At 67.6% G+C, this 113,728-nt stretch carries 101 protein-coding genes and 4 tRNA genes; 54 read left to right on the top strand and 51 right to left on the bottom strand.

The features are described from left to right. The 6 genes from AC5P5X_RS05570 to AC5P5X_RS05595 all read right to left on the bottom strand — a co-directional run. Positions 1-606, bottom strand: a 606-nt coding sequence (locus AC5P5X_RS05570) for a GTP-binding protein (RefSeq protein WP_495215921.1), incomplete at its 3' end; no start/stop codon positions are given. Positions 607-647: 41 nt separating this feature from the next. Further along, positions 648-723: transfer RNA gene (locus AC5P5X_RS05575), tRNA-Thr, on the bottom strand. A gap of 49 nt (positions 724-772) precedes the next feature. Then, positions 773-846, bottom strand: a tRNA-Gly gene (locus AC5P5X_RS05580). Positions 847-870: 24 nt separating this feature from the next. Further along, a tRNA-Tyr gene (locus AC5P5X_RS05585) sits at positions 871-956 on the bottom strand. Between the two features lie 137 nt (positions 957-1,093). Further along, positions 1,094-2,110, bottom strand: coding sequence for an isoaspartyl peptidase/L-asparaginase family protein (locus AC5P5X_RS05590; RefSeq protein ID WP_024957319.1), 1,017 nt, complete (start codon positions 2,108-2,110; stop codon positions 1,094-1,096). Between the two features lie 105 nt (positions 2,111-2,215). Next, the gene (locus AC5P5X_RS05595) at positions 2,216-3,235 is read right to left on the bottom strand and encodes a cyanophycinase (protein WP_012479232.1); all 1,020 of its coding nucleotides are present in this window, start codon (positions 3,233-3,235) and stop codon (positions 2,216-2,218) included. A 170-nt stretch (positions 3,236-3,405) separates the two neighbouring features. Between AC5P5X_RS05595 and AC5P5X_RS05600 the strand changes: the two genes are divergently transcribed. The 6 genes from AC5P5X_RS05600 (at position 3,406) to AC5P5X_RS05625 (ending at position 17,814) form a co-directional block, all read left to right on the top strand. Next, positions 3,406-6,144, top strand: a complete 2,739-nt coding sequence (locus AC5P5X_RS05600; protein ID WP_111189430.1) for a TonB-dependent receptor plug domain-containing protein — start codon at positions 3,406-3,408, stop codon at positions 6,142-6,144. A gap of 162 nt (positions 6,145-6,306) precedes the next feature. Beyond that, positions 6,307-9,078 (top strand): response regulator, encoded by a 2,772-nt coding sequence (locus AC5P5X_RS05605; protein WP_099484324.1) that lies wholly within the window; start codon positions 6,307-6,309, stop codon positions 9,076-9,078. After that, a complete protein-coding gene (locus AC5P5X_RS05610) occupies positions 9,075-10,295 on the top strand; it encodes an EAL domain-containing response regulator (RefSeq protein ID WP_049418869.1) in 1,221 nt (406 codons plus the stop codon). Before AC5P5X_RS05605 ends, AC5P5X_RS05610 begins: the two co-directional genes overlap by 4 nt. 123 nt (positions 10,296-10,418) lie before the next feature. After that, positions 10,419-13,646: a hybrid sensor histidine kinase/response regulator gene (locus AC5P5X_RS05615; RefSeq protein ID WP_111189429.1), complete on the top strand. Its 3,228-nt coding sequence runs from the start codon at positions 10,419-10,421 to the stop codon at positions 13,644-13,646. Further along, the gene (locus tag AC5P5X_RS05620) at positions 13,643-14,284 is read left to right on the top strand and encodes a response regulator (protein WP_005408195.1); all 642 of its coding nucleotides are present in this window, start codon (positions 13,643-13,645) and stop codon (positions 14,282-14,284) included. The genes AC5P5X_RS05615 and AC5P5X_RS05620 overlap by 4 nt, the downstream gene beginning before the upstream one ends. A gap of 263 nt (positions 14,285-14,547) precedes the next feature. Continuing rightward, a complete protein-coding gene (locus tag AC5P5X_RS05625) occupies positions 14,548-17,814 on the top strand; it encodes an autotransporter outer membrane beta-barrel domain-containing protein (RefSeq protein ID WP_100438893.1) in 3,267 nt (1,088 codons plus the stop codon). Positions 17,815-18,318: 504 nt separating this feature from the next. Here AC5P5X_RS05625 and ychF read toward each other — a convergent pair. The 8 genes from ychF to AC5P5X_RS05665 form a co-directional block, all read right to left on the bottom strand. Beyond that, on the bottom strand, positions 18,319-19,410 hold the full coding sequence (ychF, locus tag AC5P5X_RS05630) for a redox-regulated ATPase YchF (protein ID WP_005408193.1): 1,092 nt from the start codon (positions 19,408-19,410) through the stop codon (positions 18,319-18,321). A gap of 223 nt (positions 19,411-19,633) precedes the next feature. Further along, a complete protein-coding gene (pth, locus tag AC5P5X_RS05635; protein ID WP_005408192.1) occupies positions 19,634-20,212 on the bottom strand; it encodes an aminoacyl-tRNA hydrolase in 579 nt (192 codons plus the stop codon). 48 nt (positions 20,213-20,260) lie between these two features. Then, entirely contained in the window at positions 20,261-20,878 is a 618-nt protein-coding gene (locus AC5P5X_RS05640) for a 50S ribosomal protein L25/general stress protein Ctc (RefSeq protein WP_005408191.1), read from the bottom strand. Positions 20,879-20,987: 109 nt separating this feature from the next. Then, complete coding sequence (locus AC5P5X_RS05645) at positions 20,988-21,947, bottom strand: ribose-phosphate diphosphokinase (RefSeq protein ID WP_005415400.1); 960 nt, start codon at positions 21,945-21,947, stop codon at positions 20,988-20,990. Positions 21,948-22,087: 140 nt separating this feature from the next. Then, positions 22,088-22,164: transfer RNA gene (locus AC5P5X_RS05650), tRNA-Gln, on the bottom strand. Positions 22,165-22,175: 11 nt separating this feature from the next. After that, a complete protein-coding gene (ispE, locus tag AC5P5X_RS05655) occupies positions 22,176-23,045 on the bottom strand; it encodes a 4-(cytidine 5'-diphospho)-2-C-methyl-D-erythritol kinase (protein WP_005408190.1) in 870 nt (289 codons plus the stop codon). Continuing rightward, complete coding sequence (gene lolB, locus AC5P5X_RS05660; protein ID WP_005408189.1) at positions 23,042-23,701, bottom strand: lipoprotein insertase outer membrane protein LolB; 660 nt, start codon at positions 23,699-23,701, stop codon at positions 23,042-23,044. Before lolB ends, ispE begins: the two co-directional genes overlap by 4 nt. Then, positions 23,698-25,383, bottom strand: coding sequence for a tetratricopeptide repeat protein (locus tag AC5P5X_RS05665; protein WP_171969031.1), 1,686 nt, complete (start codon positions 25,381-25,383; stop codon positions 23,698-23,700). Before AC5P5X_RS05665 ends, lolB begins: the two co-directional genes overlap by 4 nt. Before the next feature lie 63 nt (positions 25,384-25,446). Here AC5P5X_RS05665 and hemA point away from each other — a divergent pair, with 63 nt between their 5' ends. From hemA to ppk2, 4 genes are all read left to right on the top strand, one after another. Beyond that, on the top strand, positions 25,447-26,730 hold the full coding sequence (gene hemA / locus AC5P5X_RS05670) for a glutamyl-tRNA reductase (RefSeq protein WP_099484327.1): 1,284 nt from the start codon (positions 25,447-25,449) through the stop codon (positions 26,728-26,730). After that, positions 26,708-27,790: a peptide chain release factor 1 gene (prfA, locus tag AC5P5X_RS05675; RefSeq protein WP_005412330.1), complete on the top strand. Its 1,083-nt coding sequence runs from the start codon at positions 26,708-26,710 to the stop codon at positions 27,788-27,790. Before hemA ends, prfA begins: the two co-directional genes overlap by 23 nt. 5 nt (positions 27,791-27,795) lie before the next feature. Then, positions 27,796-29,508: an O-linked N-acetylglucosamine transferase, SPINDLY family protein gene (locus tag AC5P5X_RS05680; protein WP_111189427.1), complete on the top strand. Its 1,713-nt coding sequence runs from the start codon at positions 27,796-27,798 to the stop codon at positions 29,506-29,508. 218 nt (positions 29,509-29,726) lie between these two features. Further along, positions 29,727-30,509: a polyphosphate kinase 2 gene (ppk2, locus tag AC5P5X_RS05685; protein WP_005408184.1), complete on the top strand. Its 783-nt coding sequence runs from the start codon at positions 29,727-29,729 to the stop codon at positions 30,507-30,509. A 614-nt stretch (positions 30,510-31,123) separates the two neighbouring features. On the opposite strand, the gene AC5P5X_RS05690 is transcribed toward ppk2, so the two are convergent. Together AC5P5X_RS05690 and AC5P5X_RS05695 are read right to left on the bottom strand one after the other, a co-directional pair. Next, entirely contained in the window at positions 31,124-31,693 is a 570-nt protein-coding gene (locus AC5P5X_RS05690; RefSeq protein WP_111189415.1) for a TlpA family protein disulfide reductase, read from the bottom strand. Beyond that, on the bottom strand, positions 31,690-32,964 hold the full coding sequence (locus tag AC5P5X_RS05695) for a YihY family inner membrane protein (protein ID WP_005408182.1): 1,275 nt from the start codon (positions 32,962-32,964) through the stop codon (positions 31,690-31,692). Before AC5P5X_RS05695 ends, AC5P5X_RS05690 begins: the two co-directional genes overlap by 4 nt. 77 nt (positions 32,965-33,041) lie before the next feature. Between AC5P5X_RS05695 and wrbA the strand changes: the two genes are divergently transcribed. The 3 genes from wrbA (at position 33,042) to AC5P5X_RS05710 (ending at position 34,532) form a co-directional block, all read left to right on the top strand. Continuing rightward, on the top strand, positions 33,042-33,635 hold the full coding sequence (wrbA, locus tag AC5P5X_RS05700; RefSeq protein WP_005408181.1) for an NAD(P)H:quinone oxidoreductase: 594 nt from the start codon (positions 33,042-33,044) through the stop codon (positions 33,633-33,635). Beyond that, positions 33,632-33,967: a DUF2069 domain-containing protein gene (locus tag AC5P5X_RS05705; RefSeq protein WP_005408180.1), complete on the top strand. Its 336-nt coding sequence runs from the start codon at positions 33,632-33,634 to the stop codon at positions 33,965-33,967. The genes wrbA and AC5P5X_RS05705 overlap by 4 nt, the downstream gene beginning before the upstream one ends. 79 nt (positions 33,968-34,046) lie before the next feature. Continuing rightward, complete coding sequence (locus AC5P5X_RS05710; protein WP_010481766.1) at positions 34,047-34,532, top strand: asparaginase domain-containing protein; 486 nt, start codon at positions 34,047-34,049, stop codon at positions 34,530-34,532. Positions 34,533-34,652: 120 nt separating this feature from the next. Here AC5P5X_RS05710 and AC5P5X_RS05715 read toward each other — a convergent pair whose 3' ends face one another. The 3 genes from AC5P5X_RS05715 to sufT all read right to left on the bottom strand — a co-directional run bounded on the left by AC5P5X_RS05715 (position 34,653) and on the right by sufT (position 38,551). Further along, positions 34,653-36,395 (bottom strand): S8 family peptidase, encoded by a 1,743-nt coding sequence (locus AC5P5X_RS05715; protein WP_111189414.1) that lies wholly within the window; start codon positions 36,393-36,395, stop codon positions 34,653-34,655. A 450-nt stretch (positions 36,396-36,845) separates the two neighbouring features. Continuing rightward, the gene (locus AC5P5X_RS05720; RefSeq protein ID WP_005412326.1) at positions 36,846-37,940 is read right to left on the bottom strand and encodes a branched-chain amino acid aminotransferase; all 1,095 of its coding nucleotides are present in this window, start codon (positions 37,938-37,940) and stop codon (positions 36,846-36,848) included. A 59-nt stretch (positions 37,941-37,999) separates the two neighbouring features. Continuing rightward, positions 38,000-38,551, bottom strand: a complete 552-nt coding sequence (gene sufT / locus AC5P5X_RS05725) for a putative Fe-S cluster assembly protein SufT (RefSeq protein ID WP_012479222.1) — start codon at positions 38,549-38,551, stop codon at positions 38,000-38,002. A gap of 122 nt (positions 38,552-38,673) precedes the next feature. Here sufT and AC5P5X_RS05730 point away from each other — a divergent pair, with 122 nt between their 5' ends. Continuing rightward, the gene (locus AC5P5X_RS05730; protein ID WP_049460928.1) at positions 38,674-39,093 is read left to right on the top strand and encodes a hypothetical protein; all 420 of its coding nucleotides are present in this window, start codon (positions 38,674-38,676) and stop codon (positions 39,091-39,093) included. Positions 39,094-39,383: 290 nt separating this feature from the next. Here AC5P5X_RS05730 and AC5P5X_RS05735 read toward each other — a convergent pair whose 3' ends face one another. Next, entirely contained in the window at positions 39,384-40,844 is a 1,461-nt protein-coding gene (locus AC5P5X_RS05735) for an NAD(P)(+) transhydrogenase (Re/Si-specific) subunit beta (protein ID WP_012479220.1), read from the bottom strand. Further along, the gene (locus tag AC5P5X_RS05740; RefSeq protein WP_005408173.1) at positions 40,841-41,161 is read right to left on the bottom strand and encodes an NAD(P) transhydrogenase subunit alpha part 2; all 321 of its coding nucleotides are present in this window, start codon (positions 41,159-41,161) and stop codon (positions 40,841-40,843) included. The genes AC5P5X_RS05735 and AC5P5X_RS05740 overlap by 4 nt, the downstream gene beginning before the upstream one ends. Positions 41,162-41,259: 98 nt before the next feature. On the opposite strand from AC5P5X_RS05740, the gene AC5P5X_RS05745 reads away from it, so the two are divergent. Genes AC5P5X_RS05745 through AC5P5X_RS05755 form a run of 3 tightly spaced genes read left to right on the top strand, consistent with a single transcriptional unit; the run spans position 41,260 to position 42,632 of the window. After that, positions 41,260-41,844, top strand: coding sequence for an RNA polymerase sigma factor (locus AC5P5X_RS05745; RefSeq protein ID WP_077684483.1), 585 nt, complete (start codon positions 41,260-41,262; stop codon positions 41,842-41,844). After that, positions 41,841-42,167, top strand: a complete 327-nt coding sequence (locus AC5P5X_RS05750; protein ID WP_012479218.1) for a hypothetical protein — start codon at positions 41,841-41,843, stop codon at positions 42,165-42,167. The genes AC5P5X_RS05745 and AC5P5X_RS05750 overlap by 4 nt, the downstream gene beginning before the upstream one ends. A gap of 3 nt (positions 42,168-42,170) precedes the next feature. Continuing rightward, positions 42,171-42,632, top strand: a complete 462-nt coding sequence (locus AC5P5X_RS05755; RefSeq protein ID WP_012479217.1) for a DUF3106 domain-containing protein — start codon at positions 42,171-42,173, stop codon at positions 42,630-42,632. A gap of 179 nt (positions 42,633-42,811) precedes the next feature. On the opposite strand, the gene AC5P5X_RS05760 is transcribed toward AC5P5X_RS05755, so the two are convergent. Then, positions 42,812-43,891, bottom strand: a complete 1,080-nt coding sequence (locus AC5P5X_RS05760) for an NAD(P) transhydrogenase subunit alpha (RefSeq protein ID WP_049460922.1) — start codon at positions 43,889-43,891, stop codon at positions 42,812-42,814. 51 nt (positions 43,892-43,942) lie between these two features. Beyond that, on the bottom strand, positions 43,943-46,264 hold the full coding sequence (gene pacR / locus AC5P5X_RS05765) for a PacR family protein (protein ID WP_111189413.1): 2,322 nt from the start codon (positions 46,262-46,264) through the stop codon (positions 43,943-43,945). Between the two features lie 331 nt (positions 46,265-46,595). Between pacR and AC5P5X_RS05770 the strand changes: the two genes are divergently transcribed. Genes AC5P5X_RS05770 through AC5P5X_RS05785 form a run of 4 tightly spaced genes read left to right on the top strand, consistent with a single transcriptional unit; the run spans position 46,596 to position 49,450 of the window. Continuing rightward, entirely contained in the window at positions 46,596-47,177 is a 582-nt protein-coding gene (locus tag AC5P5X_RS05770; RefSeq protein WP_111189417.1) for a nitroreductase family protein, read from the top strand. Beyond that, complete coding sequence (locus AC5P5X_RS05775) at positions 47,174-48,109, top strand: 5'-3' exonuclease (protein WP_005408166.1); 936 nt, start codon at positions 47,174-47,176, stop codon at positions 48,107-48,109. Before AC5P5X_RS05770 ends, AC5P5X_RS05775 begins: the two co-directional genes overlap by 4 nt. Continuing rightward, complete coding sequence (locus tag AC5P5X_RS05780) at positions 48,106-48,660, top strand: NUDIX hydrolase (RefSeq protein WP_062607743.1); 555 nt, start codon at positions 48,106-48,108, stop codon at positions 48,658-48,660. The genes AC5P5X_RS05775 and AC5P5X_RS05780 overlap by 4 nt, the downstream gene beginning before the upstream one ends. After that, entirely contained in the window at positions 48,653-49,450 is a 798-nt protein-coding gene (locus tag AC5P5X_RS05785; RefSeq protein ID WP_111189412.1) for an N-formylglutamate amidohydrolase, read from the top strand. Before AC5P5X_RS05780 ends, AC5P5X_RS05785 begins: the two co-directional genes overlap by 8 nt. A 136-nt stretch (positions 49,451-49,586) precedes the next feature. Here the strand turns inward: AC5P5X_RS05785 and AC5P5X_RS05790 are convergent, their stop codons facing one another. Then, complete coding sequence (locus AC5P5X_RS05790; protein WP_111189411.1) at positions 49,587-51,005, bottom strand: MFS transporter; 1,419 nt, start codon at positions 51,003-51,005, stop codon at positions 49,587-49,589. Positions 51,006-51,095: 90 nt separating this feature from the next. Here AC5P5X_RS05790 and AC5P5X_RS05795 point away from each other — a divergent pair, with 90 nt between their 5' ends. Beyond that, positions 51,096-51,995 (top strand): LysR family transcriptional regulator, encoded by a 900-nt coding sequence (locus AC5P5X_RS05795; protein ID WP_258391099.1) that lies wholly within the window; start codon positions 51,096-51,098, stop codon positions 51,993-51,995. 373 nt (positions 51,996-52,368) lie between these two features. Here the strand turns inward: AC5P5X_RS05795 and pip are convergent, their stop codons facing one another. Both pip and prmC read right to left on the bottom strand, forming a co-directional pair. After that, entirely contained in the window at positions 52,369-53,310 is a 942-nt protein-coding gene (pip, locus tag AC5P5X_RS05800; RefSeq protein WP_111189410.1) for a prolyl aminopeptidase, read from the bottom strand. 48 nt (positions 53,311-53,358) lie between these two features. Continuing rightward, entirely contained in the window at positions 53,359-54,216 is an 858-nt protein-coding gene (prmC, locus tag AC5P5X_RS05805; protein WP_065183696.1) for a peptide chain release factor N(5)-glutamine methyltransferase, read from the bottom strand. A gap of 297 nt (positions 54,217-54,513) precedes the next feature. Between prmC and ahpC the strand changes: the two genes are divergently transcribed. The 5 genes from ahpC (at position 54,514) to AC5P5X_RS05830 (ending at position 59,476) form a co-directional block, all read left to right on the top strand. Beyond that, the gene (gene ahpC / locus AC5P5X_RS05810; RefSeq protein WP_005408159.1) at positions 54,514-55,077 is read left to right on the top strand and encodes an alkyl hydroperoxide reductase subunit C; all 564 of its coding nucleotides are present in this window, start codon (positions 54,514-54,516) and stop codon (positions 55,075-55,077) included. A 223-nt stretch (positions 55,078-55,300) separates the two neighbouring features. Next, a complete protein-coding gene (gene ahpF / locus AC5P5X_RS05815) occupies positions 55,301-56,893 on the top strand; it encodes an alkyl hydroperoxide reductase subunit F (protein ID WP_005408158.1) in 1,593 nt (530 codons plus the stop codon). 85 nt (positions 56,894-56,978) lie between these two features. After that, positions 56,979-57,941 (top strand): LysR substrate-binding domain-containing protein, encoded by a 963-nt coding sequence (locus tag AC5P5X_RS05820; protein WP_005412310.1) that lies wholly within the window; start codon positions 56,979-56,981, stop codon positions 57,939-57,941. Between the two features lie 123 nt (positions 57,942-58,064). Beyond that, complete coding sequence (gene rnk, locus AC5P5X_RS05825; protein WP_005408156.1) at positions 58,065-58,469, top strand: nucleoside diphosphate kinase regulator; 405 nt, start codon at positions 58,065-58,067, stop codon at positions 58,467-58,469. A gap of 50 nt (positions 58,470-58,519) precedes the next feature. After that, positions 58,520-59,476, top strand: a complete 957-nt coding sequence (locus tag AC5P5X_RS05830) for a transaldolase (RefSeq protein ID WP_100438891.1) — start codon at positions 58,520-58,522, stop codon at positions 59,474-59,476. A 701-nt stretch (positions 59,477-60,177) separates the two neighbouring features. Here AC5P5X_RS05830 and msrA read toward each other — a convergent pair. Both msrA and AC5P5X_RS05840 read right to left on the bottom strand, forming a co-directional pair. Then, positions 60,178-60,843, bottom strand: a complete 666-nt coding sequence (gene msrA, locus AC5P5X_RS05835) for a peptide-methionine (S)-S-oxide reductase MsrA (protein WP_049395825.1) — start codon at positions 60,841-60,843, stop codon at positions 60,178-60,180. 30 nt (positions 60,844-60,873) lie between these two features. Further along, positions 60,874-61,137 carry a putative signal transducing protein gene (locus AC5P5X_RS05840; RefSeq protein WP_005408153.1) on the bottom strand — a complete coding sequence of 88 codons (264 nt, stop codon included), beginning with the start codon at positions 61,135-61,137 and terminating at the stop codon, positions 60,874-60,876. Positions 61,138-61,396: 259 nt separating this feature from the next. On the opposite strand from AC5P5X_RS05840, the gene AC5P5X_RS05845 reads away from it, so the two are divergent. The 6 genes from AC5P5X_RS05845 to AC5P5X_RS05870 all read left to right on the top strand — a co-directional run bounded on the left by AC5P5X_RS05845 (position 61,397) and on the right by AC5P5X_RS05870 (position 66,772). Then, entirely contained in the window at positions 61,397-63,145 is a 1,749-nt protein-coding gene (locus AC5P5X_RS05845) for a glutamine--tRNA ligase/YqeY domain fusion protein (RefSeq protein WP_049395815.1), read from the top strand. A gap of 43 nt (positions 63,146-63,188) precedes the next feature. Then, the gene (locus tag AC5P5X_RS05850) at positions 63,189-63,842 is read left to right on the top strand and encodes a hypothetical protein (protein WP_099527772.1); all 654 of its coding nucleotides are present in this window, start codon (positions 63,189-63,191) and stop codon (positions 63,840-63,842) included. Between the two features lie 51 nt (positions 63,843-63,893). After that, positions 63,894-64,616, top strand: coding sequence for a DUF6348 family protein (locus AC5P5X_RS05855; protein ID WP_060380610.1), 723 nt, complete (start codon positions 63,894-63,896; stop codon positions 64,614-64,616). 97 nt (positions 64,617-64,713) lie between these two features. Continuing rightward, positions 64,714-65,274, top strand: a complete 561-nt coding sequence (locus AC5P5X_RS05860) for a nucleoside deaminase (RefSeq protein ID WP_004154307.1) — start codon at positions 64,714-64,716, stop codon at positions 65,272-65,274. Continuing rightward, positions 65,258-66,325, top strand: coding sequence for a 23S rRNA (cytidine(2498)-2'-O)-methyltransferase RlmM (gene rlmM, locus AC5P5X_RS05865; protein ID WP_049461123.1), 1,068 nt, complete (start codon positions 65,258-65,260; stop codon positions 66,323-66,325). The genes AC5P5X_RS05860 and rlmM overlap by 17 nt, the downstream gene beginning before the upstream one ends. Before the next feature lie 51 nt (positions 66,326-66,376). Continuing rightward, complete coding sequence (locus tag AC5P5X_RS05870; protein WP_005408148.1) at positions 66,377-66,772, top strand: EF-hand domain-containing protein; 396 nt, start codon at positions 66,377-66,379, stop codon at positions 66,770-66,772. 143 nt (positions 66,773-66,915) lie between these two features. On the opposite strand, the gene AC5P5X_RS05875 is transcribed toward AC5P5X_RS05870, so the two are convergent. Next, a complete protein-coding gene (locus AC5P5X_RS05875; protein WP_005408147.1) occupies positions 66,916-68,097 on the bottom strand; it encodes a UbiH/UbiF family hydroxylase in 1,182 nt (393 codons plus the stop codon). Next, positions 68,094-69,302 (bottom strand): 2-octaprenyl-6-methoxyphenyl hydroxylase, encoded by a 1,209-nt coding sequence (ubiH, locus tag AC5P5X_RS05880; protein WP_005408146.1) that lies wholly within the window; start codon positions 69,300-69,302, stop codon positions 68,094-68,096. The genes AC5P5X_RS05875 and ubiH overlap by 4 nt, the downstream gene beginning before the upstream one ends. Before the next feature lie 106 nt (positions 69,303-69,408). On the opposite strand from ubiH, the gene AC5P5X_RS05885 reads away from it, so the two are divergent. The 10 genes from AC5P5X_RS05885 (at position 69,409) to AC5P5X_RS05930 (ending at position 79,316) form a co-directional block, all read left to right on the top strand. After that, complete coding sequence (locus AC5P5X_RS05885) at positions 69,409-69,993, top strand: hypothetical protein (protein WP_005408145.1); 585 nt, start codon at positions 69,409-69,411, stop codon at positions 69,991-69,993. 8 nt (positions 69,994-70,001) lie between these two features. After that, the gene (locus tag AC5P5X_RS05890) at positions 70,002-70,556 is read left to right on the top strand and encodes a cob(I)yrinic acid a,c-diamide adenosyltransferase (RefSeq protein ID WP_005408144.1); all 555 of its coding nucleotides are present in this window, start codon (positions 70,002-70,004) and stop codon (positions 70,554-70,556) included. A gap of 9 nt (positions 70,557-70,565) precedes the next feature. Beyond that, positions 70,566-71,504, top strand: a complete 939-nt coding sequence (locus AC5P5X_RS05895; protein ID WP_495215926.1) for a histone deacetylase family protein — start codon at positions 70,566-70,568, stop codon at positions 71,502-71,504. An 89-nt stretch (positions 71,505-71,593) separates the two neighbouring features. Next, a complete protein-coding gene (gene lptD, locus AC5P5X_RS05900) occupies positions 71,594-74,095 on the top strand; it encodes an LPS-assembly protein LptD (protein ID WP_088436781.1) in 2,502 nt (833 codons plus the stop codon). After that, on the top strand, positions 74,092-75,435 hold the full coding sequence (locus AC5P5X_RS05905) for a peptidylprolyl isomerase (protein ID WP_005408141.1): 1,344 nt from the start codon (positions 74,092-74,094) through the stop codon (positions 75,433-75,435). Before lptD ends, AC5P5X_RS05905 begins: the two co-directional genes overlap by 4 nt. A gap of 3 nt (positions 75,436-75,438) precedes the next feature. Then, on the top strand, positions 75,439-76,419 hold the full coding sequence (pdxA, locus tag AC5P5X_RS05910; protein WP_005408140.1) for a 4-hydroxythreonine-4-phosphate dehydrogenase PdxA: 981 nt from the start codon (positions 75,439-75,441) through the stop codon (positions 76,417-76,419). Then, positions 76,416-77,219 (top strand): 16S rRNA (adenine(1518)-N(6)/adenine(1519)-N(6))-dimethyltransferase RsmA, encoded by an 804-nt coding sequence (gene rsmA, locus AC5P5X_RS05915; protein ID WP_005408139.1) that lies wholly within the window; start codon positions 76,416-76,418, stop codon positions 77,217-77,219. Before pdxA ends, rsmA begins: the two co-directional genes overlap by 4 nt. A gap of 13 nt (positions 77,220-77,232) precedes the next feature. Continuing rightward, positions 77,233-77,616, top strand: a complete 384-nt coding sequence (gene apaG / locus AC5P5X_RS05920; RefSeq protein ID WP_005412297.1) for a Co2+/Mg2+ efflux facilitator ApaG/CorD — start codon at positions 77,233-77,235, stop codon at positions 77,614-77,616. Between the two features lie 15 nt (positions 77,617-77,631). After that, a complete protein-coding gene (locus tag AC5P5X_RS05925; protein WP_111189399.1) occupies positions 77,632-78,657 on the top strand; it encodes a symmetrical bis(5'-nucleosyl)-tetraphosphatase in 1,026 nt (341 codons plus the stop codon). Continuing rightward, positions 78,654-79,316: a DUF1287 domain-containing protein gene (locus tag AC5P5X_RS05930; RefSeq protein ID WP_062607764.1), complete on the top strand. Its 663-nt coding sequence runs from the start codon at positions 78,654-78,656 to the stop codon at positions 79,314-79,316. The genes AC5P5X_RS05925 and AC5P5X_RS05930 overlap by 4 nt, the downstream gene beginning before the upstream one ends. A gap of 125 nt (positions 79,317-79,441) precedes the next feature. On the opposite strand, the gene AC5P5X_RS05935 is transcribed toward AC5P5X_RS05930, so the two are convergent. From AC5P5X_RS05935 to AC5P5X_RS05975, 9 genes are all read right to left on the bottom strand, one after another. Continuing rightward, positions 79,442-79,933, bottom strand: coding sequence for a dihydrofolate reductase (locus AC5P5X_RS05935; RefSeq protein ID WP_024958640.1), 492 nt, complete (start codon positions 79,931-79,933; stop codon positions 79,442-79,444). 5 nt (positions 79,934-79,938) lie between these two features. After that, the gene (locus AC5P5X_RS05940; protein ID WP_012479193.1) at positions 79,939-80,733 is read right to left on the bottom strand and encodes a thymidylate synthase; all 795 of its coding nucleotides are present in this window, start codon (positions 80,731-80,733) and stop codon (positions 79,939-79,941) included. Beyond that, complete coding sequence (gene lgt, locus AC5P5X_RS05945; RefSeq protein ID WP_111188910.1) at positions 80,730-81,617, bottom strand: prolipoprotein diacylglyceryl transferase; 888 nt, start codon at positions 81,615-81,617, stop codon at positions 80,730-80,732. Before lgt ends, AC5P5X_RS05940 begins: the two co-directional genes overlap by 4 nt. Positions 81,618-81,668: 51 nt before the next feature. Next, positions 81,669-82,163 (bottom strand): TPM domain-containing protein, encoded by a 495-nt coding sequence (locus AC5P5X_RS05950; protein ID WP_005408131.1) that lies wholly within the window; start codon positions 82,161-82,163, stop codon positions 81,669-81,671. Further along, positions 82,163-83,068 carry a TPM domain-containing protein gene (locus tag AC5P5X_RS05955; RefSeq protein ID WP_062607769.1) on the bottom strand — a complete coding sequence of 302 codons (906 nt, stop codon included), beginning with the start codon at positions 83,066-83,068 and terminating at the stop codon, positions 82,163-82,165. The genes AC5P5X_RS05950 and AC5P5X_RS05955 overlap by 1 nt, the downstream gene beginning before the upstream one ends. Positions 83,069-83,071: 3 nt before the next feature. Continuing rightward, positions 83,072-83,692, bottom strand: coding sequence for a LemA family protein (locus tag AC5P5X_RS05960; RefSeq protein ID WP_495215927.1), 621 nt, complete (start codon positions 83,690-83,692; stop codon positions 83,072-83,074). Positions 83,693-84,230: 538 nt separating this feature from the next. Beyond that, positions 84,231-85,391 carry an MFS transporter gene (locus tag AC5P5X_RS05965; RefSeq protein WP_049395379.1) on the bottom strand — a complete coding sequence of 387 codons (1,161 nt, stop codon included), beginning with the start codon at positions 85,389-85,391 and terminating at the stop codon, positions 84,231-84,233. 225 nt (positions 85,392-85,616) lie between these two features. Further along, a complete protein-coding gene (locus tag AC5P5X_RS05970) occupies positions 85,617-86,366 on the bottom strand; it encodes a TerC family protein (protein ID WP_005408127.1) in 750 nt (249 codons plus the stop codon). 33 nt (positions 86,367-86,399) lie between these two features. Continuing rightward, positions 86,400-86,795: a diacylglycerol kinase gene (locus tag AC5P5X_RS05975; RefSeq protein WP_005408126.1), complete on the bottom strand. Its 396-nt coding sequence runs from the start codon at positions 86,793-86,795 to the stop codon at positions 86,400-86,402. Between the two features lie 212 nt (positions 86,796-87,007). Here AC5P5X_RS05975 and AC5P5X_RS05980 point away from each other — a divergent pair, with 212 nt between their 5' ends. Further along, on the top strand, positions 87,008-87,709 hold the full coding sequence (locus tag AC5P5X_RS05980; RefSeq protein WP_111188864.1) for an SGNH/GDSL hydrolase family protein: 702 nt from the start codon (positions 87,008-87,010) through the stop codon (positions 87,707-87,709). Positions 87,710-87,841: 132 nt separating this feature from the next. Here AC5P5X_RS05980 and AC5P5X_RS05985 read toward each other — a convergent pair whose 3' ends face one another. The 3 genes from AC5P5X_RS05985 to AC5P5X_RS05995 all read right to left on the bottom strand — a co-directional run bounded on the left by AC5P5X_RS05985 (position 87,842) and on the right by AC5P5X_RS05995 (position 90,715). Next, the gene (locus tag AC5P5X_RS05985; protein ID WP_111188843.1) at positions 87,842-89,113 is read right to left on the bottom strand and encodes a sensor histidine kinase; all 1,272 of its coding nucleotides are present in this window, start codon (positions 89,111-89,113) and stop codon (positions 87,842-87,844) included. A gap of 156 nt (positions 89,114-89,269) precedes the next feature. After that, a complete protein-coding gene (locus tag AC5P5X_RS05990; RefSeq protein ID WP_002811889.1) occupies positions 89,270-89,983 on the bottom strand; it encodes a response regulator transcription factor in 714 nt (237 codons plus the stop codon). 87 nt (positions 89,984-90,070) lie between these two features. Next, complete coding sequence (locus tag AC5P5X_RS05995; protein ID WP_111188844.1) at positions 90,071-90,715, bottom strand: arylesterase; 645 nt, start codon at positions 90,713-90,715, stop codon at positions 90,071-90,073. 75 nt (positions 90,716-90,790) lie between these two features. Here AC5P5X_RS05995 and AC5P5X_RS06000 point away from each other — a divergent pair, with 75 nt between their 5' ends. Both AC5P5X_RS06000 and AC5P5X_RS06005 read left to right on the top strand, forming a co-directional pair. Beyond that, entirely contained in the window at positions 90,791-91,438 is a 648-nt protein-coding gene (locus AC5P5X_RS06000; RefSeq protein WP_024957309.1) for an ABC transporter ATP-binding protein, read from the top strand. Next, positions 91,435-93,951, top strand: coding sequence for an ABC transporter permease (locus AC5P5X_RS06005; protein ID WP_111188845.1), 2,517 nt, complete (start codon positions 91,435-91,437; stop codon positions 93,949-93,951). The genes AC5P5X_RS06000 and AC5P5X_RS06005 overlap by 4 nt, the downstream gene beginning before the upstream one ends. Before the next feature lie 107 nt (positions 93,952-94,058). On the opposite strand, the gene AC5P5X_RS06010 is transcribed toward AC5P5X_RS06005, so the two are convergent. The 5 genes from AC5P5X_RS06010 to AC5P5X_RS06030 all read right to left on the bottom strand — a co-directional run bounded on the left by AC5P5X_RS06010 (position 94,059) and on the right by AC5P5X_RS06030 (position 99,591). Further along, positions 94,059-94,985: a DUF6607 family protein gene (locus tag AC5P5X_RS06010; RefSeq protein ID WP_111151159.1), complete on the bottom strand. Its 927-nt coding sequence runs from the start codon at positions 94,983-94,985 to the stop codon at positions 94,059-94,061. A gap of 73 nt (positions 94,986-95,058) precedes the next feature. Beyond that, on the bottom strand, positions 95,059-95,658 hold the full coding sequence (locus AC5P5X_RS06015; RefSeq protein WP_005408118.1) for a ChuX/HutX family heme-like substrate-binding protein: 600 nt from the start codon (positions 95,656-95,658) through the stop codon (positions 95,059-95,061). A 4-nt stretch (positions 95,659-95,662) separates the two neighbouring features. Next, entirely contained in the window at positions 95,663-97,906 is a 2,244-nt protein-coding gene (locus AC5P5X_RS06020; protein ID WP_425529316.1) for a TonB-dependent hemoglobin/transferrin/lactoferrin family receptor, read from the bottom strand. Positions 97,907-98,059: 153 nt separating this feature from the next. After that, positions 98,060-98,254: a hemin uptake protein HemP gene (hemP, locus tag AC5P5X_RS06025; RefSeq protein WP_005412278.1), complete on the bottom strand. Its 195-nt coding sequence runs from the start codon at positions 98,252-98,254 to the stop codon at positions 98,060-98,062. 365 nt (positions 98,255-98,619) lie between these two features. Further along, the gene (locus AC5P5X_RS06030; RefSeq protein ID WP_111188865.1) at positions 98,620-99,591 is read right to left on the bottom strand and encodes an aldo/keto reductase; all 972 of its coding nucleotides are present in this window, start codon (positions 99,589-99,591) and stop codon (positions 98,620-98,622) included. A 193-nt stretch (positions 99,592-99,784) separates the two neighbouring features. Here AC5P5X_RS06030 and AC5P5X_RS06035 point away from each other — a divergent pair, with 193 nt between their 5' ends. Together AC5P5X_RS06035 and AC5P5X_RS06040 are read left to right on the top strand one after the other, a co-directional pair. Then, on the top strand, positions 99,785-101,083 hold the full coding sequence (locus AC5P5X_RS06035) for a NupC/NupG family nucleoside CNT transporter (protein WP_005408115.1): 1,299 nt from the start codon (positions 99,785-99,787) through the stop codon (positions 101,081-101,083). Between the two features lie 25 nt (positions 101,084-101,108). Further along, positions 101,109-102,074 carry a ribokinase gene (locus AC5P5X_RS06040; RefSeq protein ID WP_005408114.1) on the top strand — a complete coding sequence of 322 codons (966 nt, stop codon included), beginning with the start codon at positions 101,109-101,111 and terminating at the stop codon, positions 102,072-102,074. A 65-nt stretch (positions 102,075-102,139) separates the two neighbouring features. Here AC5P5X_RS06040 and AC5P5X_RS06045 read toward each other — a convergent pair whose 3' ends face one another. Next, positions 102,140-103,360 carry an MFS transporter gene (locus tag AC5P5X_RS06045; RefSeq protein ID WP_059036353.1) on the bottom strand — a complete coding sequence of 407 codons (1,221 nt, stop codon included), beginning with the start codon at positions 103,358-103,360 and terminating at the stop codon, positions 102,140-102,142. Positions 103,361-103,452: 92 nt separating this feature from the next. On the opposite strand from AC5P5X_RS06045, the gene AC5P5X_RS06050 reads away from it, so the two are divergent. The 6 genes from AC5P5X_RS06050 (at position 103,453) to AC5P5X_RS06075 (ending at position 109,935) form a co-directional block, all read left to right on the top strand. Further along, entirely contained in the window at positions 103,453-104,370 is a 918-nt protein-coding gene (locus tag AC5P5X_RS06050) for a LysR family transcriptional regulator (RefSeq protein ID WP_005408112.1), read from the top strand. Positions 104,371-104,479: 109 nt separating this feature from the next. Then, complete coding sequence (locus AC5P5X_RS06055; protein WP_005408111.1) at positions 104,480-104,911, top strand: hypothetical protein; 432 nt, start codon at positions 104,480-104,482, stop codon at positions 104,909-104,911. A gap of 147 nt (positions 104,912-105,058) precedes the next feature. Then, positions 105,059-106,054, top strand: coding sequence for a tRNA dihydrouridine synthase DusB (gene dusB, locus AC5P5X_RS06060; protein ID WP_012479176.1), 996 nt, complete (start codon positions 105,059-105,061; stop codon positions 106,052-106,054). A gap of 57 nt (positions 106,055-106,111) precedes the next feature. Further along, entirely contained in the window at positions 106,112-106,939 is an 828-nt protein-coding gene (locus AC5P5X_RS06065; RefSeq protein WP_005408109.1) for a class I SAM-dependent methyltransferase, read from the top strand. A gap of 162 nt (positions 106,940-107,101) precedes the next feature. Beyond that, positions 107,102-108,928, top strand: a complete 1,827-nt coding sequence (locus tag AC5P5X_RS06070; RefSeq protein ID WP_232418950.1) for a DUF7657 domain-containing protein — start codon at positions 107,102-107,104, stop codon at positions 108,926-108,928. Beyond that, positions 108,925-109,935 (top strand): glycosyltransferase family 2 protein, encoded by a 1,011-nt coding sequence (locus AC5P5X_RS06075; protein ID WP_024957298.1) that lies wholly within the window; start codon positions 108,925-108,927, stop codon positions 109,933-109,935. Before AC5P5X_RS06070 ends, AC5P5X_RS06075 begins: the two co-directional genes overlap by 4 nt. A gap of 58 nt (positions 109,936-109,993) precedes the next feature. Here the strand turns inward: AC5P5X_RS06075 and AC5P5X_RS06080 are convergent, their stop codons facing one another. The 3 genes from AC5P5X_RS06080 to olsF all read right to left on the bottom strand — a co-directional run bounded on the left by AC5P5X_RS06080 (position 109,994) and on the right by olsF (position 113,703). After that, positions 109,994-111,052, bottom strand: coding sequence for a metal-dependent hydrolase (locus AC5P5X_RS06080; RefSeq protein WP_111188847.1), 1,059 nt, complete (start codon positions 111,050-111,052; stop codon positions 109,994-109,996). Positions 111,053-111,190: 138 nt separating this feature from the next. Then, on the bottom strand, positions 111,191-111,991 hold the full coding sequence (locus AC5P5X_RS06085) for a UDP-2,3-diacylglucosamine diphosphatase (protein ID WP_060380202.1): 801 nt from the start codon (positions 111,989-111,991) through the stop codon (positions 111,191-111,193). Further along, complete coding sequence (gene olsF / locus AC5P5X_RS06090) at positions 111,988-113,703, bottom strand: bifunctional ornithine lipid synthase OlsF (protein WP_043035374.1); 1,716 nt, start codon at positions 113,701-113,703, stop codon at positions 111,988-111,990. The genes AC5P5X_RS06085 and olsF overlap by 4 nt, the downstream gene beginning before the upstream one ends. Positions 113,704-113,728: the final 25 nt, after the last annotated feature.

Genomic DNA, 113,728 nt, shown 5'->3' on the forward strand with positions numbered 1-113,728 from the left:
AATCCAGCTGTCCAGGGCGTCGACCAGCTTCAGGATGGCCGGCACGCCGATGTCGCTCTGGTCGCCTTCCAGCGCCAGACGGGCCGAACCAGCGATGATCGGGGTGTCGTCGCCCGGGAAGTCGTACTTGCTCAGCAGCTCGCGCACTTCCATCTCGACCAGCTCGAGCAGCTCGGCGTCGTCCACCATGTCGGCCTTGTTCAGGAACACGACGATGTACGGCACGCCGACCTGACGCGACAGCAGGATGTGCTCGCGGGTCTGCGGCATCGGGCCGTCAGCGGCCGAGCACACCAGGATCGCGCCGTCCATCTGGGCGGCACCGGTGATCATGTTCTTGACGTAGTCAGCATGGCCCGGGCAATCGACGTGGGCGTAGTGACGGACCGGGGATTCGTATTCGACGTGCGCGGTCGAGATCGTGATACCACGAGCCTTTTCTTCCGGAGCGGCGTCGATCGAGGAGTAGTCCTTGAACTCGCCACCGAAGCGCTCGGCACCGATCTTGGTCAGTGCGGCGGTCAGCGTGGTCTTGCCGTGGTCGACGTGACCGATGGTGCCGACGTTGACGTGCGGCTTGGTGCGCTCGAACTTACCCTTGGCCATGGCTGCTTATCTCGAATTCGTCTGAGAGGTGATGCTTAAGATGGTGCTCACGAAAGGAATCGAACCTTCGACCTCTTCCTTACCAAGGAAGTGCTCTACCGACTGAGCTACGTGAGCCGAGTTTTGCATTATGACATGAACTCGATAATATTCAAAGTTCATTCAATGGAGCGGGAGACGGGAATCGAACCCGCACCATCAGCTTGGAAGGCTGAGGTTCTACCATTGAACTACTCCCGCGCCGGGAATGTCACAACGTGAAACTGGTGGAGGGAGGTGGATTCGAACCACCGAAGGCGTAAGCCAGCAGATTTACAGTCTGCCCCCGTTGGCCGCTTGGGTATCCCTCCTTACCACCCCATTCCGTTGCCGCCGAAGCGTTGCGGTGTGTGGTGGTGAGCCGCTTATTCTGCTGATGGGACGGGGGGCTGTCAACGCTTTTTTCCATTTTTTTCACACGCTGTCGCAAACCCATTGATACGCAAGGTTATTGCCCGGGAACCGGCAGGGTCTCGTTGGCGAAAATTGCGACATGAGGGACGCCGTCGCCGCCGATCCAGCCCCGATACATGCCCTGGGTGTTGAACGGCGTGGCCATTTTTCCGTCTGCGCCGAGCACGATCGCACCGCCGTCGCCGCCCATCTGCGGAATCGTCTCGTTGATCACGCCCTTGCCGGCCTGCTCCGGGCTCTGCCCCTGGTAGCGCATGCGCGCGCAGATCTCGTGCGCGGCCGCAGTGCGGATGTAGTACTCGCCCCACCCGGTGCCGGACACCGCGCAGCGTGCGTCGGCCCAGGTGCCGGCACCGATGATCGGCGAGTCACCGACCCGGCCGTAACGCTTGTTGGTCATGCCCCCGGTGGAGGTGCCGGCGGCCAGATGCCCCTGCGCGTCCAATGCGACCGCACCAACGGTACCGAAGTGCTTTGCAGTCTCCAGGTCAGCATGCGCCTGGCCGCTGGCCTCTTCCTTCAGCGCGCGCTGCAGCTGCTGCCAGCGCTTCTCTGTACGGAAGTAGGAGGGATCGACCAGAGGAATGCCCTGCTCGGCCGCGAAGGCTTCGGCGCCCTGCCCGACCATCATCACGTGGCGGGATTTCTGCATCACGGTCTGCGCCAGCAGGATCGGGTTGCGCACCCGCTGCACGCCCGCCACCGCGCCCGCCGCCTGGTTCGCGCCATCCATGACCGCCGCATCCAGCTCGTTGTGGCCGTCGTGGGTGAACACCGCGCCCTTGCCGGCGTTGAAGGTGGGATCGTCCTCCAGCACGGTGATCGCGGCGGTGACTGCGGCCAGCGCGGGGCGCCCCGCCGCCAGTTCCGCATGGCCCTTCAGCAGTGCCGCCCGCAGCGCGTCACGTGCGGCCTTTTCCTCGGCCGGCGACAGGTCCTTGCGCTCGACGCCGGCGCCGCCGTGGATGACCAGCAGCGGTGAAGCGGCCGGTGCGGCCTGGGCAAGCATGGGCAGGGACAGCAGCGCAGACAGCGCCAGGCGCAGTTTCATCGGATACGTCTCCAGCAGTAGCGGGGAATGGATTGCAGGGTAGTGCCGGCCGCTGGCCGGCGGGGGGCGTATCAGGGAAGGTGGGTTGCCGGCGAGCGGCCGGCACTACCGAAGCGTGAACTCAAGCTCACCGTCGCTGACGTCGGCCACGGCCTGATAGTCGGCCTCGGCCTGGACGTCATCCAGGCGCATGCGGCTGCCGCTGGCGACCACCGTTACCGGCACCGCGCGGAAGCGCAGCGGCTCGCCCTCGACCAGGCGGTCGGCATCGCGGCCAGGGTTGACCACCCAGACCTTGCCCTCGCCGTCAGCACTGTAGACCTGCGCCTGGCCATCAGGCTCCACGCACAGGGCGGTGTCCTCGTCGACGCCGATGCCGACGATGTCGGGGTCGCCACTGTCCTGTGCGGCACGCGCCACGAACACGATCAGGCGACCGAGCCGGTCGCGCTTGTCGAAGTGGGTGTCGGTGACCACGCGCTGCAGGTAGGGCATCTGCAGGAAGCCGCTGTCCATGGTCACCGCGCTGCCCATCGGGTCCGCCAGGGCGCCGGCAGAGGTGATGCTGCCGCCGTCCATCGCGCCGTAGGCATAGCCACCGAGGATGGCGAGCCCCGCACTGGTACCGGCAATCGGCTTGCCAGCGCGCACGTGGGCGTTCAGCGCGCGGTTGAGCGCAGTGCCCTTCCAGAAGCGGATGTAGCGCGACTGGTCACCACCGGCAATGAAGATGGCATCAGCTGCGGCAACCACGCGCAGCACGGCCGGATCGTCGGCGCCGCGGCGGCTGTCGAACACCAGCGTCTGCACTGCGGTGGTACCGCCGATCTCGCGGTACAGGCGGTCCTGCAGCTCATCACTGCCAGAAGCGCGCAGGATCAGCACACGGCCATTGCCAGCCTGCTTCAGCCACCAGTGGAAGGCCTCCGGCACCCATTCGCCACCGCCCATCAGCATCATGGCCGGTGCGCGCGGACCGGGCCGGGGCGCGTCGAGATCGCCGGCTTCGTAGTAGGCGAAGCCCGGGCCCTGCAGGTCCTGCGCAAGGGCGACCAACGGCACGGCCAAGACCAGCAGCGCCAGCCAGGCGAAGGGGGCACGCAGGGTCCGATGGAGGCGTCGCATCTTGATCTCCCTGAACAAAATCGACTTGCAAGCGTTTCCACTCTTTGCCAGATAGGGACCCAGTAGTCAAGGACATGAAAAAGGCGTTAAATGCGCGCGCCCGTTCCGGAAATCTGAATGGGGGACAGGGCCCCTCCTCTGCGGGCCGGCTTCATTTCCGAGAATTCCTCATGCGTAGAAAGGCGATGGCGTGGTCGATCCAGCTGGCGTTGATGGGCGTGGCTGCTTCCGCGGCGGCCCAGGCACCGGCTTCCTCCCCGGTTCAACAACTGGATGCGGTGCAGGTCACCGGTTCGCGCATTCCGCGCGCCCAGGTGGAAGGCCCCGCCCCGATCACGGTGATCGACGCCGAACAGATCCGCTCCAGCGGCTTCACCAGCGTGCCGGACGTGCTGCGTGCAATGACCCAGAACGGCGGTGAGACCCAGAGCCAGCAGTCTTCCAGCGGCGCCGACTTCTCGCCGGGCGCCCAGCAGGTGGACCTGCGCGGCCTGGGCCCGAACCACACGCTGGTGCTGGTCAATGGCCGCCGCATCGCCGACTTCCCGATGCCGTTCAAGGGCCGCAGCAACTTCACCGATGTCTCCAACATCCCGCTGGGGATGATCGAGCGCATCGAAGTGCTGACCGGCAGCGCCTCGGCCATCTACGGCTCGGACGCGATCGCCGGCGTGGTCAACTTCATCCTGAAGAAGAAGGCCGACGGCACCACGATCGACATGCGCATGGGCACCACCAGCGAAGGCGGTGGCGAGTCGTTCGACATGAGCCTGGCCAGCGGCTTCAGCCGCGGCAACTTCAACGCCGTGTACAGCGTCGAGCTGCAGTCGCAGACCCCGCTGTGGGCCTATGAGCGCGACATCCAGGATTCGACCCAGGACGGCCCCACCGAGGGCTCGCGCATCGCCCGCCGCGCTTACCTGCGTACGGACTACAACGACGACTACCTGGATCCGGGCGCGGCCACCTGCGAAGCGCTGGCCGGGCAGAACCAGGGCAGCACCTACCGCGCCTACCGCCCGCGCTACGGTTACTACTGCGGCAGCGACAGCTCGATCGGCTACGGCACCATCCTCAGCAAGCGCCGCGGCGCCAATGGCTACGCCTCGCTGAGCTACGACTTCGACAACGGCCAGCAATGGTTCGCCGATGTGCAGCTGGGCTACCACACGATGTCGCTGATGCGCGACGTCACCAAGTGGGGCCGCATGGACGCCAATGGCGATGAGTCGGGCTACTTCAACAACCAGGCCACCGGCGAGATCGAGTTCTGGCAGCGCCAGTTCTCACCCGAGGAAATGGGGGGCCTGCGCAATGCGATGGTGCGCAGCACGCAGAAGACCTTCAGCGTGACCACCGGCTTCAAGGGCAATCTGGCCGGCAACTGGGACTACGAAGCGGCGCTGAGCCATTCGCAGTACCAGTCGCGGATCAGCTGGGCGCAGATCATCGCCTCCAAGGCGAATGACCTGTTCCTGGGCCCGCAGCTGGGCGTGGACGACGACGGTTTCCCGATCTACAACGCGGCCCCGTCGCGGCTGTACCGGCCGCTGACCCGCGCCGAGTACGATTCGATTGCCGCACGCACCACCTATTCGCCGAAGTCGCGCACCGAGACGGCTGCATTCACGCTGACCAATTCCGCGCTGTTCGGCCTGCCGGGCGGTGATGCCGGGTTCGCCGCGACCGTGGAAGTGGGCCAGCAGGCCTATGCGCTGAATCCCGATCCGCTGGCCACCCAGTACTACTACTACAGCTGGAAGGATTCGGACGGCCAGGGCTCGCGCAACCGCTGGGCGACCGCCGCCGAGCTGCGCATGCCGCTGCACGAGACGGTCAACCTGAGCGTGGCCGGCCGCTACGACCAGTACCGCTATTCCGGCCACACCATCGGCAAGGCGACCTGGAGCGGCGGTCTGGAATGGCGCCCGATCGACACGCTGCTGGTACGCGGTTCGTATGGCACCGCGTTCCGCGCGCCGGACCTGCACTACGTGTTCGCCGGACCGGGCAACGACGAGACCACCGCCGAAGACCTGTACAGCTGCCGCGCCGATGGCGCCAGCGACTGTTCCGACTACGAGCGCAACCTGATCCGCAGCCGCACCGGCAACCGCCAGCTCGACCCGGAAACCAGCACCTCGTGGAGCGCAGGCTTCGTCTGGTCGCCGGCGATCGGCCTGGACCTGTCGGTGGACTGGTTCGACATCGACATGCGCAAGCAGGTGCAGGACATGGATGTGCGCACCCTCCTGGCCAACGAAGCGAACTGCCGGCTCGGCAGTGCCGACATCAGTTCGCCGACCTGCGTGGACGCGCTCGACCGCATCACCCGTACCAGCGACGGCCGCCTGTACGGCGTGCGCGTGGCGCCGATCAACGTCGCCCGCGAGTCGACCTCCGGCATCGACGTCGGCCTGCGCTACCGCCTGCAGACCGGTATCGGCGACTTCATCCTCAATGGCACCCACACCTGGGTGAAGAAGCACGATTTCCAGCGCTACCCCGGCGATCCGACCCTGGACCAGTTCGCGGTCAACAGCGGATTCGACATCCCCCGCACCAAGACCAGCCTGAGCGTGACCTGGGAGAAGGACGCGTGGTCGGCCACGGTCTACGGTTCGCGCCTGGGCAAGCTGCCGACCTCGGACAACTACGACCAGTCGTTCGACTGGGAAAGCGGTGACAGCCCCTACGTGAAGGCGACCTACCGCTACAACGCCTCGGTGCAGTATCGCTTCGACGACCATTCGCGCCTGTCGCTGTCGGTGGTCAACGTGTTCAACAAGATGCCGCCGAAGGATGCCACCTACACCGCGTATCCGTACTACGACGTGTCCTGGTTCGACAGCGTCGGCCGCACCATCAACCTGCAGTACACCCACAAGTTCGGTGGCAGCGCGCTGTAAGTGCCCGGCCAATGTCGGTACAGGAAACCCCCGCTTCGGCGGGGGTTCCTTTTTTTGCCACCTGAACGGTGCCCGCGGGCAGGCTCCGGGCCGGTCGGCCAGCCGGGGATTTTAGGAAACAGCTGATTCCGCGCCGTCCGCGCCGCTTCCTAGCATCGTTGCATGTTCCGCTTCCCCCGCCCTTCGCTGCAGAAGACCGTGCCATCGACCACCGCGTCGGTGCTGTTGCGCTGCCTGACCGTCTGTGTCTTCATCTGCCTGGCCGCCGCGGCCGGGTTCTACCTGCTCACGGCATTCACCGAGGACATCTCGACCCATCGCCGCGAGATGAATGCAGCGGCCTACAGGGCCCAGATCTATTTCGACCAGCGCGAAGCCCTGCTGCGCTACCTGGGCGATTCCGTGCTGGCCGGCAATCCGGATGCGCCTGCCACGGACAGCAAAGGCATGCGCCAGGTGGCGCTGGATGGCCCCGGCGGCCAGCCGGGCCAGCGACTGCTCTTGTCGGCACGTGCCGAGCACACGCTGCAGGCGCTGCAGACGCACCTGCTGCTGGTCGATGCGCGGGGTGCGCACTGGCTGGCCGGAGGCGCGGTCGACTTGGACGTGGCACGCCTGCCATCGCTACGTGCACTGCAGACGCGCAACGGCAGCCTCGAGGGCGCTGACCGGGTGTACTGGCTGCGCCCGGGTGACCGTGGCGTCGCACTGGCGCAGCCGGTGCAGTCCGGTCCCCATCCGGCGCAGTGGCTGGTACTGCTGCTTGATACAGATGCAGCGGCGGGCATGATCGATGGCCAGGGCATCGGCGGTTATGCGTTGCTCGACCGTTCTGGGCAGCCTGCATTGTCCAGCCAGGCGCCGCGGCTGGATCGCGCGGGCTGGACAATCCTGCGGGAACGCCAGGACGACAGCTTCGGTACGTTATGGAGCGGCGGCCTGCCGCGCGGCGTAGCGCTGGTGAAAAGTGTCGGCAATGACGGCTGGCGGTTGGTCTACCACCTGCCGCCGCAGCTGCTGCTGGGCGACCTGGCCGTGCCCCTGCTGGTCTGCGTGCTGTTGCTGCTGCTGGCCGGTGTTGCGCTGCGCCTGCTACGGCATCGCGTGGACCTGCAGCTGATCCAGCCGGCCCTGCAGCAGCACCGCCGCCTGCTGGAGAACCTGGACTTCAGTTCGACGGTGATCGACATGGCGCCGGTCGGCATCTGCGTCCTGCGCCGCAACGACCGCGCGCTGCTGCTGTCCAACCAGCTGCTGCGCGACTGGCTCGGCGAGGAAGGCGAACACAGCGACTGGCAGGCGCCATGGCGCGGACATGCCGGCGAGCGCGGGCGCGGACTGGAATTCACCGCCCGCGACGGGCGCCAGCTGCAGGTGCTGCACGCGGCCTGCCGCTACCAGGGCGATGATGTGCTGCTATGCGTCTTCCATGATATTTCCCGACACCGCCAGGCACAGGCCGCACTGTCGTCGGCACGCCAGGCGGCCGATGCGGCCAACCAGGCCAAGAGCGCGTTCCTGGCCACCATGAGCCATGAAATCCGCACTCCGCTGTACGGCGTGCTGGGCACGCTGGAGCTGCTGGGGCACACCTCGCTGGACGCCCGGCAGTCGCAATACCTGCGCACCATCGAGAGTTCCTCGTCGGTCCTGCTGCAGTTGATCAGTGATGTGCTGGATGTGTCCAAGATCGAGTCAGGGCAGCTCAGCCTGGAGCCGGCGGCGTTCTCGCCGCGCGAGCTGACCGAGAGTGTGCTGCGCAGCTTCGCCGCGTCGGCCACCTGCAAGGGCCTGCAGATCCTGGTCTGCACCGATCCGCGCCTGCCGACGCGGGTGCTCGGTGATGCCGACCGCATCCGCCAGGTGCTGGGCAACCTGCTCAGCAACGCGATCAAGTTCACCGAGCATGGCCGGGTGGTGTTGCGCGTGCGCCAGGTACAGCGCGAAGGTGAATCGAGCGTGCTGGCCTGGCAGGTGACCGATACCGGCGTGGGTATTGCTGCGGAGGAACAGGCGCGTCTGTTCGAACCGTTCCGCCAGGTCCGCGGCGCGGCCAGCGCGCAGGGTACCGGCCTGGGCCTGTCCATCAGCGACCGTCTGGTGCGCTTGATGAGCGGCGAGCTGCAGGTGGTGAGCGAGCCGGGCCTGGGCAGCAGCTTCAGCGTCCGCCTGCCATTGCCGGTGCTGGCCGCTGCCGAGGATGGGCCCACATTGCTGCCGGAACCACCGATCCTGGTGCGCGGCCGCGACCGCGAGCTGGTCGACAGTGCCTGTGGCTGGCTGTGTCGCTGGGGTGCCAACGCGCAGCCCCTGCTTGGCGACCCGACGCTGCTGGACCATGACGGCGCGATCCTGATGGATGGTGAAGCAGCCACTCCGCTGGCATGGTCGGGCCCGCGCGTGGTGGCATCGATCGAGGGCGGTGACCAGCCGATCACTGCCGCCGATGGCAGCCTGGTCGTGACCCTGCATGGCATGACCGCGATCGGCAATGCGCTGGCCAACGTGCAGCAGCAACGTGCGGCGCAGCCGGAGACCACGCGCTTGGCACCGCCCGTGCCGCTGGGGCTGCGCGTGCTGGCGGTCGAGGACAACCCGATCAACCGGGTGATCCTGGCTGAGCAGCTGCGCACCCTCGGCTGCGACGTGGAGCTGGCACAGGATGGCATTGAAGCGCTGCAACGGTGCCGCGAGCAGTGCTTCGATCTGGTGGTGACCGACATCAACATGCCGCGCATGGACGGCCACGCGCTGGCCCGCGAGCTGCGCGATGACGGCAACCTGGTACCGGTGATCGGCGCCACCGCCAATGCCACCGCCGAAGAGCGCGAGCGCTGCCTGGCCAGTGGCATGCAGGGCTACCTCAGCAAACCCATCGACATCGCCCGCCTGCGCAAGGCACTCACCGCCCTGCGCCAAGGAGATCCCGCATGACCCAGCGTGTCCTGATCCTGGAAGACCAGCCCTTCCAGCGTGGTTTCCTGGCCAATCTTTTCGGCAGCCGTGCCGGCGTCCAGGTCGATGCCTGCGAAGACGTGGATGCCGCCATCGCACTGTGTGCCTGCCAGCCCTACGACCTGGTGGTCAGTGACCTGCTGATGCCCGGGCAGGACGGCATCCAGTTCATCCAGGCGCTGGCGGCGCAGCCACGCCCACCCCGCCTTGCCGTGGTCAGCGCGGCCCCGCGGCGGATGATGACCTCGGCACGGCTGATGGCCGAATCGCTGGGGCTGGAGGTGATCGGCCTGCTGCCCAAGCCGGTGGCGGCCGCCGACGTGGATGCCCTGTTCGAGGCGCTGGCGCAGGCGCGTCAGGCCACTGGCAAGGCCCCCACGCGCGCGGCGGCTGCACCCGAACCGGATGTTTCGCAGCTGCGCCAGGCCATGGCCGATGGCAGCCTGACGGCCTGGTTCCAACCGAAAAAGTCACTGCAGTCAGGGCGGGTCGTGGCGGCCGAGGCACTGGTGCGCTGGCGCCATCCGCAGCTGGGCGCGCTGGCCGCTGGCAGCTTCCTCCCGGCGATCTGCCGATACGGGCTGGAGGGCGATCTGCTGCGGATGATGCTCAAGGCCAGCATCAGCGCACAGGCACGCTGGCGCAAACAAGGGTTCCGGGTACCGGTATCGATCAACCTGCCCCCTCACCTGCTGGAGCAGTCGGACCTGCCCGACGAACTGCTGGCACTGACCCTGGCCAACGGCGGTACGCCTGGTGAATTGTGCTTTGAGCTGATGGAAAACAGCACCACGCGGCACGTCAGCGACTTCTATGCCGGTGCCTGCCGGCTGCGCATGAAGGGCTTCGGCCTGGCCCAGGATGATTTCGGGCAGGGTCTGAGCTCGGTCCACAATCTGGTCAATACCCCCTTCACCGAGGTCAAGATCGACCGCGCGCTGGTCAGCGGCTGCGCCCGTGACCCGGCCCTGCACCTGACCTTGTCGACGGTGATCGCGCTGGCCAACCAGCTCGGGCTGACCATCGTGGCCGAGGGCGTGGAAAGCGATGCCGACCTGGCCGCGCTGCGCCAGCTCGGCTGCAGCCAGGTGCAGGGTTTCCTGATCTCGCAGGCGCTGCCCTCAGACGAGTTCACCCGCCTGCTGGACGAAGAAGCACCGCAACTGGACGAAAGATCGCGAGCCGCCCTGAGCTGACACGGATTCCACAGCGACTTCACAACATCATCAAGTCGCATTGACGATCCTGTCTGTGCAGTGGCGGCGGACTTTGCGCTGCCGCCACCGGTGCCTCTGTCCGCCCCCACCCTGAGACCCGCCATGCCGGCCGAGGCCGCCCCTGTTCGCCGACTCGCTCGCCGCTCACTGCGCGTCCACGCCCTGCTGATCGGCGTGGTGGTGCTGGCGACCCTGCAGGCCGGACTGCTGCTGTCGGCCGGCTCGCAGCTTTTGAACGAAGAGCGCAGCAAGATCGAGTACCACTTCCGCCGCCTGGACGGCACGCTTCGCGAGCAGGAGCGCTTCCTGCGCCAGTGGCGGCTGCACGATGTCGGCGCTCGAGGACAGCCGGTTGCCGATGCCAGCGTGGAACTGCAACGCGGCCCGTTGTTCGCCAACTTCGCGGCGATCGGGAGCGAGGGAGCCAGTCTTTCGCTACCGAACGAGCTGGGCGATCGTTTCCTGCGCTTCTACGGCACGTTCTGGTCGGCCTCGCACTACCCACCACCGCAATGCCTGCTGGTCGATGGCCAGGGCACGCGCGGGCTGCTGGCACCGGTGCAGATCGGCGTTACCGATGCGAGCCAGAACAGCCCGCATCACCTGCGCCCGGCGATCGCCGACATCCACCGGGTCATGGGCACGCGTCCGGCGCTGCAGCGCGGTGGCATCGTCTGGGTGAGCGTACCGTGGCGCGACCGGCAGACCCGTTTGCTGGCCATCGCGCATGCGCCGCAGGATGCACGCCTGTGGGGCGAGGACGACAAGGATTCACAGGCCGCGCTGGCCTGCCTGCTCGATCCGGGACGTGTCGATGACTACCGGCAGGTGCTGGGTGTTCCGGTGTTCCAGCGGCTGTCGCTGTTCGATACCGATGGCCAGCGCCTGCTGGGCGATGCAGCAGACGCCAGTGACGCTGGCACCTCCTGGAAGGCCGGCCTTGCAGGCCTGCAGTTCCGCATGCGCAGCGAGCGCGGCTGGCTGGCGGTGTACCACGTCAGCTGGCGGCAGGTGTTCCAGCACCCACAGGGGCCCTTGCTCGGCGCGACCGTGGTGGCGCTGCTGCTGGCATTGGGTGGCACGCTGCTGCTGCGCGCGTATCGGCGTTCGGTCATCGAACCACTGCGCAGCAACCACGCGCGCCTGCTGGAAAGCGAGGCCTTCAGCCGCACCATCCTGGACAACGCGCCGATCGGGCTGTGCCTGCTGCGCCGTACCGATGGCAATGTGCTGCTGGACAACACTCTCGCCCGCCGCTGGCTGGGCGAAGACCACCACAGCGGAGGCTGGCATGGCCCTTGGCGGCGCAGCGTGCTGGCCGCTGGAGGCACCACGCTCGGCGATGGGCTGGCCTACACCACGCCCGAAGGCCGCCACCTGCTGGTGACCGCGACGCCGGCGCGCTATCGCGGCGAGCCGGCGGTGCTGTGTCTGTTCATCGATCTCAGCAGCCAGCATGAAGCCGAACAGGTGCTGCAGCAGGCGCGCCGTGCCGCCGACCAGGCCAACCGGGCCAAGAGCCAGTTCCTGGCCACGATGAGCCATGAAATCCGCACGCCGCTGTACGGCGTGCTCGGCACCCTCGAACTGCTCGGACTCACACCACTGGATGCGCGGCAGCAGGACTATCTGGCGACGATCCAGCGTTCGTCCTCGACCCTGATGCAGCTGATCAGCGACATCCTCGACGTCAGCAAGGCAGAGGCCGGGCAACTGAGCCTGGAGCCCAGCCCGTTCGATCCGGTGCGACTGACCGAGGATGCGCTCGACTCGTATGCTGCCGCGGCCGCCAACAAGGGGCTGCGGTTCTACGCCTGCATCGATGCCGACGTGCCACCCTTGGTGTGCGGTGATGCCGCGCGGATCCGCCAGGTCCTCAACAACCTGATCAGCAACGCACTGAAGTTCACCGACAGCGGGCGCGTGGTGGTGCGCGTTTCGGCACGCTGGCAGGAGCAACGCTGCTGGCTGCAGTGGCAGGTCGCCGATACCGGTATCGGCATTGCCAGCGAACACCAGGCGCACCTGTTCGAGCCGTTCTTCCAGGCCAACCCGGGCACCGATGCGATGCGCGGCACCGGCCTAGGGCTGGCCATCTGCGCGCATCTTGTGGCGTTGATGGAAGGCCAGCTGCGTGTGGTCAGCGAGAGCGGCCTGGGCAGCAGCTTCAGCGTCGAACTGCCGCTGCCACCGGCGCCGGCGGATCCGCAGCAATCCCCTGCGCCGCAGCTGCCTGCGGGCCTGCAGGTCCAGGTACGGGGCAGCGTGCGCGAGCTGGTGCAATCGCTGTGCGAACGCCTGCAGCAGCGTGGTGAACAGGCCAGCGTGTACCGGGAAGACAGCACGGCAGACTTGCCATCGCCCACCGTGCTGCTCGACCTGGTCCTTGACGACCCGCTGCCCGGGTGGGCCGGTGGACCGCGTGTGGTCGCCTGCCGCGAAGGCGGCGTGCGCCCCCGGCACATTGATGGCTTCTGGCAGGTTGGCCTGCACCGGTTCGATGCGATCGTGCTCGCGTTGGCCGCGGCCAGTGGCCAGCCGCTAGCGGCGAGCGCCGAAGGGCGCCTGCCGGCGACGCGCCGTTTCGGCCTGCAGGTGCTGGTGGCCGAGGACAACCCGATCAACCAGGCGATCCTGCGCGACCAGCTGGAACAGCTCGGCTGCCGCGCCGTGGTCGCCAGCGATGGCAATGAAGCGCTGGGCTACTGGCAGCAGGGCGCGTTCGCGCTGGTGCTGACCGACCTGAACATGCCCGGGATGGATGGCTATGGCCTGGCGCGAGCCTTGCGGGCGCGCGGTGTCAGCGTGCCGATCCACGGTGCCACCGCCAACGCCGATCCGGCCGAACGCCAACGCTGCCAGGAATCGGGCATGCAGGGCGTGCTGGTCAAGCCGATCACGCTGGAAGCGCTGCAACGCCTGCTGATCCGGATCACCCAGGGCGATGCGGCGGTTTCCGCGCCGCCGCAAAGTCCTGTATCCACCGATACGCGCGATGATGATCCGCCGCTGCAGGTTCCCGCAAGAATGCAGGCATTGTTCGTGCAGACCATGCAGGCTGACCTGGACAGCCTGCGCCAGTCGATTGCCACCGCCGATCCCGCGCGCGTGGTGCAGGTACTGCATCGCATCCGCGGCGCACTGGTCATCGTCGGCGCACCTGCGCTGGTGGACAGCGGCCTGCGGATCGAACAGGGCCTCGCAGGCGGCGATGACCTGGTCACCCAGGAGGCTCCGCTTGCCGGCTTCCAGCGACGCCTCGAACAGCTGCTGCATCCGCTGCTCGGCGCGGCATCTCCTTCCTCATCTGACGACCCGAACCCGCCATGACCACACGGATCCTCATCGCCGACGACCACCCGATCGTGCTTGCCGGCATCCGCGACGTACTGGCCGGGGAGCTGGACCTCGAGGTCGTGGGCGAAGCGGCCGACCCGGCGACGCTGATCGAGCTGATGACCCGGACCCGGCCACAGGCGGTGATCACCGACTACAGCATGCCAGGGGGCGACCGCTTCGGGGACGGCATAAAGCTGATCTCGTTCCTGCGCCGCAGCTTCCCGGAGACGCGCCTGCTGGTGCTGACGATGGTGTCCAACCCGTCGTTGGTTGCGGCGATGTATGCCGCTGGTGCCGGCGGCGTGGTGCTCAAGAGCCATGGATTGGGCAGCCTGGTACAGGCCCTGCGCGTGGTGCTGGCCGACCGCGTCTACCGGCCCCCGGGCCTGCTGCCGGTAGCGGCGAGCGAGCCGGCCGATGCCGATGCGGTGCGTGCGCGGCTGTCGCCGCGCGAGCTGGAAGTGATCCGGCTGTTCACCGGCGGCATGAGCGTGGGCGACATTGCACGCCAGCTGCAGCGCAGCGCCAAGACGGTCAGCACGCAGAAGATCAGCGCGATGCGCAAGCTGGGCGTGGACAGTGATCAGGCGCTGATCGAGTACTGCCTGCAGGCCTCGTTGTTCGCCTGAGGTCCACTCCAGGCTGAACCCTGCAGCCCCTGTACAAGGGCCCGCACCGGCTTTAGGAAACGCCTGATTCCATAGGACAGCGCCGATTTCTAGGCTGGACGCATCCCGCCTTGGTGCGCCTGCCGGCAGTAGCTGCGCCGCCCTGGGGGACGGAAGTCCGATGGCGCCTGCAGCTGCCATCGCGTGTGGCTTCCGCAGCGACGCGGCCCTGCCGCGCCAGTTCGCGCAGCCGTGCTGCGCCCTGCCACAGGAAGTCCAACAGAATGTACGCCTCCCCCACACGGTACCGCCGTGCGCCTGGGCGCGCGCGCCTCGCGCCTGCCCCCCTCCTTCCCAGCCTGCTGGCGACCGCCCTGTGGGCGGCGCTGCCGGCCCACGCCGCCGATCTGACCGGACCGCTGAAGGTCATCAATGGCCAGACCCTGCAGCTGGATGCGGGCGATACCCTGCTGCACTCCGTGGGCGGCTTCGCCCTGGACGTGAACGGAGCCGGCAGCACGGCAACGCTCGATGACACGCGCGTCGATGTCACCGGCGGCGGCAGCGCAATCCAGGCCTCCGCAGGTGGCAGTGTTCTTGTACAGGGAGGTCACATACAGCTTGGCAATGGAAGTTCAGGCGTCGGTTATGCGCTCAACGCAACCGGCATCGGCAGTGTCATCCACGCCAGCAACCTGGTCATCAATGCCTATCGCAACAGTTCCGGCTACGGCACGGTCAACGCCACCAACGGCGGCAAGATATGGCTCGATGGCGGCAGTGTAAGCAGCGATGGTCATGCCCTGTATTCCAGCGGACGTGGAAGCGAGCTGCATGTATCGGGTACCACGATCAGCAACGGTGCCGGCCGTGCCATCTATGCCGACGGCGGCGCACTGCTTTCGTTGGAATCACTGGCGATGACGTTCGCGCAGGCAACCAACGGTTCCAGCGGCCGCCTGTCCGCAAGCGGCAGCGGAAGCGTGTTGTCGCTGCGCGACGTGGATGTCATCAATGGCTACTTCGACATTGACAACGGGGGGATCCTCCGCATCACCGGGGGCACCGCCACCGCCAACGGCAGCAGCATCCGACTGATGGGAAACCGGACCAGTCGAACGTTCGCCACAGCGGAAATCACCAATGCCCGCTTTGAAAGCACCGGCGGCTACGGCGTCAACGTCAACAGCTGGGGCAAGTTGACCGCCGAGGGCGCGCACTTCACCGTGCGCGATGGCAGTTCCGGGATCTGGCTGTCCGGTGCCGACTCGCTGGCGGACCTGAGCAACACTGTGATCAGCACCTTTGGTGACAACGGGTATGGCCACGGTGTGGACGTATGGGGTGGCACCGCGACGATCACCGGTGGCAGCATTGATACCCATGGCGATGGCGTCTACGGCCTGCGCGCTTCCGGCAGCAACCCTCCAACGCCCTACTCCCGGATCCGTGCCAGGAATCTCGACATTGCGACCTACGGTGCGGTGTCCGGTGGTGTGTTCCTGGGCGGCAGTACCGCGGACATACAGCTGGACGGCGGCTCGATCACCACCCATGGCGCAGCCTCGTTCGGCATCGTGCAGATGAACACTGCAAAGCTCACTGCGGACGCCCTGCACATCCAGGCGCTGGGAACGAACTCGGGCGCCTATCGTTCCTACATCACCGTATTTGGTCCCTACTGGGATCGGCTGGTGTTCAACGACAGCCAGATCGAGACCCTGGACGGCCCAGCGTTGTGGCTGCAGGGAAGCAACCACGAACTGACACTCAACAATACCGCCGTTGTCGCCCGTCAGGCAGGTGACCTGGTTGGCGGCCGACTGCTGAGGGTCAGCGATACCGTGTTCACTGATGGCAGCTCGGTGGCAACGTCCGAGATCCGCTTCACCGCGAACAACAGCCGCCTGAGCGGCGACGTGGTCGTCGACAGCGCGACTGCGGAGGTGCACATGGTGCTGCGCAACGGTACTCAGTTCAGCGGCGCCCTGCGCAACGACTCCGGTTACCAGGTCGCACAGCTGGCGCTGGATGGCAGCAGCCAGTGGAACGTGCGTGACAGTTCCAGCGTCGGTGCACTCGAACACGCCGGCACCATTGCCTTCGATGCACCGGCGGCGGGCGGTTTCAAGACCGTCACTGTCAGCGGCGACTACGTGGGTAACGGTGGCCACTGGATCTTCAACCGTGCACTGGGGGACGATACCTCGCTCGGCGATCAGCTGGTGATCAGCGGCAACAGCAGCGGCACCGCCAGCGTGAGCGTGCGCAATGCCGGCGGCGCCGGTGCACTGACCCAGGAGGGCATCCGCCTGATCACCGTAGGTGGCCAGTCCGATGCTCAGTTCGGCCTGCAGGGCCGCGCGGTTGCCGGTGCCTACGACTACTTCCTGTTCAAGGGCGGCGTGTCGACCCCGGATGATGGCAACTGGTACCTGCGTTCGGAATACGTCGATCCTGTCGATCCAGTGGATCCAGTGGATCCAGTGGACCCCGTCGATCCCGTCGATCCCGTCGATCCTGTCGATCCTGTCGATCCTGTCGATCCTGTCGATCCCGTCGATCCCGTCGATCCGGTAGATCCAGTTGACCCGACACGTCCGAAGGTGGAACGCCCGGAACCGGCGGCCTACCTGGCCAACCGCAGCGCCGCGCTGGGCATGTTCCGGCACAGCCTGCACGACCGCGCCGGTGATCCCGCCGCCGAAGCGGGCGTCAGCGGCGATGCCGTGGCCTGGATGCACCTTCGCAGCGCGCAGCCCGACAGCCACGACCGCAACCGCCAGGTCCAGGTCGATGGGCAGATCAGCAGCGTGCTGGTCGGCGTCGGCCGCCGTTTCGAGGTGGGTGGCAAGGGCGAACTGCAGGCAGGTGCGATGCTCGGTCACGGCCGTGCGCGCAATGACAGCCGATCGCAGGTGACCGGCTACGCCGCGCGGGGCGTGGTCACCGGCACCAGCGTGGGCGCCTATGCCACCTGGCTGCAGGATGCACGCATGCAGGGCGGCGCCTATGTGGACGGTTGGCTGCAGTACGGCCGCTTCCGCAACAGCGTGCAGGGCGAAGGCCTGCAGAAGGAGCGCTATGACGCCCGCAACTGGAGTGCGTCGGCCGAAGCCGGCTATGTGCTTCCCCTGCGGCGCACCGCGCAGCGCGGCATCTACCTGGAACCGCAGCTGCAGGTGGTTCACAGCCGCTATGACAGCGACCGCGTGGTCGAGGCCAACGGCACGGTGGTCGAGGACCGCGGCGGTAGCGAGACCAGCAGCCGCCTCGGCCTGCGCCTGTACAGCCGCGGGTTGAGCCCGGCGCAGGGCCAGGTGCACCCGTACGTGGCGGTGAACTGGTGGTCCGGCGGCAATGGCGCAGGCCTGGCGATGGACGGCGAGCGCCTGCAGCGGCAGCTGCCGCGCGACATCTACGAAGCCAAGGCCGGTGTGCAGGTGAATCTGTCCGGCGGTTGGCGAGGCTGGGGTGAATTGAGCCGGCAGAGCGGTGGCATGGGCTTCCGCGATATCAGTGCGCAGATGGGCGTGTCGTACACCTGGTGATGCGGGAAGTGCCCGGCAAGGGAGTGCCGGGCGCTTTTTCCACATGCCGCGTGGAAAGCGATGGGGGTTAGGTGTGGACAAGTGCCTGCGAACCGCATGGAGCAAGCGTTTCAGGACGTGGCTATTTTTTATCCATGCCTCTTCGCGGTTTTCCACACCCCTCGTGGAGAGTGGTTGGGATTTGATGTGGACAAGTAGGTGGGAGTGTTGCTGCGCAAGCGCTTCGAAGCGTGGTCAAAATTTGTCCACGCTGCACGATCGAGGCAGGTAGCGCCGAGCCCGCGCTCTGCTCACGTCCATCGCAGCCGTGCATCGGCTCGGCGCTGCATCAGGTTCGCCGGTTTTCCACACACGACGTGGAAAGCGATGGGAGTTTGCTGTGGACAAGTACCGGCGAACATCACACCGCAAGCGTTTCGCAGCGTGGTGTTTTTTTGTCCATCGCCGGAAACGCGAACGCCCCGCACAGGGCGGGGCGTCCGGGGTCGATCCGATGCCGCTGGATCAGACGTTGAAGCGGAAGTGCAGGATGTCGCCTTCCTGCACGCGGTATTCCTTGCCTTCCAGACGCAGGCGACCGGCTTCCTTGGCGCCGGCTTCGCCCTTGTACTTGATGAAGTCGTCATACGCGATGGTTTCGGCGCGGATGAAACCCTTCTCGAAGTCGGTGTGGATGACTGCGGCAGCCTGCGGGGCGGTGGCGCCCTTGCGTACGGTCCACGCGCGGACTTCCTTCACGCCAGCGGTGAAGTAGGTCTGCAGGCCGAGCAGGCTGTAGGCCGCGTTGATCACGCGGTTCAGGCCCGGCTCGCTCAGGCCCAGGTCGGCCAGGAAGGTATCGCGGTCTTCGTCATCGAGCTGGGACAGCTCTTCTTCGATCGCGGCCGACACCGGCACCACCTGCGCGCCTTCGGCGGCAGCATGCGCACGCACGGCTTCCAGGTGCGGGTTGTTCTCGAAGCCGTCTTCCAGCACGTTGGCGATGTACATCACCGGCTTCAGGGTCAGCAGGAACAGGTCGCGCACCAGCGCCTTCTCTTCCTCGTCCAGGCCGACCGAGCGACCGGCCTTGCCGTCCGACAGCGCAGCCTGCAGCTTGGCCAGCACCGGCTTGCGCGCCGCTGCGTCCTTGTCGCCGCCCTTGGCCGCACGCTCGGCACGGTTCAGCGCCTTCTCGACACTGTCCAGGTCAGCCAGCGCCAGCTCGGTGTCGATGGTTTCGATGTCCGAGATCGGATCGACCTTGCCAGCCACGTGCACGATGTCGCCGTGCTCGAAGCAGCGCACCACGTGGGTGATCGCGTCGACTTCGCGGATGTGCGCCAGGAACTTGTTGCCCAGGCCTTCACCGCTGGCGGCACCGGCCACCAGGCCGGCGATGTCGACGAACTCGACCGCGGTCGGGATGACCTTCTGAGGGTTGATGATGCCCGCCAGCTCGTTCAGGCGCGGGTCCGGCACCGGCACGATGCCGACGTTCGGCTCGATGGTGCAGAACGGGAAGTTCGCCGCGGCGATACCCGCCTTGGTCAGCGCATTGAACAGGGTCGACTTGCCGACGTTGGGCAGGCCGACGATGCCGCATTTGATACCCATGGGTGACAGCTCTCTGGGGTGAAAGTGATTGGGGAAACAGCGGCCTGGGCGCTGCTTTTCCAATCATTCTCCGTACCGACCAACGGTCGGTACCTACCGGATTGGTTGGTTCCGTACCGACCAACGGTCGGTACCTACCGGATTGGTTGGTTCCGTACCGACCAACGGCCGGTACCTAGCGGATTGGATGGTTCCACACCGACCAACGGTCTGTACCTACAGCTTATTTCGGGGTGTGCAGCCGCTTCATCGCTTCGCTGAAATCGCCCTGTACCGCCAGCGGCATCACGTCGATCGCATCGTCGATGGCGCGTGCGATCAGCACGTCGTCCTCCTTGGACGGGCGCCCCAGCACCCAACCCACTACGCGGTCCTTGTGGCCGGGATGGCCGATGCCCACGCGCAGGCGATGGAACTTGCCGTGGCCGAGCAGGCGGATGGTGTCGCGCAGGCCGTTCTGGCCGCCGTGGCCACCGTCGAACTTCAGCCGCGCCACGCCGGGCGCCAGGTCCAGTTCGTCGTGTGCGAGCAGGGTTTCTTCCGGTTCGATCTTCCAGAACCGCTGTGCGGCGGTGACCGACTTGCCGCTGAGGTTCATGAAGGTGGCGGGCTTGAGCAGCCACACCGTCTGCCCGGCGATCTCGACCTTGGCGGTCTCACCGAACAGCTTGCTGTCCACATTCCATCGCGCACCGGCTTTCTCCGCCAGGGCCTCAACGAAATGAAACCCGGCATTGTGCCGGGTCCGGGCGTGTTCCGATCCGGGATTGCCCAGACCGACGATCAGTCGCAGTCCTGCCATGGTTCCTTCCAGTACGGTGCCTGCCCGGAGGCAGGCACCGTAACGGTATTACTCGGCGGCAGCCGCTTCTTCGTCAGCCTCGTCGGCCTTGCCGGCCTTGGCGGTGACGATGGCGTCGTCGTGGTCCTTGCCCAGCGCCAGGGCCGGGATTTCCACGCCCTTCGGCAGCTTGATGTCGGACAGGTACACCACGTCACCGGCCTTCAGCTCGCCCAGGTCGACTTCGATCGACTCCGGCAGGTCCTTCGGCAGGCAGGTGATGGTCACTTCCTTCAGTTCGTGGGTGACCACGACGTCGGCAGCCTTGCCGGCCGGCGAGGTGTCTTCGTTGACGAAGTGCAGCGGGACCGAAGCGGTCAGGGCTTCGTTCTCGTTCACGCGCTGGAAGTCCAGGTGCATGATCAGCTGCTTGTACGGGTGGCGCTGCATGTCACGCAGCAGGACCTTCTGCACCTGGCCATCCAGGTTCAGGTCCAGGATCGAGGCATAGAACCACTCGTTCTGCTGGGCCAGCCAGATTTCGTTGTGGTCCAGGCTGATGGCGACCGGCTCGGCGTTGCCGCCGTACACGATGGCCGGGATCACACCGGCGTGACGCAGGCGGCGGCTCGCACCCTTACGCTGCAGTTCACGCTTGGTGACCTTGATTTCATGGGTCTTCGACATTTTCGACTACTCAGGTTGTTGCCGCGCCCTGCGGCGTGGCGGTTGAAGATGCTTCCGCGACCAGAAGCATCCGGGTATGCCCCCGCCGTTGCCGGCAGGGGCGAAAAACTCAGTCGACGTACAGCGAGCTGACCGACTCGCCGAAGGCGATGCGGCGCATCGTTTCGGCCAGCATTTCTGCCACGCTCAGCTGGCGGATCTTGCTGCACACCCGCGCCGCGTCCTTCAGCGGGATGGTGTCGGTCACCACCAGCTCGTCGAGCTGGGAATTGGTGATGTTGTCCACCGCCGGGCCCGACAGCACCGCGTGGGTGCAGTAGGCGGCGACCTTGAGCGCACCGCGCGCCTTCAGGGCAGCAGCAGCAGCGCACAGGGTGCCGGCGGTGTCGACGATGTCATCGACCATCACGCAGGTCTTGCCTTCGACGTCACCGATGATGTTCATCACGGTGGAGACGTTGGCGCGCGGGCGGCGCTTGTCGATGATCGCCAGGTCGGCGTCATCCAGGCGCTTGGCCACGGCACGGGCGCGGACCACGCCGCCCACGTCCGGCGACACGACGATCAGGTTCTCGGTGCCGTAGGCGCGCCAGATGTCGGCCAGCAGCAGCGGGGACGCATACACGTTGTCCACCGGAATATCGAAGAAGCCCTGGATCTGGTCGGCGTGCAGGTCGACGGTCAGCACGCGATCAGCGCCAGCGGTGCTGAACATCTTCGCCGCCAGCTTGGCGGTGATCGGCACGCGCGAGGAACGCATGCGGCGATCCTGCCGCGAGTAGCCGAAGTACGGCACCACGGCGGTCACGCTGGCCACCGATGCGCGCTTGAGCGCGTCGATCAGCACCAGCAGTTCCATCAGGTTTTCCGCGCTCGGCGCGCAGGTCGGCTGGATCACGAACACGTCCTGCTTGCGGACGTTCTCTTCGATCTCCACCTGCACTTCACCATCGGAGAAGTGCGAGACCAGCGCCTTGCCCGGGCGAACCCCCAGTTCCTTGCAGATGTTCTGCGCCAGACGTTTGTTGGCGTTGCCGGAAAAGACCAGCAGGTTCGGGGACTCTTGCATCATGATTGTCTCGGGCGGGGACGAGTGGCGGGGATCCGGAGTCGGCAAGGACCCCGATGGACCCTTGCTGCTGACAACACCGCGGTTGTTTCCACGTCCCGCGCGGGCGATGCGCTGGAAGGCGCGGACACAGCCGCTATTGGCAGGGGCGGTAGGATTCGAACCTACGAATGCCAGGATCAAAACCTGGTGCCTTGGGCCTCTTGGCGACGCCCCTGCATTGATAAATCAGTGTTGCTCGAGTGCATCCAGCAGTGGCGAACGCGCAACGCCCGCTGCCACCCTTGCCCGCAACTCCTTCGGCAACTTCGACCGTCCCTGCTCTGCGGCAGACTGCGATGCGAACTCGACGAAACAACCACTTCCCGAACCGGTCAGCCGCGCCGTGCCGATGTCGCTCAACGCGGCGAACGCTGCCTCGACGGCAGGCTCACGGCGGCGCAGCACCGGTTCGAACGCGTTCCCGACCAAGGTCCCGGAAGCGAAGTCCTCTATTTTCGCCACTGGGCTGCCGCGCGTCAAATCCGGGTCTGCGAACAGAGCCGGGGTGGGAACATGAACACCCGGTTCAACCACCACATACCAGGCCGGCTCCAGCACGATCGGCTGCAGGCGCTCACCCACCCCTTCGGCCCAAGCATTGCGCCCGCGCACGAACACCGGCACGTCAGCGCCCAGGCGCAGTCCCAGCGCAGCAAGCGCGTCCTCGTCCAGACCGGCACGCCAGAGCCGGTTCAGCACCACCAGTACGGTGGCCGCGTCGGACGAACCGCCGCCAAAGCCACCACCTGCAGGAACGTGTTTTTCGACGATGATGTCCGCGCCTTGCACGATATTGGCCGCATCTTTCAGAAGCCGCGCGGCGCGGACCGCCAGGTCATCCGCCTCGGCCACGCCAGCCAGCCCCTCGCCCTGCCGGCGCACCTGGCCGTCTTCGCGCAGGCGCAGACCGATGCGGTCGCCCCAGTCCAGCAGGCGGAACACGGTCTGCAGCTCGTGGTAGCCATCGGCACGGCGGCCGGTGATGTGCAGGAACAGGTTCAGCTTGGCCGGGGCCGGCCACCAGGACCAGCCCGTGTCATCGCGCCCGGCACTCATGGGGTGCCCTGCCCCCATTGGTCGACCAGCAGGCGCACCTTGGCGTCGCCATTGCTGGCCTCGATCCGGCGCGGCAGCGCCGGGCGCCCGGCCTCGGCCGGGTACCAGTCCAGGTACTGCACCTGCCAGCCCATCTGCTGCATGCGACGCGGCCGGCCTTCACCATCACGCTCGACCTTCTCCGGACCGGCAGCATCACCGGCCACCAGGCCACGGATCCACGCCGGCAGCTGGTTGACCGGGATGTCCCAGCCGGTCGCCTCCAGCAGCAGTTGCTGGGCGTCTTCGCCGTCACGCGGCCCGCCGGCCAATCCTTCCAGCCGACCGGCTTCGGAATGGGTATCGCCGGTCAGCTTCCAGCTCTGCCGGGTCACCGGCGCGCTCAGCTCAACCACATAGCGGCGTCCTTCCTGCTTCCAGTCGATGCGTCCGCTGCCGCCATCCTTGCCCTTGCTGACCGCGACCCGGCCCTGGAAAGCCCAGTCCGGCTGTGCCTGCAGCGCGGCCACGCGCGCCGCCTCGGCCTGCGCCGCTTCGGCCGAAACAACCTCGACCACCGCCGGCGCCGGGATCTTCTGCGTGCCTACGCTGGTACAGGCGGTCAGCGCCAGGGCCGCGGTTGCCAACAGCAGCGGCCGGATCAGGGAAACACTCATGGATTGAATTTCTCACGGGCGCGCAGCAGCGCGCGGTTTTCAGGGTCGAGCTTGGCCGCTTCGTCGAAGAAATGGCGGGCCTCGTCATGCTTGCCCAGCACCCACAACACTTCGCCGACATGGGCGGCGATCTCGGGGTCCTTGGCCAGGGTCCAGGCACGGCGCAGCTGCACCAGTGCTTCTTCCTTGCGGCCCAGGCGATACAGCACCCAGCCATAGCTGTCGACGATGGCAGCGTTGTCCGGTTCGGCCACGCGGGCGCGGTCGATCAGCTCCAGCGCTTCCTGCAGGCGACCGGTGCGATCGGCCAGGGTGTAACCCAGCGCGTTCAATGCCGGCACGTTCTCCGGGTCGGTCACCAGGATCTTGCGCAGGTCGGCCTCGGCGCGCGGGATGTCGTCGCGGCGTTCCCAGGTGAGCGCACGGGCGTACAGCAGGCCGTTGTCATCCGGGTAGGCGGCCAGGCCGCGGGCCAGTGCATCCAGCTCCCCGGCACTGTCGTCAGCACGCTGGCGCAGTTCGGCTTCCAGCAGGTAGGCATCGCGGCGCACATCGTCGTCGACCACCGCATCGGACTGGATCGCGTGCACTTCATCCAAAGCCTGCGGCAGGCGCCCGGCCAGAGCCTGGGCGTTGGCCGCGCGCAGGCGCGCCTCGCTCAGTTCATCGCCACCGGGCACGCTGTGGTACCACTGCACCGCCTCGGGATAACGCTTCAGGTATTCGGCGATCTTGCCCAGCAGCAGGCGCTGCGCCGGGTCCGGCTTGGCCGCCTGCCGCGACAGTTCGTTGTAGAGGTTGGACAGCGCGGCCTTGTCGCCCTGCTTGGCCAACAGCGAGGCGCGCATGCCCCAGGTCTGCACGTCCTGCGGGCCGAACGCCAGCACGCGCTCGGCGGCGGCTGGCTGGCCGAGGCTGTCATAGGCAATGGCCACTGCATTGCGCAGTTCCGGGTCCTGGCGGGTCTTCGGCTCCACATCGTGCAGCAGCGACAGCGCCTTGCCGGTCTCCCCGGCCTGCTGCAGCTGGCTGGCGCGCAGCAGCGCCACACGCGGTTCTTCGGGGAAGCGCTTGACCACTTCGTCGATCATGCGCCGCGCCAGCTCGGGCTTGTCCATGCGCAGGGCAAGGCGTCCGAACTCCTGCCACGCCTCGATCTTCGGCGGAATGGCGTTGGCGTCGACCAGCTCGCCCAGCACCTGCGCCGGCACTGCCGGGTCGCGGCCGCCGCCGATCAGGGCGGCCAGGGCGAACTTCCAGCCACGTTCATCCGGGTCGGCCAGCAAGGCCTGCAGATCGCCACGCGCTGCCTTCACATCGCCCTGGCGCATGGCCAGCGCGGCAGCGGCACTGCGCATGGTCAACGAGCTGGGCGCGCGCTGCTGCCAAAGGGCCAGGCCCTTGGCGGCGCTGGCGTCATCGTTGGCGAGCATGGAAATGCGGGTCGCGCGCTCGGCCAGGCCGGCGTCGCCGTCGGTCTGCTGGGCGGCCTGCAGGTACCAGCGGGCCGCCTCGGCCAGCTTGCCAGCCTGCAGCGCGAACTCACCGGCCATCACCGGTTCCAGCGCCAGTTCCTCAGTGGCCGGGGCCCGTACGGGGGCCTTGGCCGGCACCGCCGCCAGGGCCTGGCTGCAGGCCAGGGACAGCAGCAGAACACTGGGGATGCGAATCAATGCGGGCATCGTCGGCATCGGGGCCTTAAAATGTCGTCCAATGGCCAGCAGCTTATCGCAAGCAACTGAACAATGACCCTGTGGGTGCTCGGACTGAATCACCAGACCGCACCGGTGGAGCTGCGCGAGCGCGCGGCCTTCGCCGGTGAGGCGTTGCCGCGCGCGCTCGGTTCGCTGCGCGATACTCCGCAGATCGCCGAGGCGGTGCTGCTGTCCACCTGCAACCGCACCGAGCTGTATGCCGTGGCCGATTCGGCACAGGCACTGGACCAGTGGCTGCAGGCCCAGGCCGGCGACCTGCAGGGCTACCTGTACCAGCATGCCGATGCAGAAGCCGTACGCCACCTGTTCCGGGTCGCCACCGGCCTGGACTCGATGGTGCTGGGCGAACCGCAGATCCTCGGCCAGGTGAAGGACGCATGGTCGACCGCGCGTGACCACGGCCTGCTCGGCCAGCGCCTGGACCGCCTGTTCCAGCAGACCTTCTCGGTGGCCAAGCGTGCGCGCACCGATACCCAGGTCGGCGCCAACCCGGTATCGGTGGCGTCGGCGGCGGTGCGCCTGGCGCAGAACGCGTTCGCGCGGCTGGACGATTCCACCGTGCTGCTGGTCGGTGCCGGCGAGACCATCGAACTGGCTGCACGGCACCTGAGCGAAGGCAGGGTACGTCGGCTGCTGATCGCCAACCGCACCCTCGCCCACGCGCAGGAACTTGCCAGCCGCCATGGTGGCGTAGCCCTGCCGCTGACCGAACTGGACCGCCACCTGGGCGAGGCCGACGTGGTGTTCTCGGCCACCGCTGCGCGCGAACCGGTGATCCACCGCGAGATGGTGGCCAAGGCCCTGCGCGCGCGCCGGCACAAGCCGATGCTGCTGTTCGACCTGGCCGTGCCGCGTGACATCGAGGCGGAGGTCGGCACGCTCAACGACGCCTTCCTCTACACCGTCGACGACCTGGAGCGCGCGGTGGAAGACAACCGCCGCGGACGCCGCGAGGCGGCCGCCGAGGCCGAGGCGATCATCGACCTTCAGGTATCGCGTTTTATCGAGACCCAGCAGGCCAGCGCCCACCAGGCGCCGCTACGACAGCTGCGTGCGTTCGGCGAGGCCACCCGCACTGAACTGCTGGAACGCGCGCGCCAGCAGCTGGCCAACGGCAAGCCGGCCGACGAAGTGCTGGAACTGCTGGCGCACGGCCTGACCAATCGATTGCTGCATCCTCCTACCGCTGCCCTGCGCGCTGCCGCACTGAGCGGCGATGCCGACCTGACCCGCGCCGCCGAGCGCCTGTTCCCGGCTACGCCGGGTTACCGCCACCCACCCGTGAGACCCGATGACGCCGACCCTGCGCCGTAAGCTGGAAGCGCTGGCCGAGCGCCGCGAAGAACTGGAACGCCTGCTCGCCGAACCCGACGTGGTCGCCGACAACACCCGTTTCCGCGACCTTTCGCGCGAATTCGCCCAACTTGAACCGATCGCCATCGCCCTGGCCGATGAATCCCGTGCCAAGGCTGATCTGGCCGCCGCGGAAGGCATGCGCGCCGACCCCGACCTGCGCGAGCTGGCCGACGAGGAAATCGCCGCCGCGCAGGCGCGCCTGCTGGAACTGGAGCAGGAGCTGGCGCTGCTGCTGGTACCGCGCGACCCGCGCGACGAAGGCAACCTGTTCCTGGAAGTGCGCGCCGGCACCGGTGGCGATGAGGCGGCGATCTTCGCCGGCGACCTGTTCCGCATGTACGCCCGCTATGCCGAGCGCCAGGGCTGGAAGGTCGAGATCGAATCGGACAATCCCGGCGAGCACGGTGGCTACAAGGAGGTGGTGGCACGGGTGGTCGGCCGTGGTGCGTTCTCGCGCCTGAAGTTCGAATCGGGCACGCACCGTGTGCAGCGCGTGCCGGCCACCGAATCGCAGGGCCGCATCCATACCTCGGCGGCCACCGTGGCGATCATCCCGGAGGCCGACGAAGTCGATGACATCGTCATCAACCCGGCCGACCTGAAGGTGGATACGTTCCGCTCCTCCGGCGCCGGTGGCCAGCACGTCAACAAGACCGAGTCGGCGATCCGCATCACCCACGTACCGACCGGCGTGGTGGTGGAATGCCAGACCGAACGCAGCCAGCACGCCAACCGCGACAAGGCGATGAAGCGCCTGAAAGCGCAGCTGCTCGACGCCGAGCGCCAACGCCAGGACGCAGCCCAGGCCGAGTCGAGGCGCCTGCAGGTCGGCAGTGGTGATCGCAGCCAGCGCATCCGCACCTACAACTTCCCGCAGGGGCGCATCACCGACCACCGCGTGGAGGGCCTGACCCTGTACGACCTGCCCAACATCCTGGCCGGCGACCTCGATCCGCTGCTGCAGCGGCTCAGCCACGAACACCAGGTCGACGCCCTGGCCCAGCTGTCGGCAGGCTGAGCACGATGTCGGCCTGGCAGCAGCGACAGCAACTGCAGCAAGCGATCGCCCGCCAGCCCGACGACTTCGTCGCCTGGGTGATGCTGGCCGACGTGGAACTGGAAGCCGGCGACATCGCTGCCGGCGAACAGGCCGCGCGACGTGCGCTGCAGCTGCGCCCGAATCACCCCGAAGCGCTGGCACGGCTGGGCCGCGTGGCGTGGATGGCAGGTGCACATGGCGATGCGGCCAAGCTGCTCGGCCAGGCCTCGGCCTTGGCCCCACAGCACCCGGGCATTGCGCTGTGGCTGGGCCATGCACTGGAAGATGCCGATGATGCCGAAGGCGCGTCGGCGGCCTATCGACGCGCGCATGGGCTGATGCCGGCCGAGCCGTACATCGCCGCCCAGCGCCTGGCCTGGCAGCGTCGCCTGTGCGATTGGGAGGACCTGGACACGCTGGCGGCACAGGTGCGCGCCGCCGTTGCCAGCGGCCATGGCGTGGTCGAGCCGTTCGCCTTCCTCAGCGAGGACGCCAGCGCTGCCGAACAGTTGGCCTGCGCGCACACCCGTGCGCTGGCCGTGGCTGCCTCGGTGCGGCCCTTGCCGCCGGCAACGGTGCGCCCGCACGGCCCGCTGCGCGTCGGCTTCCTCTCCAATGGGTTCGGCGCGCATCCGACCGGATTGCTGACCGTGGCGCTGTTCGAGCAGCTGCGTCGCGACCCCGCACTGCAACTGCATCTGTTCGCGCTGAACCGCGACGACGGCAGCCGCATCCGCCAGCGCCTGCAGGCAGCGGCGCAGCTGCATGATGTGGCTGGCCTGCGACACACCGATACCGCCGCACGCATTCGCGCACAGGGCATCGACCTGCTGTTCGACCTGCGCGGCTGGGGCGGTGGCGGCACGCCGGAAGTGTTGGCGATGCGCCCTGCCGCGCTGCAATTGAACTGGCTGGCCTATCCGGGCACGTCGGGGGCGCCGTGGATGGACGCGGTGGTCGGCGATGCCTTCGCCCTGCCGCCGGCACTGGAGCCGTGCTACAGCGAACGCGTGCTGCGCCTGCCACGAGCCTTCCAGCCGTCAGACAATACGCGCGTGCTGGAGCCTGCGCCGACCCGTGCGGACTGCGGACTGCCCGCGCAGGGCGTGGTGTTCTGCTGTTTCAACAACAGCTACAAGCTCAACCCGCGCAGCATGGGCCGTGCCTTCGCAGTGCTGCAGGCAGTGCCCGGCAGCGTACTGTGGCTGCTGTCCGGACCGGGCCAGGCCGACGCCCGCCTGCGCACTGCCGCGCAGGCTGCCGGCCTGGACCCGGCGCGCCTGGTGTTCATGGCCAAGCTGCCGCATCCGCAGTACCTGGCCCGTTACCCGCTGGCCGACCTGTTCCTCGACACGCATCCGTACAACGCGCACACCACCGCCTCCGATGCGCTGTGGGCCGGCTGCCCGGTGCTTACCTGCCCGGGTGACACCTTCGCCGCGCGCGTGGCCGGCAGCCTCAACCACCATCTGGGAATGGCACGGATGAATGTCGCCGACGATACGGCGTTCATCACCACCGCCAGCGCGCTGGGCAACGACCCTGCAGCACTGGCGGCGTTGCGCGCTGAACTGGCACAGGCGCGCGAGCGCAGCGGGCTGTTCGACATGGGCGGGTTTGCCCGCGATCTGTCGGCGTTGGTGCAGCAGCTGGCGCGCGAACACGGCTGGCTGGGAACAACCGAACCGACTGGGTAATGCCGGCTGGGTAATGTCGGCTGGGTAATGTCGGCTGGGCAATGTCGATTGGATGACGTCGACTGGGTAGAGTCGACTGCTGGTCGACTGCCCTCGGCAGGAAGCCGAAAACCCCGCGCTGCGCGCGATAGTCGACTGACCGTCGACTCTACCCGGCGTCGACATCGCCTGGGCAGCCCCTGCGCTACGCTCGGGCTTCCTCCCCGCGTGGTGTGACGATGGCCAAGCTCAAGCGCAAGGACTACGACGAACTGCTGCTGCCGCTGCAGCTGGAACTGACCGCCATGGCGCGCTGGGTGCAGCACAGCGGACAGCGCCTGCTGGTGCTGTTCGAAGGCCGTGATACCGCAGGTAAAGGCGGCGCGATCCAGGCCATCAGCCAGCACCTCAACCCGCGCCAGTGCCGGGTGGTGGCGCTGCCCAAGCCCACCGACCGCGAAGCCACGCAGTGGTACTTCCAGCGCTACGCCTCGCACTTGCCCGCCGCCGGCGAGATCGTGCTGATGGACCGCAGCTGGTACAACCGCGCAGGCGTCGAACGGGTGATGGGCTACTGCAGCGAGACCGAGTACCAGCAGTTCCTGCGCCAGGCGCCGGTGTTCGAACAGCTGCTGGTGGACGACGGCATCCTGCTGTTCAAGTACTGGCTGTGCGTGGACCAGGAGCAGCAGGAGAAGCGCTTCGCCGAGCGCCATCTCGATCCGCTGAAGGGCTGGAAGCTCTCTCCGGTGGACCTGAAATCCCGCAGCAAGTACAGCGCCTACACCGAGGCGCGCGAGGCGATGCTGCGCGCGACCCATCGCGAGGCGGCACCGTGGACGTTGGTGGATTTCAACGACCAGCGGCTGGGCCGGCTGACGCTGGTGCGCAACCTGCTGGACCGGTTGCCGGACACGCGCGTGGATGCGCCGTTGCCGGAGCTGCCGAAGCTGAAGGGCAAGCTGCATCGCGAGCACTACGATGTGCTGAAGCCGATCGAGGACTTCCCGGTCGAGGATTAGGGTAGGTCGGCAGGGCCTGCGGCCCTGCACCTGCCGAAGCCAGAGCAACGGCAACAGCAACAGCAACGGCGGGCTTCCTGAGGGATGGCGGGGCGGGTCCGGGTGCGGGGGGCGCTGCAAGTACGTCCATGTAAGCTCGGTCGCGGCTTGCTCGTGTGCGCTGTCCTGCGCACACGGCAAGACCGGGGTTGGGCGTCCTGCCCAACCCGCCCGAGGCGTGCCTCGCGCCCATGCGGCTCACGCCCCCGCACCCGGACCCACCCCGCCTTCGACAGTTCTCCGCGATCTGTCGTTGATCCACACCATGCGTGGATGCTCTTCGAATTCAATTCGAAATATTCGATTTGTCTGGAGAATCATCCACGCATGGCGTGGATCTACCAGACATGAGGAATCTGTCAGAGGTGGGGCGGTGTCGGAGTGCGGGGTGTCAGCCGCATGGATGCGGCTGCCAAGCTTACAGGGACGTACTTGCAGCGTCCCCGCACTCCGACACCGCCCCGCCATCCCACGGATAGCCCGCTGTTGCTGTTGCTTTTGCTGTTGCTGGGGTTGCCGGCCAGCGGCCGGCACTACCGCGGGTGCAGGGCCGCAGGCCCTGCCGCCCAACCCCATTACTTGGCAGCAGCGATCTGCCTTTCGATGTCGGCGGCCGTCACCGGGCCGAGGAAGGTGTGCGCCAGCTTGCCCTGTGGATCCAGCAGGTGCGTCAGCGGCAGGCCGCGCGGCGTGGCGAAATCGGCCGGCGGATCGAACGGGTCCACGATCACGATCGGATAGGTCACCGGATGCTTGGTCAGGAACGACTGCATTTCCGGCACTTCGATGTCCTCGTAGGCCAGGCCGACCACTTCGATGTTGCTGCGCATCGCATGCAGCGCCGACAACTCCGGCATCTCCTTGCGGCAGGGGGCACACCAGGTCGCCCAGAAGTTCACCACCACCCACTTGCCGCGGTGCGCGGCCAGGTCGTAGTCGCTGCCATCCACCGCCTTCATCTTCAGCGTCGGGAACTCGGCGGTGGTGCGCTCGGCCGGGGTTTCCTCGACCGGCGCCGGTGCGGTCGGCGTCGGTGCCTGCGCCGGCGGTTGGCTGCTGGCCGGCGTCGGCTCCTGGGCCGGCTTGCAGGCCGACAGTGCCAGCAGCAGGGCCAGCGGGAGCAGCAACGGGGTCTTGCGGGTCATGGCATGTCTCCAGAGTCGGTATAGATATCGCTGACCTTGCGCTTCAGGCGTTCACGCAGGGGCAGTCGCAGATCATCCAGCGCCGCCAATGCGGCACGGCCCAGGCTGTCGTCGCGATACGGCAGATGCTGCTCGGCTACCGGAATGCGCAACTGGGTACATTCGTAAAGATCGGCCAGGCTCACCTGGTCCAGGTCGCGCGAGAGCAGCCATTCGCCACGTTCATCGCGGCGCAGCAGGCCGATCTCCTGCAGGTTGCAGGCCAGGTCCTGCAGCAGCGAATCGGTCAGCATCGGCTCCAGCCGCAGGATTTCATCATCGGCCAGGCCCTTGCCCTTGGCTCGGGCATGGTGGAAGCGGCCGAGCAGGCGCAGCAGGCCATAGAACTCGTAGCCCTGCGGCAGGCGCAGTTCCACCGGCTGGTAGCGGAAGGCCGCCATCGACGAAGACAACGACGCGCCCAGCAGCACCGCCACCCAGCACAGGTAGATCCACAGCAGCAGGATCGGCACGAAGGCCACCGTGCCATACAGCTTCTGGTAGGACTGGAAGCTGCCCAGGTAGGCGCCGATGCCCCACTTCACCAGCTCCAGGATCACCGCGGCCAGAATGGCGCCAGGCACTGCATGCCGCCACTTCACCGTGTGGTGCGGCACCACCCGGAACATCAGCGTGATGCAGACGAACTCGATCAGGATCGGCGCCAGCCGCAGTGCCAGTTCGGCCAGCCAGCGGCCCTCCTGGGTGCCGAACAGCGGCATCGCGAACACCCGCGCCGACACCGCCAGCGAAGCCGCCGCGAGCATCGCGCCCAGCGTCAGTACAGTCCAGTAGACCAGGAAGCGGGTCAGCTTGGGCCGGGTCGAGCCGACCCGCCAGATCTGGTTGAAGGTTTCTTCAACACTGTTGAGCGTGATCAGCAGCGACACCACCAGCGCGATGAAGCCGGCGGCGGTGAGCTGGCCGGCACTGGCCGAGAACTGCCGCAGGTAGCCCTCGGCCGCGCGCGCGGCATTGGGCACGAAGTTGGAGAAGACGTAATCGCTGAGCTGGTCGCTCCAGCGGTCGAAGACGGGGAAGGCCGAGAGCACGCCGAACACCACGATCGCCAGCGGTACCAGCGCGAACACCGTGGTGTAGGCCAGCGCCGCCGCTGCCTGGAACAGGCGGTCGTCGAGGAAGCGATGCCACAGGAAGCGGCCGAAACTGATGGCCCGTGCACGATCCCGCGCGCGCTCCATCCACAGGTTGAGCGTATCCAAAGGTTCCATCGGTGGAAGGGTACCCGATGCGGAATGCTGGCAGGATAGCCATACTGGCGACCACACGACGAGGAGAAGCGGGCACGATGGGCGAGATTCTGGTGCTGTACTACAGCCGGGGCGGTTCGGTGGCACGGCTGGCGCGCCAGATCGCGCGGGGCATCGGCGAAGTGCCGGGCATGAGCGCGCGCCTGCGCACGGTGCCGCCAGTGGCCGCCGTGACCCAGACCGCGCAGCCGCCGGTACCCGACGACGGCGCCCCCTACGTGAGCGTGCAGGACCTGGTGGAATGCCAGGGCCTGCTGCTCGGCAGCCCCACCCGCTTCGGCAACATGGCCGCGCCGGTCAAGCACTTCCTGGATGGACTGGGCGCCGAATGGGTCAATGGCACCCTGTCCGGCAAGCCGGCCGGCGTGTTCACCTCCACCGCCTCGATGCACGGCGGCCAGGAATCGACCCTGCTGTCGATGCAGGTGCCGCTGCTGCACCACGGCTGCGTGATCGTCGGCATCCCGTTCACCGAACCGGCGTTGAGCCACACCACCAGCGGCGGCACGCCCTATGGCGCCAGCCACGTGGCCGGTGCCGCCGATGACCCGCAGCCGACCGACGACGAGGCCGTGCTGGCCCGCGCGCTGGGCCGCCGGGTGGCCGACATCGCGCAGCGGTTGGCCCGATGAGCCGCCCGCCGCGCACGGTCCTGCTGCTGGCCCTGATGGGGCTGGCCGCGCTGTTCGCCGGCTGGTTCATCAATGACAAGCACTGGCTGGCCACCCAGCTGGTGTTCACCGCGCCGCCGCTGGCGCTGGCCTTTGCGCTGCGGCTGGGCTGGCGCAAGGCCGGGTTCTGGGCCTCGGTGCTGGCGCTGGGCTGGTTCAGCCACGGCGTGATGAGCGCCTGGAGCCACCCGGAAACACGCTGGCTGGCGCTGATCGAAATCGCCCTGGCCCTGCTGGTGATCTTCAGCGCCAGCCTGCCGGGGCTGCGCGCCCGCTTCGGCAAGCGACGCTGACGCTGCGCCCGCCGGGCCGTATCATCTGTGTTCCTGGCCCCGCGCCGCTGTACCTGTCCTGGTTTCGCGCATGCACATGATGGAAGAGCTCCTGGTCGTCACCACCGGTGGCACGATCGACAAGATCTACTTCGACGACAAGTCGGACTACCAGATCGGCGACCCCCAGATCGGCATGATCCTGCGCGAGCTGGGCGTGACGTTCCGCTTCAACGTGATTCCGATCCTGCGCAAGGATTCGCTGCACATCAACGATGAAGACCGCGAACTGATCCGCGCCACCATCGCCGCGCAGCCGACCCGCCACGTGCTGGTGACCCACGGCACCGACTCGATGGTGCAGACCGGCAAGGTGCTGGCGACGATCCCGGACAAGACCATCGTGATGACCGGCGCGCTCAGCCCGGCGCGGTTCCGTGGGTCGGATGCGGAGTTCAACATCGGCTGCGCGATCGGTGCGGTGCAGTCGCTGCCGAGCGGCGTATACATCGCCATGAACGGTCGTATCTTCGATCCGCAGCACGTGCGCAAGAACGTGGCCGCCAACCGCTTCGAGTCGGTCTGAGGAACAGCGTGCCGACCAAGGTCGGCACGCACCAAAGCGCTGCCCTTGCAAGGCCGGTACCTACCCAAAGAAAAACGCCCCGGCCTGAGCCGGGGCGTGCCCATGGAGAGGGGCTTGGGCTCAGTACTGGGCGTTGAGGGTCAGGCCCGAGAAGGTGCTGTAGGCCTTCACCCGCACATACCAGGTGCCGGCGGCAGGACTGTTGATGGTGCAGGTCTCGCTGTTGCCGCTCAGGTACGGACGGCAGGTGTAGGTGGTATCGGTCGGGGCACTGCCCTGGCGCACATACAGGTCGGCATCACCGCTGCCGCCACTGATCGCGACGCGCAGCTGGGTGCTGCCGGCCGGAACAGCCACGGTGTAGTTCAGCTCGGCACCGGTCGCAGCGCCCAGGCCGGTCACCGGCACGTTGTTCTGCAGCACGTTGCCACCCGGGTTCGGGTTGCCGCCACCGTTGATCGCCGCGGCCACGGCGGCATTGGCGTCGATGATGCCGGCGCCGCAACCACCCGAGCAGGCGCCCGGCAGCGGACGTGCCGTGCTCTTGATGATGCTCTCGACCTGCGCCGGGCTCAGCGGGCTCGGAGCGACCGACTGCATCAGCGCGACCACGCCGGCCACGTGCGGCGCTGCCATCGAGGTGCCGTTGTACGACGCGTAGGTCGCGCTGCCCGGCGTGGTGGTGCCGGTGTTGAGGGTGGACAGGATGCTCTGGCCCGGTGCCGAAATGTCGATGCCGGTACCGTAGTTGGAGAAGCTGGCACGTGCACCGGCCGAGGTGGTCGCCGCCACCGCGATCACGTTCGGGCAGTTGGCCGGCACCGACGAGGACACGTTGGTGTTGCTGTTGCCGGCGGCGACCACCACGGTGGTGCCACGGCCGACCGCGCCGTTGATCGCGTTCTGGTAGGTGGTCGAGCAGCTGCCACCGCCGCCCAGCGAGAGGTTGATGACTTCGGCCGGATTGGCGTTGGCCGGTACGCCGCTGACGGTGCCGCCGGACGCCCACACGATCGCATCGGCGATGTCGGAGGTGTAGCCGCCGCACTTGCCGAGCACGCGCACCGGCACGACCTTGGCATTGAACGCGGTACCTGCCACGCCGGTACTGTTGTTGGTCACCGCCGCCACGGTGCCGGCAACGTGGGTGCCGTGCCAGCTGGAGTTGGAGGCCGGGATGCCCGAGCCACACTCGTTGGCGCCGTACCAGTCGCCTTCGTCGTTCGGATTGTTGTCGCGGCCGCCGCCATCGCGCGCCATCGCGGCGTCGCTGATGAAGTCATAGCCCGGCAGGATGTTGGCGTTGAGATCGGCATGGTTGGTGATGCCGGTATCGATCACGGCCACCACCACGCCGGTGCCGGTTGCCTTGTCCCAGGCCGGCCGGATGTTGATGCCGGCATTTGAGGTGCCGAAGCCCCATTGCTCGCTGAAGCGGGTGTCGTTCGGGGTCAGCGTCGCGCGCATGATCTGGTCGACTTCGACGTATTCCACGTTCGGGTCGGCGGCCAGCTTGCGCATCAGCAGTTCGGATTCGGCCTGGTCGAGCGGACGGTCGGTCTTGACCAGGGTCGGGCCGACGGCCAGCTTGCGGACCTGCTGCAGGCCCAGCGCGCGGCCCTGGCTGCTGGCCAGGCCGGCGGCGGCCGTCTTCAGCGACGAAGCCAGCGCAGTGGTGTTGGCCACGGCGGCGCTGCCGTCGCGGTACTTCACGATGAAACGCTGGTGCGTCGGCGCGGACTGCAGGCCGCTGAGCTGGACATCACCGGCCAGCGCAGGCATGGCCAGCAGCAGCGATGACAGAACGGACGCACCAAGGACCACCCACACTCGACGCACACGCGGTTGCGTTACCTGGGACATCGTATTTCCCTTTCTTGTGGTGTGAATGCCGGAATCGGCAGAAGCACCGGCCCGAACCCGGGGCTGGCTTGCATTGGCGAGGTTCGAAGTCCGGTGAGTCAGCGGATCCCCCTAACGATCCGCCGTGCAGATGACGCTAATGGCCGAAACCGGACACCACAAGATTTTCAGCGTCTTTTCAGCAAGATGAAATGTTCGTTCTGAGACTTTTCGGGTCGAGGGTTTGTGAAGGTGAAGGAACCTTCTCGTGTCCTGCACAGACCTGACTGGGCCGTCACGTGTCCTGGAATGACTATGCCGACATCGGCGTTCGCTGATTCGGGGTCAGATCCCTTTTCCCATGGAAAAGGGATCTGACCGCAGGCCCACAACGCAGAAAGCCCGTCACGGGGACGGGCTTTCCGGAAGAGCAGTCGAGCGTGGCTCGACGCTACAGTTCAGCGTGGGCGGTCAGCCCAGCTTGACCAGCCAGTTGTGGCGGTCCGGCAGGCGGCCGTACTGGATGTCGGTCAGTTCCTTGCGCAGCGACATGGTCACTTCGCCGGCCGGGGCGTTGATGTCGCCCACCGAGAAGCCCTCGCCCTTCAGCTGGCCGATCGGGGTGACCACCGCCGCGGTGCCGCAGGCGAACACTTCGCTGATCGCGCCGGAGGCCACGCCGTCCTTCCACTCGTCGATGCTGACCTTGCGCTCTTCGACCTTCATGCCGCGGTCGCGGGCCAGCTGCAGGATGCTCTCGCGGGTGATGCCTTCGAGGATGCTGCCCGACAGTTCCGGGGTCACCAGCGTGCCGTCCTTGTAGACCAGGAACACGTTCATGCCACCCAGCTCTTCCAGGTACTTGCCTTCGACCGGGTCGAGGAACAGCACCTGCGAGCAGCCCTGTGCCTGCGCCTTCTGCTGCGGCAGCAGCGAGGCAGCATAGTTGCCACCGCACTTGGCGGCACCGGTGCCGCCCTTGGCCGCACGCGCGTATTCGGTGGACAGCCAGATCGACACCGGGGCAACGCCCTTGGCGAAGTACGGGCCGGCCGGGCTGGCGATGACGTAGTAGCCGGCCTTGTGCGCGCCACGCACGCCGAGGAAGGCTTCGTCGCCGATCATGAACGGACGGAAGTACAGGCTGGACTCATCGGCCGACGGCACCCAGTCACTGTCGACGGCGATCAGCTGCTTCAGCGATTCGACGAAGATCTCCACCGGCAGTTCCGGCAGCGCCAGGCGCTGCGCCGAACGCTGCAGGCGACGGCCGTTGGCATCCGGACGGAAAGTCCAGATCGAGCCATCGGCATGTCGGTAGGCCTTGATGCCTTCGAAGATTTCCTGGCCGTAGTGCAGCACGGCCGCGGCCGGATCCAGCTGCAACGGGCCGTAGGCACGCACGTTGGCGTTGTGCCAGCCGGCATCCTTGTCCCAGCGCACTTCCACCATGTGATCGGTGAAGTGCAGGCCGAAGCCCGGCTTCTCCAGGATCTTGGCGCGCTCTTCAGCGCTGCGCGGGTGGTCCGAACGGGTAACGGCGAAGCTGGGGATGGACTGGGACACCGGAGGACTCCTGTTCTGGTTGCGGGTAGTGCCGGGCGCGCGTCACTGCGGGCCCTGGGTCAAAGCATGCCGGTCTCGAGCCGGGCCGCCTCGGACATCATGTGCTGGTTCCACGGCGGGTCGAACACCAGGTCGACGTCGGCCTCGGCCACCGTCGGGATCATTTCAAGCTTGCTGCGCACGTCATCGACCAGGATGTCGCCCATCCCACAGCCCGGTGCGGTCAGGGTCATCTTCACGTCGATCTCGCGCTGGCCTTCGTCCAGGTGCTTGATCTCGACCTCGTAGACCAGGCCCAGTTCGACGATGTTCACCGGAATTTCCGGATCGAAGCAGGTGCGCAGCTGCTGCCACACCAGCTGTTCCACCTGTTCATCAGTGGCGTCGGCCGGCAGTTCCAGCGGTGCCGGTGCCTCCTTGCCGATGGCGTCGCCGTCCTTGCCGGCGATGCGGAACAGGTTGCCCTCGACGAACACCGAATAGCTGCCGCCCAGCGCCTGGGTGATGTACCCATAGCTGCCGGCGGGCAGGGTCACGGTATCGCCCTGCGGGACCATCACGGCCTCGCAATCGCGCTCGAAGTGGACAGGTTCGCTGCTACGGGAATACATGGGGACCGATATGGGGCCGTGGCCGGGGCCACGCAAGACGGCATTCTAGCCCAGCCGCTCCGGCACCGCCGGTGCACCGCCGCAAACCACAGTATCCTGTGGGTGATCTTCAGGGAGCTTCGATGTCCTCCAATGCCGCGCGTGCCAGGACCGTGACCTGGCTCTGGCCCATCATGCTGTTGCTGGGCCTGGTTGTTGCTCCCCTTGCCTGGATGGTGCTGGCGCTGATGACCGGCCGGCAGGTCGGCTGGATGGCGGTACTGACCGCCCTGGAACTGGTGTTCATGCTGCGCATGGGTACGCTCGGCCCGGGCCGGCTGCGCATCGTGCTGGTCGTGGTGGGCACCCTGCTGGTGGCCGCCGTGGCCAACTGGACCATCGCCAGCGCCTGGATGGGCGGCTCGATCGGGCTGGACCTGTGGGACGCCACGATGCGGATGGGCCCGCACCTGGCCTGGACCCTGATCACCCTGGCCAATGGCGCGGTGGAGTGGCTGTGGCTGGCCGTGGCCGTGGCCGTAGGCGCCTGGCTGGCGCGCTGAGCGCGCCGGTTGCCACGCCCGCCGGGGATATGCAGGTAGATCCACGCATGCGTGGATGGGACGGTAGTGCCGGCCGCTGGCCGGCAAAAGCATGCGGACCAGGGCCCGCACCTACCCGATGCAGCGGCCACACGTGGATGCGGTAGTGCCGGCCGCTGGCCGGCAAACGCGTGCGGACCAGGGTCCGCACCTACCCGATGTAGCCGCCACACGTGGATGCGGTAGTGCCGGCCGCTGGCCGGCAAAGGGATCAGAGCCCATTCCTGCGGAAAGGGATCTGACCCCGGTCCTCAATGCCCGCCGTCGAGCGCCTTCAACTCGCTGACCAGCGAGGCTGCCGCTTCGGCACCGTCGCCATACAGCATGCGGGTGTTGTCGGCGTAGAACAGCGCATTCTCGATGCCCGCGAAGCCGGTGCCCTTGCCGCGCTTGATCACCACCACGTTGCGCGCATTGACCACGTCCAGCACAGGCATGCCGTAGATCGGGCTGGCCGGATCGGTTCGTGCGACCGGATTGACCACGTCGTTGGCGCCGATCACCAGCACCACGTCGGTGTTGGCGAACTCCGGGTTGATGTCGTCCATGTCCGCGATCAGGTCGTAGGGCACGCCTGCTTCGGCCAGCAGCACGTTCATGTGCCCCGGCATGCGTCCCGCCACCGGGTGGATGGCGAACTTCACCTTCACTCCGCGCTGGCCCAGCCGCTGCGCCAGTTCCCATATCTTGTGCTGCGCCTGCGCCACGGCCATGCCGTAGCCGGGCACGATCACCACGCGCTCGGCGAAGGCCATCATCGCGGCGACGTCAGCCGCTTCGATCGGCTTCTGCGAGCCGCTGATCGCCTGCGCTTCGCCACCAGCACCACCGCCGAAGTTGGAGAACAGCACGTTGCGGATCGGCCGGTTCATCGCCTTGGCCATCAGACGGGTCAGCAGGATGCCCGCCGCGCCGACCATCATGCCGGCGATGATCAATGCTTCGTTGCCCAGCACGTAACCTTCGAACGACACCGCCAGGCCGGTGAACGCGTTGTACAGCGAGATCACCACCGGCATGTCGGCGCCACCGATCGGCAGCGTCATCAGCACGCCCAGCGTCAGCGCAAGTACGAAGAAGGCAACGATCGCCCAGGTGCTGAGCGTGCTGGCGGCGATGATCGCCAGTACCACCACCGCCAGCGCCACCAGCAGGTTCATCACCTGCTGGCCCGGCCAGGTCACGCGCTTGTCCAGGCGTCCATCCAGCTTGGCCCAGGCGATCACCGAGCCGGACAGCGACACCGCGCCGATCGCTGCGCCGACCACCGCCAGCAGCAGCACCGTGCCCGACGGCTGGCGCGCGGCCAGGTCGGCCAGCGCCTGCGCGCTCCAGTGGCTGGTATCGCGGTTGGCAAGGAAGGCGTAGCGCAGCAGCTCCACCGCGCCGATCGCCGCCGCCGATCCACCGCCCATGCCGTTGTACAGCGCCACCATCTGCGGCATGTCGGTGATGGCAACCTTGCCGGCCGACCACCAGGCCAGGCCCGCGCCGAGCAGCAGCGCCACCAGGATCAGCGGAACGTTGTGCAGTTCGGGAAGGAAGAAAGTGGCCGCCGTGGCCAGCAGCATGCCCAGCCCGGCCCAGCGGATGCCGCTGCGCGCGGTCAGTGGCGAGGCCATGCGCTGCAGGCCCAGCAGGAACAGCGTGGCGGCGACGAGGTAGCTGGCCTTGACCAGCCAATCGAGCAGTTCGACGGTGCTGATGTTCAAGCCTGCGGCTCCTTCGGCTCGTCCTTGCCGCCCTTGGGCGCGCTCGGCTTGAACATTTCCAGCATGCGCGCGGTAACCACGTAGCCACCGGCGGCATTGCCGGCACCCAGCACCACGGCGAGGAAGCCCAGGGCCTTCTCCAACGGTGTCTGTGCGTGCCCCAGCACCACCATCGCGCCGATCAGCACGATGCCGTGGATGAAATTGGAGCCCGACATCAGCGGGGTATGCAGGATCACCGGCACCCGCGAAATGATCACGTGGCCGGCGATGGCGGCCAGCATGAAGATGTACAGCGCTACGAACCCGTCACTCACTGGCAACGCTCCCGCTCTGTCTTCGTCGGCCCATCATAACCATGGGCTGAACCCGGCGTGCACCCGGCGTCAACCGAAGCGGCGCTCACGCGTTGTCGATGGTGACCCCGAGCGAGGAACCGTACCCTGTGCTGGTGAGCAGCCCCGTCCCCCCGAGCGCCGAGACCGATGCCCTGCCGGCATCGCTGGAAGCGTTCCTGGCCAGCGTCGGCCCGCGCGCGTTCCGCTTCGCCGAGGCCGGCCTGCGCCAGCGCGAAGACGCCATGGACGCGGTGCAGGACGCGCTGCTGCGCATGCTGGACTACGCCGACAAGCCGGCAGCCGAATGGGCGCCGCTGTTCTGGAGCATCCTGCGCCGGCGCGTGATCGACGTGCAGCGCCGGCGCCGCTTCCGCCTGCCGTTCTGGCGCGACAACCAGGACGCGCAAGGCGGCGAGATCGACTGGGCCGATCCCGGCCCGGACCCGGCACAGGCGCATGAACAGCGCCAGCAGTACCAGCAGCTGGTGGACGCGTTGCGCCGCCTGCCCGCCCGCCAGCGCGAGGCCTTCACCCTGCGCGTGCTGCAGGACCTGGACGGGGCCACCACCGCCCGCGCCATGGGCTGCAGCGAAGGCGCGGTAAAAACCCATCTGGCACGCGCCCGGCAGGCGCTGCAGGACTACCTGGAGATCCACCCGTGAACCGCTCCCTGCCTTCCGATGACACCCTGCGCAGCCTGCACGCGCAGTCGCTGCATGCGCTGTCGCCGGCCACACTGGCACGCCTGCGCCAGGCCCGACACGGCGCCAGCGCGACCCGGCACGGGCGCCTGCGCTGGTGGCTGGCCAGCGCCTGTTCACTGGTGGTGGCGCTGGGTATCGGCCTGCAGTTCACTGGCCATGGCACGCTGACGGGCCCCGCGCCGGCACCTGTGCTGGCCTCGGTGGAAGACAACAGCGCGCTCTACGACGAAAATCCCGATCTGTACCTGTGGCTGGGCGATACCGACCTGGCGATGGAGTGAATCATGTCCCGACTGCACACCCTGCCCCTGCTGATGACCCTGTTGCTGCTGCCGGCCCTCCCGGCGCTGGCGCAGAGCGCCGCGCCCGCCCCTGCGGCACGCCCTGCGCCGGCCACGCCGCTGCCGGCCTGGGAACAGTTGAGCGAAGCGCAGCGGGAATCGCTGCTGGCGCCACTGCGCGACCGCTGGAACAGCGCCGATGCCGGCCAGCGCCAGCGCATGCTCTCGCATGGCCAGCGCTGGCAGACGATGAGCCCGGAGGAGCGCGACAAGGCCCGCCGTGGCCTGCGCCGCTTCGAGCACATGAGCCCGGAACAGCGTGAGCAGGCCCGGGCCCTGTTCGGCCAGATGCGGGAACTGCCGCCCGCGCAGCGCGATGCACTGCGCGAGCGCTGGTCGCAGATGACGCCGGAACAACGCAAGGACTGGGTGCGCGACAACCCACCGCCGGCGAAGCCGCGCTGAAACGCCGCGGGGAACGGGGTCAGAGCCCTTTGCTGAGGCAAAGGGATCCGACCCCTGGCAGATTCCGGGGAACGGGGTCAGAGCCCTTTGCTGAGGCAAAGGGATCCGACCCCTGGCAGATTCCGGGAACCAGGGTCAGAGCCCTTTGCCAGAGGCAAAGGGATCTGACCCCATGTCGTTCACGCCTGCCAGCGTGTCTTCGCCAGCAGCTCGTCTTCCCAGTCGAAACCAAGCTGCCCTTCGCGCACGAACAGCGCGACGAAGTTGAGCAGGTTGCGCGCATACATCTCGCTGGCCTGGGTGGCGCCGCGGCTGGCAAGGCCCAGCGGGCCATCGATGGTCACGCCCTGATGCTCGATGCACTGCCCCGGTTGGGTCAGTGCGCAGTTGCCGCCGCTCTCGGCGGCCAGGTCCACGATCACGCTGCCGGTGGCCATGCCTTCCACCATCGCGGCAGTCACGATCGTCGGCGCCGGGCGCCCCGGTACCGCCGCCGTGCAGATCACCACATCCACGCTGCGCAGGTGGTCGGCCAGGCGGCGCTGCTGCTCGGCACGCTCTTCATCGGTCAACGCGCGCGCGTACCCGCCTTCGCCCGCCGCGCTCACCCCCAGGTCGAGGAAGCGCGCGCCCAGCGACTGGATCTGCTCGCGGGTTTCCGGACGCACGTCGAAACCTTCCACCTGTGCACCGAGACGCCGGGAAGTGGCAATGGCCTGCAGCCCCGCCACGCCGGCACCGATCACCAGCACCTTGGCCGGACGCACGGTGCCGGCAGCGGTGGTCAACATCGGGAAGAAACGTGGTGCGCGTTCGGCGGCGATCAGCGCGGCCTTGTAACCGGCCATGCCGGCCTGCGAACTGAGCACGTCCATCGCCTGCGCACGGGTGGTGCGCGGCAGCTGCTGCAGCGGGAACAGGTGCAGGCGGTCATCGGCAGCCAGTGCCGCCAGGCCCGGATCACTGGCCGGGGTCAACAGGCCAACCACGGTGGCACCCGGCTTGAGCTGTTCAAGCACCGCCGCTGGCGGCGCCTGCACGCACAACAGGATGTCGATTTCGGCCCAGCGGCCGGCGTCGAATGCGCGGGCACCGGCATCGTCGTAGGCTGCATCGGTGAAACCTGCGGCCAGACCGGCGCCGGCCTCGTACCAGACGGTAATGCCGAGGGCGCCGAGCTTGCGCGCGGTTTCCGGCGTCAGCGCCACGCGCCGTTCGCCCGGCGCGGTCTCCTTGATCCCCAGCAACGCCACGGCCATGCAGGTCCCCGCTGATCGGTGAGTTTTCCCGATCCTAGCAGGCGGCTCCACTCAGTGCAGCGTGGCGCTGCCCGGGTCCAGCCGATCGATCACACCCTGCATCGCGCTGTCGAACGCACCGTCATCCACATGGGCGCGCAGACGTCCCAGCCGCACCATCACCGCCAGTTCTTCCGGCGAGGCCACGCAGAAGCGCACGCCGCGACGGTTGACGAACAGCAGGCGCGAGGAAATCGGGCTGACCCAGGACAGCTTGCCGGCCTGCACCTTGCCGTCCTTGTCGACGAAGTCCAGCCAGTTGCCGATCTCCATGCGGCGGAAGCGATCGGCGTCGGCGTTGTCGAAATCGTCGGCATCGATCTGGCCGCTCAACTCCACCGCCGGCGATTCGGCTACCGGTGGCGCGGGCAGTGCGACCTGCGGCAGTTCCGGCAGCGCGCGTTGCAGTTCCGGCCGCGATTCGGCAATGCCCTGCAGGGTGTCATGCAGGGCATCGATGGCGCCGGTGGCGGCGTCGCCATGCACGCCCACGCTGGCGAACACCTTGGCCAGCACCGGCTGCCAGGCCTGCAGCCACGGTTTGCCGACGATCTGGCGGCGGGCCTCGGCAACTTCCTCCAGCAGCCCGTCGCCCAGGCTCAGCGCTTCGGCCACCGATGCGCCCTCCTCGCCCTCGCGCAGCAGCGCCAGGGTCAGGTGGTGCTGCCATGGCTGGCGCAGGAATTCAGCGATGGCCGGCGGCAGGGTGGCATCACCAATGCGGCGGTCCAGCTCGGCACCGGCACGGGTACGGGCCATTTCCAGCTTTTCCTGGCCACGCTGCGTTTCGGCGGCGCGACGCTCGGCGATTTCCACGCGGCGACGATGCTGCACGAGGAACTCGCGGAATTCTTCTTCCAGGGTCAGGAAGATCGCCAGGTTCTCGTTGAACTCGGCGACCAGGCGCTCGATGATCTCCTCGACCTTGGCCATCAGCATGCGCTCGGCCTGGCTTTCGCCGGTGTTGCCTTCGCAGGCCTCGGCCAGCGAGTTGAGCAGCTTGCGCGCCGGATGGGTCTTCTGCACGAACATGCGACGGTCGAGCATGGCGACCTTGACGAACGGCACCACCAGGCGGCCGATCAACTCGCGCGAGCGGCCTTCCAGTTCGCGCTCGTCCAGCATCACGTCGAACAGCATGCCCACCAGGTCGATTGCATCCTCGTCCTGCGGGTCCAGCCGGGTCTGGCCCGGGTCGACACCGAGACGGGTGGCGCTGGACAGCACTTCGCTCTTCAACCGCTGCGCCAACGATTCGCCGTCCTCGCCGATCGCTGCGCGCAGGGTCGCGCTGGGCGTGGCCTGCAGCAGCGACAGCACCGACATCATCTCGCGCTGGCTGAGCGGACGCTGCTGGCCGATCGCCACCTGTGCGGCCGACGTCGCGTCCTCGCGCACGTGGCGGGTCTGCTGCAGCAGTTCGTGCAGCGCCTCCAGCAGCATGCCCTGCTGGCCCGCATGGGCCTCGCCGGTGCCGCTGCCTTCGGCGCCCAGGTGCTGCTGCATGTGGCCACGCCGCTCGGACCAGCGTGCGGCAAAGCGCTGCGCCCAGGCCGGCGCGGCCTGCTCGTCATCACCGAATTCGCCGTCCAGGCCCGAGCCCGGGCGCTGCTCCACCAGGTCATCCAGGCCCGAGGCCATGCGCGGGTCGGGCGCGGCCGACGGCGGACGCCGCGGCGCCCCCATCTGCGACATCACCCCGGCCGCGGCCAGTTGCTCGTCCAGCTTCTCGTAGATGCGACCCACCGGCGCGCGCAGGTCGCGCTCGCACAGCTTGATCAGCACCAGGTGTACTTCCGGGGCCAGTTCACAGCCGGCAAAGGCTTCGTGGATGGCCACGCCCAGGTGTTCGGGGCTGATGGGATTATGGTCGGCATCCAGTTCGGCGCCGCCGACCAGACGGCCCAGGCGACGGTCGAGCCGCGCCAGCACCGGCTTGAAGTCACGCAGCAGCACCGTGGCGAAATTGCGCACCGCCAGCCGCGACTCCAGCACGTGCTCGGCCAGCAGGCTCAGGCCATCCTCGGCTGGGCCGGACAGCGTCGATTCGGCCGACATGGGCTCACCACTGGCCAGCGCATCCCAGGCCCGCTGCAGGTGGCCAGAGAAGGCACCGGCAATGTCCTCGCGGCGGCGGCGCAGTTCGCGCATCGCATCCAGGAACAGCAGCTGCGACGAACCGGCATTGCCGGCCCGGTCGAACAGGGCATCGTCGAAGCGCGCCAGTGCCGCGCCAAAGGCCTGGCACAGCGCGGGCAGGACCATGTCCCGGGCACGCTGGAGCTGGGCCGGGTCACGACCCGGCGATCCCATCGGTGTGGGCGCGCTCATCATTCGGGAAGGCTCCCCACCTTCTCTGGTACGACAGACAACGTGGACATCGCGACGACCGGCACACCCCATGTACCGGTACGTCGATGGTAGGCCGGCCAGCCCGTCACGGACAGTGAAACAGTCCTCACTTCAAACCTCATGACCGGCGGCCCGGCAAGGTAGATATCGTAAGCCGTGCAAGGCCTGCGAGGCGAGGGGAAGCGGCCGCCCGTTTCCCGCCAGTGGCATGACGTTCATCACAGTTTGGTATTCAAAGGCCAGACGCGACACAGACGGTGTCTTTGACCACCCCGACTATAATCAAACCTTCGTGATGACCGGTTCAGACTCCATGCCCGACCCCGCCGCCCTGCTCGCCCTGGATGCCCGCCGCTCAGTGCCTTCGCGGCAACTGGCCGAGCCCGGCCCGGACCCGGCCACCCTGCAGCGGATGCTGGCTTCGGCATTGCGCGTGCCCGATCACGGCAAGCGCGTACCGTTCCGCTTCCTGAAGATCGCCGGCGATGCACGTCACACTCTGGGCGACTTCCTGGCCGAGCGCAGCCGCCAACGCGACCCGCATGCGGGCGAGGCCGTGTTCGAGAAGGATCGCCAGCGTTTCAGCCATGCGCCGCTGGTGATCGTGGTGGTGGCCAGCCCGCGCCGGGACCCGAAGGTCCCCGAGCAGGAGCAGCTGATGACCGCCGGCTGCGTCTGCTTCGCCCTGCTGCAGGCCGCACAGGCGCTGGGCTTCGGCGCGCAGTGGCTGACCGCCTGGATGGCCTTCGACCCCGCCGTGCACGCCTACCTGGGCCTGGCCGAGGGCGAAGGCATCGCCGGTTTCATCCATATCGGCACGCCGAAGGCCGCCGTGCCCGAGCGCGAGCGTCCGGACCCTGCCACCCTGCTGCGCGACTGGACGCCTCCGGCATGACCCTGCCGGTACCACCGCCGTCGCTGTACCTGGTCGACGCCAGCATCTATGTGTTCCGCGCGTGGCACTCCCTGCCCGACCAGTTCCAGGACGCGCAGGGCTGGCCGACCAATGCCGTGCACGGCTTCGCCCGCTTCCTGCTGGACCTGCTCGAGCGCGAACGCCCGCGTCACATCGCCATCGCCTTCGACGAAGCGCTGGACAGTGGCTTCCGCCACCGCCTGTACCCCGCCTACAAGGCCAACCGCGACCCGGCGCCGGAGGCGCTCAAGCGCCAGTTCGTGCACTGCAAGGCGTTGTGCGCGGCGTTGGGCCTGGCGGTGCTGGCGCACCACGAGTACGAGGCTGACGACCTGATCGGAAGCGCCCTGCATGTGCATCGTGGCAGCCACCGCGGCGTGATCATCTCCGCCGACAAGGACCTGTCGCAGCTGCTGCTGGATCACGACGAGCAGTGGGACTACGCACGCAACCAGCGCTGGAACGTGGCCGGAGTGAAGGCGCGGCACGGCGTGCACGCGCACCAGATCGCCGACTACCTGGCGCTGTGCGGCGATGCGGTGGACAACATTCCCGGCATCAGTGGCGTCGGCAGCAAGTCCGCCGCCGTGCTGCTGGCCCATTTCGGCAGCATGGATGCGCTGTACGAACGCCTGGACGAAGTGCCGTTCCTGCGCCTGCGCGGCGCCGCCCAGATGGCGGTGCGCCTGCGCGAGCAGCGCGAGCACGCCCAGCTCTGGCGCCAGCTGACCACCATCGCGCTGGACGCGCCACTGGAAGGCAGCCAGCCCGGCCTGCTGCGCCAGGCGGCCGATCCCGAGCTGCTCGGCGGCCTGTGCCAGACCCTGCGCTTCGGCCCGATGACCCGCCGCCGGCTGTTCGATGCCGCCGGCGTGCCCGATATTCTTCCCACCCACAGCGAGCCCGCATGAGCCAGCGCAACACCGAAGCCCCGCGTGTCGTCTATGAAGGCAAGTACCAGCGCATGCTGGTGCGCGGCACCTGGGAATACAGCGAACGTACCCACGCCGGTGGCCTGGCCGCGATCATCATCGCCGTCACCCCCGAGGACAACGTGCTGTTCGTAGAGCAGTTCCGCGTGCCGCTGCAGGCACCCACCATCGAGATGCCGGCCGGCCTGGTCGGCGACATCCACGCCGGCGAATCGATCGAAGTCTCGGCCGTGCGCGAACTGGAAGAAGAAACCGGCTGGACCGCCGATCACGCCGAAGTGCTGCTGATCGGCCCGACCTCTTCCGGCGCCAGCAGCGAGAAGATCGCTTTCGTGCGCGCTACCGGCCTGCGCCGCGTTGGCGAGGGCGGTGGTGACGACAGCGAAGACATCATCGTGCACGAGATTCCGCGCAGTGAGGCAGCGGCCTGGCTGGTGCAGAAGATGGGCGAAGGCTACGAGCTGGACGCCAAGCTCTGGGCCGGGCTGTGGATGATCGAGCATCACCTGGACGGACGCCCGCGTGGCTGACGCCGACCTGCACGCGCTGCCGGCGCTGCTCGGCGCCGACGACCCGGCGATCCATACGATCCACCGGCCTCAGGGTGCCTCGCCGTACCTGATGCTGGCCGATCATGCCGGCCAGCAGGTGCCGCGTACCCTCGCAGGCCTGGGCTTGCCGCAGGCCGAACTGGACCGCCATATCGGCTGGGACATCGGCATTGCCGGCACCACCCGCGCACTGGCCGAACGGCTGGATGCCTGGGCCATCGAACAGACCTATTCGCGGCTGCTGATCGACTGCAACCGCCCGCTGGCCTCGCCGACGCTGATTCCGGAGGTGAGCGACCACACCGTGGTGCCGGGCAATGCCGGGCTGTCGGCGGCACAGCGGCAGCAGCGTATCGATGCGATCCACGCGCCCTACCACGCGCGCATCGACGCGGAACTGGATGCGCGCCGAGATGCCGGCCGCCCCACCCTGCTGGTGATGATGCACAGCTTCACTCCGGCGATGAACGGCGCGCAGCGACCGTGGCATGCCGGCGTGCTGTACCACCAGGACACGCGCTTCGCCCATGCCTTGCTGCAGGCACTGCGCGAGGAAGGCGACCTGGTGGTTGGTGACAATGAACCGTATTCGGTGAGCAGCACCAGCGACTACGCAGTGCCGGTGCATGGCGAAGGCCGCGGGCTGGTGCACGTGGAACTGGAAATCCGCCAGGACCTGATTGCCGATGTGGCTGGGCAGCAGGCGTGGGCGGAGCGGCTGGCGCGGATCTTCAGCGCATTGCAGCCGCAGTTGCTGGCGTTCGGTTGAACGCGCGTGGATCCATTCCGGATCGGTAGTGCCGGCCGCTGGCCGGCAACCTCAATGATCCAACCACCCCGAGGTTGCCGGCCAGCGGCCGGCACCACCGCAGGCGTGGCACATCCACCCACGCCAGCGCCTTCAATCATGCCTCGCTGACCGGGCAGACGGCGGCGGCCGACTCGACCGGCGCCGGGCGCAGGCCCAGCGCGATCACCACGCCGAGCGCGGCGAACAACGCGGCGCCGTACTGTGCATTGACCATGCCCTGCAGGGCGTCGGCACTGGTTGCTGCCTGCGTGCCGCGCGCGGCGTTGGCCACCATCACCAGCACCGCCAGTCCCAACGCCCCGCCGATCTGCTGGGCGGTGGCTGCCATGCCGGACGCGACGCCCTGCTGTGCGGCCGGCACTCCCTGCCCGGCCACGATCCACATCGCCGTCCAGCTCATGCCCTGGCCGATGCTGAGCACCACGATGCCCGGCAGCAGCGGCCAGTAGCTGGCACCGTGCGGCATCGCCAGCGCCACCGCGGCAATGCCGATGGCACCGGCGGCGAAGCCCCAGGCCAGTACCTGCCTTGGCGAACGGCGCCGCAGCATGCGTTCGGCAATACGGATGCCGAAGGTGCACACCAACGTCGGCAGCAGGAAGGCCATGCCGGCCTGCAGCGGGCTCCAGCCATAGCCATCCTGGAAGTAGAGCGCCAGGAAGTAGTACTGCACGCCATAGCTGCTCATGAAGGCGAAGGTCAGGCCGAGTGCCGCGCGCAGGCCCGACAGGCGCAACAGCGAAAACTGCATCAGCGGGTCACGGCTGCGTTTTTCGATCTGTACGAACACCGTCAACAGCACGGCTGAAAGCAGCAGGCAGATCAGCGTGGCCGGTGCCGTCCAGCCCCACTCCGGCCCTTGAACCAGGGTAGTGACCAGCAGGCTGCCGCCGGCGGTGACGGTCAGGCAACCGGCCAGATCGAAGGAGCGGCCGCGCACCCTTGGACCATCGGACGGCAACCACGCACCGGCTGCGACCGCACACGCCGTGGCCAGCGGCACGATCACCGCCAGCACCGCCGGCCAGCCGAACGCCTGGGTCAGCACGCCACCCAGCAGCGTGCCCAGCGCCAGGCCCACCGCACTGGCCATGCTCCAGATCGCCAGCGCGCGGTTGCGCATCGGGCCTTCGGCGTACAGCGTGTTGATCAGTGCCAGCGTGGCGGGGAACAGCAGGGCCGCACCGACGCCCTGCGCGGCGCGCGCGATGATCAACAAGGTGGCATTCGGCGCCAACGCACCGAGCAGCGACGCCAGTGCGAACAGCAGCATGCCCAGCCGGTAGAAACGGCGACGGCCGATCAGGTCGGCGGCGCGGCCACCCAGCAGCAGGCTGCCACCGAACGCCACGGTGTAGGCACTGACCACCCACTGCAGCTGCTGCGCGTTGATCTGCAGCGCGCGGCCCATGTCATGGAGGGCGACGAAGATGATGGTGGCGTCCAGGGCGATGATCAGCTGCGCGGTGGCCAGCAGGGTCAACGCCCAGCGCGGGTATTTGAGGGGAGGCATCGGCGGTCTGGATCGATGGGGGAGCGCAGTCTCATTGATGCGGGCCAATCAATAAACCCCTGCCCGACCATATCTGTCATGATTTTCGGCATGAATGGATCCTCGTTGGACCTCAATGCCGTGCGCATGCTGGTGCAGGTGGCCGAGGCACGCAGCTTCACCGTCGCTGCCGGGCAGCTGGGCCTGAGCCAGTCCGGCATGTCGCGCGCGATCGGGCGGCTGGAAGCCACGCTGGGGGTAAAGCTGCTGCAGCGGAACACCCGCAACGTGGCGTTGACCCCGGATGGCCGCCAGTTCGTGGAACAGGTGGCACCGCTGCTGGCCGGCCTGGACGATGCCGAGCGGCAACTGGCCGACCGCCCGTGCACGCCCTCGGGTACGTTGAAGATCAGTGCGCCGTCGATGTTCGGGCGCAAGGTGCTGGTGCCGATGCTGGCGCCATTACTGGAACAGCATCCGCAACTGCAGGTGGAAGCCGTGCTCAGCGACCGCCTGGTCGATCTGGTCGAGGAAGGCTTCGATGCCGCGCTGCGCACCGGCGTCATCGCCGACCAGCGCATCGTCGCGCGGCCATTGCGGCCGCTGCGCTGGGTGACGGTGGCCAGCCCCGCGTATCTGGCCCGCTGTGGCGCACCGGACGATGTGGCCGCGCTGCAGGATCACGCCTGCCTGGCGGTGCGCAACCTGCGCAGTGGCCGGCTGGTGGACTGGCAGTTCCTGCAGGACGGGCAACTGCGCGAGTTCACGCCGCCGACGCGGATGGTGTTCGACAGCGGCGATCCGCTGGTGGAAGCGGCCATCGCCGGCATCGGCATCGTGCAGGTGATGGATTTCGCGGTGGCCGACGCGCTGGCTGACGGCCGCCTGCAACGTGTGCTGCAGCCGTTCGAGGGCCGCAGCCGCGCGCTGTCACTGATCTACCCGCCGTCGCGCCAGCATTCGCCGAAGCTGCAGGTGCTGGCCGACGCATTGCTGGCCGGGGATTGGTAGCGCCGGCCGCTGGCCGGCGTCTGCAGGAATCCACCCGTTTCAGGTTTGCCGGCCAGCGGCCGGCACTACCGGGCTGTGGTCGATCCACGCCATGCGTGGACGAGGGTTCATAGCGCCGCGCATGACTCGGCGCTACCGGTGCGGCGTTGCCGGCCAGCGGCCGGCACTACCAGACTGTGGTCGATCCACGCATGCGTGGATGAGGGTTCATAGCGCCGCGCATGACTCGGCGCTACCGGTGCGGCGTTGCCGGCCAGCGGCCGGCACTACCAGGCTGTGGTCGATCCACGCCATGCGTGGATGAGGGTTCATAGCGCCGCGTATGACCGGCGCTACCGGTGCGGCGTTGCCGGCCAGCGGCCGGCACTACCGATCAGGCGAAGCTGTCGGTGGCGCGCACCAGCGCGTCCACGTTCTCGGCCTCGAACGCCGAATGGCCCGAGGCCGGCGTGATTTCCAGCTTCGCCTTCGGCCAGACCTTGGTCAGGTCCCAGGCATTGGCCAGCGGGCAGACCACGTCGTAGCGGCCGTGCACGATCACGCCGGGAATATCGGCGATGCGGTGCGCGTCGCGCAGCAGCTGGTCTTCCACCTCGAAGAAGCCGCCGTTGACGAAGTAGTGGTTCTCGATGCGGGCAAACGCCAGCGCGAAGTGCGGGTCTTCGTGGCTGTTGATGAAGTCATCATCGACATGCAGGAAGCTGGTCGCGCCTTCCCACACCGCCCACGCCTTGGCCGCTTCCAGGCGGGTGGCTTCGTCGTCGCTGGTCAGGCGGCGGTGGAAGGCCGAGATCAGGTCATGGCGCTCCACCGACGGGATCGGCTTGAGGTAGTGCTCCCACGCATCCGGGAACAGGCGGTTGGCGCCTTCCTGGTAGAACCATTCCAGCTCCCAGCGGCGCAGCATGAAGATGCCGCGCAGGACCAGTTCGGTCACGCGCTGCGGATGGGTTTCGGCATAGGCCAGCGCCAGGGTCGAACCCCAGCTGCCACCGAACACCTGCCAGCGATCGACCTTGAGGTGTTCGCGCAGCTTCTCGATATCGGCAACAAGGTCCCAGGTGGTGTTGTCCACCAGGTCGGCGTGCGGGGTGGAACGGCCGGCACCGCGCTGGTCGAACAGGATGATGCGGTACTTGGACGGGTCGTGGAACTGGCGCATCTTGTCGCTGCAGCCACCGCCCGGGCCACCGTGCAGCATCACCACCGGCTTGCCGTCCGGGTTGCCGCACTGTTCGAAGTACAGCGTGTGGCGGTCGTCGACCTTCAGGGTGCCGACGTCGTAGGGGGGGATGGCGGGGTACAGCGTACGCATGCTTGCAGCTCCAGGGTGATGCCCTGCCGGGGCAGGAGAACCTCCATTCTAGGCCGGACGCCGGCCCAGGGTGATGCGGTCGCGCTGCTCCAGATCCTGCACGGTCTGCACCTCGGCAAACCCCGCCGCGTCGAACAGCGCGCGGATCGCCTCGCCCTGGTCCCAACCGTGCTCGATCAGCAGCCAGCCGCCGGGCAGCAGGTGGGCCTGGCCACCGTCGACGATGCGGCGGATGTCGTCCAGGCCATCCGGACCCGAGGCCAGTGCGGTGGCCGGCTCGAAGCGCAGGTCACCCCGCTCCAGATGCGGATCGTCGCTGGCGATGTACGGCGGGTTGCTGGCAATCAGATCAAAACGCGCGCCCTGCAGCGGTGCATACCAGTCGTGCCCGCCTTCAGCGAAGCGGACGTTGCGCAGATCATGGCGGGCGGCATTGCGCGCGGCCACGGCCAGCGCGCCCGGGCTGGCGTCGGTGGCCAGCACCTGCGCCTGCGGCCGTTCGCTGGCCAGTGCCAGTGCAATCGCACCACTGCCGGTGCCCAGGTCGGCCAGCTGCAGCGACTGGTCTGGCGGCAGGCGCTCCAGTGCCAGCTCGACCAGCAGCTCGGTTTCCGGACGCGGGATCAGCGTGGCCGGGTCGACCTCCAGGTCCAGCGTCCAGAATCCGCGACGGCCGGTCAGGTAGGCCACCGGCTCACCGGCCACGCGGCGGGCCAGCAACGCCTCGAAGGCGGCCTGGTCATTGGCGGCCAACGGATCGGTGGCGTGCGCGAACAACCAACTGCGCGGGCGGTCCAGTACATGCAGCAGCAGCAGTTCAGCCTCGTGGCGGGCTTCGATGCCGCCGAGACGGGCACTGGCCTCGGCCACGATCTGGCGCAGGGTGGGTTCGGTTTGGAAAGACATTCCGCAATTGTAGAGCCGCAGTCGAGCGTGGCTCGACACTACAAAAAGCTGCAATCCGTTCAGGTTCTGCCGGAGGGAATAAGGAGGGGCTATCGGCCCCTTTCCGCGCCTCCGGGAGATTTCCCTTGTCACACAGCCAGTTGCAGGATGGGAGCGGCAAGGTTCAGTGCCTGCTCATGACCGAATGATAGACTCCATCTATCAAATAGATGCAATCAATGGATTGTTCTTATCGCCAGCGAGTCGGTAACCTAGCTCCTGTCGATTCACCCACTCCCCTTCACCAGAGGAAAAACGATGTCCCTGATCAACACCCAGATCCAGCCGTTCGAAGCCAACGCTTACCACAATGGCGAGTTCATCAAGGTTTCCGACGCCAGCCTGAAGGGCCAGTGGTCCGTCCTGATCTTCATGCCGGCCGCCTTCACCTTCAACTGCCCGACCGAGATCGAAGACGCGGCTGACCATTACGCCGAGTTCAAGAAGGCTGGCGCCGAGGTCTACATCGTCACCACCGATACCCACTTCTCGCACAAGGTGTGGCACGAAACCTCGCCGGCCGTCGGCAAGGCCCAGTTCCCGCTGGTCGGCGACCCGACCCACCAGCTGACCAACGCCTTCGGCGTGCACATTCCGGAAGAAGGCCTGGCCCTGCGTGGCACCTTCATCATCAACCCGGAAGGCGTGATCAAGACCCTGGAGATCCACTCCAACGAGATCGCCCGTGACGTGTCCGAAACCCTGCGCAAGCTGAAGGCTGCCCAGTTCACCGCCGCCAACCCGAACCAGGTGTGCCCGGCCAAGTGGAAGGAAGGTGAGAAGACCCTGACCCCGTCGCTGGACCTGGTCGGCAAGATCTAACGCAGTACCGGCCTGCCGTGGCCCCACGCCACGGCGCGCCCTTCATCCCCATGCCGGTGCCCTACCGGCGTGGGGGTGAACCCAAGACAGCCAACGCTCGCCCGCCTTGGCCAGCCAGCCCCTTCCACGGTCGCTGTCTTGGGTTCACCCCTACCCCCAGCTGGTCCGCTACCTTGTACAGCGGTGCCACGCCCCCTGTTTGCCTGAAGCCAGGAGAAGACCGATGTTGGACGCCAACCTGCAGTCGCAGCTGAAGACCTATCTGGAGCGCGTGACCCGCCCGATCCAGATCACCGCGCACGCCGACGACGGCGCCAAGTCGCAGGAGATGCTGGAACTGCTGCAGACCCTGGAAAGCCTGTCGGACAAGATCTCGCTGCAGGTGCTGCGCGATGGCCAGGGCCGCGTGCCGTCCTTCGACCTGGGCACCCCGGGCCAGGACATCCATCTGACCTTCGCCGGCCTGCCGATGGGCCATGAGTTCACCTCGCTGGTGCTGGCGCTGCTGCAGGTGGGCGGTCATCCGTCCAAGGCCACCGCCGAGCTGATCGAGCAGGTGCAGAACCTGGAAGGCGAGTACAGGTTCGAAACCTACTTCTCGCTGTCCTGCCAGAACTGCCCGGACGTGGTGCAGGCGCTGAACCTGGCGGCGGTGCTCAACCCGCGCATCCAGCACGTGGCCATCGACGGTGCCCTGTTCCAGGACGAAGTCGAGAAGCGCGAGATCATGTCGGTGCCGACCGTGTACCTCAACGGCGAAGTGTTCGACCAGGGCCGCATGACCCTCGAGCAGATCGTGGCCAAGCTGGACACCAATGCCAGCAAGCGCGATGCCGAGAAGATCGCCGCCAAGGACGCCTTCGACGTGCTGGTGGTGGGCGGTGGCCCGGCCGGTGCTGCAGCGGCGATCTACGCCGCACGCAAGGGCATCCGCACCGGCATCGCCGCCGAGCGTTTCGGCGGCCAGGTGCTGGACACCATGGCGATCGAGAACTTCATTTCGGTGAAGGAGACCGAAGGCCCGAAGCTGGCCACGGCACTGGAACAGCACGTGCGCGAGTACGAGGTGGACATCATGAACCTGCAGCGCGCCAGTGCGCTGGTGCCGGCCGGCGAAGACGGCCTGGTGCAGGTGCAGCTGGAGAACGGCGCGGTGCTGAAGTCGCGCTCGGTGATCCTGTCCACCGGCGCGCGCTGGCGGCAGATGAACGTGCCGGGCGAAGACCAGTACCGCAACAAGGGCGTGGCCTACTGCCCGCACTGCGATGGCCCGCTGTTCAAGGGCAAGCGCGTGGCGGTGATCGGCGGCGGCAACTCCGGCGTGGAAGCGGCCATCGATCTGGCCGGCATCGTGTCGCATGTAACCCTGCTGGAGTTCGATTCCAGCCTGCGCGCCGATGAAGTGCTGCAGAAGAAGCTGCGCAGCCTGGCCAATGTCACCGTGCTGACCAGCGCACAGACCACCGAAGTGCTGGGTGACGGCAGCCGTGTCACCGGCCTGGTCTACAAGGACCGCGTCGGCGGCGACGCCCACCGCGTCGAGCTGGAAGGCATCTTCGTGCAGATCGGCCTGCTGCCCAACACCGAGTGGCTGAAGGATGTGGTGGCGCTGTCGCCGCGTGGCGAGGTCGTCATCGACGACCGCGGCCAGACCAACCTGCCGGGTGTGTTCGCTGCTGGCGATTGCACGACGGTACCCTACAAGCAGATCATCATTGCCATGGGCGCCGGTTCGACCGCCGCACTGAGCGCGTTCGACCACCTGATCCGCTCGTCGGTGAGCAACAGCAGCGGTGCCGTTGCTGAAGCGGCCTGATCCACCGTTCCCAGATCACCGGGAACATTGTCTGCCTGTCGGGTAACCATGCCGTCAGCCGGTCCGTTACCCTTGGGGTGTAAGGATGAACCTACGTGATCTGAAGTACCTGGTAGCCCTGGCCGACCACAAGCATTTCGGCCGGGCTGCCGCCTCCTGCTTTGTCAGCCAGCCCACGCTGTCCACGCAGATCCGCAAGCTGGAAGAAGAACTGGGCCTGCCGCTGGTGGAACGCGCACCGCGCAAGGTGATGCTGACCCCGGCCGGCCAGGAAGCGGCGGCACGGGCACGGGTGATCGTGTCCGAAGTGGAGCAGCTGAAGGAAGCGGCGCGACGCAGCCGCGACCCGGAAGCCGGGACGGTGCGCCTGGGGATCTTCCCGACCCTCGGTCCGTACCTGCTGCCGCATGTGATCCCACGCATCCGCGAGCGCTTCCCGGAGCTGGAACTGCTGCTGGTCGAGGAAAAGAGCGATGTGCTGCTGGACCGCCTGCGCGAAGGCAAGCTGGACGCCGCGCTGCTGGCGCTGCCGGTAATCGACGACCAGCTGCACGCCGAGTTCCTGTTCGAGGAACCGTTCCTGCTGGCGGTGTCCGGGCGCCACCCGCTGGCCCGCCGCGAACACCTGGATGTGCAGGAACTGGCCACGCAGAAGCTGCTGCTGCTGGAAGATGGCCACTGCCTGCGCGACCAGGCGCTGGAAGTGTGCCGCCTGTTCGGCGCCAACGAGAAGTCCGAGTTCCGCGCCACCAGTCTGGAGACGCTGCGGCAGATGGTTGCCGCCGATGTCGGCATCACCCTGCTGCCCAGCCTGTCGGTGCAGCCGCCGGTGCCGCGATCGAACAACATCCGCCTGCTCGACTTCACCGGCGAGGGCCGTCCCAGCCGTCGCATCGCCATGATCTGGCGCCGCAGCTCGGCCATGAACGACTTCCTGATGGAACTGGCCGACCAGTTCAAGCGCCTGCCGCAGGCGCTGTTCACCCTTGATGCGGTGAATGCCACCGGCGAAGCGACCGCCCTGCCCGGCCCCGCCCTGAACGGCTGAACCCCCGCAGCACCGGCCTGGAATCGGCAGGAGTCGATTCCGGCCGCATTTGTCCCCACAATACAGACAGGCGGCGCCAGCAGGTGCCGCCTTTTGCATGGCTTTCAACCAAGGAGCTTCACCATGAGTACCGCCAGCGGCCTGCCGCCGTCGATCACCGTTTCCACCTTCGACATGGACCGCCTGGACGCCATGCTCGAATCCCCTGCGCTGAGCCAGACGCCTGCCGCGCTCGCGCTTGCTGAAGAACTCAACCGGGCCACCGTGCTGGCACCGGACCAGATTCCCGAAGGCATCGTCATGATGCATTCGCGCGTGGAGTGCGAAGATGAAGTGTCGGGCGAGAAGCACGTCCTGACCCTGGTCTTCCCCCGCGAAGCCAACGTCGATGAAGGCAAGGTTTCCGTGCTGGCCCCGGTCGGCAGTGCCCTGCTCGGCCTTTCGATCGGCCAGAGCATCGACTGGAACGCGCCCGGCGGCCGCAAGCTGCGCCTGCGCGTGACCGCGGTCCACAACGACCGCCCCTGATTACCGCTGCGCACCGCGCGCGATTCGATCCCCCTGCACCAGGAGCCGTAATGAGTACCCCGTCCAAACTGTCCCAGCTGCGCGAACTGTCCGTGGTCGTTGCCGATACCGGTGACTACGAGGCGATCAAGCGCCTGCAGCCGGTGGACTGCACCACCAATCCGACCCTGGTGAAGAAGGCGCTGGACCTGCCGGTCTACGCCGAGCTGATCGAACGCGAACTGGCCTGGGGCCGCCAGCAGAGTGGCGACCGCGAAGCCGTGGTGCACGCCGTGGCCGACCGCCTGACCATCGGCGTCGGCGCGCTGCTGAGCACGCTGGTGCCGGGCCGCGTGTCCACCGAAGTGGACGCCGACCAGGCCCACGACACCGCCGCCACCGTGGCCAAGGCCCGCCAGTTCATCCAGATGTACGCCGATGCCGGCGTGCCGCGCGAGAAGATCCTGATCAAGATCGCCGCGACCTGGGAAGGCGTGGAAGCCGCGCGCATCCTGCAGGCCGAGGGCATCGACTGCAACCTGACCCTGATCTTCAACCCGACCCAGGCGCTGGCCTGCAGCGAAGCCGGCGCGTTCCTGATCTCGCCGTTCGTCGGTCGTATCCTCGATTGGTACGTGGCCAACGGCCAGACCCCGGCCACCATCGACGAAGACCCGGGCGTGAAGTTCGTGCGTGGCGTGTATGCCGAATTCAAGCGCCGCGGTTCGCCGACGGTGGTGATGGGTGCCTCGTTCCGTTCGACCGCGCAGATCGAAGCGCTGGCCGGCTGCGACCGCCTGACGATTTCGCCGGACCTGCTGGAGAAGCTGGACGCCGACCACGGCGAGCTGCCGCGCAAGCTGGTGGCCGGTGCAGCGGACGGCACGGCGGTGACCCCGATCGATGCGGCGAAGTTCGCGGCGGACCTGGCGGCCGATCCGATGGCGACCGAGAAGCTGGCGACCGGTATCGATGCGTTTGCCAAGGATCTGCAGGCGCTGCGCGAGCGGATCCGCGCGGCACTGTGATTCCGGCCAACGGCTGAGCCCCTCGTGGCGGGTCGGTTGGTCGCGAAGGGCATGAAGCAACAGCCGTGCTGGGTCGGGCGGGTTGGGTTCGCGGGAGACGCCGTGAACCCGTCCATGGGGGCTTGGCCGCGGCATCCATGCCGCGGACACCCCCGCGAACCCAACCCGCCCGCCCTCTGACAAGTTCCTGCGGCCGCCCGCCAAGGAAGAAAGAAAGAAGAGCAACAGCGGGTCGCGCGCTTCGCTTGCTCGCAGCCGAGCATGGCTGTGCCGGTCGTCCTGACCGGCACCCTCCGGGCCGTCGCGCAAGCGACGTTGGCAGCGGCTCCTGCCGCTGCCTTCAGCTCTACAGAAAGCACTGCAGAACCAAACAAAAAGGACGCGGCGAACGCCGCGTCCTTTTTGTTTTTCTTCAGTTCGTCAGTAACCAATGCTCTCGCCCACCGTCACCGGAAAACTGTCGAAGGTGGGACGGGTGCAGATGGCGGGACCGTCCACGGCATGGATGCCGTGGCCGAGCCCCCAAGGACGGGTTTACGGCGTGTCCCGCCATCTGCACCCGTCCCGCCAAACTCACAGCAAACCAGAGCCGCTTGGCTTTGGCTTTGGCTTTGGCTTTGGCTTTGGCTTTGGCTTTGGCTTTGGCCTTGGCCTTGGCTTTCAGCCGTTGACGTTGCCCGCCGCAGGCGGACCACCGCGCGTCAGCGCGGCGCCTCCACATCCAACCCGATCGGGCAGCTCACGCCGGTGCCGCCGATGCCGCAGTAGCCGTTCGGATTCTTCGCCAGGTACTGCTGGTGATAGTCCTCGGCGTAGTAGTACGCCGGTGCCGGGTACACGATCTCGGTGGTGATCGGGGCGTAGCCGGCCGCATCCAGCTGCGCCTGGTAGGCCTCGCGGCTGGCCAGCGCGGCCTTGTACTGGGCTTCGTCGGTGGTGTGGATCGCCGAGCGGTACTGGGTGCCGGTGTCGTTGCCCTGGCGCATGCCCTGGGTCGGGTCGTGGCTCTCCCAGAACAGCTGCAACAAGCGCTCCAGGCTCACCACCGCCGGGTCGAACACCACCTGCACCACTTCGGTGTGGCCGGTCAGGCCCGAACAGACCTCTTCATAGGTCGGGTTCGGGGTGATGCCCCCGGCATAGCCCACCGAGGTGCTGTACACGCCCGGTTCGCTCCAGAACTTGCGCTCGGCGCCCCAGAAGCAGCCCAGCGCGAAACGGATCTGCTGCAGGCCGGCAAAACGGTCCTTCAGCGGATGGCTGTTCACGAAGTGCTGGTTGCTGTGCAGCGGCAGCGGCTGGTCACGCCCCGGCAGCGCCTCTTCCGGGCGTGGCAGGCGCTGCTTGAAGGCGCCGATGCCGAGGATGCCCTGGCCAATTCCCAACATGATGCGCTCCTACGCCGGAAGTCCGGCTATGTCGTCTGCATCTGAAATGGGGGCGTCCGGCGCGTGGCCCAAGTCCAGCGCCGCCACGATGTCCTCGGCCTGCGGGCGTGCCGCATCGGGGATTCCCACCCGCAGCACACCGAACAGCGGCAGCTCGCCCATGCCGCCCAGCAGCTGCTCGCCAAACACGAAGGCCGGGATGCCGGCATCTTCCAGCGCGTGCTTGACCAGGTGGGCGTCGAACAGGTTGTCGGCCTTGTACACGATGTGCATGCGGCGGCTCCGTGGGACAGGGTTCCAGCATACGCCCGGAAGCTGAATGGTGGTGGTGACGGCGCATGACCGTTCTGCCGGCCAGCGGCCGGCACTACCCATCCACCTTCCGGTAGCGCCGGCAGCGGGCCGGCGGAATGTGGATCGCCGTGCAGTTGGGTAGTGCCGGCCGCTGGCCGGCATCCCCACACCCCACCGGGCAGCCCTGCCCCGTACGCGCTAGACTGTTGGTCTTTCTGCCCTTTTTCGCCCCAGACTCATGTCCGAGCACACCCCCGCCAGCCCCGAGACCCCCGCCGACAGCCACGAGAAGCGCGATTTCATCCGCCAGATCGTGCGCGAGGACCTGGCCAGCGGAAAGCACCAGGCGATCAAGACCCGCTTCCCGCCGGAGCCGAACGGCTACCTGCACATCGGCCATGCCAAGTCGATCTGCCTGAACTTCGGCATCGCCGGCGAATTCAGCGGCGTCTGCAACCTGCGCTTCGACGACACCAACCCGGCCAAGGAAGACCCGGAATACGTGGCCGCGATCCAGGACGACGTGCGCTGGCTGGGCTTCGAGTGGAACGAGCTGCGCCATGCTTCGGACTACTTCCAGGCCTATTACCTGGCCGCCGAGAAGCTGATCGAACAGGGCAAGGCCTATGTCTGCGACCTGTCGGCCGAGGAAGTGCGCGCCTACCGCGGCACCCTGACCGAACCGGGCCGCCCGTCGCCGTGGCGCGACCGCAGCGTCGAGGAAAACCTCGATCTGTTCCGCCGCATGCGTGCCGGTGAGTTCCCGGATGGCGCGCGCACCCTGCGCGCGAAGATCGACATGGCCAGCGGCAACATCAACCTGCGCGATCCGGCGCTGTACCGCATCAAGCACGTCGAGCACCAGAACACCGGCAACGCGTGGCCGATCTACCCGATGTACGACTTCGCCCACGCGCTGGGTGATTCGATCGAGGGCATCACCCACTCGCTGTGCACGCTGGAGTTCGAAGACCACCGCCCGCTGTACGACTGGTGCGTGGACAACGTCGATTTCGCCCATGACGATGCGCTGACCCAGCCGCTGGTCGATGCCGGCCTGCCGCGCGAAGCCGCCAAGCCGCGCCAGATCGAGTTCTCGCGTCTGAACATCAACTACACGGTGATGAGCAAGCGCAAGCTGATGGCGCTGGTCACCGAGCAGCTGGTGGACGGCTGGGAAGACCCGCGCATGCCGACCCTGCAGGGCCTGCGTCGCCGTGGCTACACCCCGGCCGCGATGCGCCTGTTCGCCGAGCGCGTGGGCATCAGCAAGCAGAATTCGCTGATCGACTTCAGCGTGCTGGAAGGCGCGCTGCGCGAAGACCTGGACAGTGCAGCGCCGCGCCGCATGGCGGTGATCGATCCGGTCAAGCTGGTGCTGACCAACCTGCCGGAAGGCCATGAAGAACAGCTGACCTTCAGCAACCACCCGAAGGACGAGAGCTTCGGCAGCCGCGAAGTGCCGTTCGCACGCGAAGTGTGGATCGACCGCGAGGACTTCGCCGAAGTGCCGCCGAAGGGCTGGAAGCGCCTGGTTCCGGGTGGCGAAGTGCGCCTGCGCGGTGCCGGCATCATCCGCTGCGATGAAGTGATCAAGGATGCCGACGGCACCATCACCGAGCTGCGCGGCTGGCTGGATCCGGAATCGCGCCCGGGCATGGAAGGCGCCAACCGCAAGGTCAAGGGCACCATCCACTGGGTCAGCGCCGTGCACGGCGTGCCGGCCGAGATCCGCCTGTACGACCGCCTGTTCTCGGTGCCGAACCCGGACGACGAATCGGAAGGCAAGACCTACCGCGATTACCTCAATCCGGAATCGCGCCGCACCGTCACCGGCTATGTCGAGCCGGCTGCGGCCAGCGCCGCACCGGAGCAGTCGTTCCAGTTCGAGCGTACCGGCTACTTCGTCGCCGACCGCCGCGACCACACCGAGGCCAAGCCGGTGTTCAACCGCAGCGTGACCCTGCGCGATACCTGGTCGGCCTGAGGACCTGCGCGGGCGCCAGGACGGCGCCCGCATGACCACGACGATGATCACCGCCCTGTCCGCCCTGCTCTGGTTCATCTCGCAGCATCCGCTGCTGACGTTCTTTTCGGCGATGGTGCTGGCCGGGCTGGTCTCGTGGTGGCGGCGTTTTCCGGGCTACGCCATCGTGGTGTTCCCGCTGGCGATGCTCAACATCTTCCTCGGCCACTTCCTCAACGCCGCCTTCCTCAACGTGGTGGGCGAGCGTGGTGAAGCGGTGATCGTGAAGTCCGAGCGCACCAGTTCGACGATGAACGAGCAGTACATCTGGCGCTACGAAGGGGTGCTGCGTACCGCCGAGGGCCGCGACGTGGACGTGGTGTTCCACACCAACACCGCTTCGCTGTGGCCGCTGGAAAACGCCATCCGTATCCCGGCGCGCGACCAGCCGTTCGTGGTCAAGTACACGCCGGGCTTCCCACGCAACTTCGTCATCCTCACCAATGAATCCCCGCACGGCGTCGCCCAGGCCCGGGCCAGCGCGCGCGAGCGGGTGGAGGTGGCGGCACGCAAGCTGCATTTCAGCCCGGGTAATGCCGATTTCCGCGCGGACTATCGCCGCGAGCTGGAAAGCTGGCTGCGCGACCACGGCAACGATCCGCAGCAGCAATCCGACGCGCAGCGATATCGCGCCGAACTCGACGCGCTCGACCGCTAGATGCCCAGGCCCTGCCTGGATGTTCCACCCCATCCACCCCACAGGCCTGACATGACCACGACCTCCGCCGCTCTCCTCCCGCTGCTGCAGCAGGTCCTTCAGGACGCGGGCGTCGCCAGCCACGTCGACGGCAACGCGCTGCTGCTGGACAGCGGCCTGCGCCTGACCCCGCATGCAATGGCCGCACACGCGCGCGAAAACGGTGGTTGGCAGACCTCCACCGTCATCGAAAGCCAGCATCCGCAGTTGTTCGCCGATGGCCTGTTCGAGTACCAGCATGCAAATGGTGCCGATGAGCAGGCATCGCTGTTGTCCGGCTTCCAGACCTGGGTGCGGGTAGACCTGGCGACCCTGCAGACCGCGATCGGCGCCCAAGACGCACAGGGCCTGCCGATGATGGGCCTGACCTATCCGGCCGGTGACAATGGCGAGGAACACGAGCGCACTGTAGTGCTGGGGCCGTTGGCGCACTACCGTGCACAGGAAGTGGATGCCTCCACCTGCAGCGAAGACGATCATGGCTCCTGCCCTTGCTGCCTGTTCACCCGCAGCATGGAGGCCTTCGACGAGCTGCTGAAAGCCCGCCAATTCCTCGCCATCCGCCTGTTCGCCTCGCGCGATGCCGACGGCCTGTGCGAGGCCGATTGCCGGGTCAACGGCCACGACTTCGCCGCCGCCCTGCCCCTGCTGCGCGCCTACGCGGCCAGCTGGCCGCAGGCCGGGCTGGAATTCCGCAAGCAGTACGTGGTGATCCGCACCGGCTCGCCAGGCTGACCCACGCCCACACCCGATACAGGCCCGTGCGGCTACACTGCGCGCCGGTTCCCCAAGCAACCGCACTTTTTCCCATCCCACACGAGGCACCCCCGCGATGCTGTACGCGCAAGTCCACCTGACCCTTCCCGCCTGGATCCACGACCAGATCGACCTGGATCGTCGATATCCGGGCGATGAGGCCAAGGTCGCGCTGGCGATCGAGCTGTCGCGGTTGAACGTCGAGCACGCCAGTGGCGGTCCGTTCGGTGCCGTGGTGTTCGGACCGGACGACAAGGTCATCGCCGCCGGCGTGAACCGGGTGATGCCGCACGCGACCTCGCTGGCGCACGCCGAGAACATGGCCTACATGCTGGCCCAGCAGCGCCTGCAGACCCCGCGCCTGAACGCAGTGCTGTCGCCGGTCACCCTGGCCACCAGTTCGCAGCCGTGCTGCCAGTGCTATGGCGCTACCGTGTGGGCGGGCATCGACCGCCTGCTGATCGGTGCCAACTCGGCCGACGTCGAGGAACTGACCCCGTTCGATGAAGGCCCGCTGCCGGCCGACTGGGTCGGCGAGCTCAACAAGCGTGGCATCGAAGTGGTGCAGGGCCTGAACCGCGACGCCGCGCGCAGCGTGCTGCGCGCCTATGGGGAAAGCGATGGCGCCCGTTACTGACACCGGGATCGGCCTGCTGTGCCTGTGCCGGCAGGGCTTCGAGCCCGAGCTGGCCGGCGAGCTGCAGTTCCGCGCCGGCGAAGCCGGTTTCGCAGGTTATGCACGTACCCAGCGCAATGACGGTTACGTGCTTTTCATGTGCGACGAAGCCGCCGCGCTGGCGCCGCGCCTGCGCTGGCGCGAGCTGATCTTCGCGCGGCAGAAGCTGGTGGTGCTGGCCGAGCTGCCGCAGCTGGACCCGGCCGACCGCATTACCCCGATGCTCGACGTGCTGGCCGATGCGCCGCGCTTCGGCGACCTGTGGGTGGAACACCCGGACTCGGACGCCGGCAAGCCGCTGTCCGGGTTGGCCCGCGCCTTTGGCAACGCGCTGCGTCCGGCGCTGCGCAAGGCCGGCAAGCTGACTGACAAGCCGAACAACCGCCTGCCGCGCCTGCACGTGGTGTTCGTCGACGGCACCCACGCCTTCGTCTGCGTGGCCGACCCGGCCGACAGCGCGCCGTGGGCACTGGGCATCCCGCGCCTGAAGCTGCTGCCCGAGGCGCCTTCGCGTTCGGCACTGAAGCTGGACGAAGCACTGCTGACCCTGCTGACGCCGGAAGAACGCGAAGCACTGGCCAAGCCCGGCATGCGTGCGGCCGACCTGGGCGCCGCCCCCGGCGGCTGGACCTGGGTGCTGACCCGCCAGCACATGCACGTGTTGAGCATCGACAACGGCCCGCTGCGCCAGCACGTGCTGGACACCGGCCTGGTCGAGCACCTGCGCGCCGATGGCTTCCACTGGCATCCGGAACAGCCGCTGGACTGGATGGTCTGCGACATGGTCGAGCAGCCGCGCCGCGTAGCCGAACGCATGGCCACCTGGTTCCGCGAAGGCTGGTGCCGGCACGCGATCTTCAACCTGAAGCTGCCGATGAAGAAGCGCTGGGACGAAACCCGCCTGTGCCTGGACCTGTTCCAGGACCAGGCCGGCAAGCCGCTGGTGGTGCGTGCCAAGCAGCTCTATCACGACCGTGAGGAGATCACCGTACTGGCGTCGCCACTGCGCTGAGGCCATCACGTCCGCCGGGCATACCCCGGCGCTGCAGAGGGAGGAGCATCCATGCGACATCGAACGATTCCGCTGCTGATCACCCTGCTGGCCGCCGCACCAGCGGTGGCCCAGCAATTGCCGCACACCCCGGCACAAAGCCAGCCGTTGGGCCCCACCGGCGGCGCGATCCGCCAGCAACCGCTGGATGCGGGCCGGGTCAGCGGCAGCGTCGAGATTCCGCAACCGGCCGGCGAGGCGCAGGTGACCGTGCGTTCGCTGGAACCGAGCAGCGTGGTTGGCCAGTACCGCATCCACTTCGCTGCGCTGGATGTGAACGGCGATGGTTTCATCAGCCGCGAGGAAGCGCAGGCGAATCCGGCGCTGGCCGATGAGTTCAATGCGTTGGACGTGAAGCGTCGCGGCAAGCTGGATCGTGCCGACCTGGCCGGCTGGCTGGTCGACTGAAAAAGGGGACGGAGGGGATTAAGTCGTTTGTGCCACAAACGACTTAATCCCCTCCGTCCCCTTTTTTGATCCAGCGCGATCTTCATCCACGCATGGCGTGGATCTACTGACGTCGGGCACCCACCAGAGCGGTTTGCATTCTGCTACACCCCGGCGGCGCGCTTCCAGAATGCCTGCACCAGCGGTGGCCATTTGCCGACGCAGCCCAGCGCGCGGCCGCGGGCCAGGGTCAGGTGCATTTCGTCGTTGGAGAACAGGCGGTTGATCGCATCGAAGCTGTAGGCGGCGATGTGGTTGTCGCTACGCCGTTCGCGCGCCCAGCGCTGCAGGCGCTGTGGCGACAGCCGCGGCTGACCACGGCGCTCGGCCGACGGCGCCAGCCACTGCTGCAGGGCGGCCACATCGCGCAGGCCCAGGTTCACGCCCTGCCCGGCCAGCGGATGCACCACGTGCGCGGCATCACCCAATGCCAGCACACGGCCGGCCACGTAGTGACGTGCCAGCTGGCGGCGCAGCGGGAAGGCTGCGCGCGGTGATGCCAGCCGCAGCTCACCCAGCCGCGCCGCGAAGGCGCGGGTCAGTTCGCGGTTGAAGCTGTCTTCGTCCAGCGCCAGCACGCGCGCGGCCTCGTCCTCGGGCAGGGTCCATACGATCGAGCTGCGGCGCTCGGCCACCGGCAGCAGCGCCAGCGGCCCGCTCGGCAGGAAACGCTGCCAGGCGGTGGCCTGGTTGGGAAGATCGCTGTCCACGTAGGCCACCACGCCACGCTGGTGGTAGTCATGCTTTTCAACCTCGATCCCGGCCAGTTGGCGCAGGGTCGATTCGGCGCCGTCGGCGGCTACCGCCAACGCCGCTTCCAGGCGACGACCGTCATCCAGGCGCAGGCGCACGCCGTCGTCGTCCTGCTCCAGCGCTTCCACCCGCGCCGGGCAGTGCAGCTGCACGCCCGCCGCCGGCAACGCCGCCCACAGCCGATCCTGCAGCAGGCCGTTCTCGACGATGTAGCCCAGTTCACGACGGCCGAAGCGATCGGCATCGAACAGCAGATCTTCGCCACCGGCCGCATCCCACACCTGCATGCGCCGGTAGGGCCAGGCGCGGGCCTGCGCGATCGCCGGCCACACGCCCAGGCGGCTCAACAGTTGTACGTTGTCAGCAGCGAAGGCGAACACGCGGAGGTCAGGCTGTGCGGCCTGCCACGGCGCGGGCTCACGACCTTCCACCAGCGCAACCGACAGGCCGGCATCGGCCAGCGCCAGCGCGCACGCGGCACCGACCACGCCACCACCGACGATGGCCACATCAAGGCGCATGCGCCGGCTCATGCGGCTTCTCCGCGGCACAGGCGCGGCACTTCGCCGCGGAAGCCCATCGCGCCACCGACCAGCATCGACTGCACCGATGCGCGTTGCGCGGCCACCAGGCCGAGGCTGCGCAGCGGCCGCATCAGCGGCGCCGGGTTGCTGGTCAGGCGCGCCAGGCCGCCGGAGAACGCCACCGTCTGCCGGCGATCTTCCTCGCGGCGCGCGACATAGGCCTGCAGCAGTGCATCACTGCCGGCATCTTCATGCGCATCCTCCAGCAGCTCGGCCAGGGTCAGCGCATCGCGCAGGCCCAGGTTGAAGCCCTGTGCACCCAGCGGATGAATGGTCTGCGCGGCATTGCCCAGCAGCACCGTGCGCTCACCGGCCAGCGCGCGCGCCAGCACCTGGATGAGCGGGTAGGCGCTGCGCGGGCCGGACTCGAGCAGGCGGCCGGCACGCCAGCCGATCGCGTTCTGCAGGCGTTGCAGCCAGGCGGCATCGTCCAGCGCCATCACCGCATCGGCCTGGTCGCGCGCAACACCATGCACGGTGCCGAAGTGACGATCGCCGCGCGGCAGCAGGGCCGTCGGGCCGGTATCGGTGAAACGCTCCCACGCGGTACCATCCGGCGCGCGCTGGCTGCGTACACGGGCCACGAACAGGGTCTGCTGGAAATCATGGCGGTCGACCTCGATACCCAGTGCACCACGCACGCCACTGGTCGTACCGTCGGCACCCACCACCAGCCTTGCCAGCAATACGCGCTCGCCGGCCTCATCGGCGACCCGCACCTGGCGGTAGCCGTCGACCACTTCACCCAGGCCCAGGAACCGCATCGGCCGGTAACGGCGCAGCCGCGGCAGCTCCTGAAGCCGCGCTTCCAGCGCCTGGCCGAAGTCGCGGGCGACCACCACCTGGCCGAACCAAGGCCGGTCGTAATCGGCCGCTTCCAGCTGCACACGGCCGAAATCGCCGGCACGGCTGACGTGGATGCGCCGGATCGGGCCCGGTGCCATCGCCAGCTTCTGCATCACCCCCAGCGCGGTCAGCGCATTGACGGTGGCAGCGGCGAAACTGAGATTGCGCTGGTCGAACACCACCGGCAGCTCGCCGGCCGGGCTGGCCTCGAGCAGGCCCACGTCGCGGCCGAGGCGGTCCAGGGCAATGGCCAGGCTGGCGCCGACCAGGCCACCACCGACAATCAGCACGTCATGTCGTTCACTCATGCGTTCATGATACGCGCTCGCCCCGTCTGTACGCCGAACGGCCGGTCCTGCGCCAACCCGCGCGGCGGGCTAGAATGAAACCTGAATCCGCTCCGGGCCCGCCACCATGTCCGACACTGCCAACCGCGCCTTCGTCCTGTCCGTGCTCGTTCTGGTGCTGGCAGCGACCCGTGTCAATCACTTCGCGGCGATCCCCGATGCCTCATGGGCGGTGTTCTTCATCGGTGGCTTCTACCTGGCCCGCTGGACGCGCTGGGCGTTCCCGCTGCTGATGGTGTTCGCGGTGCTGGTGGACTGGATCGTGATCCGCAGCAGCGGCCTGGACTTCTGGCAGCACTACTGCGTGTCGCCGGGCTACTGGCTGCTGCTGCCGGCCTATTTCTCGCTGTGGGCCGGCGGCATGCTGCTGGGCCGCAACTACCAGAGCGCGCGCTGGCCGGTACTGGCCAAGGGCGCGCTGCTGCTGGTCGCCTCGGTGGCGGTCTGCCACCTGCTGGCGCAGGGCGGCTTCTACTGGACCAGCAGCAACGTGGCCGAGCCGACCCTGGCCGGCTGGGCACAGAACTACGCGCAGTGGTTCGGCCCCTACCTGCGCACCACGGCGATCTACGTGGCGCTGGCCGCCGCCCTGCAGCTGGCCGTGGAGCAGGTGTTGAAGCTCCAGCAGGCCCGCCGCGACATCCGCCACTGAGCCGCGACATGGGTCATCGCCTCTCGCGCATCTACACCCGCACCGGCGACGACGGCAGTACCGGCCTCGGTGACGGCCAGCGCGTGCCCAAGGATGACGCCCGGGTGGCGTCCTACGGCACCGTCGACGAGGCCAATGCCGCGCTCGGCCTGCTGCTGGCCGTGCCCCTGCCCGAGGATGTGCGCGCGCTGGTGGTGCATCTGCAGCACCAGTTGTTCGACCTGGGCGCCGAACTGTGCATCCCCGGCCACGCCGCGATCCACGCCGCCGATGTCTCGGCCCTGGAACAGCAGCTGGACCATTACAACGCCGACCTGCCGATGCTGAAGGAATTCATCCTGCCGGCCGGCGGCGAAGCCGCCGCGCGCTGCCATCTGGCCCGCACCATCGTCCGCCGCGCCGAGCGCGAAACGGTCACCCTGGCCCGCCACGAGGCCGTGCGCAGCGAGGCGTTGCAGTACCTGAACAGGTTGTCGGACCTGTTGTTCGTGCTGGCCCGGGTGCTGGCCCGTGCCGACGGCCAGGGCGAAGCGCTGTGGCAACCACAGCAGCGCCAGCGCTGAGCCTGCACGATGCTGATCTACACCCATCCGTCCTGCCTGCTGCACGACCCCGGCCCCGGCCACCCGGAGTGCCCGCAACGCCTGCAGCATGTGCTGGACGCGCTGCACACCGCGTTCCCCGGCCAGCTGGAGTGGCGCGAAGCGCCACCGGCCAAGTTCGGCGAACTGACCCGGGTCCACGACAGCGCACTGCTCGACTTCGTGCTGCAACCGCAGACCGCACCGCTGCGCCAGCTGGACATGGACACCTGGACCTCACCCGGCTCGGCCAGCGCTGCCGTGCACGCCGCCGGTGCCGGCGTGGCCGCGGTCGATGCGGTGATGCTGGGCGACGACCCGCTGGCCTTCTGCGCGGTACGCCCGCCGGGCCACCACGCCACCAGCAGCACGGCGATGGGCTTCTGCCTGCTCAACAACATCGCCATCGCCGCCGCCTATGCCCGCGACCGCCACGGCCTGGAACGGATCGCGGTGGTCGACTTCGACGTCCACCACGGCAACGGCACCCAGGACATCTTCCAGCACGACGCCCGGGTCTCGTACTACAGCACCCACCAGGCCGGGCTGTTCCCCAATTCCGGCCTGCGCCGTGACCGCGGTGCCGGCAACCTGATGAACATCCTGCTGCCGCCGGGCAGCGGTGGCTTCCGCTTCCGCAATGTCTGGGCCGACGAGATGCTGCCGGCCATCGACGACTTCCGCCCGCAGCTGCTGCTGATCTCGGCCGGCTTCGACGCCCACCTGCGTGATCCGCAGGCGGACCTGATGCTGGAGACCGACGATTTCGCCTGGATCACCGGTGAACTGCACGCGCTGGCACGCCGTCACGCGGCCGGCCGGGTGGTCTCGATGCTGGAGGGTGGCTACGACCTGCAGGCCCTGGCCGAGTGCAGCGTGGTCCATGTCCAGACCCTGCTCACGCCGTCCGTGGGCACCTCCGCCGGATGAACCCGAACCGGCAGGCTCCGGCGTCCTTCATTGCCCCTATGCAAGGGATGGGGCAAGCTACCGTCCGTTTTCGCCCGAATCCGAACCGCGTGCGCCGAGCCCTCCGCCTGCTTCCCCTGCCTCTGAGCATCGCCATCAGCCTGCCGGCGATGGCCGATGAAAAGCCGCTCAACTGGGGCCTGTGCCCGGCCACCGACGTCATTCCCGCGTTCACTGACGCCCCCACCCCGGTCCCGGCCCAGGACAAGGCTGCCGCCGCGGCCGCCCGCGAGCAGCAGCCGACCGACATCGAGGGTGACCAGCTGCTGGGCACCACCACCGTGCCGCAGTACGAGGGCAACGTGGCGCTGCGCCGGGGTGACCAGTTCGTCGGTACCGACAAGCTCAGCTTCGACACCGAGACCGGCAACTACATCGCCGACGGCAATGTCCGCTACCAGGACGGGTCGATCCGGATGGTCGCCAAGCGTGCCGAAGGCAACCAGGAAAGCGATACCCACAAGATCTCCGACATCAAGTACCAGCTGGTGTCGCGCCGGGGCAACGGTGATGCCGAGTCGGTCGACCTGCAGGGTGCGGTCGGCCAGATGCACCGCTCCACCTACACCACCTGCGACCCCTCGCAGCCGGTGTGGAAGCTGTCGGCGCCGCAGATCGAAGTGGACAACGACGAGGGCTTCGGCACCGCGCGCAACGCCGTGCTGCGCATCGGCAAGGTGCCGGTGCTGTGGGCGCCGTACTTCAAGTTCCCGATCGATGATCGCCGCAAGACCGGCCTGCTGTTCCCGCAGCTGGGCATGTCCGGGCGCAACGGCTTCGACTACGCCCAGCCGATCTACTTCAACCTGGCGCCGAACTACGACGACACGCTGACCCCGCGCTACATGAGCCGGCGCGGCCTGCTGCTCGACAACGAGTTCCGCTACCTCTACAACGGCGGCCGCGGCGAGGTGTTGACCTCGTTCATGCCCAACGACCGCCTGCGTGACCGTGACCGCGGCCGGGTGATGTTCACCGGCTACCACAACGTGGACAGCCACTGGCAGGCCCGCGCCAACCTGGCCTGGGTCAGCGACGAGCGCTATGTCGAGGATTTCGCCAACCGCCTGGTGGGGGTGACCGCCTCCAACCTGCAGAGCACGGTGGGCCTGTATGGCACCGGCACGAACTGGACGGCCGGCATCATGGCCGACCGCTGGCAGCTGACCGACTACACGCTCGACGAGCGCGCCCTGCCCTACAACCGCCAGCCACGCCTGTACTTCAACTGGGACAAGCCGGTCCGGCCCTGGCTGGAAGCCGGCATCTACGCCGAAGCGGTGCGCTTCACCCACGACGACATCAACTTCAAGAACGCCGTCGGCACCGGTAAGGATCTGCAGTACACCCGCAACGGAGTGCAGTGGACCGACGGCGTCGGTGTCAGCGGCGGTTCGCGATTGGACGTGAAGCCGTATGTGTCATTCCCGATCAGCGGCGCGGCCTGGTATGTGACCCCGACCCTGGCCTACCGTTACACCGCCTATCAGCTGGACCGAGGCCTGGTGGATGGTGTGAGAGGCATCCAGGCCCAGATCCTGAGTTCGCAGGGCATCGACCCGAACACGGCCACGCCCGAACAGCTGCGCGGCAATACCTCGCCCAGCCGCAGCCTGCCGATCGGCAGCATCGACGCCGGCCTGTTCTTCGATCGCGAAACCAGCATCCGCGGCAAGTCGTTCCTGCAGACCCTGGAACCGCGCCTGTTCTACCTGCGCACGCCGTACCGCAACCAGGACGAGCTGCCGATCTTCGACACCCGTGACTTCACCTTCAGCTGGGGCCAGCTGTTCCGCGACTCGCGCTACACCGGCGCCGACCGCCAGAACGACGCCAACCAGCTGACCCTGGCGGTGAGCACCCGGTTCATCGACCAGACCACCGGCAAGGAACGTTTCTCGGCCTCGATCGGCCAGATCCAGTACTTCGATGAGTCGCGGGTGACCGTCACCCCCGGCGGCGCCCCGGTGGAAAAGGGCAAGTCGGCCTGGATCGCCGACGGCAACTACATGATCAACGACCGCTGGACCCTGGGCGCCACCTACCAGTGGGACCCGAAGTACAAGCGCGAGGATCTGGCCAGCGTCCGTGCCCGTTACCTGATGCCCAACGACGGCGTGGTCAACCTGAGCTACCGCTACCGCATCAATGCCGGTGCTCTGCCCGGTGCCAACAAGCATGACCGCACCCTGCTGGAGCAGGCCGACCTGTCGTTCCTGTACCCGCTGAATGCGCGTTGGAGCCTGGTCGGCCGCTATTACTACTCGCTGCAGGACAAGGAGCCGCTGGAAATCATCGGCGGTGTCCAGTGGGACAGCTGCTGCTTGGCCGTGCGTGTGGTCGGCCGCCGCTATGTCCGCAATCGCGAAGGCGAGATGAACAACTCCATCCAGGTGGAGTTCGTCCTGAAGGGCCTGAGCTCCATCGGCCAGGACACGGACCGCACTCTGCGCCGTGCTATCCTCGGCTATAACCGCGACGACCTCTATCTCGTGCCGCCCAGCAACACCGGGGCGACCCGGGATGACTACGATCCGAACCTGATCCCATGACCAAGCGCTTCCCCGTTCTTCTCGCCTCGCTGCTGGCGGTGTCCAGCGTGTCCGCCCCCCTGCAGGTGCTTGCCCAGGAGGCGCAGCCGCTTGACCGCATCGCCGCCGTCGTCGATGAGGACGTGATCCTGCAGAGCGAGCTCCAGCGTGCGATCGCCAACATCAAGGCGCAGTACGCCGGCCGCGAAAACCAGCTGCCGCCGGAAGACGTGCTCAGCCGCCAGGTGCTCGAGCGCCTGGTACTGGTCAAGCTGCAGGTAGCCCGTGCCCAGGGCAGCGGCATCCGGGTCAGCGACCAGGAGCTGAACCAGGCGATGAACTCCATCGCCCAGCAGAACGGTTCGAACCTGGACGCCCTGCGCCAGCGCCTGGCCCATGACGGCATCGACTTCAACGATTTCCGCGCCTCGGTGCGGGACGAGATCACCGTGCAGCGCCTGCGCCAGAGCTTCGCGCAGAGCCGCATCAGCGTCAGCGAGGGTGAAGTCGATGCCGCGCTGAAGCAGCAGGCCACGGTAGGCAACCAGTACCACCTGGCGCACATCCTGGTCGCGTTGCCGGACGGCGCCAACGCCGACCAGATCGCCACCGGCCAGAAGAAGGCCGATGGCGTAAAGGCCCTGCTGGACAAGGGAGAGCTGGACTTCAACGCGGCGGCCGTGCGCTATTCCGACAGCCCCAATGCGCTGGAAGGCGGCGACCTGGGCTGGCGCAGCCTGGATGAAATCCCGCAGGCCTTCGCGCAGATGATGGAAAAGATGAAGCCCGGCGAAGTGGTCGGCCCGATCCGTGGCCCCAGCGGCTTCCAGCTGTTGAAGCTGGTGGAAGTGCGTGATGCCAGCGCCACCGCTGGCGCCAGCACCGTCACCGAGTACCACGGTCGCCACATCCTGGTGCGCGTGGACGATCATCAGACCGACGCGGCCGCCAAAGCCAAGATCGATACCCTGCGTGCCCGCATTGCCGGTGGCGCGGACTTCGAGACCGTGGCCAAGGAGTCCTCCGAGGACAACAACAGCAAGGGCCAGGGCGGCGATCTGGGCTGGTTCCCGGCCGATGCGTTCGGTCCGGCCTTTGGCCAGCAGGTGGCCGCCATCCAGGACGGCGGCGTCAGCCAGCCGTTCCGCACCGATGCCGGTTGGCACATCCTGCAGCGCGTGGCCACTCGCCAGACCGACGTGACCAACGACAACCAGCGTGCCCAGGTCCGCGAGACCATTGGCCGCCGCAAGCTGGAAGACGAGTACAACCGCTTCCTGCAGGAACTGCGCGGCGAAGCCTACGTCAGCTTCCGCAGTGGCGACCGCGCGGAAAACACCGCCACGCCGCCGCAGTCCTGATCGATGCGCCCCGAGCTCGCTCTGGTACCGGGCGAGCCCGCCGGGATCGGCCCGGAGCTGTGCGTCCGCCTCGTCCAGCAGCCGCGTGAAGATTGCCGGCTGCTGGCCTTCGCCGACCCGGACACCCTGCGCGCGGCCGCGGCCGCGCTGAACCTGCCGCTGCAACTGTTGCCCGAGGGTGCCGAAGCGCGCGTCCCCGGCGACCTGCGCCTGCGCGTGGTGGCCAATGCCACCCCGAGCCGTTTCGGCCAGGCCGATCCGGCCAATGCCGGCGCGGTCATCGGCGCCCTGCTCGGTGCCGGCCAGGCCTGCCTGTCAGGCGAACTGCACGGCGTGGTGACCGGCCCGGTGCACAAGGCCGTCATCAACGAAGGCGGCATCGCCTACAGCGGCACCACCGAACTGCTGGCCGACCAGGCTGGGGTGAAGGTGGTGATGATGCTGGCCAACCACATCGTGCGCGTGGCCCTGGCCACCACCCACCTGCCACTGCGCGAGGTGGCCGACGCGATTACCGCGCCCAGCCTGGAACACACCCTTCGCACCGTGCACGCCGCGCTGCGCCGCGAGTTCGGCCTGCCCGCGCCACGCATCGCCGTGCTCGGCCTGAACCCGCACGCCGGCGAAGACGGCCATCTGGGCCGCGAGGAACTGGACCTGGTCATCCCGCTGCTGCAGCGGCTGCGCGCGGAGGGCATGGACCTGATCGGGCCGCTGCCAGCCGATACCGCCTTCCTGCCGGCCAAGCTGGCCGGCTTCGACACCGTGCTGGCGATGTACCACGACCAGGGCCTGCCGGTGCTGAAGTACTCGGGCTTCGAGCAGGCGGTGAACCTGACCCTGGGCCTGCCCTACCCACGCGTTGCAGTGGACCACGGCACCGCGCTGGACCTTGCCGGCCGTGGCGTTGCCGATCCTTCCAGCCTGCAGGCGGCAACGACGTTGTGTGCGCAGCTTGCGCGGCAACGTACACTGAGCGCATGAATTCCCCGCATTCCCCCTCCGGCCCGGTGTTCACCGCCCCGGCCAAGAAGCAGCTTGGCCAGCATTTCCTGGCCGACCGCCACTACATCGACAAGATCGTGATGGCGGTCAACCCGAAAGACGGTGACCGCCTGGTCGAAATCGGTCCCGGCCAGGGCGCGATCACGCTGCCGCTGCTGCGCGTGCATCCGAAACTGACGGTGATCGAGTTCGACCGTGACCTGATCGCGCCGCTGACCGCCGCCGCCGAGCCGCTGGGCGAGCTGACCATCGTCCACCGCGACGTGCTGCGCGTGGACTTCACCGAGCTGGCCGCCGGCCAGCCGATCCGCCTGGTCGGCAACCTGCCCTACAACATCTCCTCGCCGATCCTGTTCCATGCACTGGAACATGCCGCGGTGATCCGCGACATGCATTTCATGCTGCAGAAGGAAGTGGTCGACCGCATGGCCGCCGGCCCCGGCAGCAAGGTGTACGGCCGGCTCAGCGTGATGCTGCAGGCATACTGCCAGGTGACCTCGCTGTTCGTGGTGCCGCCGGGCGCGTTCCGGCCGCCGCCGAAGGTCGATTCGGCCGTGGTGCGGCTGGTGCCGCGTGACCCGGCCACGATCAACATCAACGACCACAAGCGTTTCGCCGAGGTGGTCAAGGCCGCCTTCGGGCAGCGCCGCAAGACCCTGCGCAACGCCCTGAACAACGTGGTGTCCGCCGAACAGTTCGTTGCCGCCGGCGTGCGTCCCGATGCCCGCGCCGAACAGCTGGACGTGGCCGAATTCATCGCTTTGGCCAATGCCTCCTGATTACACTGCCGGTATGGAAGACGCTGACGTTTACGCCATCTCCGTCGAAGTCGCACCGCGCTTCCTCGACGATCAATCCGCGCCGGAAGACGGACGCTATGCGTTCGCCTACACGATCCGCATCCACAACCAGGGGCGTGTTGCCGCGCGCCTGGTCGCACGCCACTGGCGCATCACCGATGCCAACGGCCGCGTCGAGCATGTCGATGGCGACGGGGTGATCGGCGAGCAGCCACGCCTGCGTCCCGGTGAAGACTTCCATTACACGTCCGGTGTCATGCTGGGGACCGATCACGGGACCATGCAGGGCCACTACGACATGGTCGCCGACGACGGCACCGAATTTGCCGCGCCGGTCGCACCTTTCGTGCTGGCCATCCCGCGTACCCTGCACTGACACGGAGGCCGGACGATGAGTGTGTGGGCGATCGGCGACCTGCAGGGCTGCTATGACGTCACCCAGCGGCTGCTGGAGAAGATCCGCTTCGACCCGGCGCAGGACACCCTGTGGTTCTGCGGCGACCTGGTCAACCGCGGTGGCCAGTCGCTGGAAACGCTGCGGCTGGTGCATTCGCTGCGCGAGCACAGCGTGGTGGTGCTGGGCAACCATGACCTTTCGCTGCTGGCCGTCGGTGCACGCACCGAAGAGGAACAGCGCAAGGTCAACCCGGACCTGCTGCGCATCGTGCAGGCTGAGGACCGCGACGAACTGCTGGACTGGCTGCGCCTGCAGAAGCTGGTGCACGTGGACCGCGAACTGGGCTGGATGATGGTGCACGCCGGCCTGGCGCCGAAGTGGACCACGCAGATGGCCGAAAAGCATGCCGCCGAGGTCGAGGCGCAACTGCACGGTGCCGGCTACCGCAAGCTGTTCCGCAACATGTACGGCGACAAGCCGAGCTGGGCACCGAACCTGTCCGGCTACGACCGTTCACGCGCGATCATCAATGTGCTCACCCGCATGCGCTACTGCACCCCGCGCGGGCGCATCGGCATCGAGGACAAGGGCACGCCGGGCACGCAGGAACAGGGACTGTACCCCTGGTTCGAAGTGCCGGGCCGGGTCGAGCGCGACCTGAAGATCGTCTGCGGCCACTGGTCGGCGCTGGGCCTGACCATCACCCAGGGCGTGCATGCCATCGACACCGGCGCAGTCTGGGGCGGCAAGCTGACCGCGATCCAGCTCGATACCGACGAACTGCGCGTGGTGCAGGTGCCGGGCCGCGATGTCCCCGCACCCGTGCCCAACGCACGCCCGCCAGCGCGACCGGCGCACGAGCGCCCGGCGGCATCGGCGCAGGGCAAGGAACAGGGCGGCGGCAACACCCCGGCCGCCAACCCGGGCAACCGCGGCCCACGCCGTCGTCGGCGCCGTGGCGGCGGTGGGGGTGGTGGCTCTGCGGGCCCCGGCAGCAACAGTCCCCCGCCGCAGGCATGACACGGCGCGGTGGGGCACCATGGACGGTGCTGCTGCTGACGGTGGCCCTGGCCAGCGGCTGCCAGCCCCCTTCGGCCCCGGCCCCCGCCGACGGCGGAAACGCCGGCCTCACGCCATCGCAACCGCAGGCGCCTTCGCCGCCGCTGGTGGCAGCGGCGCGCGCACAGGTCGGCGTCACCACCCGCTACGACCCTACCTATCAGGTGCTGGCCTATCCCGGCGGCGACGTTCCGGTTGATCGCGGCGTGTGCACCGACGTGGTGGTGCGTGCCCTGCGCAGCCAGGGCTTGGACCTGCAGGCGCGCGTGCATGAAGACATGCGCGGCAATTTCAGTGCCTATCCCGCGATCTGGGGCCTGTCACGGCCGGACCGCAACATCGATCATCGCCGTGTGCCGAACCTGATGCGCTGGTTCGAACGGCAGGGCTGGCAGCAACCGATCACGGCCGCCGCCACCGACTATGCGGCCGGCGACATCGTCGCCTGGAAGCTCAACGGCAACGGGCTGCTGCACGTGGGCATCGTCTCCGACCGGCGGCTGGCCAATGGCACGCCGCTGGTGCTGCACAACATCGCGCGCGGCACGCGCGAAGAGAACCTGTTGTTCCAGCACGCCATCATCGGGCATTACCGGATGCCGCAGCGACAGCCCAGGTAGAGTCGACTGTCAGTCGACTATCGCGCGCAGCGCGGGTTTTTCGGGTGACCGCCGAGAGCAGTCGACTAACAGTCGACTCTACCCCGTCGACATCCCCGTCGGTGTTTTCGTTGGTATTTGCGCGATCAGCGGCGCACGTAGTGCGCGAAGCGGAACGCGTAGGCATGGCGTTCGTCGGCCGGGTGCGGCTCGCTGCTCACTTCCCGCCAGTCCTGCATGTCGACTTCGGGGAAATGGGTATCAGCGGGGATTTCGGCATCCACCCAGGTCAGGTACAGGTCACTGGCCTGGTCCAGCAGCTGGTGGAAGATCTCGCCGCCGCCGATGATGCACAGCTCGCTGGCGCCCTCGCCTTCGGCAATCGCCTTCGCCTCGTCCAGCGACGCCACCGCGCGCATGCCCTCGAACGGCACCTGGCCGCTGCGGGTCAGCACCAGGTTGGTCCGTCCCGGCAGCACGCGGCCGATCGATTCGGCCGTCTTGCGGCCCATCAGGATCGGCTTGCCCAGGGTGAGCGCCTTGAAGTGCTTGAAATCATCCGGCAGGTGCCAGGGCATGGCATTGCCCTGACCGATGCCACGGTTGCGATCCAGCGCCACGATCATCGACAGCTTCATCGCGCTCATACCGCCACCGGCGCCTTGATGGCCGGGTGCGGATCGTAGCCGTCGATGCGGATGTCGTCGAACTGGAAGCCGAACAGATCGGTCACCTCCGGGTTCAACCACAGCTTGGGCAGCGCGCGCGGTTCACGCGACAGCTGCTCGCGCGCCTGCTCGAAGTGGTTCGAATACAGGTGCGCGTCGCCCAGCGTATGCACGAAATCGCCCACGCCCAGGCCGGTGGCCTGCGCCACCATGTGGGTCAGCAGCGCGTAGCTGGCGATGTTGAACGGCACGCCGAGGAAGATGTCGCCGCTGCGCTGGTACAGCTGGCAGCTGAGCTTGCCGTCCACCACGTAGAACTGGAACAGGTTGTGGCACGGCATCAGCGCCATCTGCGAAAGCTCGCCCACGTTCCAGGCGCTGACCACCAGCCGCCGCGAATCGGGGTTGCGCTTGATCTCGTCGACCAGCCACTGCATCTGGTCGATCTCACGGCCATCGGCGGTGGCCCAGCTGCGCCACTGCTTGCCGTAGACCGGGCCGAGATCGCCGTTCTCGTCGGCCCACTCGTCCCAGATCCGCACCTGGTTGTCCTTCAGGTAGCCGATGTTGGTGTCGCCCTTCAGGAACCACAGCAGCTCGTGGATGATCGAGCGCAGGTGCAGCTTCTTGGTGGTGACCAGCGGGAAGCCGTCGGCCAGGTTGAAACGCATCTGCCAGCCAAACACGCTGCGGGTGCCGGTGCCGGTGCGATCGCTCTTCTCGGCGCCGTGCTCGAGCACATGCGAGAGCAGGTCCAGGTAAGCCTTCATGCCTTGCCCCCGGCAGCCACCGGCAGCTGCGGCTGCAGTACCGGCGCACGGCGCGACATCGCCAGCAGTACCAGGCCGAAGGCAATCAGCGGCAGGCTGAGGATCTGGCCACGGGTCAGCCAGTCGAAGGCCACGTAGACGCCGTTGTCGGGCATGCGCACGAACTCCACCGCGAAGCGGAACAGTCCGTACATCAGCGCGAACAGACCGCCGACCAGGTAACGGTGACGCAGCTTGCCCGACACGGCCCACAGCACCACGAACATCACCAGGCCTTCCAGCAACGCTTCATACAGCTGCGACGGATGGCGCGCGAACTGGTTCAGCGCGCCGGTGGCGAACTGCGCCTGCAGGGTCGCGTGGTCCAGCTGGTTCAGCGGCGCCGGCAGGCCGGACGGGAACACCACGCCCCACGTGCCGTCGGTGTACTTGCCCCACAGCTCGGCGCCGATGAAGTTGCCGATGCGGCCGAAGCCCAGGCCCAGCGGCACCAGCGGCGCCATGAAATCCATGGTGTCGAAGAAATGCAGCTTGTGCTTGCGCGACCACCACCAGCAGGCGCCCAGCACGCCCAGCAGGCCGCCGTGGAAACTCATGCCGCCATCCCACACCTTGAACAGCAGCAGCGGGTTGTGCAGGAAATCGCCCAGCGCGTAGAACAGCATGTAGCCGATGCGCCCGCCCAGCACAACGCCGAGCATGGCGTAGAACAGCAGGTCGGAGAAACCATTGGCGTCGACGCCCGGCAGGCGGCCGGCGGCGATGCGCTTGCGTCCCAGCAGCCAGGCGGCGGTGAAGCCCAGCAGGTACATGATGCCGTACCAATGCACCTTGATCGGCCCCAGCGAGAGGGCGATGGGGTCGATGTCGTGGAAATAGATCATGGAAGGTGCCTTGCGGTTGAACGCCTATTCTCGGGCCAGTGCCGCCCCGGCTCAACCAAGGAGCTGGGGCGAGTTCGGCAACGCGTCATCGTTCGACCGGGTCGAGGCCGGAAAGTGCCCTTCGATCAGGCTGGAGACCTCGTCGATGGCATCCTGCAGCGCTTCCACCGGATGGGAGCCACGCAGGCCCTCGCGCAGGTGGGTGCAGACCCGCTGCCATTGTGCCGGGCTGACCCGGCCCTGCAGGCCACGGTCGGCGACGATCTCGATGGCGTGGTCGGCCAGCAGCAGGTAGATCAGCACACCGTTGTTGTTGGCGGTATCCCAGGTGCGCAGGCGCGCGAAGGCATGTTCGGCGGCCTGGCGCGGGGTGACCTTGTGCCACAGCGCGGCCAGCGGCAGGTCCGCTTCCACCGCGAACATCACCTGGCCACCGTGGCGCTGCTCACCGGCTGCGATGGCCTCGGTGATCGCCTGCAGCGTGGCCGGCGGGAACGCGCGCCGTACCGACGGCGAAAATACATGACGACACAGTCGTTGGATCATCACCAGCCCCCCGAAGCACCACCACCGCCGGAGCGGCCACCGCCGCCGCCCCAACCGCCGCCGCCGCCGAATCCACCGCCCCCGCCGAAGCCGCCTCCGCCGCCCCAGCTGCCACCGCCGCCCCAGCTGCCACCACCCCAGCCACCGCCACCGGCAAAGCGGCCCGGGTGACCGGAGAGCATGGCAACAATGAGGCCCACGACGCCAGCCAGGCCACTGGCGAGCAGTGTGGAGGTGAACAGGAATGCCGCCAGCGCCGCACCGGCACCGCCGAGCAGGCCACGCAGCGGACGCGGCACGCGCGAGAAGATCCCGCGCAGGATGCTGCCGGCGAACACACCGATGAACAGCGCCAGGAACCAGGTATCGCCACCACCACTGGGCTCACGCCCGCGATGGCCGCTGACCGGTGCCGGCAGCGCTTCCCCGTCGATCAGCTTGACCAGCACCGCCGTGGCGTCGGTGATGCCACCGGCGTAGTCGCCGCTGCGGAAGCGCGGCACCAGGTATTCCTGGATGACCCGGTTGGCGATGGCATCGGGAATCGCTCCCTCCAGACCATAACCGGGTTCAATGCGCACGCGCCGGTCGTCCTTGGCCACCACCAGCAGCACCCCGTCGTCCACGCCCTTGCGGCCGATCTGCCACTGGTCGAAGACCCGCGTGGTGTACTGCGCGATGTCTTCCGGCTGGGTCGTGGCTACCACCAGCACCTGCAGCTGGCTGCCCTTGCGCTGCTGAAGGTCCAGCGCCTGCTGTACCAGCGCCTGCTTCTGCGCGGCATCCAGCGTGCCGGTGGCGTCGACCACCGGCGAATCCAGCGCCGGAATCGGCGCCAGCTGCTGGGCGTGCGATGCCAGCGGCAGCCATAGCAGCAGGGCCAGGAGCGCAGTGGCCAGGCGCATGGGTCAGTGGCCCGGCTGCGGTGCCGGCTGCTGCTGCGGCGCGCTGCCGAAATCGACCGCCGGCGCGTTGGAGATCTGCGCTTCGTTTTCCACGGTGAAGTTCGGCTTGATCTTGTAACCGAAGATCTTGGCGGTGATCACCTGCGGGAACGAGCGGATGTAGGTGTTGTAGTCCTGCACCTGCTGGATGTAGCGGCCGCGGGCGACGGTGATGCGGTTTTCAGTGCCTTCCAGCTGGGCCTGCAGGTCGCGGAAGTTCTGGTCCGACTTCAGCACCGGGTAGTTCTCGGTGACCACCAGCAGCCGCGACAGTGCGCTGCCGAGTTCACCCTGGGCCTGCTGGAACTGCTTGAGCGAGGCTTCGTCGTCGGCGTTGACGTTGATCTGGCCAACACGCGAGCGGGCGTTGGTCACTTCGGTCAGCACGCGCTCTTCCTGGCTGGCGAAGCCCTTCACGGTCTGCACCAGGTTGGGCACCAGATCGGCGCGGCGCTTGTACTGGTTGAGCACTTCGGACCAGCTGGCCTTGACCGCTTCATCCTTCTGCTGGATGGCGTTGTAGCCGCAGCCGGACAGCAGGGAGGCCAGCAGCATCAGGGGCAGGACACGGGTGAACAGGCGCATGGCGGAGGTTCCGGGTGGACTGGGCACCGAGCATGCCACGGTTCGGGTGAAAGACCGGCCATCGGGCGCCGCCCCCTCCGCGGTGGCCATGCTCATGGATCGCCTGAGTAGTCCGGGCGGGTGGGCATGGCGGGGGACGCCGTGAATCCGTCCCTGGAGGCTTAGCCGCGCCATCCATGGCGCGGATACCCCCGCCACGCCCACCCGCCCGGCCTCATACGGTTTCCTGGGCACCGCGGGGAGATCAAAAGAAAAATCAAAAGCAAAACGCGGTTCTTCAGGCATTCGTGTCGACCAAGGTCGACACCTACCAGAGCAGAACACCGTTCCGACAGACCGCGGGAAATTGTCGAAGGCGGGGTGGGTCCGGTGGCGGGGGTGTCCGCGGCATGGATGCCGCGGCCAAGCCCCCAGGGACGGGTTTACGGCGTCCCCCGCCACCGGACCCACCCCGCCACCCCACGGATAACCAGCTTTTGACGTTGACGTTGATTGCAGCGGGTGCAGGGCTGCAAGCCCTGCCGGAAACCCTCTCCCCTCAGCAGGCCTCAGCCACCGCAGTGCGCGGACGCCCCAGCCACGCCAGCAGCAGCCCCGATGCCGCCAGCAGGCCACCGGCCACCGGAATCGCCGCGTAACCCAAACCCGAGCTGATCACCGCACCACCCAGCGCGGCACCCACCGCGTTGCCGAGGTTGAACGCACCCACGTTGATCGACGACGCCAGGCCCGGCGCCTCGCTCGCCGCCTGCATCACCCGGATCTGCAACGGCGGCACGATGGCGAAGGTCGCCGCGCCGAACAGCAGCACGCCCAGCGCCGCAGTGGCGTGGTGCATGAACGCCAGCGGCAGCAAGAACATCAGCACGGCCAGGACCGCCAGCAGGATGCGGGTCGCGCCATCAAGCGACCAGTCGGCCATGCGCCCACCGATGCCATTGCCAAACGTGAAGCCGATACCGATCAGGGCCAGCGACATCGCGATGAAGGTGTTGGAGGCGCCGGTCAGTTCGGTCAGCACCGGCGCCACGTAGGTGTACAGAGTGAACATCGCACCCGCGCCGAGCACCGTGGTGCCCATCGCCAGCAGTACCTGCGGCTGCAGGATGGCCTTCAGTTCGCGGCGCACGTCCGGGCGCGGCCCCGGTGCAGATGCCGGCAGCGCGAAGCCGAGCGCGGTGATCGCAATCAGGCCCAGCACTGCAGTACCGGCGAAGGACAGGCGCCAGCCCAGTTGCTGGCCCACCCAGGTCGCCAGCGGCACGCCGCCGATATTGGCGATGGTCAGGCCCATGAACATGGTGGCCACGGCGGCGGCCTGCTTGTCCTTCGGCACCAGGCTGGCGGCAACCACCGCACCGATGCCGAAGAAGGCACCGTGGTTGAGGCTGGTGACCAGGCGCGACAGCAACAGCAGGCCGTAGTTCGGGGCCAGTGCCGAAAGCAGGTTGCCGACCACGAAGATCGACATCAGCAGCATCAGCGCGGTGCGCTTGCCGAAGCGGCCCATCAGCAGGGTCATCACCGGTGCGCCCAGCATCACGCCCACGGCGTAAGCGGTGATCAGCATGCCGGCAGTGGGAATGCCCACGCCCACGCCGTCGGCGATGACCGGCAACAGGCCCATCGGCGCAAACTCGGTGGTTCCGATGGCGAAGGCGCCGACGGCAAGCGCCAGCAAGGCGGCTCTGGAATTCATGGGGGGGGTCCTGGGGGAGGGATTCGGGAGTGCGTAGCCTGCGCGCTTTGATGTGGCGGATTAAGCCTCGCCCCGGGAAAACACTGTTGATTCTGGTTCACAAGTGGGGCACGGAAACCCGCTACAAGTGCAAAAACCGCAGCGCCGTAGCAGAGCCGTGCCCCCCACAAACGCAGAACCCCCGGCCGGGCCGGGGGTTCTGAGGGACTTACATGCCAGAGGCGCTTACCAGTTACCAGCGCCCGGCACGTTGTGCTCGCGCGCGCGACGGCGCATCAGCAGGTTCAGCCATTCCACCAGCACCGAGAAGCCCATCGCGGCGTAGATGTAGGGCTTGGGCACGTGCACGTCCAGGCCGTCCAGGATCAGCACCGCACCGATCATCAGGATGAAGGCCAGCGCCAGCATCTTCACGGTCGGGTTGGCGTCGATGAAGCGGCCCAGCGGGTTGGCGGCCAGCAGCATCACCAACACCGACAGCAGGATGGCGGCGACCATGACCGGGATGTGGTCGGCGATGCCAACTGCGGTGATCACCGAGTCCAGCGAGAACACGATGTCGATCACCGCGATCTGCGCGATCACGTAGCCGAACACGGCCGAGGCCTTGGTGGTGCTCGGATCTTCATCCTCGCCGCCGCTGATCAGTTCCTTGATCTCCATGCAGCCCTTGATGATCAGGAACAGGCCACCGACGATCAGCACCAGGTCACGGATGGAGATGCCCATGCCGGCCACCGTGAACAGGTTGGCCGCCATGTGCGCCAGATACGCCAGCGACACCAGCAGACCGATACGGGTGATGCAGGCCACGGCGATACCGAGCTTGCGTGCGAACGGGCGACGCTCTTCCGGCAGCTTGCTGACCGCGATGGAAATGAACACCAGGTTGTCGATGCCGAGCACGATTTCCAGCGCGCTGAGCGTGAACAGGGTTACCCAGGCATTGGGGTCGGCGAGGAACTCAAAGGACATGGAATCTCTTCAAGGCAGTGGGGGAATGGGGTTTCAGCCGTAGCTGCCGGCCAGCGCGTGTGGAACCACGACCAGGGCCCAGCACAACAGCACGTTCATCATCAGCACGAACACCGCCGCCGAGCCCATGTCCTTGGCGCGGCCAGCCAACTCGTGGATTTCGCTGCCGTAACGTTCGATCACCGCTTCGATGGCCGAGTTGGCCAGTTCCATCGCCAGCACCAGCAGCATCGAACCGATCATCAGCGCACGCTCGACCGGCGTCTGCCCCAGCCAGACCGCGACGGGCGCCAGCAGGATCAGCAGGTAGACCTCCAGCCGGAACGACGATTCGTGCAGCCAGGCGGCGCGCAGGCCCTGCCAGGACCAGCGGGCGGCCTGGAAGATGCGGCGCGGGCCGCGCGGCAGATGGCCGAACTGATCAGCCACGGGTGGAACATCCAGCAACAGGGGCGCGGCGCAGCGACCGCTCAGACGCACGGCAGGGAATCATGGGTGCACAGGAATAGGCAGATGGCCGCCATTTTGCCACAAGGCCGCCAGCCGCATCCCGGCGCCGGCCCGGTGAATGGACTGCCAGGGGCAAGCCCCGGCCCGCCCCAGCTTCTATGATGACGTTCCCTTCCCTGCTGGAGCGCCTGATGTCCCGTCGCCGTACCTGCCTGCTGATGCTGGGCCTGCTGACCGCCGCACCGCTGGCCCAGGCCCTGGGCCCGACCACGTCGCCCCGGATGCCCGAACAGGTCTCCAACGTGGCCTGGGCCGGCGACATGGCCCGGTTCGCCAGCGCCGACCAGGCCAACCCGCCGCCCCGCGGTGGCATCGAATTCATCGGCAGCTCCTCCATCCGCTTCTGGGAGAGCCTGGCCACCGACTTCCCCGGCCAGCCTGTATTCAACCGCGGTTTCGGCGGCTCGGAAGTGCGTGACAGCACCTGGTATGCCGGCCAGATCGTGGTGCCGTATGCGCCGTGCAAGGTGTTCTTCTACGCCGGTGACAACGACCTCAACAGCGGCCGCACCGCGACCCAGGTGCGCGACGACGTGGTCGCCTTCGTGCAGCGCGTGCATCGCGACCTGCCGAAGACCAAGGTCGAGTACCTGTCGATCAAGCCAAGCCCGTCGCGTGCGCACCTGCTGCCGGCGATCAACGAGGCCAACACGCTGATCAAGGCCGCGCTGGCCAAGCTGCCCAACACCGGCTTCACCGATATCTACACGCCGATGCTGGGCGCGGATGGCCAGCCGGATGCAACGCTGTTCCGCGAGGACATGCTGCACATGACCCCGGCCGGCTATGACATCTGGACCAAGGCGCTGGCGCCGAAGGTCAACTGCAACTGAGGCGGACGTGCGCCGGAGGGCGCCACGCACGCGCTCCGGTAGATGCCAACCTTGGTTGGCATGGGACACCGGCGTGAATCCTGCTGAAAGCACCGACCGAGGTCGGCAACTACCAAGGCAGCAGGCGCCGGGTCAGCGGAACACCACCGTCGCTTCGGTGCCCTGACCCGGCTCGCTGGCCAGGCTGACCTTCCAGCCGAAGCGATCACACAGCCTGCGTACGATCGACAGGCCCAGGCCGGTACCCTGCGGCCGGCTGGGTTCGGCGCGATAGAACGGTTCGAACGCCCGTGACAGCGCTTCGGGGGACATGCCGATGCCGGTATCGTGCACCACCACCCGATCGTTGTGCACATGCACGTCGATGCGCCCCTCGTCGGTGTAGCTGCATGCATTGCGCACCAGGTTGCTGACCACCACCTGCAGCACCCGCGGCGGCGCATGCAGCTGCACCGGGCCATCGCTGTGCAGGTGCACCGACACCGGGCGAGCCCCCAGCAGTTCGTTGGCGTTGTCCACTTCATAGCGGACGATATCGTTGACGTCGAACAGCTCGATCTGCGGTTCGACGTCTGCCTCGCGGGCCAGGATCAGGAACGCATCGATCACCGCTTCCATGTCGCGGCCGGCCCGCTGGATGCGCTGCAGGCTGCGGCGCAGGCGCGGCTGCAGGCTTTCATCACCCAGTGCCATGTCGCTGGCAACGCGGATGACGGTCAGCGGCGTGCGCAGTTCATGGCTGGCATCGCGGGTGAAGTTGCGCTCGCGTGCCACGTGCGCGCTGACCCGGTTGGCCAGCGAGTGCAACGCGGCCGCCAGCTGCCGGGTCTCGCCCTGCATGTCCGCCGGCAGCTTGTTGGGCTCCAGGTCGGCCGCTTCCGGATGCCCCGGGTCCCAGCGCGAGACGCGCCGAGCCAGCCAGTTCACCGGCGACACCAGGCGCTTGGACGCGCGGTAGGTCACCCAGCTGGCGCCATACACCGCCAACAGGGTCAGCAGCACCGGCACGATGCCGAACCAGAACGCCAGCATCTCTGCTCGCGAGCGCAGGAACACCAGGTACAGGCGGCCAGCCGGGCGCACATCAACCAGCACCAGCTGGTCGTCCTTGGGTAGTTCGTGGAAGCCGGGCTCCAGATTGCGCAGGTTGGCTGGCAACGACAGTGCCGACTGCCCGCTTTCCAGCAGGTAGCCGCGGATGTTGTGGGTGTTGGGCGGCGGCTGCACCGGGGACGCTTCGTGCAGCGTCCAGTAGTACGCCGCCTCCTCGCGCAGGGCAGCGCCCACCAGGCTGTGCTTGATCACCAGCGAGACCAGCCACGCACCCAGCAGGATACCCAGGCTGGCCAGCACTGCCTGCAGGATGAAGGCGATACGGATCTTGCGCGGCAGGCCGTGCGGCATTGCGGAGTCCCGGTCAGAGCGCTGCGATTATAGGCAGCGCGCCACGCTGTGCGGGTGCATGGGCGATGACCGGCGGCAACGCCGGCCGGTCATGCCCTGCCCTCGTACGTGGCCACAACCCGGCCGGGCCTGCTGCTGCACCGGCGGGTATCCTGCTCAGGCCATCGGCTGGGCGATGTCGGCAATGCGGTAGCCGGCACTCTGCACGGTGTGCAGCAGCGGACGGTCGAACGGCTTGTCGATGATCTTGCGCAGGTTGTACAGGTGGCTGCGCAGGGTGTCCGAATCCGGCAGGCCATTGCCCCAGATCTCGCGCTCGATCTCCTGGCGGGTGACCACGCGCGGCGATTCGCGCATCAGGATGGTCAGCAGGCGCAGGCCGATCGGCGAAAGCTGCAGCTCGGTGCCGGCACGGGTCGCACGCATGCTGACCGGATCGAGCACCAGGTCGGCCACCTTCAGCACTTCCGAACCGACCTGGCGACGTTCGCGACGGATCAGCGCGCGCAGGCGGGCTTCCAGCTCCTGGATCGCGAACGGCTTGGTCAGGTAGTCATCGGCACCGAAACCCAGGCCGGTGAGCTTGTCGTCCAGCGTGTCGCGTGCCGTGAGCATCAGCACCGGGGTGGACTTGCGCGCATCGTTGCGCAGGCGACGGCACACTTCGATGCCATCCAGGCGCGGCAACATCAAGTCGAGCACCACGACGTCATAGCTGTTCTCCGCCGCAAGGCGGTAGCCATCCAGGCCGTCCTGTGCATAGTCGACTTCGAAGCCGCGACCTTCCAGGTATTCCCCGATCATCTCGGAGATGTTGCGGTTGTCTTCGACCACCAGCACCAAGCCGGAGGTCTCCTTCGTCTGACGCATGTGATTCCCTCTAACTTCAGCTTTGTGAAACATGCCGGATCGACGGTGGACGCGATGTGAAGTTCCGTCAAGAGGTAAACAAACGGTTCAGAGCAGCGGCCTCAGCAGCGGCCAGACGTTGTCGAGCACCTTTGGCTGCGCCTGTGCGGTCGGGTGCAGGCCGTCGGCCTGCATCATGCCCGGCTGCAGGGCGACGCCCTCCAGCAGGAAGGGCAGCAGCGGCACCTTGTACTGCGTGGCCAGCGCCTTGTAGACCGCCGCCAGGCGCTGGCGATAGGCCGGCCCGTAGTTGGGCGGCACGTCAATGCCCAGCAGCAGCACCTTCGCGCCGGCCTTCTGGCTGGCCTGCACCATCTTTCCCAGGTTGCCCTGCACCTGCGCCGGGGTCAGCCCGCGCAGTGCATCGTTGCCGCCAAGGGCGATCACTACCACGGTCGGCTTTTCCTTCGCCAGCAGGGCCGGCAGGCGGGTCAGCGCGCCCGCGGTGGTCTCGCCGCTCATGCTGGCGTTGACGATGCGCGCCGGGGTTTTCGACTGCTGCCTGACCCGCTGCTGCAGCAGGCTGACCCAGCCGGCGTCGGCAGGGATATTGTGGGCAGCACTGAGGCTGTCGCCGAGCACCAGCACGGTGCCGGCCGGACCTTTGGCACAGGCCAGCCCCGGCAACAGCAGGAACCCTAGCAGCAGCACCATCATCGCGCCGGCTCGCCGGCTCCATCCCGTCTTGCGCATTGGAGTCTCCTCATCGACAGCCTGTCCCCCCGCAGCGCGCCCGTCGCCATCGCCGTCGACCAGGTCGGCAAGTCCGTGCAGGGCCCGGAGGGTGAAGTCCACATACTGGACAACATCACCCTGACGGTCCATGAAGGCACCAGCGTGGCCATCGTCGGCGCCTCCGGTTCCGGCAAGACCACCCTGCTCGGCCTGCTGGCCGGGCTGGACCTGCCCAGTCGCGGCCGCATCGCGCTGGCTGGCCAGGACCTGTCGGCGCTGGACGAAGAGGCCCGCGCCCAGCTGCGCGCGCGTGAGGTCGGCTTCGTGTTCCAGAGTTTCCACCTGCTGCCGGCGCTGACCGCCGCCGAGAATGTCGCGCTGCCGCTGGAACTGGCCGGGCGCGAAGACCGGGCGCGGGTCGATGAAGTGCTGGCCCAGGTCGGGCTGGCCCATCGCGCCCGCCACTATCCGCGCCAGTTGTCGGGCGGCGAGCAGCAACGCGTGGCATTGGCACGTGCGTTCGTCACCCGCCCGCGCATCCTGTTCGCCGACGAACCGACCGGCTCGCTGGACCACGCCACCGGCCAGCACATCAGCGACCTGCTGTTCGAACTCAACGCCGGCAGCGGCACCACTCTGGTGCTGGTCACCCACGACCTGCGCCTGGCCCAGCGCTGCCAGTACATCCACCGCATCGACAACGGCCGCCTGCTGCCGGTCGAGCGTGGGGCGCAGGCATGAACCTGCTGCGGCATGCGTGGCGCGCGCTGCGCCGCGAGGCGCTGGCCGGTGACCTGCTGACCGTGTTCGCCGCACTGGTGCTGGGCGTGGCGGTGATGACCGCGGTCGGCACGCTGGTGAACCGGGTCAACCTGGCACTGACCGGCAGCGCGGCGGAGATGCTCGGCGGCGACCTCGGCATCGCCGGGCGCGATGACCCGCCGCAGGCATTCGCCGACGAGGCGCAGCGGCGTGGACTGGCCTTCACCCGCATCGCCAGCTTCGGCAGCGTGCTGTTCAACGGTGATGCCAGCCAGATGGCCAGCATCAAGGCGGTGCAGGCGGGCTATCCGCTGCGTGGCACGCTGAGGGTGCGCAGCACGCCCGGTGGCGCGCTGATCGCCAACGCCGGCACGCCGCCCAAGGGCCAGGCCTATGCCGACCCGCGCCTGTTGCAGGGACTGGGACTGAAGGCCGGCGATGACCTCGAATTCGGCGCCGGCACGCTGCGCATCGCCGGCATCATCGAGGCCGAGCCGGATGCCGGCGGCGACCTGCTGACGCTCTCCCCCACCCTGCTGGTCAACCGCGCCGATGTGGAGGGCACCGGCCTGCTCGGCCCTGGCAGCCGCATCAACTACCGGCTGATGTTCGCCGGCTCCGCCGACCAGGTTGCCGCGTTGCGCCAGTGGCTGCTGCCACAGGTAAAAGGCCTTCGCCTGCTGAGCGTGGACGACACCCAGCGCGGTGTGCGCCAGGCCTTCGATCTGGCCGGGCGCTTCCTCGGCCTGAGCGCACTGCTGGCGGTATTGCTGGCCGGTGTGGCGACCGCGCTGGCGGCCAACCGCTTCGCCTTGCGCCGCATCGACCAGGTGGCGATCCTGCGCTGCCTGGGCGCGCGCCAGCGCGACATTCTGTCCGGCCTGGCACTGCAGCTGCTGATGCTGGCAGTGCCGGCCTGCGCACTCGGCATCGGCCTGGGCATGGCGGCGCAGGAAGGTCTGGTGCAGGTACTGGGCAGCCTGGTGCCGCAGCGCTTGCCGCTACCCGAGGCAATGCCGGCGCTGACCGGCGCCGGCATCGGCCTGTTGCTGCTGTTCGGCTTCGGCCTGCCGCCGCTGCTGCGCCTGCGCGGGGTGCCGCCGATGCGCGTGCTCAACCGCTCCTTCGCCGCCCTGCCCCCGGCCTCGCTGCTGGCCTACGTAGCAGCGCTGGCGGCCAGCCTGCTGCTGGCGGTGCAGGTGACCGGTGATCTCAAGCTGGCGCTATGGGTGCTGGGCGGCCTGGCCGCGTTGGCGATGGCGGCCGGCGTGGTCGGTTTCGTGCTGCTGCAGCTGCTGCGCGGCCTGCAGCACCGTCTGCACGGCCACTGGCGGCTGGGCCTGGCGGCGCTGACCCGGCGCCGGATGCTGGCGGTGATGCAGCTGGTCGGGCTGTCGCTGTCGCTGTGCGCGCTGTTGCTGCTGGCGGTGACCGGCCCCGGCCTGCTGCAGCAGTGGCGCGAGCGACTGCCTGCGGACACGCCGAACTACTTCCTGATCAACATCCAGCCCGAACAGCGCGACAGCGTGCTGGCCGCGCTGCGTGGACTGGGCGCCAACGACGCCAGCATCGAACCGATGGCCACCGGCCGCCTGATCGCGATCAACGGCAAGCCGCCGCTGCGCGTGGATCGCTCGCCGGACCAGAGCGGGCAGCCGGCGTCAGGCGAAGCCCAGCGCGATGACGACGACGAGAACCGGCCGTTGAACTTCAGCTGGCGCAGCAGCTTCCCGCCGGCCAATACGCTGATGAACGGCACCTTCTGGACGCCCGACAGCACGGCGCCGGAGGCGTCGGTTGAAATCGGCTGGGCCAAGCGCTACGGCGTGTATCCCGGCGACCGCATCACCATTGCAGTAGGCGAGCAGGAGCGCGAGTTCACCGTGACCAGTGTGCGCAAGGCCGACTGGAACACCTTCCGGCCGAACTTCTTCGTGCTGCTGAACCCGAACGCGGTGGGCGATACACCGCACAACCTGCTGTCGGCATTCCACCTGCCGGCCGGCAAGGCAGCCGGACTGGGCGAGCTGATACGCGCGCAGCCCAACCTGTCGCTGCTGGACGTGGACGCGGTGATCTCGCAGGTGCGCGATGTGATGGAACGGGTGGCACAGGCGGTGCAGCTGGTGATGGTGTTCAGCCTGCTGGCCGGCGTGCTGGTGCTGCTGGCCGCACTGCAGGCCACGGCGGGCGAGCGCCGCTACGACAGCGCGGTGCTGCGCACGCTGGGCGCGACCCGGCGCCAGCTGCGTGGCGCGGTACTGGTGGAATTCGGCGCGCTGGGCACGCTGGCCGCGTTGCTGGCGGTGGGCGCCGCGGCTGCGATCGGCGTGGCGGTCTCGCAGAAGGTGTTCGAGCTGCCGTTGCTGCCGCCGTGGCCGGGCCTGCTGGTCGGCGGCGTGGTCGGCATCGGGCTGAGCCTGCTGGCGGGCTGGTGGGGTACGCGGGCGATCCTGCATACGCCACCGGCATTGGCGCTGCGCGAGGCCTGAGGCGGCGCCGGACCGGGGCGCGTGCCGAGCAAGCTCGGCACCTACCAAGAGCCCAGGACGGCGCTGCCAGTGTTCAAGGAACAAGCACATCCACGCATGGCGTGGATCTACTGGGCCTTTTCCACGTACTTGGCGAACACGTCGTCAATCTGCTTGTCCTTCACCTTCTTGCCGGCCTGGATCTCTTCGGCCTGGGTGAACAGCGGAATGATCATCGCCATGCCGTCGATCCTGGTCTTCAGGTGCACGCCGGGGGCCTGGGTCAGGAAACCGTCCCAGCGCTGGCGCACCTTGGCCCAGTAACCGGCGGTGGCCTTCCAGTAGTTGCGCGCCGGGGTGAAGTCGACCTCGGTGGTCTTCACGTAGTCGTTGAAGCCGAACTCGCGTGCGATCTCCACCTGGCTGCCATCGGCGTTGCGCTGCACCTTGGTGTTGAACTGCTCGTGGGTCCAGCCATTGGGCGTGAGCGTGTGGCGGTTGACCACGGCCAGCGCGTTGTAGTCGCTGCGCTTGGTGTACTCACGGCGCGGCAGCGGGCGCCAGCTCAGATCGCTGGTCCAGCTCGGCACGTTGTTGGTGTAGGTCCAGGTGCCGGTGCCGCAGTAGCGCGGTGCGTCGCTCACTTCGTACACGCACTGGGTCCAGGCGCCCTGGTTCACCGCCGACGGAATACTGCGCACCTTCCAGGTCTGGTCGGCGCTGAACTCGAAACGGTTCGGTGCTTCGTACACCCAGTCCTGGCGCCAGTGCTTAGTGATGTGGCCGCTCTTTTCATCCAGCAGCAGGTGCTGCAGCACGATGCGCTTCGGGGTGTTCTCGACCACGATGACCACTTCACTGCCGCCGCTGCGCATCGCCGGTGCACGCTCGTAGCCCGGCTTCAGCAGCACGGTCTCGTCGAAGGCGAAGTCCACGGTGTACTCACCCTGCATGGCGAGGATGCTGTCGTGGTCGCGGGCGATATCGGAGGGCTGCGCGCTGGCCACGCCGCTGGCGGCGAGCAGCAGCATGGCGCTGGCTGTCTGGAGCTTCATCGGGGTCTTCCTTCGGGGTTGCAGATTCATTGAGGGGCCATCCGTGGCCAACGGGCGTTCCATCAGGAGAGGGTCACAGGCGGATCAGCGGCAGGTCGCCGGGAATCTGGGGCGCCGGACGCCGGGCGGCGTCGGCACAGCAGCAGTCGTCGATCGCCAGCTCGCCTTCAGCACCTTCCAGGCGTGCGATGCGGCGCGCGGTGGCCGCGCCCAGCGAGGACAGGGTCGACAGACTGGCGGCCAGCGTGCGTCCGTCGTCGGCGGCATGCAGGCGCAGCGCGCACAGGCGCCAGCGCTGGCCGCCAAGATGGCCGGCCAAACGCCGCCACAGGCGTTCGCCAACGCTCGCCTCGCTATCGTGTTCCGGTCCCGGCGGCAGCGCCGCGACCAGACGGTCCCAGGCCAGGAAATCGCTGTCGGGCAGCAGGTACAGGCGCCACACGCAGCGGCCGCGGCCATCAAGGAAGCACAGGCTTTCGCGCAGGCCCTCGCTGTCCACGCCCTGGCAGGCGTGTACGCGTACGGCCTGGCGCCAGCCGCCCAGCTCGTTGCCGTCGGCGTGGTACAGGCACAACACGGTGCCGAGCGTGGCCAGCTGTGCCGGGGTCGGCCAGGCCGCGCTGTTCGGCGCGGCGATGGAGTCATTCCTGCGTGCGGACAGTGCTCGGCTCATGAGGTCACCAGGAAACGGCAAGGCTGGCGGAGAAGGTGCGGCCCGGGCTGCTGAAACGATCGCTCAGTGCGCGATCGGTGATCAGGCTCGGGGTGATCGACGACCATTCGATGTAGCGCTTGTCGGCCAGGTTGAACACGCCGACATTGAAGGTGGCACCCGGCGCGAAGTTCCAGTGCGCCATCAGGTCAAGCACGCCGTAGCCGGCCGGCTGGTAGACGAACGGCGCCGGTGCGTTCGGATTGGTCTGCGCCGCAGGCGGCGGCAGGCGCTTCTTGCGCTGCACGAAGGTACCGGCCAGTTCGACGCCCCAGGTATCGGTGTCGTACATCAGGCCCAGCGTGCCACGCAGCGGATCGACCGAGGCCAGCGGTTCGTCATCGGTCCGGTTGTCACCACGCGACCATGCCAACGCACTGCGCAGCGCCCAGCCCTTCAGTGCCGGGCTCAGTTCGCCGAATTCGATGCCGGCCTTCATTTCCGCGCCATAGATGCGCGCGTCGGCGATGTTCTGCGACTGGAACACGGTCAGACCCTGTGCGTTGCGACCGGTATCGACGTTGGACTGGATGAAATCCTTGTAGTCGTTGTAGTAGCCGCTGACGCTGACGTACGCCGCCGGCGCGATGAAGCGCAGGCCCAGTTCGTAGCCGTCGCTGGTTTCCGGCTTCAGGTCCGGATTGGCGATGGCGGTATAGCGGAAGGCGACGTTGGTCAGACCGATGTTGACGTCGTTGTACGGCGGCGAACGGAAGCCACGTGCATAGCCGGCGAACAGCGACCATTCGTCGGTGAAGCGCCAGACCATGCCCAGCTTCGGCGACACGCTGGTCTTCTTCAGCTGCGCCACGGCCGTGGTCGGGTTGTCTTCGGCGAAGATGCCGTCCACTTCCGGCTTCAGCTCGTAGCGGTCCACGCGCACGCCCGGCACCAGCGACAGCCTGCCATCGGCAAAGCGCATCTCATCCTGTGCATACAGGCCCAGCTCGGTGGTCTTGCTGATCGGGAAGTCACGCACCGGGAAGGTGTCCGGCAGCACCGTGTTGCTGACCACGCCAGCCTTGCTGACCTGATAGCCGTCGCGCTTCTGGCGGATCTCGGTACGGGTGCCTTCGAAACCGTAGGTCAATGCGTGCTCGACGCTGCCGGTGGTGAACGCCTTGTTGAACTGCGCCTGCAGGCCATAGGCATGCTGGTCGAAGGAGAACACGCGGTGGCGGCGGGTGCCGTCGGTGCGGGTCTCGTCGGTCTGCTGCCGGGTTTCGCTGTTCTGCGCGTACACCTGCCAATGCAGGCTGTCGGCGAACGGCTGGTCCAGCGCATCCATCTCGTGGGCGAAGGACACGCGGTTGCGCTTCTGGGTGTCGTGGGACTTCATGCCAGTGGCCGCAGCCATCGCGCCGGGGCGCGGTGCAACGCTGGCAATCGCCGACAACACATTGGTGTCGGTGGTGTCTTCGTTGCCTTCCACGGTCAGGCGGAAGCGCTGGTCTTCGCTCGGTGCATAGACCAGCTTGCTGAGCAGGCTGCGGCCGTCGCGATCCTGCGGATTGGCCGCGGTGCGGGTGTCGTTGTCGCTGCGTACCGTGCCCTTGTTGTCCGTTTCCTGGCCCTGGTGGTGGTTGACGTTGACCAGGCCGCTCCAGTGGTCGCCACCAAAGGCGGCCGTGGCACCGCCGAGCAGGCCCTTCCACTCACCGTCGTAGCCGAACTTCAGGCCGAAGTAGCTGTTCTTGCCGCCCTTGAGGTAGTCGGCCGGGTCCTTGGTCACGAACGCGACCACGCCACCGAGTGCATCGGAGCCGTACAGCGAGCTGGCCGGTCCACGCACGATCTCGACGCGCTTGAGCGTATCGAGGTCGGTGAAGTTGCGGTTGGAACTGGCGAACGAACCGATGTCGAACCGGGTCGGCATGACGATGCCGTCGGTCTGGATGCGCACGCGGTTGCCGTCCAGGCCACGGATGCGGAAACCATCCAGGCCGAAGCGGGTCGCGCTGCGGGTGACCGACAGTCCCGGCTCGTAGCGCACCAGATCCTTGATGTCCTGCACCAGGTGCCGGTCCATCTGCTCACGGTCGATGACATCCACCGTGGCCGCCACGTCGCTCACCGCCCGCTCGGTGCGGGTGGCGGTGACCTGCACCCGATCGAATTCGCGCGCATCGGGGGCAGCAGTGGCAGCAGCGTGGGCGGACAGCGGCAGCGCCATCCAGACAGCAAGGCAAAGGGCGGTATGGCGGGTCATCGGGTTCGTTCGGTCAGGCAGGGGAACCCCCGGTTACCGGCACACCCGGAAGGTGCACGCGGTAGACCGAGGGGGAGAGAGCGGGAGCGGACGGGTCGCCCACCCTGTCGGCGCTGCCGGCAGGAGGGAGGGAGGCGGGCGACCAGACCGCGATTACTTGGTCAGGATCAGCTTGTCGTTGCTGGTGTGCCGCAGGCGATAGAAGCGGTCGCCGTGCTGGATCAGGATTTCACGACGGCCCTTGAGCAGGGCTTCGCTGTCGATGACCTCTTCCGGCGGAACGACGCGGACCGGTCGATCGCGGAGGGTCAGCGTTTCGGGGCGCAGCAGTACAGGTTGAGCATTCATGAGCATCTGGACTCGTGCGAGGGACGAGTTAAATGATAATGATTCTCAGTTGACAATCAACAACCATTCTCAATTTCATTGATGGGATTAATGATCGAATTCCGTAATTCGATAGATCGCATCAATTAAATGGCGACGCAGGTGTGTAGAGTCGACTGTTGGTCGACTGCTGTTGCTCGAAGCAGTCGGTTATTCGAAGCAGTGGGTTATTCGAAGCAGTGGGTTATTCGAAGCAGTCGGTTATTCGAAGCAGTCGGTTATTCGAAGCAGTCGACTGACAGTCGACTCTACCGTTCCTGTTCCCGTCCTGTTCCCTCGGCCGAGCCGGCCCGACCGAGCCCCCGAGGCCCGGTCGGCCCCGGGGTTCAGGCGAAGACGGCTTCGACCTGCGCCCAGCCGGCCGCGTCGACCTGCTCCAGCACGTCCAGGGCCTGCAGGTTCTGCAGCAGCTGGCTGACCCGGCTGGCGCCGAGGATCACGCTGGAAACGTTCGGGTTGCGCAGGCACCAGGCGATGGCCAGCGTGGCCGGGGCGTGGCCCAGCGCGCGTGCCACCTCGCTGAAGCGCCGCACCTGGCCCAGGCGGGCCCCGGCGTCGGCCCCCAGCATCAGGTCCTGCAACCACTCCATGCCTTCCCGCCCCAGCCGTGCATCGGCCGGAATGCCCTGGTCGTACTTGCCGGTGAGCAGGCCCGACGCCAGCGGCGAGAAGATGGTGGTACCCAGGCCGGCACCGGCATACAGCGGCGCGTACTCGACCTCGACCCGCTCGCGGTGCAGCAGGTTGTACTGCGGCTGCTCCATCGACGGGCCCTGCAGGTTGCGCGCCTCGGCGATGTCCAGCGCCTGCTGGATCTGCACCGCCGACCACTCCGAGGTGCCCCAGTAGAGGATCTTGCCCTGCCGCACCAGGGTGTCCATCGCATGCACGGTCTCGGCGATCGGCGCGTCCGGATCCGGGCGGTGGCAGTAGTAAAGGTCCAGGTAGTCCACCCGCAGGCGCTTGAGTGCAGCGTGGCAGGCGTCGGTCACGTGCTTGCGCGACAGCCCGCGCTGGGTCGGCCGCGGGTCCTTGGCGCTGCCGAAAAACACCTTGCTGGACACGCAGAAACCGTCGCGCGGCAGGCGCAGGTCGGCGATCACGTCACCCATGACCTGTTCGGCACGGCCGTTGGCATAGCCCTCGGCGTTGTCGAAGAAGTTGACACCATGATCCCAGGCGGCGGCCACCAGGTTGCGGGCCTCATCACGCGGGATCTGGTCACCGAAGGTCACCCAGGCGCCGAAGGAAAGGGCGGAAATCGGCAGGCCGGTGGAGCCCAGGCGACGGTATTGCATGCGAATCTCCTGCTGCGGGCCCGCATCCGGGCCGGGATCGACCCCCATTCTACCTGCCGCCGCCAGCCGCAAGCCCTTGCCGTTGCTGGCCTGATCGGTACCGTTGGCCGCGCACACGCTGCTTTTTCTTGCCCCGGCCCCTGCCCTGCACTAGGCTTCCCGTTTTTCGCGACGCCCCAGGGGAGTCACTCACATGGTCGAAGGTTTGGGCAGGATCGGCTTCGGCCTGTTCGGGTTGGCGGTGCTGATCGGCATCACCTGGTTGTTTTCCAATAACAAGCGCGCGGTTGACTGGAAGCTGGTTGCCACCGGTATCACCCTGCAGATCGCCTTCGCGGCGCTGGTGATCCTGGTGCCGGGCGGGCGCGACGTGTTCGACGCGCTGGGCCACGGCTTCGTCAAGGTGCTGAGCTTCGTCAACGAGGGTTCCGGTTTCATCTTCGGCTCGTTGATGGACACCAAGAATTACGGCTTCATCTTCGCCTTCCAGGTGCTGCCGACCATCATCTTCTTCTCGGCGCTGATGGGGGTGATGTACCACCTGAACATCATGCAGGCGATCGTGCGCGTGATGGCGTGGGCGATCACCAAGGTCATGCGTGTGTCCGGTGCGGAAACCACCAGCGTCTGCGCCAGCGTCTTCATCGGCCAGACCGAGGCGCCGCTGACCGTGCGCCCGTACATCGCCAGGATGACCCAGTCCGAGCTGCTGACCATGATGATCGGCGGCATGGCACACATCGCCGGCGGCGTGCTGGCGGCCTACGTGGGCATGCTTGGCGGCGGCGACCCAGCGCAGCAGGCCTTCTACGCCAAGCATCTGCTGGCGGCCAGCATCATGGCCGCGCCGGCCACCTTGGTCGTGGCCAAGCTGCTGATCCCGGAAACCGGCACCCCGCTCACCCGCGGCACGGTGAAGATGGAAGTCGAAAAGACCTCCAGCAACATCATCGACGCGGCTGCGGCCGGCGCCGGCGACGGCCTGAAGCTGGCGCTGAACATCGGCGCGATGCTGCTGGCCTTCATCGCCCTGATCGCGCTGCTGAACGCCCCGCTGACCTGGATCGGTGAAGTGACCGGCCTGGCTGCGCAGATCGGCAAGCCGACCAACCTGTCGACCATCTTCGGCTACCTGCTGGCCCCGATCGCCTGGGTGATCGGTACGCCGTGGGCCGATGCCACCACCGTCGGTTCGCTGATCGGCCAGAAGGTCGTGATCAACGAGTTCGTGGCCTACACCGAGCTGTCGCAGATCGTGAACGGCCAGGTGGCTGGCGTCAGCCTGTCCAGCGAAGGTCGCCTGATCGCGACCTACGCGCTGTGCGGCTTCGCCAACTTCAGCTCGATCGCGATCCAGATCGGCGGCATCGGTGGCCTGGCCCCGGAACGTCGCCACGACCTGGCCAAGTTCGGCCTGCGCGCGGTGCTGGGCGGTACCATTGCCACCTTCATGACGGCGACCATCGCCGGCGTGCTGACGCACTTCAGTTGAACCCTTGGTTGAGAATAGATTCCCTATGAGCAGCAGTGTCGTTGTCGTCGGTTCCTTCAATGTCGATCACGTGTGGCGGTGCGAGTCGCTGCCGGCACCGGGCGCGACCATTGCCGGCCGCTACAGCACCGGCCCCGGTGGCAAGGGCTTCAACCAGGCCGTGGCGGCCTGCCGCGCCGGTGCCGAGACGCACTTCGTGTGCGCGCTGGGCGACGACGCCGGTGGCGCCACCGCGCGCGAACTGGCGGCGCAGGATGGTTTCGGCCTCATCGCCGAAGCCAGCAGCGAACCGACCGGCACCGCCGGCATCTACGTCGATGCCCGTGGCCGCAACACCATCGTGATCGGCCCGGGTGCCAACGCTGCGCTGAGCACCGACTTCCTGCAACAGCAGCAGGCCCTGCTGACCGGCGCCAGGGTGGTGCTGGTGCAGCTGGAATCGCCGGTGCAGACCATCGAAGCGGCACTGGCCACGGCCCGCGAGGCCGGCGTCACCACCGTGCTCAACACCGCACCGGCCGATGCCCCCTCGACCATCGGCCTGCTCAAGCTGGCCGATGTGATCACCCCGAACGAGACCGAGTTCGCTGCCCTGCTCGGCCGCCATGTCGGTGAGCGCGTGGATGCCAACGACGTCGCCGCGCTGGATGGCGCCAGCCTGCACGCGCTGTGCCGCAAGCTGGTCGGCAACGGTACCGTGGTGGTCACCCTGGGCTCGGTGGGCGTGTTCGTGTCGCATGCCGACGAGAACCTGCGCGGCGATACCCAGCCGTACTACCGCGTGGGCGCCGAACAGGTACAGGCCATCGACACCACCGGTGCCGGTGACGCCTTCAACGGTGCGCTGGCCGCGTCGCTGGCGCAGGTGGCCGACGCCCCGTTCGCCCGCCACGTGCGCTTCGCCAACCAGTTCGCCGGTCGTTCGACCGAGAAGGAAGGTGCTGCAGCGGCGATGCCGCGCTTCACCCCGGCCGACGCCGAAGCAAAGTAGATCCACGCCATGCGTGGATGAAGAAGCCCGGGTGTGCAGACACCCGGGCTTTTTTTGTTTGCCTTTCAATGAGGCAGATCCACGCCATGCGTGGATGAGCGAGACCGGGCAAGCTGCCGCAGCAGCAGGCCCGCGACGATTGCCAGCAGCGCCACGGCAGCGGCCACCACGCCCAGCGAGGCAAGCCCGAAGCGTTCGATGGCCCCACCTCCCAGCAGCGCGCCGAGGCCGATTCCGGCGTTGGCCGCGGACACATTCAAGGTTCCCGCCAGCGCCTGCGCCTGCGGCGCCGCACGCATCACCCGCACCTGGCACAGCGGGAACAATGCCGTATGCGCCACACCCCACAGGGCCAGTGCGATCAGCACGAACGTGCCGTGGCCGGCCAGCCCGACACTGGCCAGCACGCCCAGCGCCAGCACCGCGCAGAACACCAGGGTCGCGCCCAGCGGCGCACGATCGACCCAGCGCCCCCCCAGTGCATTGCCGATCAACCCGACAGCTCCGAAGCCCATCAGCCACCAGCCCACCTGTGCCGCCGGTACCTGCATCAGCCGCTCCAGCACATCGGCCAGGTAGGTATAGGCAGCAAACATCGCGGTGAACACCAGCACCGACAGCAGCACATCGCCCAGCAACTGCGGCTGGCGCAGTACTCGTGCCTGTTCGCCCAGCGCGCGCCGCGGTCCGGCCACGGTGTCCGGCATCCACAACGCCAGCGCGCCGGCCATCAACAGCGACAGGGCCGCCAACAGCCAGAAGCTGCCGCGCCAATCGAGGGCGTCGGCAGCCAACGTACCCAGCGGGATACCGAACAGCATTGCGGCGGTGATACCCAGGTAGACCCGCGCGACCGCACGACCGCCCTGCCCTGCAGGGGCCAGCTGCGCAGCAGTCTCACTGGCGGTGCCCCAGAACACCGGCAGGGCCAGTGCCGGCAGCACCCGGGCCAGCGCCAGCAGCCACGGCTGCGTGGCCATCGCGGCCAGCGCGTTGGAACCCGCGAACAACAGCAGGATGGCCACGAACAGGCGGCGCCGGCCGACGTGTGACAGCAGCGCGGTCAACGGTGGCCCGGCCAGCATCACGGTGAACGCGAACAAGGTAACCAGCTGCCCGGCGCGGGCGATGCCCAGGCCAAGGTCGCGCGCCAGCGCCGGCAACAGGCCGACGATCAGGAACTCGGTGGTGACGATGACGAAGGCGGACACCGCCAGCAGGACAACCGAAAGGCGTGCGCGGCCGTTTGCGTGGACAGCGGCCGCGGCGGAATCGAGGGAGGACATGGGCGGGCATCAGAACAGGCGCCGCCAGCCTATTTCCTCCCCGGATTCCGATTACTGCTATGTTTTCCATCGATTCCGGACAGAAATTCCCCATGCTTCCCACCGAGCGCCTGCGCGGCATCGAGGCCTTCGTCGCCACCGCCGATGCCGGCAGCTTCACTGCCGCCGCTGAACGCCTGCACCTGACCAGTTCGGCGGTGGGCAAGACCATCGCACGGCTGGAGGCACGCCTGGGCGCGCGGTTGTTCGAACGCAGCACGCGCCGCCTTCGCCTGACCGAGGCTGGTGAGGGCTTCTACCGCACCTGCGTGCGGGTGCTGGGCGAGCTGGCCGATGCCGAGTCGGTGCTGGTCTCGCACGCAGACGCGCCCGTGGGCCGCCTGCGGGTGGATGCGCCGGCCACCTTCGGGCGCCTCAAAGTCTGGCCGTTGCTGCTGCAGCTGGCCGCCGAGTTTCCACAGTTGCATCCGCAGGTGACCTTCAGCGACCGCTTCAGCGACCTCGCCGAGGACGGCGTCGACCTCGCCGTGCGCATCGGCGGTCCCGAGCCGCTGCCCGCCACGCTGGGCAGCCGCCTGCTCGGTTACGAATGCCTGCGCTTCTGCGCCTCCCCGGCCTACCTGCTTCGGCATGGCCAGCCCCGCTCGGCCGCCGAGCTGGCCGGGCATGACGGTGTGCTGTTCGGACGCGCGGACGGCAGCATCGGGCCGTGGCAGGTGGCCGATGGCAGGCAGCGCAGTACACCGCTGCAGGCCCGCGCGCGCCTGGTGGTTGGCAGCGCCGAGGCCCAGGTGGCGGCGGTCGAGGCCGGCTTCGGCATCGCGCAGCTGGCCACCTGGCTGGTCGATGACGCGCTGGCGCGCGGCAGCCTGGTCTCGATCCTGCCGTCACTGGACTGCCGCGGCCTGCCGCTGCGCCTGCTGTGGCCGCAGGGCCGGCAACGGCTGCCACGCGTGGACGTGGCCCTGGACCGTCTCGGCGCCGGGTTGCAGATCGATCCGCCGCGCTGAGCGAAGCGCCATCGGCGGCGGTCGCATCGAACAGCTGCGACTGCCGGTCGCATTGCCCGCATCCCGCCCCTCACCCACCATCCGCGCAGCGTTTCAGCGTGGGCAGGACATGGACGGATTCCCCTGGTTGCTGGTTGCCGCCGCCGGTAGTGCCATCGCAGCCTTGCTGCATATCGGCTGCATTGCCTTCGGCGCCGCGTGGTACAGGTACTTCGGTGCTGGCCAGCGCATGGTCCGGCTGGCACAGGCCGGGCATTGGTGGCCGCCGCTGATGACCGCCGGCATCACTGCCGTGCTGGTGGCCTGGACGCTGTACGCACTGGCAGCCGCGGGCTGGCATTCGCCGCTGCCGGCCAGCCGTCTGGTCCTGTCGGGCATCGCCCTGCTGTTGCTGCTGCGCGCGGCGATGGGCTTCGGGCTGGCCCTGCTCCGGCCCGGCTACAACGGCCGGCGCTTCTGGGTGGTCAGTTCAGTGGTCTGCCTCAGCCTGGGGCTGGCCTTCGCGCTGGGTACCGGCCAGGCCTGGCAGAGCCTGGGGTAGCCGCCCACCATCGCCCGCCCGTGGGGGCGGCGGAAGCAACCGTCAAGCATCTGCTGATGCCGGTACGGCATGAGGTCGGTGCCGATCGGCCTGAACCGGACCGCGCCCGACGCGGCCGTACCGCCGCGCGCGCCCTACAATGGGCGCATGCAGATCGGCCCGTACACCATTGCCCCCAACGTCGTGCTGGCGCCCATGGCCGGCGTCACCGACAAGCCCTTCCGCCTGCTGTGCAAACGGCTGGGCGCGGGTCTGGCCGCCTCGGAAATGACCATCAGTGATCCGCGCTTCTGGAACACGCGCAAGTCGATCCACCGCATGGACCATGACGGCGAACCGGCCCCGATCAGCGTGCAGATCGCCGGCACCGAGCCGCAGCAGCTGGCCGAGGCCGCGCGCTACAACGTCGACCACGGCGCGCAGATCATCGACATCAACATGGGCTGCCCGGCCAAGAAGGTGTGCAACGCCTGGGCCGGTTCGGCGCTGATGCGCGACGAGCAACTGGTGGCGCGCATCCTCGAGGCCGTGGTCAACGCGGTGGACGTGCCGGTCACGCTGAAGATCCGTACCGGTTGGGACTGCGATCATCGCAATGGCCCGCTGATCGCACGCATCGCCGAGGACAGCGGTATCGCGGCACTGGCGGTGCACGGCCGTACCCGCGACCAGCACTACACCGGCCAGGCGGAGTACGCCACGATCGGCGAGATCAAGGCCGCGCTGCGCATTCCGGTGATCGCCAACGGCGATATCGATTCGCCGCAGAAGGCCGCCTACGTCCTGAAGGAAACCGGCGTGGATGCGGTGATGATCGGTCGCTCGGCGCAGGGCCGGCCGTGGATCTTCCGCGAAGTGGCGCACTACCTGGCCACCGGCGAGGAACTGCCACCGCCATCACTGGCGGAAGTGCGCGACATCCTGCTTGGCCACCTGCACGCGCTGCATGCGTTCTATGGCGAGCCGCAGGGCGTGCGCATCGCGCGCAAGCACCTGGGCTGGTATGCCAAGGACCGGCCGGAGAATGCCGCTTTCCGCGCGGTGGTCAACCGTGCCGAGGATCCGGCCAGCCAGATCGCATTGACCACCGAATACTTCGACCGCCTGATCGCCGGGGAACCGGCGCTGCCTTCGGCGGCCTGAGCCACCAGCCCCGCGTTTGCGAACAGTCGAGCCAGCTCGACGCTACAAGAGCCCACCATGACCCCGCCGATTTCCTCCCCGACCTATCTGCACGGGTTTTCCGGCACCGAGCAGCAGCGCCTGATGACCCAGGCCCGGCTGCTGGAATCGAGCATCTTCGGCCAGATCGACTACAGCGGCGCGCGGCGCCTGCTGGAAGTCGGCAGCGGCGTGGGCGCACAGACCGAGATCCTGCTGCGCCGCTTCCCCGAGCTGCACGTGACCGGCGTGGACCTGAGCGAAACGCAGCTGGCCACCGCGCGCGAGAACCTGGCGCGCACGCCGTGGTGCAGCGACCGCTATACCCTGCAGCAGGCCGATGCCGGTGAGCTGCCGTTCGAGGCACGCAGCTTCGACGCGGCGTTCCTGTGCTGGGTGCTGGAGCACGTGCCGTCACCCGCACGTGTGCTGAGCGAAGTGCGCCGGGTGCTGGCACCGGGTTCGCCGGTGTACATCACCGAAGTGATGAATGCCTCGTTCTTGCTCGATCCGTATTCGCCGCACATCTGGCGCTACTGGATGGCCTTCAACGATTTCCAGTACGACCACGGGGGCGACCCGTTCGTCGGCGCCAAGCTGGGCAACCTGCTGCTGGCCGGCGGCTTCCGCGACGTGCACACCGAGATCAAGACCATCCACCTGGACAACCGCGAGCCGGCGCGTCGCAAGACGATGATCGCGTTCTGGGAACAGCTGCTGCTGTCGGCCGCCGACCAGCTGCTGCAGGCCGGCTCGGTGGACGAGGAAACCGTGGAAGGCATGCGCCGCGAGTTCCGCCTGGTGCAGAACGACCCGAACGCGGTGTTCTTCTACTCGTTCGTGCAGGGCCGCGCGACGGTGTATTGAGGCCTATCCTCGCCACAGGATGGCCTGCGGCTCCGGCGGCAACCGGCTAGAATCCGGCAGTCCCGGCCTCGGAACGGCGCGTGCCGGGATCCCCCTCTATTGCCCTCAGGCATCGGTGTGCGGGTACGTCGCGCATGGATGGACCTTACCTGCGAGCGCATGATGAGTGACAGCGGCCGAACGCCTTTCTCCGCCCATGATGTGAACCTGCCGGGCGGGCTCCCGCCCGGCCAGACGCGTCTGCTCGCCGGGATCATCGCGCTGTTGTGCATTCTCTACGTCGCATTCGCACTGACGCCTTCTTCCTACTCGCTCGCCTACGAGTATCTGGGCCTGGCGCCACAGCAGCCCTTGCTCGGCACCGCGCGCTACATCCGCACCGACGAATGGATGGTGTTCACGCCGTACATCCAGATCGCGGTCAACAACGACTTCGGGCAGGTCAATGCGCACCCGCCGTACCACGAATCACTGCGCACCTTCCAGGCGCTGCCGCTGCTCGACTGGGGCCTGCTGTTCAAGCCCTACCACTGGGCGTTCTTCGTGTTGCCAGCAGCGAACGCCTATTCGTTCTTCTTCATGTTCATGGCCATGGCCTTCCTGAGCGGATGGGCTCTGTTCCTGCGCCAACTGCGGATGCCGGTACCAGCCGCAGTGCTGGTTTCGGCCACGCTGTTCTTCGCGCCATTCGTGCAGGTCTGGTGGACCAGCAATGCCGGTGCCTTCGCGCTGGCGCCCTGGGCTGCGGTGGCATGGCTGGGCATCAGCCATCGCGCGCTGCGCATCGCAGCCAGCGCCTATGCACTGGCGGCATGGCTGATCTCGGTGTCCTACCCGCCTTTCATCATTTCCTCGGTGCTGGCGCTGGCAGTGCTGATACTGGCAGTCCGGCGCGATGCCCTCACGCTTCCACGACTGATCGATGCCGGCATCGCAGGCGCGCTCGCATTGGCCGTGTTCATCGGTTACTTCCACGACATCATCCCGATCGTGCGCAACACGGTTTATCCTGGCCAGCGCCAGAGCGCCGGAGGTGGGGTCGGGCTGACGTCCCTGTTCGCGCACGCCTTCCCGAACCTGATGACCTACCGTTTCGCACCGTTGCCGCTGTTCAAAGCATCCAACGATTGCGAAATCGCGGTGCTGGGCAGCCTGCTGCCGCTGTTCACCCTGGTGCTGGCTGATGGCACACGGCTGCGCGAATGGGCGAGAAGCCACCGCAGCAGCGTGCTGGCCCTCGCCGCTGGCGTACTGCTGATCGCCTGCTGGATCTTCCTGCCCGTGCCCGTTCTGGTCGGCAAGTTGACCGGGCTCTCGATGGTGCCGCCCGCACGCGCGCTGCTGGCGTTCGGCCTGCTGCTCAACATCGGCTGCGCGATGATCCTGGTGCGTTGCGGCGTACGACTGGAGCGCAGGCGTCTGCTGCTGCTGGCTGCGCTGCTGATGGCTGGCAGCGTGGCCAAGTTCCTGTTCGGCGAAGGCCAGTTCAGCCGCCTGCACAGCGCCGCCGATGCGATTCCCTATCTCTGCTTGGCGGGGCTGGCCGTTGCCGCCCGCCGCCCAAAGCTGTCGGCGCATGCGGCCACCTTGGTCCTGGCCACCGCCGCCTTGGCCAATCTGCTGGGCAATGGCTTGTTCAACCCTGTGCAGCCTGCCGGGCCGATCTTTGCGATGGACCGCGCTGCCGTCCTGCACTCCCTGCAAGCCCGGGGCTCAGCCACCACGCCCGAAGGCGCGCTGGTGGCTCCCGGTGGGTTCGGGGCCCTCCTGCCGGGTGTTGGTATTCCCGCCGTGAACCATGTGCTGTACCTGCCACAGATGGAATACTTCCGCCGGTACTTCCCATTGATGCCCGACGAGGCGTTCAATTTCACCTTCAACCGCTACCACCACATCACCGTAGCGCCTGAGGGCGACGCACCGCAGGTGCTGCAGGGGGATCTGGTGGAACTGCCGGCAAAGGCCCTGCTGGCCCACCCAGCCCCATGAGTCCGATGACCACCATTACGCCCTCCGCATCCACGCCGGCTCGGATCGCCGTAATCATCCCCTGCTACAAAGTGACCCGCCACGTGCTTTCCGTCCTCGCGGCGATCGATGATGCGGTAACGGCGATCTACTGCGTGGATGATGCGTGCCCCGACGGCAGCGGCCGCCTGATCCAGGCCGAAGCCAACGACCCGCGCATCGCCGTGCTGTTCCATCAGCACAACCTTGGCGTTGGCGGTGCGATCAAGACCGGGTACCGCGCGGCCATCGCAGATGGCATGGACATTCTGGTGAAGGTCGATGGCGATGGGCAGATGGACCCGGCGCTGCTGATGGACTTTGTCGCGCCGATCGCCGACGGCCATGCCGACTACACCAAGGGCAACCGATTCTGGAACCTGACCCACATCCGCCGCATGCCCCCGGTGCGGCGCCTGGGCAACCTGCTGCTGTCCTTCATGACCAAGGCCTCATCCGGGTACTGGCAGGTGTTCGATCCGACCAACGGCTACACCGCCATCCATGCCAAGGTCGCCAGCCACCTGAAGCTCGAGGCGGTCAGCGACCGCTATTTCTTCGAGACCGACATGCTGTTCCGACTGAACACCGTGCGCGCGGTCGTGCAGGATGTGGCAATGGACGCCCACTACGGCGACGAAACCAGCAACCTGCGCATCGGTCGCATCCTGGGTGAGTTCAGCTTCAAGCACCTGCGCAACACGCTCAAGCGCATTGCCTACAACTATTTCCTGCGCGACCTCAGCATCGCGTCACTGGAGCTGATCGCCGGCAGCAGCCTGCTCGCCTTCGGGGGGCTGTTCGGGCTGTACCACTGGGTGCGGTCGGCCCAGGCCGATGTCGCCACGCCGGTGGGTACCATCATGATCGCCATGGTCGCGCTGATCTCCGGGCTGCAGTTCCTGCTGGCGTTCGTTGGCTTTGACATTGCCAACGTCCCACGCCAGGTGCTGAACCGTTCTATCAAGCTCAACCGCCAACCGCAGTAGAGCCACGCCATGCGTGGCTGCCACTGCCGATGTCACGCCATCCACGCATGGCGTGGATCTACGGGTGCGCCGCACCAGTCCCGGAGGCTGCCGGCTCGTGCCAGATCCGCTGCCACATCGCCGCCAGCCGGCGCCCGGCATCCGCGCGCGCGGCCGGGCTGCTGTAATCCGTCCGCACCTGCTCGGGCGTGATCGGTCGCCACTGCCCGTCGACCTGCTCGGCCACGGCGAAGTTGAAGGTGTAGTCGGGCTCCAGCCCCATGCGCAGGTCGCTCAGCACCAGCCGCCCATCCACCACCTGTGCACGCATGAAGCCCCGGTTGAACCACGTCAGCTGCTGCACTGCAGGGATGCTCCCTGCTTCGCGCAACGCCTGCACATTGGACGCATGGCCTTCGAACTGCATCGGTCCATGGTCGGCCACCAGCGAGCGGTCGCCCACCACGTAGCCGTTCGGCGTCATCGCCACCACGCGCCACAGCAGGGTGTTGAACGGCATCGGCACCGAGAAGCGCGGTGCATCGCCCAGACCCATCGCCGCCAGGCTCTGCTGGGCAGCACGGTCGACCTGGGCCTTTGCGATCAGGCCCCAGCCCAGGTAGCCGCTGCTGACCAGCAACGCCACGCCCAGCACCTTGCCAGCCCAGGGGCGGGCGCGGCCAAACCAGGCCAGCACGCAACCCAGCAGCAGCCACACCGTGTAGCCAAGATCGATGATGAAGACACTGGAACCCATGGTCGGGTGTGGGCGCAGCGGCCACCACAACTGGGTGCCGTAGATGGTGAACGCATCCAGCACGGGATGGGTGACCAGCGCCAGCTGGATCGCCCAGAACCAGCGCACCGGTGACTGCGCGACGCGGCCGTTGCCGAAGCGCTTGAACAACCACCAGATCAGTGCCGCCACCCAGGGCAACACCAGCAGCGAATGGCTGAAGCTGCGGTGCTCGATCATGTTCGCCACCGGGTCGGCGGCGGTGAAGCCCAACCACAGGGCATCGAGGTCCGGCAGGGTGCCGAGCGCGGCACCGGCCAGCAGGGCCGCGCGGCGCTGGCCGGGCGGAGCGATGGCAGCAGCGACGGCGCCGCCGAGCACGATCTGGGTCAGGGAATCCATGGACCGATGCTAGCGGCTTGCGGGCGCGCCGTCTCACTCCCGGACACCGCGTCTGTAGAGTCGACTGCTGGTCGACTGCTCTCCCATCAGGCCGCGGAAACCACGCGCTACGCGCGACAGTCGACTCTACGGAACGGGTTACGCCGCCTGCGACAGCCGCGCGCCCGGCAGTTCCACCAGGGTCTGGCCATTGTGATCGAGCAGGCGCAGCGCGCCATCGTGGTCTTCGGCCAGTGCGGTCAGGCTCTCCACCCAGTCGCCGTCGTTGGCATAGACCAGGCCATCGCGTTCGACCAGCGCCGCGCGGTGGATGTGGCCGCAGACGATGCCATCCAGACCACGCCGGCGCACGTCATCCAGCCCGGCCTGCACGAAGCGCTCGATGTAGCGCTCAGCCGCACCACTGCGCTTCTTCAGGAACTCCGACAGCGACCAGTAGCGCATGCCCAGCCGGCGCCGCACTGCATTCAAGGCCTGGTTGCCGGTGAGGATGCGGTAGTACAGCCAGTCGCCGAATCTCTCCTGCAGGCCACCGAAGTGGGTCACGCCGTCGTACTCGTCGCCGTGCGCGACCAGCAGGCGACGGCCATCGGCGGTCACGTGGATGGCGCGGCGGCGCACCTGCATCGCTGGCAGCATCAGCCCGCACACCTGGCGCAGCGAGGCATCGTGGTTGCCGGGAATGTAGATGATCTCGGTCCCGGCACGGCGCAGCGCGTGCAGGGCCTGGATGACCTCGCTGTGCGACTGCCGCCAGTTGGCACGGCGATGGGCCATCCACCACAGGTCGATGATGTCGCCGACCAGGTACAGACGCTCACAGCGCAGCTGCGAGAGAAAGCGTGCCAGTTCGGTGGCATGGCAATGACGTGAACCCAGGTGCACGTCGGAGACGAACACTGCGCGCCGGTGCGGCGACAGGTTCGCCAGCACGCTCATGCCGGCGTCCCCGCATCGCGCAGGTAGCGTTTGCGCTTGTTCGGCCGGATCGCGCACAGGTCCACTTCGATCAGGCCGTCGATCGAATCGCTGAAGTCCGGGTCGACACCGAAGGCGAGGAAGCGCGCGCCACCGGGTTCGCACAGATCGGTGTACTGGCGATACAGCGTCGGCACGCCGGTGCCGAGTGCGGCCAGGTTGGCCTTGAGCACGTCGAACGCGGCGCCTGCATCCAGCTCGCCAAAACTCGGCGGCGCGGCGAAGTACTGGAACGGGCGGTTCGATTCGGCCAGGCCGGCGGTACCGCCGTAATAGCGCTGGTAGTACGCCACCAGCTGCTCGCGCGCATCGCGTGGCAGCGCCGCGCTGATCGACACGGCGCCGAACAGGTAGCGGATACCCGGCCGGCACTGCAGGTAGGCACCGATGCCCTGCCACAGGTAGTCCAGGCTGCGGCTGCCCCAGTAGTCGGGCACCACGAAGCTGCGGCCCAGTTCCAGGCCTTCGGCGATGTGGGTGATGGCATCGTCGGAATAGCGGAACAGCGACGCGCTGTAGAGCCCGGACAGTCCGTGCCGGGCCAGCGCATGGGCGCCGCGCATGATCCGGTACGCGCCGGCGATGCGCTGCGCGGCCGCGTCCCAGATCACGATGTGCTCGTACTGCGGGTCGTAATCGTCCAGGTCCCGGCTGCGCCCGGTGCCCTCGCCCACCTGGCGGAAGGTCAGTTCGCGCAGGCGGCCCAGCTCCAGCAGCAGCGGCGAATCGGCAGTACAAGTGGCCAGCAGAATCTGCTTGCCGTCGGCGGTCTGGCCCAGCTGGGTGGCTGCGGCAATCCCAGCGGCGACCTGCGAGGGTGGCACCGGCGCCGCCAGCGGCTCGGGGCCTGCGAAGGCAGCGGCATTGCCGGCCGCGCCATTGCGGCCCAGCGCATACAGCGCGCGGCGTACCGACAGCAGCTGCGCGCCCGGGTCACCGCCCTTGCCCAGCTGCATCGGCTCACCGATGCTCAGGCGCAGCGGGCGGCCGCGGCGGGTGAACATCTCGCGCGCCAGCAGCGCGGTGCCGGCCGGCTTGAACAGGGTCGAGGCGCCGTAGAACAGCGCCGAGTTGCGCGCTTCCACCCGTACCGGCAGCACCGGCGCGCCGGCGGCACGGGCAAAGCGGACGAAACCGCGCTGCCAGCGACCATCGCGGATGCCTCGCAGCGAGAGGCGCGAGACCTCGCCGGCCGGGAACACGATCACGCACTGCTCGGCGGCCAACGCCTCCTCCACAGCGTGCAGGCTGCCACGCTGGGCCTTGCCACCAAGGATGCGCACCGGCAACAGCAGGTCCTGCAGTGGCGCAATCGCCCCCAGCAGGTCGTTGGCCACGATCCGCACATCGCGGCGGATGCGGCCGACCGCGTCCAGCAGGGCCAGCGCGTCCAGTGCGCCGGACGGGTGGTTGGCGACGATCAGCAAGCGACCGGTGGCCGGGATCTTCGCCAACGCGGCCGGATCCACCTGGTACTGGCCATCGATGAACTCCAGCCCGGCGGCGACGAAGCCGAATCCGCGCAATCCTGCACTGCGCTGCAGGAATGCTTCGATCTGGTCCAACCGCGACCAGCGCCCGACGCTGCGAAGCAATGGCCGCGCCAGTTGGCCACGACGGCCATGGAACCAATCGGGAAAGCGTTGCTGGAGACGCTGTTCAAGTTCCTGCATGGCGGATCCACTCATGCCCGGCGGC

Source organism: Stenotrophomonas sp. YJH_SMC_91 (genome assembly GCF_059368495.1).

Bases quoted from the DNA above. Each gene is read 5' to 3' on its own strand.
- AC5P5X_RS05925 (WP_111189399.1), top strand. From the start codon at position 77,632: ATGAGTGTGTGGGCGATCGGCGACCTGCAGGGCTGCTATGACGTCACC.
- AC5P5X_RS05830 (WP_100438891.1), top strand. From the start codon at position 58,520: ATGAGTACCCCGTCCAAACTGTCCCAGCTGCGCGAACTGTCCGTGGTC.
- rlmM (WP_049461123.1), top strand. From the start codon at position 65,258: ATGGCGCCCGTTACTGACACCGGGATCGGCCTGCTGTGCCTGTGCCGG.
- AC5P5X_RS05890 (WP_005408144.1), top strand. From the start codon at position 70,002: ATGGGTCATCGCCTCTCGCGCATCTACACCCGCACCGGCGACGACGGC.
- AC5P5X_RS05850 (WP_099527772.1), top strand. From the start codon at position 63,189: ATGATCACCGCCCTGTCCGCCCTGCTCTGGTTCATCTCGCAGCATCCG.
- prfA (WP_005412330.1), top strand. From the start codon at position 26,708: ATGACGCCGACCCTGCGCCGTAAGCTGGAAGCGCTGGCCGAGCGCCGC.
- AC5P5X_RS05615 (WP_111189429.1), top strand. From the start codon at position 10,419: ATGCCGGCCGAGGCCGCCCCTGTTCGCCGACTCGCTCGCCGCTCACTG.
- AC5P5X_RS05755 (WP_012479217.1), top strand. From the start codon at position 42,171: ATGTCCCGACTGCACACCCTGCCCCTGCTGATGACCCTGTTGCTGCTG.
- pip (WP_111189410.1), bottom strand. From the start codon at position 53,310: ATGCGTACGCTGTACCCCGCCATCCCCCCCTACGACGTCGGCACCCTG.
- rsmA (WP_005408139.1), top strand. From the start codon at position 76,416: ATGAATTCCCCGCATTCCCCCTCCGGCCCGGTGTTCACCGCCCCGGCC.
- AC5P5X_RS06085 (WP_060380202.1), bottom strand. From the start codon at position 111,991: ATGAGCGTGCTGGCGAACCTGTCGCCGCACCGGCGCGCAGTGTTCGTC.
- AC5P5X_RS05715 (WP_111189414.1), bottom strand. From the start codon at position 36,395: ATGTCCCAGGTAACGCAACCGCGTGTGCGTCGAGTGTGGGTGGTCCTT.
- AC5P5X_RS06055 (WP_005408111.1), top strand. From the start codon at position 104,480: ATGGACGGATTCCCCTGGTTGCTGGTTGCCGCCGCCGGTAGTGCCATC.
- AC5P5X_RS05940 (WP_012479193.1), bottom strand. From the start codon at position 80,733: ATGAAGGCTTACCTGGACCTGCTCTCGCATGTGCTCGAGCACGGCGCC.
- lolB (WP_005408189.1), bottom strand. From the start codon at position 23,701: ATGAGTGTTTCCCTGATCCGGCCGCTGCTGTTGGCAACCGCGGCCCTG.
- AC5P5X_RS05960 (WP_495215927.1), bottom strand. From the start codon at position 83,692: ATGCGCCTGTTCACCCGTGTCCTGCCCCTGATGCTGCTGGCCTCCCTG.
- AC5P5X_RS05860 (WP_004154307.1), top strand. From the start codon at position 64,714: ATGCTGTACGCGCAAGTCCACCTGACCCTTCCCGCCTGGATCCACGAC.
- AC5P5X_RS06040 (WP_005408114.1), top strand. From the start codon at position 101,109: ATGAGCAGCAGTGTCGTTGTCGTCGGTTCCTTCAATGTCGATCACGTG.
- AC5P5X_RS05895 (WP_495215926.1), top strand. From the start codon at position 70,566: ATGCTGATCTACACCCATCCGTCCTGCCTGCTGCACGACCCCGGCCCC.
- AC5P5X_RS05760 (WP_049460922.1), bottom strand. From the start codon at position 43,891: ATGGCCGTGGCGTTGCTGGGGATCAAGGAGACCGCGCCGGGCGAACGG.
- AC5P5X_RS05600 (WP_111189430.1), top strand. From the start codon at position 3,406: ATGCGTAGAAAGGCGATGGCGTGGTCGATCCAGCTGGCGTTGATGGGC.
- ahpF (WP_005408158.1), top strand. From the start codon at position 55,301: ATGTTGGACGCCAACCTGCAGTCGCAGCTGAAGACCTATCTGGAGCGC.
- AC5P5X_RS05610 (WP_049418869.1), top strand. From the start codon at position 9,075: ATGACCCAGCGTGTCCTGATCCTGGAAGACCAGCCCTTCCAGCGTGGT.
- hemA (WP_099484327.1), top strand. From the start codon at position 25,447: ATGACCCTGTGGGTGCTCGGACTGAATCACCAGACCGCACCGGTGGAG.
- AC5P5X_RS05930 (WP_062607764.1), top strand. From the start codon at position 78,654: ATGACACGGCGCGGTGGGGCACCATGGACGGTGCTGCTGCTGACGGTG.
- AC5P5X_RS05790 (WP_111189411.1), bottom strand. From the start codon at position 51,005: ATGCCTCCCCTCAAATACCCGCGCTGGGCGTTGACCCTGCTGGCCACC.
- pdxA (WP_005408140.1), top strand. From the start codon at position 75,439: ATGCGCCCCGAGCTCGCTCTGGTACCGGGCGAGCCCGCCGGGATCGGC.
- AC5P5X_RS05620 (WP_005408195.1), top strand. From the start codon at position 13,643: ATGACCACACGGATCCTCATCGCCGACGACCACCCGATCGTGCTTGCC.
- AC5P5X_RS05985 (WP_111188843.1), bottom strand. From the start codon at position 89,113: ATGCCGCACGGCCTGCCGCGCAAGATCCGTATCGCCTTCATCCTGCAG.
- AC5P5X_RS05965 (WP_049395379.1), bottom strand. From the start codon at position 85,391: ATGAATTCCAGAGCCGCCTTGCTGGCGCTTGCCGTCGGCGCCTTCGCC.
- AC5P5X_RS05905 (WP_005408141.1), top strand. From the start codon at position 74,092: ATGACCAAGCGCTTCCCCGTTCTTCTCGCCTCGCTGCTGGCGGTGTCC.
- ahpC (WP_005408159.1), top strand. From the start codon at position 54,514: ATGTCCCTGATCAACACCCAGATCCAGCCGTTCGAAGCCAACGCTTAC.
- AC5P5X_RS05855 (WP_060380610.1), top strand. From the start codon at position 63,894: ATGACCACGACCTCCGCCGCTCTCCTCCCGCTGCTGCAGCAGGTCCTT.
- AC5P5X_RS05730 (WP_049460928.1), top strand. From the start codon at position 38,674: ATGTCCTCCAATGCCGCGCGTGCCAGGACCGTGACCTGGCTCTGGCCC.
- AC5P5X_RS05980 (WP_111188864.1), top strand. From the start codon at position 87,008: ATGTCCCGTCGCCGTACCTGCCTGCTGATGCTGGGCCTGCTGACCGCC.
- pth (WP_005408192.1), bottom strand. From the start codon at position 20,212: ATGGCAGGACTGCGACTGATCGTCGGTCTGGGCAATCCCGGATCGGAA.
- AC5P5X_RS05990 (WP_002811889.1), bottom strand. From the start codon at position 89,983: ATGCGTCAGACGAAGGAGACCTCCGGCTTGGTGCTGGTGGTCGAAGAC.
- olsF (WP_043035374.1), bottom strand. From the start codon at position 113,703: ATGCAGGAACTTGAACAGCGTCTCCAGCAACGCTTTCCCGATTGGTTC.
- AC5P5X_RS05970 (WP_005408127.1), bottom strand. From the start codon at position 86,366: ATGTCCTTTGAGTTCCTCGCCGACCCCAATGCCTGGGTAACCCTGTTC.
- AC5P5X_RS05955 (WP_062607769.1), bottom strand. From the start codon at position 83,068: ATGCGCCTGGCCACTGCGCTCCTGGCCCTGCTGCTATGGCTGCCGCTG.
- sufT (WP_012479222.1), bottom strand. From the start codon at position 38,551: ATGTATTCCCGTAGCAGCGAACCTGTCCACTTCGAGCGCGATTGCGAG.
- AC5P5X_RS06070 (WP_232418950.1), top strand. From the start codon at position 107,102: ATGAGTGACAGCGGCCGAACGCCTTTCTCCGCCCATGATGTGAACCTG.
- AC5P5X_RS05680 (WP_111189427.1), top strand. From the start codon at position 27,796: ATGTCGGCCTGGCAGCAGCGACAGCAACTGCAGCAAGCGATCGCCCGC.
- pacR (WP_111189413.1), bottom strand. From the start codon at position 46,264: ATGATGAGCGCGCCCACACCGATGGGATCGCCGGGTCGTGACCCGGCC.
- AC5P5X_RS05770 (WP_111189417.1), top strand. From the start codon at position 46,596: ATGCCCGACCCCGCCGCCCTGCTCGCCCTGGATGCCCGCCGCTCAGTG.
- AC5P5X_RS05605 (WP_099484324.1), top strand. From the start codon at position 6,307: ATGTTCCGCTTCCCCCGCCCTTCGCTGCAGAAGACCGTGCCATCGACC.
- hemP (WP_005412278.1), bottom strand. From the start codon at position 98,254: ATGAATGCTCAACCTGTACTGCTGCGCCCCGAAACGCTGACCCTCCGC.
- AC5P5X_RS05745 (WP_077684483.1), top strand. From the start codon at position 41,260: ATGGTGACCCCGAGCGAGGAACCGTACCCTGTGCTGGTGAGCAGCCCC.
- AC5P5X_RS05780 (WP_062607743.1), top strand. From the start codon at position 48,106: ATGAGCCAGCGCAACACCGAAGCCCCGCGTGTCGTCTATGAAGGCAAG.
- rnk (WP_005408156.1), top strand. From the start codon at position 58,065: ATGAGTACCGCCAGCGGCCTGCCGCCGTCGATCACCGTTTCCACCTTC.
- AC5P5X_RS05705 (WP_005408180.1), top strand. From the start codon at position 33,632: ATGAGCCGCCCGCCGCGCACGGTCCTGCTGCTGGCCCTGATGGGGCTG.
- ychF (WP_005408193.1), bottom strand. From the start codon at position 19,410: ATGGGTATCAAATGCGGCATCGTCGGCCTGCCCAACGTCGGCAAGTCG.
- wrbA (WP_005408181.1), top strand. From the start codon at position 33,042: ATGGGCGAGATTCTGGTGCTGTACTACAGCCGGGGCGGTTCGGTGGCA.
- AC5P5X_RS06020 (WP_425529316.1), bottom strand. From the start codon at position 97,906: ATGACCCGCCATACCGCCCTTTGCCTTGCTGTCTGGATGGCGCTGCCG.
- AC5P5X_RS05820 (WP_005412310.1), top strand. From the start codon at position 56,979: ATGAACCTACGTGATCTGAAGTACCTGGTAGCCCTGGCCGACCACAAG.
- AC5P5X_RS06010 (WP_111151159.1), bottom strand. From the start codon at position 94,985: ATGAAGCTCCAGACAGCCAGCGCCATGCTGCTGCTCGCCGCCAGCGGC.
- AC5P5X_RS05935 (WP_024958640.1), bottom strand. From the start codon at position 79,933: ATGAAGCTGTCGATGATCGTGGCGCTGGATCGCAACCGTGGCATCGGT.
- AC5P5X_RS05840 (WP_005408153.1), bottom strand. From the start codon at position 61,137: ATGCACATCGTGTACAAGGCCGACAACCTGTTCGACGCCCACCTGGTC.
- AC5P5X_RS05775 (WP_005408166.1), top strand. From the start codon at position 47,174: ATGACCCTGCCGGTACCACCGCCGTCGCTGTACCTGGTCGACGCCAGC.
- AC5P5X_RS05695 (WP_005408182.1), bottom strand. From the start codon at position 32,964: ATGGAACCTTTGGATACGCTCAACCTGTGGATGGAGCGCGCGCGGGAT.
- apaG (WP_005412297.1), top strand. From the start codon at position 77,233: ATGGAAGACGCTGACGTTTACGCCATCTCCGTCGAAGTCGCACCGCGC.
- AC5P5X_RS06050 (WP_005408112.1), top strand. From the start codon at position 103,453: ATGCTTCCCACCGAGCGCCTGCGCGGCATCGAGGCCTTCGTCGCCACC.
- AC5P5X_RS05625 (WP_100438893.1), top strand. From the start codon at position 14,548: ATGTACGCCTCCCCCACACGGTACCGCCGTGCGCCTGGGCGCGCGCGC.
- AC5P5X_RS05950 (WP_005408131.1), bottom strand. From the start codon at position 82,163: ATGATCCAACGACTGTGTCGTCATGTATTTTCGCCGTCGGTACGGCGC.
- AC5P5X_RS05710 (WP_010481766.1), top strand. From the start codon at position 34,047: ATGGAAGAGCTCCTGGTCGTCACCACCGGTGGCACGATCGACAAGATC.
- AC5P5X_RS05665 (WP_171969031.1), bottom strand. From the start codon at position 25,383: ATGCCCGCATTGATTCGCATCCCCAGTGTTCTGCTGCTGTCCCTGGCC.
- AC5P5X_RS06005 (WP_111188845.1), top strand. From the start codon at position 91,435: ATGAACCTGCTGCGGCATGCGTGGCGCGCGCTGCGCCGCGAGGCGCTG.
- AC5P5X_RS05870 (WP_005408148.1), top strand. From the start codon at position 66,377: ATGCGACATCGAACGATTCCGCTGCTGATCACCCTGCTGGCCGCCGCA.
- AC5P5X_RS05995 (WP_111188844.1), bottom strand. From the start codon at position 90,715: ATGCGCAAGACGGGATGGAGCCGGCGAGCCGGCGCGATGATGGTGCTG.
- AC5P5X_RS05590 (WP_024957319.1), bottom strand. From the start codon at position 2,110: ATGAAACTGCGCCTGGCGCTGTCTGCGCTGCTGTCCCTGCCCATGCTT.
- AC5P5X_RS05875 (WP_005408147.1), bottom strand. From the start codon at position 68,097: ATGAGCCGGCGCATGCGCCTTGATGTGGCCATCGTCGGTGGTGGCGTG.
- AC5P5X_RS05795 (WP_258391099.1), top strand. From the start codon at position 51,096: ATGAATGGATCCTCGTTGGACCTCAATGCCGTGCGCATGCTGGTGCAG.
- AC5P5X_RS05645 (WP_005415400.1), bottom strand. From the start codon at position 21,947: ATGCAAGAGTCCCCGAACCTGCTGGTCTTTTCCGGCAACGCCAACAAA.
- AC5P5X_RS05885 (WP_005408145.1), top strand. From the start codon at position 69,409: ATGTCCGACACTGCCAACCGCGCCTTCGTCCTGTCCGTGCTCGTTCTG.
- AC5P5X_RS05845 (WP_049395815.1), top strand. From the start codon at position 61,397: ATGTCCGAGCACACCCCCGCCAGCCCCGAGACCCCCGCCGACAGCCAC.
- ispE (WP_005408190.1), bottom strand. From the start codon at position 23,045: ATGAGTGCCGGGCGCGATGACACGGGCTGGTCCTGGTGGCCGGCCCCG.
- AC5P5X_RS06045 (WP_059036353.1), bottom strand. From the start codon at position 103,360: ATGTCCTCCCTCGATTCCGCCGCGGCCGCTGTCCACGCAAACGGCCGC.
- AC5P5X_RS05690 (WP_111189415.1), bottom strand. From the start codon at position 31,693: ATGACCCGCAAGACCCCGTTGCTGCTCCCGCTGGCCCTGCTGCTGGCA.
- AC5P5X_RS05595 (WP_012479232.1), bottom strand. From the start codon at position 3,235: ATGCGACGCCTCCATCGGACCCTGCGTGCCCCCTTCGCCTGGCTGGCG.
- AC5P5X_RS06065 (WP_005408109.1), top strand. From the start codon at position 106,112: ATGACCCCGCCGATTTCCTCCCCGACCTATCTGCACGGGTTTTCCGGC.
- ppk2 (WP_005408184.1), top strand. From the start codon at position 29,727: ATGGCCAAGCTCAAGCGCAAGGACTACGACGAACTGCTGCTGCCGCTG.
- AC5P5X_RS06075 (WP_024957298.1), top strand. From the start codon at position 108,925: ATGAGTCCGATGACCACCATTACGCCCTCCGCATCCACGCCGGCTCGG.
- lgt (WP_111188910.1), bottom strand. From the start codon at position 81,617: ATGATCTATTTCCACGACATCGACCCCATCGCCCTCTCGCTGGGGCCG.
- ubiH (WP_005408146.1), bottom strand. From the start codon at position 69,302: ATGAGTGAACGACATGACGTGCTGATTGTCGGTGGTGGCCTGGTCGGC.
- dusB (WP_012479176.1), top strand. From the start codon at position 105,059: ATGCAGATCGGCCCGTACACCATTGCCCCCAACGTCGTGCTGGCGCCC.
- AC5P5X_RS06035 (WP_005408115.1), top strand. From the start codon at position 99,785: ATGGTCGAAGGTTTGGGCAGGATCGGCTTCGGCCTGTTCGGGTTGGCG.
- AC5P5X_RS06015 (WP_005408118.1), bottom strand. From the start codon at position 95,658: ATGAGCCGAGCACTGTCCGCACGCAGGAATGACTCCATCGCCGCGCCG.
- AC5P5X_RS06030 (WP_111188865.1), bottom strand. From the start codon at position 99,591: ATGCAATACCGTCGCCTGGGCTCCACCGGCCTGCCGATTTCCGCCCTT.
- prmC (WP_065183696.1), bottom strand. From the start codon at position 54,216: ATGTCTTTCCAAACCGAACCCACCCTGCGCCAGATCGTGGCCGAGGCC.
- AC5P5X_RS06080 (WP_111188847.1), bottom strand. From the start codon at position 111,052: ATGGATTCCCTGACCCAGATCGTGCTCGGCGGCGCCGTCGCTGCTGCC.
- AC5P5X_RS05640 (WP_005408191.1), bottom strand. From the start codon at position 20,878: ATGTCGAAGACCCATGAAATCAAGGTCACCAAGCGTGAACTGCAGCGT.